Raw genomic sequence first — 81,893 nt, forward strand, 5'->3', positions numbered from 1 at the left:
ATTCATTTACATTCCACCCTGGTTAAATTAATACGCTACGGTTATAAATGCACTTGTATTAAGAGAATTAGAAGCCTTTTCTGTCGAAAAGCTGTATAACATAAATGCTTTGAAGAATGATTTATGCAATATTCCAAAACCCAAGTCTGGTTAACCCCATTTTTCTAGGATTTTAACCGTTCTGTCGCTCTATGGGGAAAATCTCAATATCGGAGGTCGACAGAAAATATCCTATTAAAAGAAATTGGACGTCTTATCATCCTCCTTCCCCCAAAACTCTTTCTGAAGCCAACGTTCCTCTCTGCTTTTGAATAGTAACACCGAGTCTTTATCCTGTCGAATATTCGGTTTTAATTCTAATTCCAGTTTTTTCAACAATGCCGGGGTAATGTCCCCTTCAAAAACAGATTTTTGTACATGAGTTAAATATTTTTTGCAGATTTTAAAAATTCTTCTGGAAGCTCTGGCTCCTCCTTCATCCATCTCAATATCATAAACCAAAATAATGTACATGATTACCACCAGATTGTAAACCCTTCATATTTTTTATCCCCCATTAAATGCTTTATAAGTTTATAGCACTCCAGCCGTATTAAATACCGGTAAGATACGTTTTTATTCAAACCCTTATGCCTGATGGTTCGTTTTAAATCCTCATCATAAGCTTCCAACAGCCGCTTGCGCCCTACCTCTTTTAGATAACAAAAGTTAGATTCTCGTTCAAAATTCTTTTCTGTTAACATTTTCTTGTTCAACATGGAAAATATCAGTCGATCGGCAATCAAGGGCTTAAATACTTCCGAAATATCTAGGCAAAGGGAAAAACGCCGATCTCCGGCACTATGAAGATAGCTTATTGCAGGATGCAGCTGGGTTTTATATATCTCAGTCAAACAGGTAATATAAACAAGAGAATTTACAAAAGAAATTAGTGCATTCACCATATTATCCGGAGGACGCTTGACCCTTTTTTCAAAATCAACTTCTTGATTTATGATCTCCTTCCATCCACTATAATAAGCACGGCGAACATTCCCCTCCAACCCCATCAACTCATTAACATCCTTTGTTTGGTCAATCAGACGCCTTAAAGACTTGATCTCCGCTATGCAAGGCTCCAGTTCACGATTGCGCTCATTGTAATAACGCAGGTTTCGTAAAATATTATGACTTGCCGCTTCAATAAAAGCTTTGGCAATTTCCAGCCGCTTAACGGGATCAGTGTAGTGTTGAACTTGTTCAATCAATAATTTGCCGGATACATTTTCTTCTTTTGGATAAAAGCTCCCTGTATAAAAACCATAGTAATTAAAGAAATGAATAGGTATAGATAACTGGCCGGCATAATTCAGACATTTAGTATTAAGCCCCACTTCCCCAAACAAATATATATCCCGCGTCATCTCTACTTTAATATCCTTGAATCTGCCATCAGGAGCAACCACTCTCAAAACGTTGTCTTTCCTCTGCAGTTCACCGTTTGAGAACAGATAAAAACTTTCCGCCATATTAACCTCCATTCCGCCGCTACCGCTGGCGACACAAATAATAAAGAAAAATATTGGGTTCCTGTCTGCAATCTTTTGGAAGATACCATCCGTATTACTGTCGTTAGCCCTAAATGGGTGAAGACTTTAAAATTACGTAACTAGTTCAATTGCTGAACTGGACCAAAAAGTTGATAAGTTGATTAAACCTTATGAAGGTGCAATAAACCTTCTCAATACCATTCCCGAAGTTAAAAGAGCTTCTACAATCACCATCATCTCCGAGATTGGCACAGATATGTCTAATTTGACAACTCCAAACGTTTATGCTGCTACTGACATTTCCGTGGCTAAAACTAAAGCTTGATTTTTTAGGTCTTTAAGGGCCTTAGTTTAGTGCGCCCTTTTATAACTTATCTGCGTTATTTTTTACACTAGTCTCTCCTCACACATAACAGTACTCGTAATAAGCACAGCTTTTACATATTTTAGAGTTTATAAGCGAAGGCATCTTTTCCTGAGACACAATATCTTCTATATTACCTAGGATCTTTTCAATCTTTTCTTTATCTCCATTTTGTAAAACAACTTCCTCTCGTTTTTTTATTTGAGGATAATCCAGAATTCCTTTATTAATATTAATGCCTCTCTGATTGAGGAAATATAAATAATACTTAACCTGCCAGATAGAAGCTTCCTCAATACTCTTGCTTTTTTTCACTTCATGCAGCACTTTCCAATCCTTGATAAAATCCACATTAACAGTTTCATCAATTAGTATATGCTTATGCTCCCTTCCATAAGATGCCTCATCCAGTAGCTTCCCCAGCAAAACCCTTTCACTCTCATTTTCCAATGTAATATGATTAGAAAAACACCACAGTTTTCTATGACAAACAAAATAATAGTAAAACATGGTTCCTGTAATACGCATAATTTACTCCTCTCCCAGTTAACACAAAAAGCCTTATTTTTTTAGAAAGAATTGGAAAAGAAATCCGTTTCATCTGCTTTCTTTTTCATTACAGGTCGGATAATTCCCTCCCGGCTATTATAATCACACTGAGCAATCTGAATCTGCTCATAATCATTGATACGAATGGTTTCAGTTTCTATCTGCAGGTATAAATATTTGGAAATATCTACTGTCTGTTTCGTTATCACTTCCCGTGCCCTTGCCCTTAATTTCCTTGCCTGTTCCCGATCTGTAATACGGTAATCTTTTTGCAGAACTTCTATCGCTTCTCTGATTTCTTCTTTGCGGGATTCATAAACCTTGCGTGGAATAATACTTACAGTATCAATATTACGAAACCTTTTTTCAACCTCTTTTTTATCAATTTCCCAAGGTGTATGGGAATTGATATAATCAATGGTTTCTTTCATGATTAGATAATATTCCGGCAAATTTTCTTTCGTATAGAGCTTTTGGATCATCTCTACTTTTTGGGCTTCCCCAATAATTCCGTCCACTTCTAATAAAGCCGTTTTAGAAAGACGGAAGATTTCTTTGTCGATAAAGGCCCCCACTCCGCTACACCTATTAATAAATACAAAACAGTTATACATGAGATCCAGCAAGTCTCGATTTCGATAGCATCTGCCCATCCGCTGGAATAACCCATTCAGATCAGATAGTTCGGTTAATAGCAAATCAAAGTCAATATCTAAAGAAGCTTCAACGATTTGGGTGGCAATCCAAATACCACTTTCATTACTTCCTTTCTTACCCATTTGTATAATATGCTTTTCCTTTTTAGCCCTGTCCTCTTTGGTAAAGTAGTTATGGAGCAAATATACCCCTGTTTTTTCTCCGTTCTCATCCAGAGAATCATTCATGACCTGTACCTGTTCATTTTCTTCATCCCATTGAAGCTGATGATAAAGCGTTACGGCACTTTGTATGGTGTTGCAAATTACCAGAATTCTCTTACCACCATATTGCCGGCTCAAAGCGGCAATATCTTCGCCGTTGATTTCTCTATCCAGTACTTTAAGGCTATGACGGATTTTCTGATCGGTAAAAACTTGGGGAGGCTCAAAAGGAATATCCTGCTCTTTCAACAAATCAAGAAAAAAAGCAGGCAGGGTAGCTGTCAAAATGGCAAAGCGCCCTCCCATGCGGGTCATATACCGAAGTCCTAACACTAGATAAGCCGTCAACTCAGGAGAATACATCTGTATTTCATCAATAATTACTTTTGAATAGGCCAGAGTAGCCAGTTTGTATTCAAACCCCCGATATAGGAAAACAAAGCTGAAAAGCTGATCCAAAGTGCAGATCGTCAGGGGCAGGGATAACTGTTTAGTCCTGGTATAATAGAGATCTGCAGAGGTCCCTTCACTATCCGTTTCCCTTTTTTCCTCCAATTTTTTCTGTTCCGATTCACTTTCTTCCAGATATTTTGTATATGTATCTGAATGCAGCATTCCCACTTTTTCTTCTTTTGCTTCCAGCACCACATCCTCTACAATTCGCTTATAAATTGCGTTGATGGCACTTTTTAAAGGCAACGTAAAAAAACCTTTGGAATTTCCTAACCACAATAGTCCGGCTTCTGTCTTGCCCATACCTGTTTGAGCAATCACGACCACATTCTTATCCCTGTTCCTTTGCATATAAATCTGCAGGTCATTCCATTTGCTCTGTGGATGTTTTTCCTTCCAACGGTCCATCAAATTACCCATCCCAGCTATTAAAAAATCGTTAGGATGTTCAACCTTAACATTGGCACTTGCCGCATAGTCCAAACGGTTCAAAAGACCTTCCAACATGATAAAACGGAAAAACAAATTTTCATTCTCTTTATCCAGCCGTTCTCCTACGACAAAATAGCGCTGGTTAATTGATTTCGCCACAAATCTAATGGGCAATTTATCATATTGAAAACGTTTAAAGGGTTTTTCTAGACTGGCAAACTCTTTTTCAATATCATCATTAGATAAAGGCATTTTCCGGTCATGATGATAAGCCACGGAATGAAACAAAAGCTTGATCTCGCTTCTTGTCAAGATTTTTTCCTTGTACAACCATTTATCATGAATGAATGCCAAGCTTAAAAGACCATGGGGAATGCCATCAATATAAGGCAGCCTGTTTCGAAGACAGCTCTGAAACTTGGGATACAATTTCCCCAGGTCGTGATAAATACAAGCCAATTTTAATAATATATACAAGGAACCCCAATCCACGAAAAGATTGGGATAAAGTTTTTTTAATAGCTCCAAGTTATCCAGCAGGCAATTGGTATGGGTCTGAATATCCTCTTCCGGGTAGGATTTGGCCAGGGCTTTTTTATCTATACCCATAATTTTTCCTCCTTAAACAAGATAGGCAACAAAGCGGTCTTCATCAATCAGAAAGGCCTCGTCCGACAAAGCAGTGGCGTTGCCGTAAATGACCTCGACCTTATGCCATTTCCGGAATAGTTTGGGATTTTTTTCTGTTCCGTAATTAACCAATTCATAGTTTTTAGGCAGTCTGTACCTTGTCCCTGGCCTTATTCCTGATACATAATGGGTTAACTTAACTTTCTCTTCCCCTTCCTCTTCCAGCAACGCATAAGGAATATAGGCGTAATAATCCTCCGGCATTGTGATTTGATCTTCCAGTTCCGTAAGAGTTAAGGTAACATGCTTTACTTCAGCTATGGTAACAAGATCCTCTCTGCGGCCCAATGACGGATACTCTCTTGGTTTTTCAAAAGCGGCATGAATTTCTTCAATTTTGCTTTGATCGTCAGGGACAATGTGCAACAAAAGTTCCACATCTACTAACAGCTCTGCTGTCGCCACCCCTCTGCCTATCCCATATTCTCCCACACGAAGTTGGTGTCTGTCCTCTTCATATTTCATGGCGTTTTTAAATTCATAGCGAGTATACAGGTCATTTACCTTGGAAAAATATTTTCCCTGCACACTGACCTGCATGGACTGGTATTCCTGATAGCCACATAAGTTATGCACCATTCCGATGACTGTTGAATACGGCGGCAATGGATATGTTTCTTTCAGTTGAAAGCTGTTGGGCCTTTTATAATTTACCAGGTCTTGATAGAGCCGTACTCTAACTGCCTTCATAATAGCGATCTACCTTTTCTTTTAAAATAGCAAAAAATTCAGGCATTGATAGGGCTTGCAGCTTCTCTTTCAGCTCTCTGGCATTATCGAAGCTCTTATCCACAACACCACAATGCGTATCCTCCTTGATGCTGTCATACAAGACACCCTTAATCTCTGAGACTTCAATGCAGTTATCCTTGACATTCACCACATTTTGGAATACAGGATTTTTAATATCATATACACCACCGATGGCAAAGAGAGGTTTCAAGTCTTCTCTGCGACCGCGAATATCACGGTAAAGAAAAGCCAGAGTATCCAGCAAACGCCTCACTCTCCGCGCCCGTTCCTGGTTATCCAAAGAGATATGATAAACCTCATCTTCACCAATTTGCTCCAGGTCAGCAGTTACAGTATAACGGTAATAGGATCGGTGAATTTCCGCCTGGGCAATATTCATATTTTCCTTAATTTTATCTGCTTGTCCTTTATTGGTCAAAAAATCCAGGTCTCCTTTAAAAGTTTCCATGGAGATGGCATTGGAAAGCCTGACTTTGGCGCTTCGTTTCTTCCCTCCGGAACCCTTCTCCGTTTTTAGATAACCAAAAAAGTCAATTTCTGGATATTTATCAATAGTAGCTTTCTCACTAAATTGTACAACTTTTTTTTCGCCGCTTCCTTCCGCTTTAACCGGCGCCAGTTCCTCGCCCAATTGTTCGGCAATGTTATAGCGCAAGGCTTGCCTGGAAATATAGGTATATTGGTCTCCTTGTCCTCTAGCTAGCTTTTTCAAAGAAGCAACATTGCCCACACTTTCCCCATAGTTGGCACTTTCAGCCTGGAAAACAATCGTTAAGGTTAATCCTTTATTTTTCATTGTAATTCCTCCCCCTCATCATCTAGCAAAGCCGTATTAGCTTGCTTATCTGTTTCATCAATTAAAGCTGACACAAAGGCATAGCCCATGCTACTGAAATCTTTTTCATCACTCAAAGCATTAGTAATAACGTCGGGTACCGGAGATTTAACATATAGGTAACAGTTCAGGATGACATCCATAAACATATCTTTATTGGATGTCTTCAGCGCATTAAGCAACCTGTAGCAAATCCCGGGAAGCTTATGCTCCGCGTCTTTTCGGGAATATCTCTTTTTCAGCTCTTGCCCTGCCATTCTGGCTGTGCGGACCAAAGCCTGATTTTTCGGTCTGTTTCCTTCTTGTTTTTCCACTCTCATCCCTCCTAAACCCTTATAGATTTTTTGATTCATTATTAGCAAATGATTAATATGAGCACTGTTAAAATAACAGTTTCGCGGATTAGCCAGTTTATGATACAGCATCCGGTGAATCAGGGTAAATAAATTTTGATTGTTAAAAATGCGATTGATTACCTCATCATAAATACGGACATTCATCCCATTTTCGACAGAAACTGCTTTAATCAACCCATCTAATTCTTTCCTGGATTCAAGAATTATTCTCAGCATTTTACGTGATAAGATGTTGAAACGATAGCTATCGTTTTCATAACGAACGACCTGGATATCCGCAAGCTCATATTTTGCCGTATCATGCTCAGTTTCGTGCAGAGCTCCCACCAAAGCGGGATAAACAGAACGAGGATTTCCTTCTTTTCTCTGCAGGATATCCATATGTATCTTATAGTTAATTTCCACTGCCTTCTTAAGGTCTATCGTGACATTTACATAGATACCTCGGTCATAAACATAGGTCAGCCCCGCGGGCAAACAGGAAAATACCAACCTGCACAACGGACAAATTGCAATATCATTCTGAAAGTTCCATACATGAGAAGATTTCCGCGCCACATCAAAACCAGTTGCATTTAAAAAGCTCAAATCACCTGTCAGATCTTTTATAGAGGCATCGCAAACAAAGCAATTATATTTGTAATTATTTTTGTCTTGTGATAAATATTCAATGGCTACCCCCACGAAATACCCTTTATAGTTTGTATAAACATCTTGTTCCTTGGTCTGGGCATTAAGAAAACATACTCCGTTCCAGGCATTTTTAATTATAGTATAGATAACATTTTTGGCTCTGATATAACGTTTTCCCTGTGGGCTTTTACAATAGGAAATTACCTGCTGCAAAACAGTAAAGTTCTTTTTGACATCAATAATAATTTTTTGCTTGTCCATCTCAAATAGTTCCTGATTTTTGGGTTCTTTCGCTACTGCTAACTGTTTTTCTAAAGAAAGCATATCCACATCTGAAGCGATCAGCTTATAGGCCGCTTTGTAGCTATTGCTTTTTATGTAACGTTTCACATCTTTTAGATAATGGTTAAAACTTTTCAGGGCCTGTAAATTAAAGTTTTCAAATTCATTCTTCTTATAAGCTTCCATCTTGTCCTCAAAAGCAACAATTTTATGCCATGACAGAGTTATCCCATAGTCATGAAAAAAATATGCAAAGTATTTTTCTTGGAAATCCTCTAAAAGCTCCGGGGAAAACTCAATAGAATCATTAACAAAATGAACATTATTTTTTCCCACAATATTGATAAATCCTACAACAGCTGCATTCCACTGCCAGTCTCCCATTGTCAGCCGCAGCACATCACCATTTTTCATCTTCATCCCTCCCTTCTACATCAGATCAAGGCAGCCAAAAGCCATTGCCCTTCGCGAGCCCATTCCTGCTTTATACAGATATTCCAGTAAATACTTTTCGCCTTTCACCACAAAGCTGCCGATTGTACACGGAATTGATATGCCATAATGCAGGACAACTGTTTTCTTGAGATAAATGGGCTTGATTTGCAAAGCATCGACATCGGCTCCCACATCTCGGGCAAAGGTGTTTTGCAGCTCCGACTTCAGGTTGCGTTTCCAAATTTCCTCGAATCCTTCATCTTCAAAAGTAAGATACCAGTCCCTGTCCGCATTTTCGTCGTGATCCCGGATCACAACGGGCGAAAGGATTTTAAAAGCTACTATATTGCCAGTAATGGGACGTTCCTGCACCTTTGTAATATCCGATACTTTTAACTGGTTGTCCCAGTCAGCTAAGGAAACCCATCTGTTACGCCTCCCCAGGAAAGCATTGAGTAAATGCACGCCCATCATGATATCCCTGGTAGTGAAATTACAAATAAATCGTTTGCTATCTAGAGTTATGCCATCTTTGGCAACGGTCACCTGAGGCAAAAAATAAAAACTGAAACAAAAGGATTTTGGAGCATGTCCCCCTCCGTACAATGCCGCAAAGAGGTCTTGGCTATAGTCTTCGAAAGCGCTTTTTAGATAAGATATAAACTTGCGTCTAAATTCAAGGGGAAGACCTTCCTTTTTAGTTTCAAACTCGACTTTGATACGCACTCTAGCACCTCCTCTCAGTTAAATCTTGATAATTTGAAAATTCCATGTTGGTTAAATTAATTGTAATAATCAGTGATAACTAAACTTTAACATTCCACATTGGTTTTTATCCGGTTTACTTATCCCTTATAATAGCAAAGCTACTTTTTAATATAATATTAACAAACCTCATACTCTTTTTATAGTTAAATCATTCGACTTATTATTTCTTTTTTCGTCATTAATCTTCATATTTTAAACCACAAGAAATATTGTGTAGCATCCAAAATATAATAGAGGCGCCAATAGAAAATAGGGCTTCTTAGTCTCTTTAGTATTTCATACGTTAGTTAACACTACCTACAAGGATTAACAGCCAGGTGGTAATATCCCTGGCTGTTCTGCTTTTATAGTCATATATTTACATTTTATACTTATATTCTCCAATTAAATGATTTTCCCTTTGTCGAAATTTGGGAAATATTGTTGCAACAAGTTATGAATTGAGCATAATTATTAGCTTGAATGAAACCGTTGGGTTTAATTTTATGCAAAAAAAAACTGCCATGGCAAAGCCACAGCAGTTTGGTTCATATCCTACGCTATTTTGTCAATTTGTCAAGCCTGACCCTTGAAATATTGCTCTTTTTCACAACTGCATCCTTATCAATTGTCTTTAGTTCTCGGTTTTCCATTAATATTTTCCCATCAACCATGGTCAAGCATACATCCGAGCTTCTTACTGAATACACTAACAGTGAATATGGATCAACCCCATCTACTGGATTCACATGGGGTTCATCAAGTGATATGAGCACCAGGTCAGCCTTTTTGCCCACCTCAATGGAACCAATGTCATTCTCTAATCCCATTGCTCTAGCACCACCAAGTGTGGCCAGTTTGAAAACCTCCCTGGCAGGCATTACTGTGGGTCCATGAAGAGGCTTTTGAATTAACGCTGCCATTTTCATTTCCTGGAATATATCCAGATTATTGTTGCAGGGAGCACCATCAGCACCTAGAGATACAGTTATACCCCGCTTTAACATCTCTGGGATGGGCGCTATTCCAGAAGCCAACTTAATATTGCATGTTGGACAGTGGGCAACCTTTACGTCCCTTTTCTGAAGGATTTCCATTTCTTGATCATTGAGCCAGATACAGTGAGTCAATATAAGGTTGGGGGCAGCCATGCCTATATGGTCCAGGTACAGGACATTGCGCATGCCGCGTTCCCTTTCAACAATCTCTATTTCACCCTTGTTTTCAGAAGCATGGGTATGAACCCTAACACCATATTTGGAGCTAAGCTTGACTACTTCCTTTAACAAATCTTCTGTACAGGATACAACAAATCTAGGTGTGAAGGCATATTGGATTCTGCCATTTTCTTTGCCATGCCATTTCTCCAGCAGGTCTACACTTTCCTGAATTGCATCGTTAGTTGACTGTATCAAGGTTCCGGGAACCTCTTCCCCATGATCCATCATAACCTTTCCTGTAGTGGCTCGAATACCGCTTTCTGCAATGGCATGTATGGCAGCATCTGTATGGTGTACTGTCTGCATATCAACCAGGGTTGTAGTACCCCCTAAAAGCAGCTCAGAAATCCCAAGAAGAGCAGACTGGTACAGGCTTTCCTCATCATGAGCACCTTCAAGGGGCCAGATTCTCTTTTTTAGCCAATCTAGAAGTTCAAGATCATCGGCCTGACCTCTAAATAAAGTCTGGGACAAATGAACATGAGTTTGTATCAATCCAGGTATGAGCAGCTTTCCTTCTGCTAGAATTACCCTGTCAGCAGTTGGCTCATTGCTGCCTATATATGCAATCCGGTTATTCTCAACTAGTACATTACCTTTTATAATGGCCTCTTGTGAATCCATGGTAACTATGGTAGGCCCTTTAAACAGTATTCTCATTATTAAGATTAAATCCCCTTTCGTACCTATCTATCTTCCCTATCATAAGAAAGCATTAACGCTCCTGGAGCACCAATTCTGTTCTTTTGCGTCTGCATTGTTGCAAATATGAGTACTGCTATAGTAAATAAATAAGGCAGCATGCTTAAGAAATATGCAGGCACAGCCACACCCATGGCCTGGAGTCTGAACCCAAGAGCAGATACAGCTCCAAATAGATACGCACCCGCCATGGCCTTTGTTGGGTTCCAAGTAGCAAAAATTACTAGAGCAATTGCAATCCAACCTCTTCCTGCAGTCATATTTTCCAACCAGGTTGGTGCAAATGCCAGGGCAAGGTAAACTCCTGCTATCCCCGAAAATACGCCACCGATAATTACATATACATACCTTACTAAAAATACGTTAATACCTAATGAATCAGCAGCACCTGGATTTTCACCTACTGAGCGCATTTTCAGGCCCGGATTGGTTTTATATATGAAGAACCAAAGTAAGGGAACCAATAAATAACTGAAATAAACTAATATATCCTGATTAAAAAATATTGGACCTAGAAATGGAATATCACTTAAATACGGCAGAGCAATTTTTGAAAAGGTCTTAGGTGCTGGAATACCGATGAGAGATTTCCCAAGAAAGCCGCTTAAGCCTGTTCCAAATATCGTCAAGGCAAGTCCGCTTACAACCTGGTTAGCCTTTAGGGTAATGCACAAAAAGGCATGAATTGAAGCCACTATTCCACCAACTATCATGCCTGCAAGCAGACCAAGCCATGCGCTTCCAGTCATTACGCAGACCATGAAACTAGAGACTGCCCCTGCTAACATCATTCCTTCTATTCCTAAATTTAATACGCCTGTTCTTTCTGCCAAAATTTCCCCTAAAGCAGCATATAATATGGGAGTTCCAGCTGTAATGGCAGCAGCCAAAACCGTTATGGTTAACATTGTATAATCCATTATGACTGCCCCCCTTTGTCATCAATTTCGGCATTTTTCCTTTTAAATTTAATCCTATAGCGGTAAAAAACTTCTCCACCCAAAACGAAAAACAGTATTAAACCCTGAAGCATGTGGGAAGTAGCCAAAGGTAGTCCAATTGATTGGATAGAGTAGCCACCTACCAACAAGCCGCCAAACAGAAATGACACTACTACAATTGCAAAGGGGTTTAACCTGGACAGCCATGCAATGATAATGGCTGTGTATCCATAACCAGGTGACATGGTGGGCTGTAATCTATGGGTGAGGCCAACGGCTTCAACCATCCCTGCAATGCCGGCTATGCCTCCACTTAATGCAAGGACCAGTATGATATTTCTTTTAATATTCATCCCAGCATACAGTGCTGCATTTGGGCTCTGGCCAATAACCCTGATTTCGTAGCCCCATTTAGTTTTCTTTAGTAGAAAATATATTATAATTGCAATAATAATTGCTATAAAGATGCCTGTGTGTACCCTTGTATCAAAAAGCCTTGTTAATCTTGCGGCTTGATCAAAGGGGGCAGTTAAGGGAAAATTAAATCCTGCAGGGTCCCTCCATGGGCCATATATAAAGAAGGCAAACCACAGTATAGCTACATAATTTAACAGAAGGGTTGTGATTGTCTCATTTACATTAAGCAATGCCCTGGGAATAGCCGGCAATAAACCCCAGAAGGCTCCTCCTAAAAAGCCAAAAAGAAACATTGTTGGCAACACCAGGAATCCTGGAAGCCAGGTCATAAACAAGGCAACATAACCGGCAGCCCATGCCCCCATATAGAGCTGTCCCTCTGCTCCAATGTTCCATAACTGCATTCTAAAAGCAATGGATACAGCTAAACCAGTGAGTATCAGGGGTATTGCCTTAACCACCGTCTCAGAAATGCCATACTTTGAGCCAAAGGCCCCTTTAAGCATAACTTGATAAACTTCTATAGGCTTATGGCCTGTAAAATATATAAAAACTGCACCTACCAAAAGAGCCAGGAGAATGGATACAATTGGTACGAGTATAGTTATCCATTTAGATGTTGTTAGTCTTTTTTCAAACTTTAGTGAAACTGTACCAGACTGTTTTAGTTGCGTCATTGCCATTATATCACTTCCTCCTGCTTCAGTTTGGTTCCAGCCATGAGCATGCCAACCTCTTCAACATTAGTTTCATGGGCAGGCATTACACCCATGATGGTTCCTTCGTGCATAACAGCAATTGTATCTGACATTTTAAAGATTTCATCCAAGTCCTCTGAAATAAATAAGATAGCAGTCCCCAGTCCTCTTTGTTCCAAAAGTATATCATGAACAGCTTCTATAGCACTTACATCCAACCCTCTAACTGGATAAACCGCAACTATAAGTCGTGGTTCGCATGAAATTTCTCTTGCAAATAGAAGCTTTTGTAAATTTCCACCTGACATTAATTTAACAGGCTTTTCTATGCCAGCAGTTTTAACGTTAAAATCTCTTACCAGCTTGGCAGCTCGCTCTTTGGCATATTTATTGTCAATAAATAGAGATCTGCACACGGGCTTTTCTCTGTAATTTTTTAAGATTGTGTTTTCAACACAGCATAGGCTTGGAACTAAGCCCATTCCCACTCTATCTTCTGGAATATAAGCAACCCTGGCCTCAATAATATCCCTGGGACTAGCATTTGTATAATCCTTGTTTTCAATTTTTATCAAACCCTTTGTAACCTTACGGAGGCCTGTTATGACTTCAGCTAATTCTCTTTGACCGTTGCCTGCAACCCCTGCAATACCTAGTATTTCTCCCCCTTTTATTTGGAGGTGTACATCCTTTAATGCAGGGTAGCCCTTATCACTTAAACAAGAAACATTTTGTAAATCCAATACTACCGGTCCCTCTTGAACAGGTTTTTTATCAACCTGAAGCATTACTTCTCTACCTACCATGAGTTTGGTTAGTTCTTTTTTATTTGTATCAACCTTGTTGACAGTGGCTACTGATTTTCCGCCTCTTAGAACTGTTATTTTATCAGCAATATCCATAACCTCATTGAGCTTGTGGGTTATAAGAATTACCGCTTTACCTTCTAATGCCATTTGTTTAAGAGTTCTAAAGAGTTCTCGCACCTCTTGAGGTGTTAACACAGCTGTTGGTTCATCTAATATTAATATGTCAGCACCCCTGTAAAGCATTTTGATAATTTCCACTCTCTGCTGCTCTCCAACAGAAAGCTGCCAAATCCTGGCCTTTGGTTCGACTTTGAGGGCAAATCTTTTAGATAAATCTTCTATTTCCTTTTCCAGCTTATCCTTATCAATGAATAAGCCTACGCCTTTTTTACCTAAGATTATGTTCTCTGCTACAGTAAACGGCTGGACCAGGCGGAAATGCTGATGTACCATGCCTATTCCATGGTCAATGGCTTCCCTAGGTGAGTTTATTCTAACTGGCTGCCCCTTTATTAAAATCTCACCTTCATCCTGGGCATAGAGTCCTGTCAAGATACTCATTAAGGTACTCTTGCCGGCTCCGTTTTCTCCTAAAAGGGCGTGAATCTCCCCAGCTTTTGCTTCAAAATTCACCTTGTCATTTGCAACTACTCCTGGAAATCTTTTTGTTATGGACTTCATTTCAACAAGTGGATACTGAGGCATATTTTACCTCCTTAAAAAGAATTTTGCAGAGTTTTATGTTTTGATAAAAACGGTTGCTGGTTTTTACCAGCAACCGTAATTTGTTTATAAACTACCAATGACACCTTCTACGAACCAGTCAAAGCCAAGCTTTTCTCCGTCAGTCATTGAAGTTCCTTCTGGAACTTTTACCTGACCAGACTGATCCTTAATTGGTCCAGCAAAAATGTCTAACTCTCCAGCAAGAACCTTGGCTTTTGCAGCTTCCACAGCTTCAATCATTTCTGGTGTCATGACATTTTCATTATATGGAGCAAGATCCACAATGCCGTCCGACATTGGTCCCCAATACTGGTGACTTGACCATGTTCCATCCATTACAGCTTTAACAGTGTTTGCATAATATGGTCCCCAGTTCCACATTGGACCTGTCATAATGGCATTTGGAGCAAAATGGGTCATGTCAGAGTTGTAGCTAACTCCCCAAACACCTTTTTCTTCAGCTGCCTGCATTGGGCCAGGTGTATCCTGGTGCTGTGCTATTACATCTGCGCCCATGTCTAATAAACCTAGAGCTGCCTGCTTCTCAGTACCTGGATCATACCAGGTATTTGTCCATACAACGCTTACAGTAGCATCTGGGTTTACTGATTTAACACCTAAAGTAAAGGCGTTGATTCCCCTGACTACCTCAGGAATTGGGAAAGCTGCAACATAACCAATCTTGTTTGTTTCTGTTTTCATACCAGCAGCTATACCAGATAGGTATCTAGCCTGATAAATCTTGCCAAAGTATGTTCCCATATTATCCGCTGTTTTATAACCTGAGCAGTGCATAAATACCACATCTGGATATCTTTCTGCAACGCTCAACATATAATCCATAAAACCAAAGCTGGTAGCAAAAATAACCTTTGCTCCCTTTTCTGCAAGCTCTGTGATAACTCTTTCAGCATCTGGTCCTTCTTGAACGGCTTCATAGTAAGCCGTCTTTACACCCGGGACATTAGCTTCTAAGTATTGTCTTCCCAGGTCATGAGCATAGGTCCAGCCACCGTCACCTATTGGACTGACATATACAAAACCTACTAAAAACTCTTCCGGTTCCTCGCTTGGTGCTGGAGCTGGTGCTGGTTCATCAACCTTTTTACCACCACAACCTGCAACTATCAATGCCAGTGCTAAAATCAACGCCAACAGCACACTCATTTTTCTAAACTTATTCATAAACCGTACAACCTCCTCTTTTTACAAACCTTTAAATCCTTATTTCTCTTTTTACACCATGTAAAGACCTAGCACAATAATGAAAGTTTACGTTAGCAATCACCTCCATTTAAAACTATTCTCTACATTCTCGTATATATTTTAAATGTTAGATATGGATTAGTCTATCATAAATTTACCTTAACAAATCCCTGGAATATTAAACTAGATTTAAATAATTATACATATATACATACAAAAACCCCACCACGAAGGAAAGAATCCTCCGTAGTCGGGTTATTTACGGCACCCGGTAGATACTCCCAAACCATATCATTGGGATTATACGCAAAGCTAAATGACCAATATTTTTTTATATAAAGGATAATTCTCCGAAAATTTAAAAAATCCTGCTTGGTATCTTGTAAATTTTTTGTAATTTTTCTGCAAGTTATATATGGAGGAATTACATAGTTTTCTTTAATGCACAGCAGGTATTTACCCTATCACATTGAATAATATGTGATAGCAGCTATTATCAACAATTATTAGGCATTTGAAAGCTGATGAAAAGGTTCGTAAAAGATAATGGGTATATTATATTAAAATACTATACTGGAGGAATGCAATGTGCAATTAAAAATTACCAATGGAACCATAGTAACGCCCTTTGAATCCTTTAAAGCAGACATTGGAATTGAAAATAGTAAAATAGCAGCTATTGGCGATTTAAGCACCCTGTCTGCAGAAAAAACCTTGGATGCCAGGGGTATGTATGTTTTTCCAGGCATTATTGATGTACATACCCATTTTGAGACTATGGGTGGAGGAGGCGTAAAGACTGCTGATAACTTTTTTACAGGAACCAGGGCTGCCGCCCTGGGAGGAGTTACAACTATCATTGACTTTACCAAACAGGAAAAGGGTGAATTTGTAAAAGAAGCTGTCCATAGAAGATATCTGCAAGCCATGGATCAGGTATGCATCGACTTTGGCCTGCACAGTCTTTTTACTGATTTGAGCCAGGACTCCTTTAATGCAATACCTGATGTGGTAATGGATGGGTACTCTACTCTTAAACTTTTTACCACCTATAAAAAAACAGGTTTTTTAGTTGAAGATGGAGAACTTTTGGAAACAATTAGGAAAGCCCATGCCAGCAAGGGCATGGTTATACTCCATGCTGAGAATGATTACCTGTGTGAATATTTCACTGAAAAGAATATAGCAGAGGGCAAGCTAGCTCCTGAATATCACCCTTTAAGCAGACCTAATATTGCCGAGGCAGAAGCAGTTTCCAAAGCCGCTTTATTTGCCGGGTATACTAATAGCTTGTTGTATATAGTGCACCTTTCTACGTCAGAGGGAGCAGAGATTATCAGGCAGGCCAGAAGCAGGGGGGTGCCCATAATGGCTGAAACCTGTCCGCAATATCTGGTTCTAAATGATGATAAATATCTAGAAACCAACGGCCATTATCATATTGCCACGCCACCCCTTAGGAAAAAAACAGATCAGGATAAGCTCTGGGAAGGCATTCAGGAAGGTTCCATATCAGTAGTCAGCACAGACCACTGCTCATTTACAACAGCACAAAAGGATAAAGGCAAGGAATCCTTCAAGGATGTGCCCCCTGGTATTCCTGGTACAGAGACCTTATTGCCGTTAATGCATCACTTTGGAGTAAATCACAATAGGATTTCCCTTAACAAGCTCGTAGAGGTGCTGTGTCATAACCCGGCTAAAATCTTTGGCATGTATCCAAACAAGGGCACCTTAACTGTTGGTACTGACGCAGATATTGTCATTTTTGACCCGAACAAAAAGGTTCGTCTAGGCACAGATACCCTTCATATGGGCAGTGACTATTCACCTTATGAAGGAATTGAGGTTCAGGGTTACCCAAGTACAACTATATTAAGGGGCAATATAATAGTAGAAAATGGTCAGTTTTTAGGGGAAAAAGGCTTTGGGCAGTTTATCAGAAGAAAACAGCCCCAATATGTCTAGGCAGTGATACGCTAAAATGCCATTAAGGTAAAATAATGGTAACGCTCCAAACAGTATATAGCAGTATATAATCAGTATACTAAATATTTAATTCAAACCTTTCAGATACTTTTTGTAACAAAATGACGCTAAAAATATATGATGTATTAATGTATCTAAGCTTTTATACTAAGAGGTTTCCAATTGCAAAAGGCAAGTGCAAGCTGTTTACACGGAATAGATGTTTCCCATTGGCAGGGGGAAATAGATTGGCATTCTGTAAAAAAAGCTAATATAAGCTTTGCCTATATTAAATCTACTGAAGGAAGAACATATACCGATCCCAGATTTATAAGTAATGCAAGGGGAGCATTAGCAGCAAACATCCCAACAGGTGCATACCACTTTGCCAGGCCAGACAATAATCCAACCAAACAGGGGGCTATTGAAGAAGCGAAGCATTTTATCAAAACCATGGCAGAAGGCTTTGGGAAAAATAGAGTTGGTGACATACTTCCGGTTTTGGACTTAGAGGTACCGCCGGCCAAAAAAGACTCCAAAGCAGCTACCCATGAAATTTTAGAGTGGGCTGCCTCATTTGACCGCTATTTTACAGAGAATACTGGCAGAGCTTTAATGCTTTATACTGGAAGCTATTTTATCAAAGAACATAACAATTTTAATCATCCTGCCCATGGCTTTATCCTTGCTCATATGCCCCTTTGGATTGCAATGTATCCCCATGCAAGGGGTAACCCGGAATATCCTGACAATGCAGGTGGTTGGGCCAGATGGACAGCATGGCAGTACACCAATTCAGGAAAGGTGAAAGGCATCAAGGGAAATGTTGATTTAAACTGGGCTGTGCCAGATCTGATTAGGAGCTGCTAGTACTTATCCTATGTGCATCTTAACCTGCTTCATCTTCCCAGAATAGAGCTCTGGCTCCATCAAATCTAATAATAATTCTATTCATCTTAAGTATTTGTTGGGCAGGCATAACGAACATCTGGAAGGTGATAGGAAAAATAATAGAAATTTCTTGACATTTCCAGTAGTGGAAATTAAAATGTTGATAAAGTTAATAAACTGCTATGTGCAAATTGGTGCCTCCAGATGGAGGTCAAAAGGGAATTGGGTGCAAGTCCCAAACGGTCCCGCCACTGTAACCGGAGAGCTGCTTTACAAATATCCACTGTTCTTCACGCCCTTTGGGATAAGGAGAATGGGAAGGAGTAAAGCCGCAATGATACGGAAGTCAGGAAACCTGCCTGTTTGCAAGAGGAAAGTCTCTCGGGAATAGAGACAGACAACTGCAGCATTGAGGATGATGGTAAAGTCTTCAGCCAGATTTTTATTTTGGCTGGGGACTTTTATTTTTTCTATCTAAGGTTGGGGACTTTTTAATATTAAAAACCAAGGAGGTAAAAGCAATGTCTTTACTGAGAAATGCTCAAAATGGTATTGTCACCAGAGAAATGGAGCAGGTGGCAGCACAAGAAAAAGTCAGTCCTGAATTTATCAGACAGGGAGTAGCTGAAGGTAAAATTGTCATACTTAAAAATGCTAATCACACTAATGCAGTACCCCTGGCAGTAGGTGCCGGACTTAAAACCAAGGTTAGTGCAAGTGTAGGTCTATATGGGAAAGATGCAAGTATTGAAAATGAATTGGAAAAAATCAGGGCAGCTGTTGATGCCGGCACAGATGCCATAATGGACTTGAGTGTAACAGGTGAGATTGATGCAATGCGTAAGGAAGTTTTATCTGCAGTTTCTAAACCGGTAGGTACACTTCCCTTATATCAGGCCCTTGCTAATGCTGGTATTAAATATGGATCATCTCTTAAAATGACAGCAGATGATCTTTTTGAAGTAATTGAAGCTCAAGCGGCTGAAGGAGTGGCCTTTTTAGCACTTCATTGTGGCACCACCATGGCTATTATAGAGCGTGCAAAAAGAGAAGGTAGAATTGATCCCCTTGTAAGCTACGGAGGATCTCATCTCATAGGGTGGATGGTACATAACCAGAGGGAAAATCCCTTATATGAATACTTTGACAGGGTTCTGGAAATTGCCAAGAACTACGATGTAGCTCTAAGCTTTGCTGACAGCATGAGACCTGGCTGCCTGGCTGATTCCTTAGACGGTGCACAGGTTCAAGAATTGGTAGTACTGGGGGAACTGGTACAAAGAACAAGAGATGCTGGTGTTCAGGTTATGGTTAAGGGCCCAGGACATGTTCCACTTAACCAGATAAAAACGACCATTGAACTTCAGAAGGGACTATGTAAAAATGCTCCATATTTTGTATTTGGTCCCCTTGTAACGGATACAGGTGTGGGTCATGATCACATAAGTGCAGCCATTGGCGGTGCAGTAAGCTCATGGGCCGGTGCAGACTTCATCTGTTATGTAACACCTGCCGAGCATCTTGGTATTCCCAATGCTAATCAGGTTCGAGAAGGAGTAGTAGCTGCCCGTATTGCTGCCCACTGTGGGGACCTGGCCAAGGGAATGCCTGCTGCTGTAAACTGGGATCTTGAGATGTCCATTGCCAGAAAAGCCCTTGACTGGGATAAACAGATTTCCCTGGCCATTGATCCTACTACCGCAAAACTAATCTGGAAAGAAAGAAGTGATGATTTCTCCTCCAAATGCAGCATGTGCGGACAATACTGTGCCATGGAGATAATCTCCAAGTATTTAAATACTGATACTAAACATGCATGCTAAATGTAGCTCTTAATATTAGAAGAAATTATTATTTATGATAAATTCCACGGTTTAAATAAATGGCTAAGAGGTCGTTGTACTCTCAGATATGAAATGCATGTTTAAATAGTTAGTTAAAAGAAGGGGTGATTAATAATGACTCAAATGTTAAAAGCACGAGCTGGAAAAATCACTGAAGAAATGGAAAAAGTAGCTATTCAGGAAAATGTAGATGTTAAATTCATTCGTCAAGGTGTTGCCGAGGGAACAATTGTTATCCCTAAAAACAAGAACCGCAGCCGTTCCAGGATTTGTGGAATTGGCAAGGGATTAGATATTAAAGTAAATGCTCTTATAGGCACTTCAAGTGATAGGTCTCAGGCTGAAATGGAAGCTAGAAAGCTAAAAGCCGCCGAGGAAGCAGGATGCAACTCCTTCATGGATTTGAGTACAGGCGGAGATATTGATGCCATGAGAAGACAGACCCTGTCCCTGGCAAGGGTGGCTGTAGGAAGTGTACCTCTCTATCAGGCTGGAGTTGAAGCCATTCATAAATATGGAAGCGTGGTGGAAATGAGACCTGATGACATACTTGACACAATTGAAAAACAAGCAGCTGACGGCCTTGATTTTATGGCTATTCACAGTGCCTTGAGCTTAGATGTGCTGAAAACCCTTCAAAAAACCGGCAGGGTTACTGAAGTGGTCAGCCGTGGAGGTTCCTTCCTAACAGGTTGGATGTTTCACAACCAAAAGGAAAATCCGCTACTAGAACATTTTGACCGCCTGCTGGCAATTATGAAGGAGTATGATGTAGTTTTTAGTGTTGGAGACGCAGTTCGACCAGGTTGTACTGCTGATTCTCTTGACCAGGTGCAGCTTAAGGGATTGATGCTGGCCGGCGATCTAGTAAAAAGAGCATTGGAAGCTGGAGTACAAGTTATGGTGGAAGGTCCAGGCCATGTTCCCTTAAACCATATTGAGTCCACCATTCTTCTTCAAAAAAGACTCTGCTATAATGTTCCCTATTATGTTCTGGGATTTTTGGCTGCAGACATAGCACCTGGTTATGACCATATTACCGGTGCAATTGGAGGAGCTTATGCAGCAATGTGCGGTGCTGATTTCTTGTGTTATTTGACTCCTGCCGAACATCTGGGTCTGCCAAATGAGGAGGATGTTAGAACAGGTGTAAAAGCTATCAAGATAGCAGCTCAAGCAGCGGATATTGCAAGGGGAAGAAAAGGTGCATGGGATAGAAATCTGCAAATGGCAAAAGCCAGGGTTGCCCTTGATATGGATAAACAAATTGAACTTGCTCTAAACTCCAGCAGCCTACTGGAAGCAAGAGCCAAAAACAAAGGTAATGCTCCCTGTGTTTGCGCTGTATGTGGTCCTGATTGTGCAGCTGCCGCTGCTGCCAGATATTTTGGCATTGGCTAGCAGGGGAATAAGCAGGTTTGTCCCTTTTCCAGCCAAATCAAATGGGGGGAGATTGTATGTTTAGTAGAATTCTTCATGATAAGCCTAAAGAAGAATGTGGTGTATTTGGCATCTATGCCCCCGGTATAGATGTAGATGCCGCTCAGCTAACATATTATGGCCTCTATGCCCTACAGCACCGGGGACAGGATAGTGCCGGAATAGCCGTGTCCAATAGTCAAAGCATTAATGTCCATAAAGGTCTGGGCCTGGTTGCCCAAGTTTTTAATGAAAATAATCTAAAGCAGCTAAAGGGAAGCATGGCCGTTGGTCATGTTCGTTACTCGACTACCGGTGCCAGCTCACTTGAAAATGCTCAACCTGTTATTTCCAGGTTTTCTGATAAAACCCTTTGCCTTGCACATAATGGAAACCTAACTAATACTAATGAGCTGCGTCAGCATTTGGCTAAGAATAAGGTCTTCTTTCAAACAACTAGTGATAGTGAAATTATACTGCAATTGATTAGCCAAAACAGTACACTTTCACTAACAGAAGCTGTCAAGATGACAATGCACCAGATTAAGGGTGCTTATTCCCTGGTAATTATGACAGAAAACCAGTTAATTGGTGCAAGAGATCCTAAGGGTATGCGGCCCTTATGTTTTGGGACCTTGGGAGAAGGTTATGTACTGGCTTCTGAATCCTGTGCATTAGACGCTGTTGGGGCACAATTTAGCAGGGATGTAAAACCTGGAGAGATAATTACCATAGATCAAGCTGGGATAAAGTCCACGCAATTTCCTCTTTCAAGTCAACGGAGCCTGTGTATTTTTGAGTATATCTATCTGGCTCGTGTGGACAGTGTTATAGATGGGGAATCTGTAAACCAGGTGCGTCGAAATCTGGGTAAAGCCCTGGCTCAAGAATATTTTATCCATGCTGATATGGTGATACCTGTACCTGATTCAGGAATTACTTCAGCCCTGGGATATACAGAAGAGTCAGGCCTTCCCTACAAGGAAGGTTTAACAAAAAACAGGTATGCCGGACGCACCTTCATTCAACCAGGTCAAGAACTGCGCGAACTTGGGGTAAAGCTTAAATTTAACCCTATAAAGGATATTTTAAAGGGTCAAGGAATAGTAATGGTGGATGATTCTCTAGTACGTGGTACCACATGCCGTCAAATTGTCAAAATGCTGCGGCAGGCTGGAGTTATGGAAGTACATTTATTGGTTGCTTCTCCCCCCATTCTCTGTCCATGTTATTACGGCATAGACATTGCCTCCCCCGATCAGTTGGTGGCAGCCCGTTTCAATCAAGAAGAGATAAGACGTTTTATTGGAGCAGATAGTCTCCACTATCTAAGTTTAAACGGCCTTTTTTCTGCTTTGAAAGCCCCCAGGGAGGAATTCTGTTCAGCTTGCTTTAACGGCACCTATCCTACAGAAATGGCACGCTCCATATGAGCCAAGGGGCAGGGATATGGAGACGGGAGGCAATCGTGGAGATGGATGAAAGGAGCAGGTTTATTTGTTCAGATATGATCCCCAAGGCTCCGGTCCCCAGTACTTAGAAAATCTGGCCACCGGATACTGGTTTTCAGAGGTGCTATTTGCAGCCATTGAATTGGATATTTTTTCACTACTTGAACCCAACGGGAAAACTCTAGCCGAAGCTGCAGATAGATTAGGTAGTGACACTAAAGCATTGGAACGCTACCTGCATGCTTTATGCTCTCTAGGGCTCCTAGATAGGTACGAAAATACCTATTTTAACACCAGGATTTCTTCAGACTACCTTGTCAAGGGCAAGGAATATTACCAGGGAGATTCTATTCTTTGGCGCAAATATTTAACAGCTTACTGGCAGGATCTCAGAAAGTGTATTGAAACAGGCGGAAAGATTGATTTCTCCGGAAATGACCAGTCTGATTCTGAAGACCTGAAATCAAGAATTGGAAAATATATTACTGCCATGGATAATGTTGCCCGGGTAAAGGTGAAAGAAATTACACCCATGTTTAAGGGTCTTTTTGTAAGTGGTCATATTTTGGATATTGGCGCAGGCTCAGGGGCCATATCTGCAGGCTTTTTAAAAGAATTTCCTGATATGAAAGCTACCCTTGTGGATATCCCCCAGGTTTTGAGCTACACAAGGGAACTTGTGACAATTCGGGGGTTTAATGAAAATATTTCCTATTGTGCAACCAATATTTTAGAAGAGTGGCCTTTTAAAAAAGGTCAGCATGATCTGGTTATCCTCTCAAACATTGTCCATGCTTATTCAGAAAATGAAATAACACATATTTTGAAATCTGCTGCAGAATGTCTTATGCCAGGCGGCTTCCTGCTGGTGCACGATTTCTTTTTGGAGCATTTCTCTGAAAGGGCTGCCCTTTTTGACATAAACATGTTGATTAATACATATAACGGTAAGGTTTTTGCTGGAAAATGGATTATACAACAGCTGAGAGAATATGGTCTTTATGCTGCTAATATCATTCCTCTAAAGACTGATACTGCTGTAATCATTGGATCAGGCAGCAAGGATAGCTTGGAAGGCCTATCTCTAGATAAAAAAGCTGCTTTGCTCAGGGAAATAAAGGATCTGGGATTTAAGGAAGCCTGTTCAATTTCCATGAAATCTATCCATGTTCCTGACTGGACACCTGTAAAATGTCGGTTTGGATGCAGCAGCTTTGGAAAGCTCAGCTGTCCGCCAAACACTCCATCTCCTGAAGAAACTAGAAATGTGCTTAAGAACTATAGCCTGGCACTGCTTCTAGAGGGTGAACCTCCCACTAATACCTTTCAAAGGCTTGTTTTAGAAGCTGAAAAGCAAGCTTTCAAGACAGGGTTTTATAAAGCTTTTGCCTACTGGGCAGGCCCATGCACCCTTTGTGATGTATGCAGTACCCATGGGCAATGCCGCAGACCCAAGGATAGCAGACCATCTATGGAAGGTGCGGGTATAGATGTCTTTGCAACAGTCAAGGGTGCAGGCATAGCATTACGAACCCTGGACAGTAAAAATGATTTTTGCAGGTATTTTGCCTTGCTGCTACTGGAGTGATTGATTATGCGTGTACTGTTAATACAAGCTCTGTCAATGGATGAAGCCTCAGCTGAAAGAGTTTACCCCATAGGGATTGTATCACTTGCAGCTCATGTAGAACACAAAGGTTACCAGGTAGAGCTTTTAGATATGAATGTTGAGACGGACCCCTTTGGCTCATTAAAAGAGAAGCTTCTCAGCTTAAAGCCTGAAGTGGTGGCAGTATCACTTCGCAACATTGATCCTCTAGCAAACAAGACCAGCTCACTCATTCCAAGGTTTATTGTTACTGTTCGTATGGCTGCAAGGCTTTTGCCAAAGGCGTGGATTATTGCTGGAGGAACTGGCTTTTCCCTTTTCCCAGAAAGGTTGATGCTGGAAATACCTGAAATCCACTATGGTATTATAGGGGAAGCAGAAATTTCCTTCCCCGCACTGCTTGCCTCATTGGAAAAGCCCTCATCCATAAAGGGATTATGTGTACGCAAGGGTAACAGGGTAATTGCTGCACCTCCATCTATGGAATTTGACATGAAAAATGACTATCTGCACCCCTCCAGAAAGCTGTTGGACCCAGCTCCCTACTTAAAAGCCAACAGTTATGTTCCAGCCATTGGAATTGAGACAAAAAGGGGCTGCCCCTATAACTGTTCTTATTGTGTCTACCCCAATCTCCAGGGGAAAAAGCTGCGCTGTCGTACACCTGAAGGTATTGTAGATGAAATTGAATTCTTAATTAAAGAATTTGCTATCCATAGATTCCACTTTAACGACCCTATAGTAAATGCTCCCCTTGGACATTTGGAACAGATTTGTGAAGAGCTGCTGCATAGAAACCTTCAAATCAAGTGGGGAGGCTTCTTCCGAGAAGATAATATAAATAAAGAAAATGTTAGCCTTTTTGAAAGGGCAGGCTGTGAGTGCTTTGCCTTTTCCCCTGACGGCCTTTGTCAGGAAGCATTAGATACTCTTAGAAAAAATCTTACTGAGGAAGATATTTTAAAGGCAGCCGAGCATGTTTCCAAAAGTGATGTGGTAAGTATTTATCATTTCATGGTGAATGTTCCAGGGGAAACAGATGGGACTGTTAAAAAAGGCATTAGGCTTTTGGAACGTATCTATGACATTCATGCTTTAAAGAAGAATTTAGGGACAATCATTCTGAATAATATTCGTATTCTGCCTGGTACCCCCATGGAGACCATTGCCCTGGAGCAGGGAGTTATAGACAATGATACGGACCTGCTTTATCCGACTTACTATAACCCTAAGCCCTTTGATAAATTAAGATACAAGCTGGAGACACTTCATCTTTGCAGAAATATCTTCACGTGGCAGGAGGTACGGTAAATGAAGATAATTTTATTGGAACATCCCAGGAGCATAAGTACTGAAAGATGTAATGACATAGCAAATACTCCCCTTTCCTCATGCCTGCTTACCGGTTATGCTGCAGGGGTTTTAAAAAGCCAGGGGCATGAAGTGGAAATAGTCGAAGGGTATCTTGACAAGCTTTCTTATAAAGAGATAGGGAAAATCATTGAAGCTTATAAACCTGATATGCTTGGTGTCCACATGGTTTACCATTGGAAGAACGACAGAAGGCTTTATAATTTTCTTGAGGCTGTAAAGCACCAAGGTATTTCTCCCTATGTTACTGCTTATGGCTTTTACCCAACCTTCGGCTATGAAGAAATTTTGAAAAGCTGTAAGGCAATTGACTCCATTATCCTGGGAGAACCGGAGCTAACCTTTGCTGACTTGGCAGCTGCCCTTACTCGCAAAAAATCCCATGAAAAAATCCTGGGATTGGCTTATCTATCATCACAGGGCAGTATCACCTGCTCAAAGGCAAAAGCCATTGAAAACCTTGACGACCTCCCCTTTCCAGTTCGCACAAGGGCTTCACTTAACATTGGTGAGGTAAACATTATGGGAAGTCGTGGATGCTACGGTGCCTGTACCTTCTGCTATATTAATTCATATTATGGCAGGGGACCCAAATGGCGCGGCCGAAGCCCTGAAAACATTATAGCTGAAATAGATGAGATTTTATTGAAGCACACCATGGATTATTTCTATTTTACCGATCCAAACTTTTTTGGCCCCGGTAAAGCAGGTCAAGAAAGGGCCTTGCATTTAGCTTCTCTAATTAAACAAAGAAAAATTAAATTTGGAATAGAAGCCAGGGTAAATGATATTCACGATGAAACAATTGGGGCCCTGGCAGATGCAGGCTTGTGTCACATTTTAGTTGGCCTTGAAAGCGGCAGGGATGAATCTCTAAAACGCTTGAATAAAATGACAACAACAGCTCAAAATGAAGGGGCGGTCAAAATCCTACGTAAGCATGGTATAGAACCAAGTATAGGATTTATTATGTTTGAACCGGATTCTTCGTTGGAGGATATCAGGATTAATTTTGAATTTCTTAAAAGAAATGATCTTCTTAAAAATCTTGATGTTACTGTCAATGTTCTGTATCATCACATGATTATTTTGCAGGGAACTAAAGCTTATAAAATACTTAAGAGTGAAGGGCGATTGGACATATCACCCCATTCAACATACGAGGCCAGCACCTCATATGTTAACCGGCAGGTTTCTGCTCTAGCAGCTATTATGAGAGAAATCACTAATCATATCTTTTATCGTTTAGAAGAAATCTGGCGGAAAAAAGTTCCTGAGCCGGCAGCTGCTCCCCTAGAATATGAGAAAATCAATAGACTTCTGGTAGGTTTATTTGAGAAAGTTTTATCTTCACTAGAACACGGGGAAGATTTTAATGATGTAAAACTGAAAGACCTTATTTATAAAACAAAAAGTGAAATTGATGAAATTTTTTCTTGATAATATATAAAAGCTAAAAAAAGGTTAAAGGATCAAATGATCTAACGTCTAGACTGGCTGTCCTGGTTTTACAACGATAAATTCTTCATCCCATTCTTTCTTAAATGCCTTGTACACCGTCCTTATTGTGCCAGGAACAGTTTCTGGCTCCAGGCCAAACTCTTTGGCCATTTTCAAAAAAGTATCCCTTATATCAGCAAGCTCATAGGCACCAGTGTCTATGAGCCTTAAACCCTTGTAGTTAACCAACATTGTTTTAAAAATCATCAGGCTTTTTTCATAGCCGTACTTGTCTATACAATTTAGATATTCTGTCCACATGGAAGCTCCACTATGTAAATAGCCTTTTGTTAAGTAATAGGAAGTCCCCTTTTGATCTAAAGCTGCTTTATGCTCATTGCCCCCTAAAAGCAGAGAAATACAGTCATCAACCCTGGGCAAAATTATGCTGGCCTTTTCAGATTTTAATCCAAGGACAGAGTTCCCACAGTTTCCAAACAGCAGCAAAATATTGTCAACATTGTCTATGTTATTAATAAGCTTCTGAAGCTCGTCCTTTAGTTTACTAGGATGATTGTGGAGACCTGCATCAACCCAGATTATTGGATAGTTGATCTGCAGCTCATTGACAACGAGATTAATCTCATCCCTTAATGCATTACATGCTATAACGATGTTTTTAGCCATTTTAACCTCCTTTTGCCCATAGATTGCAGGACTTTAAGTTTTATTCTTTCCACGGCCTGCAGCCCTGGTGCCAAGCTCGGGAAGAAACAATGATACAACACCCAGCAATGCTAGAAATAAGCTAGCCAGTGCAAATAACAATGTATAATTGCCTCCGGCTATTGGCGCAATTATAAATGAAGGTATGAAAAAAGCACCAATAAGTTGCAGGGTAGCCATGAGACCCCCAGCACTCCCGGCATAAACTGGCCCTATCTCTGGAAGCAGCATGGGGAAGGCCATTAGCAATGGTACGCTTATGCCCATTAAAGTTCCTGCAGCAAAGAGCAGTAACCAGACACTTGTTCCCGGGGCAATCCAGGAAATATACATAACAGCTGCACCTAAAAATGCTGCAGGTGCAAGGAAAGGTTTTATTCTGCCTACACGTGCAGACATGACAGGACCAATCATATTTCCTAAAATAACACCAAGGGTAACTATAGACGTCATGACACCAGCCTGGGATGGATTGATACCACGAACCTGACTTAGGGCATTGGGCAGAAAACCTACAAATGCCATATTTGCACCCATAAAACACATCAATGCCAGCCCTGCCAGCCAAATATTTCTGCTGCTGGCAGCTGCACCAATATACTTTAAGACAGGCAAGGGTGGGAGCTCAGGCGCTCCTACAGGTTTATCCTTGATAAATACCAACCACAAAATCCAGATGGCAAACATGGCAATGCCAGCTGTAATATAAGCACTTTTCGCAGTGGGGAATAAGGCAGACGTTGCCAAAGCTACAGTCATGCCAACCCCTGCGGCAGTAAAATATATTCCCAGGGCAGTACTGATCTGCTCACGTGGAAACCAGGCACCCAGGAGCTTGGAAACATTGGCATTTAAAAGAGCAGGGGTTAATCCAGATAAAAACATCAGACTAAAATATCCTAAAAAACTGTTGGGAATATATCTAAAATATACACCAATTATTGAAAAAACAAAACTAACTGCAACTACTTTTTTAACTCCAAATCTGTCTGCCAGGGCTCCTGCACCAATACTAAACAACACTGCAGGCAGCATGGGTGCAGCCAGGACCATGGCATAATTTCCTGATGTAAGGTTTAATTCTGGAATAATTTTAAATGCCAGGGCAGCTACTTGAAATTGAGCTGTCACAGCTATGAATATTGTAGACCACATTATTGCCACTACCACCCATCTGTATGGGGAAATTGGTACATTTTGATTACTATGCATTATATCACCCTTCGCCTATGTTTTTGGGCTATAATAAATGGCATCAGCTAGATGCCATTTATTATAGGTATATTCATGGTTTTCGGTTTTCGCTTGCCTGGATTATTTGTATTCCCCATATTTTCTGCCCGCATTTATCATGGCATGGAGGTTTTCTGCTTCAGCATCATCTAGAACTGTACCATTGCTCAAGATAAAACCGCCATCTTGAGCTACTTTTTCCGCCAGGAACTTCACATACTCATCTACCTGCTGCGGTGTGCCAGCCTTTAGAACAGCTCCAGAGACATTTCCTGCTATACAGCTCTTGCCTCCAAGGGCCTTCTTTGCATTGACCATGTCGGTGTTATCAAAAAGCCAGACGGTTTTTCCTTCTGGAATATCAGAATCGGTTATGGCTTCAAGCCGTTGATTATAGCCCCCCTCAGCAAAAAGCAGTGGAACTAGACCTTCCTCTATTAACCCTAGAATAACAGCCTTTAGGGTTGGCCAGTAAAACCTGGCAAAATCATCCTTTGACAGGAAACCATCGGCTCCTTTATGCAGGGGCATGAAAATAATTGGTACCCCTGTGATATTGGCTGATCTTACTGCCATGTCAATATTTATTGATACAAGTCTTTCCATGGCCTCTAGTAGTTTCTTGGGACGGCGGAATATGTCAAGCATTATTGGCCGAGTGCCCCTCATGGTATCTCCCAGGGTATCAAAGGGAGCTTTAGCAACTCCACCAAAAAACCCCGGCAAACCGTGGACAGCTTTATTTTCTCCATCTATAGCACCCATGGCACCAGCCCACTCCATGGCTGCCTGTCCAGCTTCTATTAATTTTTTAAAGGATTCCTGGACAGGGGGAATACCTATGGGTATCATGGCAGGACCTACAAAGGGAAGTTCAATAATATCGGTCCATGGTGCTATCATCTGCCATGGTTCCAGTGCGCCAAAGGTTCGTGGAAGATAATAACGCATCCAGTATCCAGATGGGTCATTAATTAATAAGTCATATTCGTTATCCAGCATGTATTCATCTTCCAGGCACTGGTAAGAAAGTTCGTCTGGTATTCCCTTGCCCGGCCACTGGTATAGTTTATAATCTAGTATCTCAAATACCCTGGCTGGCCCCACCAGAGCGCAGCTCACAAGGGTATCTGCCTTGAAATCATTGTTAAACTTCTTAAATGTCATTCCCAGTTTTTCATAATCATACATGAGATCTTTAGCAGTAACGCCAGCGTAAGCAGCAGGATAAAACCCTATAGTTAAATGAATTGGTATTCTAGCTGGTTTTTTCAATTCAACGGCATCCTTGATCATCTGAACCCGTTCCTTGTATGCCTTTTCTGCTTCAGGGCTGGCAAATTGCATATCTGGATTGGCATATCTTTTAAACCTTTCCTCGTATCTCTCCTGCGGCGAAAGCTTATCCCAGTTTTCAGCTAATTTCATCTTTAATTACCCCCCATCCACTTTTTCGCCAGGGAAACAGCTTCTACTGCGTCCTGTCCCCAACCATCAGCACCAGTATACTCTTTAATCTGGTCATTAATGGGAGCACCACCTATCATGATTTTGACTTGATCCCTTAATCCTGCATCTTCAATGGCTTTTACTGTATCCTTCATTTTATCAAAGGCTAGAGTAAGCAAGGCACTCATGCCTACTATTTGCGGCCTGTACTCTTTTATAGCTTCCACAAATTTTGATGACGGCACATCTACTCCAAGGTCGTACACCTTAAATCCGTTGGTATCCAACATGAAGGCAACTATATTTTTACCAATGTCATGGATATCACCCTTTACTGTACCCAATACTACTTTGCCAATATACTTGTTTTCATCCTCTTCTAAACTTTCAGTCATCTTGGCTTTTGCCAGACTTGAAATCCTATTTAGCATTTCCCCGGTCAATATTAATTCTGGCATAAAGTATTCGCCTTTTTCATATTTCTCTCCAATTATTTCAACTGCTGCACGACATTTCTTCAAGATTTCCAGGGGTTCAATGCCCTGATCCAACAACTCTTCAACAAGGCTAATGGCTTCCTCTTCACGCATCCCGGCTATGGCATCTACTAATTTTTCTAACATAATAACCCTCCGATCTTTAAATAAAAAAATCAAGGTAAATATAAAATTTCTTCACTATATTGCGTTTAAAATCTGAAGTTCTGCAGTCGCTATTCATGCTACAGAAACTATATAATCGCGCTTCGTTATAATTTGTTAATATTTACCATATAACCTGGTTGTCTCTGCCCAAGCCTCCATATTCTCTCTTTTTGCATTGTCCAGAACAATGGAGCAGTCCATAATAAAACCGCCATCTCCTGCACAATTGTCAATTAGACGCTTAGTTTCTTCAACAACCCTTTCTTTTTTACCGTGCACCAGTAAGGCTGTTGGCAGGTTCCCGCAAATGCATGCCACTTGACCTACAGTTTTTTTAGCTTGGACAATATCTACTTCTTCAAACATATATATTACTTTACCTTTTGGCACATCACTAATAACTTCCAATCGGGTATTGTATTTGCCTTCGCAAAATACATATGGCGTTATACCTATTTCTATAAGTGCCATCATTAGTTTCTTAAGTCCCGACCAGTAAAATTTTTCATAGTTTGCCGGACTCATAAACTCATCCATACCGGCATGCAGTGGTATAAAGACGTAGTCTACTCCCAGTGCTTTTGCTGAAGTAGTTGCCCTTTCTATGCAAACCTCTGTCATGTAGTCTAATGCTGCTAACAGTTTTTCTGGTCTTTGATATATATCTGTTACTGTATTAACAAATCCTCTAATATTATCTGAGAACATATCGAAAGGACATGTTTGAGCTGTAGCGGCTCCTAATGGAAACCCTTTTGATACAATGAGTTGAGTAATGGACCCCATATATCCTAGCCACTTAGCGGAAGCTTCTCCGCCTCTTTTTAATGCGTCTAATGCTGCTTTTACGTCTGGTTGTGCAAAGGTTGCCATTTCTGCATATAGCGAATATTCAACAGGATTTCTAAAGCATATCTTTGATAATGGTTCCAAGTCTTTGAATTTTCTTGGATAGACTTTGGTAATAAAGAAATGTGTAGGATCCAGTAAAAACTCATCATATTCATCGTCTTCTAAAAAACATTTGTCAAGAAGCTGAAATGAATCGTTAAGTGGCAGGTTATGGGTTGCGCCTGGCCATTTTACATACTGGCAGTCCATGGCTTCCATTGGTTCAATGGGATACATTACTGGAGCCCAAGCTAAGTCAGGTTCAAAATCATCTAAAAACCCCTCAACCCCAGGAATTATATTTCTAATGTCTATCATTGCGTCATACATTGATATGCCATACCCACGAGCATAGTAATTTCCAATCTTCGGAGCAAAAGGAACTCTGTCAGGTTTCTTTAGTGCAACCACATCTTTAATTCTCTGTGAACGCTCCTTAAATAATTCTTGAGTATCTTTCATCCAACGACCCCCTAAAAATAATTATTCAGCAATCACTGAATAAATTTAAAATTCTTATTTTTAATTATATAGTTATATATAGAAGTTGTCAATTGGCAAAGTGTTTTGGTTCTAAAAAATAACATTACCGATATAGAATTATTTTTCTACTTTATTTTTATTCATTAAATTCAAGCAAATACGTATACCTTTAACAGCATCATTACACCAAAATTTTGTTCCGACCACACGAGCAACCTGTTCATTAATCTGACTCCCGCCAATGACAACTGGGATATCTAGGGATAAAGATTTTGTTTCATTTTTTACAAGCTCTATTATCTGTTTCATTTTTGAATAAGAATGTGTCAACAATCCTGACAAGCCAACAATATCAGGTTGCAACTCTTTAACCCTTTCAACAAACTTCCCTGGTGGTACATCTACTCCCAGGTCTTGTACCTTAAAACCATGACATGTAAGGAGAATGCTTAAGATATTTTTACCCAGGTCATGGATATCCCCTTCAACAGTGCCAAGAAGTACAGAACCTTTTATTTCTGCTACTGATTGGTCTTTAAGAACAGGCTGTAAAATTTCCGTAACCTGACGAAATATTTCTCCGGCCATAATTAAACCCGCTATGTAATATTTACCCTGCTCATAACGTTCTCCAACCAACTTCATTCCTCGCTGGCAATCATCAATAATGTGCAAAGGGTCATCTCCAGATGCTATTCTTTTAAGGACCACCTCCCGTACAGCATCCTCTTGCAAATCACCAATACTGTTTATTAATTGCTCTCTTACTGATATATATTTCATGTCCCACTACCTCCAAATATATTAAAATGTTTCTCGAATTCCAACAGTTGTAGTAAATCTCAATTTATCTCCCCTGCAAATAAACCATCCCCAGCTCACAGGATTTTCAGCAAAATCGTAAAATATATGCTCGATCCTAAATGCAGGAACGCCCTCTTGAATTTTAAGCACCTTGGTTTCTTCCCTGGTAATAACGGTTGCTTCAATACTTAAATCTCCCTTTTTGAATTCTGAAGAACCCGTTCCATTAAATAACCCTCTTAATGATGTTACTTCCAGTTCAGATTCTACAATGGGCCTTGTTGGATCATATATTAGATATTCTTTATGATAGAAAAATGGCTCTTCATCTTGAAGAAGCAAACGCCTGATATAGATTATAGATTCACCAGACTTTACACCAAGTTTCTTTTCAGTTCGTTTATTAGAAGGCACAATACGCACTTCAAGAATTTTTACAGTTGTCTTTTTGTCCATAAAAAACTCCTGCAATTCTTTTAAATGAAAGGCAGCAGAGCCAAGCTTGATGGACGTTACAAACGTCCCCTTGCCCTGGGAGGCTGTTGCAATTTTTTGATCTATAAGAATGTTAATGGCTCTCCTGACTGTCATGGGACTGATATGGTATCTGCTGCACAGCTGGGATTCAGAAGGCAGTTGATCACCAGGGCGGAACATTCCCATGGCAATCTGCTGCTTGATTAAATTTACCAGCTGCATATAGGCAGGTTCATACGAGTTACGGTCAATTTCCATTAAAACTTCAGTAGTGGGCAGCCGTCTCTTTTTCTCCATTTTCATATACTTGCTCCTCACTATTTATATAGTATTTACTTGATAGAAAGGTTAGTTTTAAATCTATAATACCAAATTTTGACTGTCTAGTGAATGTTTAATATCTGGTTAGCAAAAGAACCCCGCATATATATACTTACATGCAGGGTTCTTTTTATTCTATCATAAGGTAAAATTTAAAACATGTACTTGAACTTGTTAAACATCTCCCATATAAGGGTTAGAATTGATGGATCCAGGTCTGAAGCAGCTCTTCCCTTTTCATCAAATGTTACAATAGACACCCTGCCATCTAACCTGACCCTAAAGGTTGTTTCTTTTCCTTCCTCTACCAGATAAAAGCCGTCATTTTCACTGTCATTGAAATCCCCTTCATTCCAATAAAGGGTAAACTTTTCCTTATAGGGAGCTCCCTCATACTCATAGGGGCAGAAAATTGCACAGTTGCCGCATTCATTGCACATGCCGTCAATATGAACAACTTGATTGAGTGATTTCAGCCTTCCATCATCTAGTTTAACTGCAACATTGGCTCTATTTGGGCAAACCTCGGCACATACATTACAGATGTAGCTGCACTCCAAGCACCTGTCTGCTTCACCTTGTCTTTCCTCAGGTCTGCCTTTAAGAATGCCCCTGCGTTCAATTATTTCTGGATACCTTTTTTCATGTTCAAAGACTATATCAGCAACCATATCCTTGCCTTCTTCAAGCTGTTCACGGATGATAATCTGGCGGGCAACCTTTTTGCCCTGGGCCATTGCCTCTACAACTGTTGATGGTCCTGTCAGTGCATCTCCACCAATAAATACCTTGTCAATATTTGTCTCATTGGTAGCCGGGTTAACCTTGATATTGCCCTTTTCATCTATTTCCAAGCCCTGCTTTTTAAGAATATCCAGGTCTACCCTTTCCCCAGTGGCCGATAGGACAGTATCAATTTCCAGTTCAGTTGTCCTGCCAGCAGCAACAGGCTTTCTTCTGCCAGATGCATCTGGTTCACCAAGTTCCATTACCTCACATTTAAGCCTTCCATCCTTCAAGGCTATGGGTGCCAGCAGTTCCTTGAAGATTACTCCATCCTCAAGGGCAGCAAGGAGCTCTTCCCTGTCTGCAGGCATGTGTTCTCTTGTTCTGCGGTACACAATATATACCTTTTCAACACCCTTTACCCTGGTGGCTGCCCTGGCTGCGTCCATGGCAGTATTGCCCCCACCTATAACGGCAATGTTTTTGCCAATGTTTAACCCTTGCTTTTTCTTGTTAAAATCCTCTAGAAAGCCAATGGCACTCATTACTTTTTCATTATCACCCTGGATATCTGCCAGGTTTGATCTGGCTGCACCAATGGCTAGATAGATGTACTCATAGCCCTGGGCTTTTAAGTCCTCAATTGAGAAATTTTCATCAACGCCTAGTCTAAACTTTACTCCCATTTTCTTTATCAATTCAATGTCGTGGTTGATATCCTCCCTGGCAATCCTGAACTCAGGGATCACATGTTCTACAGTGCCCCCTGGTTTATCCCTCTTATCAAAAACAGTAACATCCATTCCTGCCTTTGCCAGGAAATAAGCAGCTGCCAGGCCTGAGGGTCCAGCTCCAATAATGGCTGCTCTTGCATGCACCTTGTATTTGCTGTCAACTGCCCTGCCAGCCAACCTTTCCATGTAAGCCCTGCAGCCCTTCTCCGCTGCCTCCTTTTTCAGATCACGGATATGCACAGCCCTGTCATAGTCCAGACGGGTACACTTGGTCATGCAGTTATGATTGCATATGGTACCTGTAATAAAGGGCAAGGGGTTTTTGGAAATAATTAACTCAAAAGCCTCGTCATGCCTGCCCTCACCAACAAGTCTGGTATACTCTGGAACATCCTGCTCAATGGGACATCCCACTGTACAGGGAGCCACAAAACAGTCAGTAAGGGGCAGCTTCCTGTCTATTTTACGGCTTTCACCGATCTTTCTTTCCTTGGCGTAATTGGCATCCTCCAGTGCATCCCCAGCCAGTTTTTTAAGCTTTGTAACATCTATGGCCTTAAAACTCCTGGTCAGATGCCCTTCCAGCTCATCAGCCATCTGCTTTAACCTGTAATAGCCCCCGGGCTTTAAAATGGTGGTGGCTACTGTAATAGGCTGGATGCCTGTATCAAAGATACGCACAATATTAAAGTAATCTGCACCACCTGAATAGGAAATTTTAAGGTCACCTTGAAATTCACTTGCAAGCCTGTAGGCAAGGTTTATGGTCAGGGCAAAAAGGGATTTTCCTGACATGTACATTTCTTCTCCAGGGAGTTCACCTCTAGTTATCTTAACCGGCAGGGTATTGGAGAGCTTTACACCAAATTCCCTGTTATTTTCTGCAGCATATTCCTTGAGTCTTTTCAACATGGCAACTCCATCATCATACTGGAGATCATGGGTAAAGGATTCTTCCTTAAGCTCAATATAGTGATAACCCATTTTATGAAGGGTATTCTTCACATACTCATACCCCAGCAGGGTTGGATTCATTTTTACAAAGGTGTGCAGCTGCTTTTCTGATATTAGATATCTGCATATCTTCTCAATCTCTGCAGGCGGACACCCATGAAGGGTTGAAAGGGTAATGGAACTGCAGATATTTGGTGAAATACTGTCAATATATTTCTCATCTGCATTTTTGAAGTATTTTAGTTCCTCTTTAAGGATTTGCTTGCATTCCTTGAAGATTTCTGTATTGGAAGCATCCTTTAGTCCTTCAATAAATCCATTAACCTTTTCAGATTTAATGCCTTCCAGGTCATAGCCCACACTCATGTTGAACATGAAGGTGCGCTTGTCTATATCAAATATTTCCCTTTGGATAATGTAAAGCAAAAACCATGCCTTCACATATTCATTAAAAGCTCCTTCAATTGTCAGCTCTGTGGACCATTCAGTATTGTAGCATTCATCCCCTGCATGGATACATGGTTTAGGAAACTCCAAGGCATCCAAAATCTGAACGGTTTTAAGCTCTATAAATCTGCCGCCGCAAAGATAGGATGCTGCAATATTTTGGGCAAGCTGTGTATTTGGACCTGCTGCAGGGCCAATGGGTGTGTCAAGGTTATCACCAAACAGGTCTATTTTCTTGCTGCTTTCCTTTTGGAAAAACTTTTCCTTGGGTATTCCAAAGATGGAGCCTTCCCTTGCATATTCTTCAAATATCCATCTAATAAGCTTCCTGAAGGGTATTTCTCTCATTTTGTCGCCCATGCTCACTACCTCCTCTTGATCTAACTTCTTGTTCCTGAATTCTGACTGCTGTATTCTATTCCTGCTTTTTAGAATCTTTCCCACATTTTAACTGCCAGCTCTCTTGATTTGGCATTAATCTCTGCCTCATCAATACCCACCAGTTCCTTCTTCCTCATTAGAACTTTACCTGCCACTATGGTGGTGTCAACCATCCGTCCTGTCATTCCAAAGACCATATGACCGTAGTAATTATCTACTGTTAAGGGAGTAGGGGGATCGTAGTCAATTACTATTACATCAGCTGCATTGCCTTCCCTTAGTTCGCCCATGGGCAGCGAGAAGTAATTGGCCATTATCCTTGGATTATTTATAAACTGCATGGCGGGGACTTCCATCCACCCTACCCTGGGGTCATTCCTGTTGAATTTATGAAGTATATGGGCTGCCTTCATACCCTCTATCATGTCGGAGGTCATTCCATCAGTACCCATACCCACCATAACTCCCATTTCCACCATTTTAATAACATCGGCACAGCCTACTGCGTTATTCATATTTGATTGGGGGTTATGGGCAACATTTGTTTTTGTTTCGGCAAGGAGTTCCATTTCCCTTTCATTAATATGGACACAGTGGGATGCCATGGTCTTTGGGCCTAGAAGTCCATGCTTGTTTAGCCTTTCAATTACCCTGAGTCCATATTCTTTAAGGTTATGCTCCACGTCTGCCCTGCTCTCGGCGGCATGAATATGAACTCCCACACCCAGCTCCCCTGCTGCCTGGGCACATTTCTCCATGGTCTTTTCACCTATTGTAAAGCAGGCATGCATGCCAAAGGTAGCTCCCAACATCTGGGAATTTTCCTGCTGGCATTTTTTTATAAAATCTACATTTTCTTTAATGCCTGCCAGGGCCCTTTCCTCACCGTCCCTGTCGCTTACCTCATAACAGGTATTTACACGAACTCCAACCTCTGCAGCTGCCCTGGCAATCTGCTCAAGACTGCCTTCAATATTAAAGGGACTTGCATGATGATCTAAAATTGCAGTTGTCCCGTTTTTTACTGATTCAATAAAGGGGATTAAAGCACTGTAGTACACATCGTCTAGCGCCAGGGTTTTATCCAGTCTCCACCAGAGCCTTTCAAGTATCTGCACAAAATTTTCAGGGGGTTCATCCTTTAAAGCTATACCCCTGGCAAAGGTGCTGTAGGTATGCATGTGTACGTTTAAAAATCCCGGCATGATCAGCTTTCCCCTGCAGTCCATATATTCTGCATCAGGATACTGCCTCTGCAGATCAGCCGTTATGCCTACAGCAGCGATTTTTCCGTCCTTTAATAACACTGCTCCCCCTTCCATAACCTTGCAGTCAGTTCCTAGAGTTATCACAGTACCGTTTCCAACAAGCAGCATACTATCACCTCTTTTTATTTATTATTGGCTATCCCTGCCAACTATCCAGCAGCCTGCAAGCCCGCAGCAAACTGCAAATGCTGCATTAAATTGATACCTATAGCTTATTTTTGCAGTTCTTCAAGGAGCCTTTTTCTGGTTACAGGAATTTTATTAAAACGTATGCCAACAGCATTATAAATTGCATTTAAAATAGCAGGGGCTGTGGGATTAACCGGCACCTCGCCCATGCCCTTGGCTCCATAAGGACCTTCAGGGTCTTCTTCTTCCACTATTATGGTTTTGATCTCGGGTATACTGTCAATCATGGGGACACCAATTTTTTTAAGATTGTCTGTTACCACCTTACTCTCATCTACTATATATTCTTCAGAAAGGGCATAACCTATACCCATGGCTACCGAGCCCTCTATTTGTCCCTCCACATTTTGGGGATGAATTGCCGTGCCCACATCCTGGGCAGCAATTATCTCCAGCACCTTCACATCCCCAGTTTCAGTATCCACTTCAACAATTGCCCCTTGAGTGCCAAAGCAATATGCGTAATGGATATTATACTCCTCCAAACTCACTCCAGGCTCATGATCGGAACATTCCCTGTGGGGATAGGTTTTGGGAGGCAGGTAATGATAGTCAGCCTTTAGTTCAATGTTATTTTCCTGGGCCATTTGGAAAACCTGGCTGAAATCATAGGCCCTGCTGTCTTTTATATTCATAACCCTTCCCTGCTGGTCTATTTGCAGGCTGTCTTTCCCCGTCCCCAACTGTCCTGCCATGAAATCCAGGATCTTGTCTTTTAATATTTCCGCGGCAGCCTTTACAGCGTTGCCTGTAACATAGGTTTGTCTGGAGGCTGTGGTCATCTCCCCATCAGGACACAGGGCTGTATCACTTGATAAAACATCTATCAATTCATATTCTATACCCAGGGCAGCAGCAGCAATTTGCGCCATGGCAGTATCAGAGCCCTGTCCCATATCTATAGCACCTATTTTTACTGTAACCCTGCCCTTGTGATTCAATTCTGTTACGGCCCCGGCTCCATCGGGCTTGCCTGTACCAAGTCCTACATTTTTGTAGGAGCTGGCTATTCCAATACCAATTTTTTTTGAAGGAGCCAGCGGCTGCTTTTTATACCGGGCTGCTGCTGCTTCTAACTCCTTTGCAGTCCTGTCAAGGGTTTCAAGATAGCCTACACCCTTTCCCAGCACCTGTCCTGTAATGGTAGCCTTTCCCTCTGTCAAACCATTTAGCCTGCGCAGCTGTACTGGATCAATACCCAGCTTTTCTGCCAGTTTATCCATCTGCAATTCTGAGGCAAAGGCAACCTGGGTGCTGCCAAAGCCCCTGAAGGCTCCTGCCGGGTTGTTATTGGTATAAACCCCATAGGAATCAGCCTTTACATTGGCAATTTCATAGGGACCTGAAGCAACTACTGCAGATCGAAATACCACAGGCTTGCCAAGGGATATATAAGCACCAGTATCACAAACAGCCCTGGATTCAAAGGCAATTATTCTGCCATCCCTGGTTGCTCCATGCTTCATATAGATATGCTCTGCATGGCGTTTGGTAGATATTCTAATTGATTCCTCTCTGGTCAGAACCATTTTTACAGGCCGGCCGGTCTTTAAAGCTGCCAGTGCACTTTGAATCTGCACAGTTGGTTCTTCTTTGCCTCCAAAGGCCCCACCACAGGGAGTATAAATTATCCTTACTTTTTCTTCGTCAAGGGCCAGGCTTCTGGCTATCATTTTTCTAAAGGGAAAGGAGCCCTGGCTGCCGGTCCAGATTGTCACTGAACCATCAGCTTCCGGCCTGACCAGGCAGCTTTCAGGCTCTAAATATGCATGCTCTACTGCCGGAGTATAGTATTCACCCTCAACAATAACATCCGCCTCTGCAAAGGCTTTTTCAATGTCTCCCTTTCTAACCTTGACATGGTGCATGATATTGCCTTCTTCATGGATAAGCAAAGCATTCTCCTTCAGGCTTTCCATGGCGGAAAACACTGCCGGCAGGACTTTATATTCCACCTTGATTTTCTTTACTGCCTCTTCAGCCAGCTCTGGAGTTTCTGCAAATACTGCTGCAATTGCGTCGCCTAGATAGCGGACTCGCTTATCTGCAAGAACTGGCTGCTGGGGTACAATGAGCCCGAAGTTGTTTTCACCTGGTATGTCCCTGGCTGTTAAAACAACTGCCACGCCTTCCGACTTCTGTGCTTCGCTGGTGTCAATTGATACTATATGAGCATGGGCATGTTCACTAAACAGAAACTTTCCATAAAGTATATTTTCCATGACATAATCATCAGCGTAAATTGGCGCACCCTTTACCTTGTCCCGGGCATCAATTTTCCTGGGGGAAGCCCCCACTATGGCTTTTGCTGCTGCCTGGTCTGCTGCGGCTTCCATCTTCAAGGTGGCTTCTTTATTTTTCCTTAACATCTTGGCTGCCAGCTTCACAGCATGGATTATCTTCACATACCCGGTACATCTGCACAGGTTATGTTTAAATGCCTCTTTAATCTGTTCATCACTGGGATTTAAGTTCTTATCAAGCAGGGCTTTTGCCGACATGATCATTCCAGGGGTACAGAAGCCGCACTGAACTGCCCCGGCATCAATAAAGGCCTGCTGAATTGGATGCAGCTCGCCAGCCTGGGAAATGCCCTCAATGGTTTCTATAACCGCTCCCTCCAACTTGTTGACCCTTAGTAAACATGCCCTTTTTGCCTCTCCATTAACAATTACCATACAGGCACCACAATGCCCCTTGGCACAACCATTTTTAGTACCCATAAGACCTAGATAGTTTCTTAGAAACTCCAAAAGGGTTATGGATGAAGGATGACCTGCTGTTCTGCTCTCTCCATTTACCATCAAGGAAATACTTTTACTCATAATCAGCCCCCATTTTTTAGTAAACTACTTTAACTTTCTTTTGACAAGTTGCTCAAATATGTTAAGTAAAAACCTTTTTTGTTTCTCTCTTGGCAACAATGTTGCGCTATAAGACTGTAAAAACTAAACCCTGTATCCCAGTTCCTGGGAAATGTCCCTGGAGGTTTTAAGCAAGTCTTCTGCTATACAGGGCAGCTTTTCTTCATCCAGGCGGATTTTTGGAATAGGGATATTAAGTGCCCCAATTATGTCCGCCTCGTAATTATATACAGGACACCCAAGAACTAAAACTCCAGAATCTACTTCTTCATCGCTTATGGTGTAGCCCTGGGTCTTAAATTCCTGGATCTGGCTTTTTATTTCATCATATGTCTTGTCTCCAATTAACTCCCTTTGCTCCCTTTCATTCAAGAATACAAAAATTGGTTTTGTAAAGCCCCCAAAATTAATAGGAATTTTTGAGCCAATTTGAGAGTGGATCCTTACTACATGAGGTGATTCTATTTTATTAACATATACTGCAAAGCGACCATGCCTGGACATTAAAATTACAGTCTCGTTAATTCTTCTGCTAAGTTCAATGGAATATTTTCTTGCAACCTGCACCAGGTCATAGCTGCTCAAACAGCTCTGTCCTATTCTTACAGTTTCAAATCCCAGCCTGTATTTTTTTGTTTTCATGTCCTGAATTACATAACCGTGCTTCTGTAAGGTATTTAAGGTTCTATATGCTGTAGCCTCATTTACCTCAAAAATCCTGCTTAACTCTCTAACACCTACTTCATTGTTATCTGCAAGGTAACTAAGTATTTGTAAAGCCCGAGCTACTGAGTCAATCAAAATGACATTCTCCTTTTTTAAGTATGATCTTAAGCGCCCGATTGTTTCCCTGTTTAGCAAAGCATTATTAAAAAGGTGTTTCTTTGATAGAAACATTGTTTCTTTTTTAATAATAGTTTTATATTCTATATATTTTTTAAATATTCCTGCATTTTAGAAGAAAAATTTTAAAACAAGACAAAGGAAGTTTAACCTTTGTCTTGTTTTATCTTGTTTTTATTTTAGCTTTTTATTTTAATAAAAGTTCTCCCACGTCAAATACCAGTCCCTTTATGGCTGCTCTTTTGTAAGGCATGGAAGCCCTGGCCCCTATTTTTTCCTCAACAACCTTTGAGAGGAGCTCGGCCATTTCCTCAATTAGAGCATTATCCAGTTTCTTGCCTTCAAGGGCCTTTTCGGCAGCATAGGGCCTGTAGGCAGTAGTTCCCACAGCACCTAATCCAATACGCATCTCTTTGACTATATGACCTTCAAGCTTAACAATTACTGCCAGGTTTATCCTTGCAATTGCCAGGGCCTTGCGCCTGCCAAGCTTTGCAAAGCCGCTTTTATAGCCCTCACCATATTTTGGAATAGTTATTTCCGAGATATATTCCCTGGGCTTTAGTATGGTCTTTTCTACTCCAACTAGAAAGTCTTCGATTTTTTCCATCCTTGAACCTTCAGGGCCTTCAATTTTTAGATTTGCCCCAAGGGCAACCAGGGCAGGAATGCTGTCAGCTGCAGGAGAAGCATTGGCAACATTACCTCCAATAGTACCGGTATTTCTAATCTGAACTGATCCAACTCCCGAGGCAGCCTGGGCAAGGCAAAAGGCGTATTTTTGAATTACTGGACTTTCTTCAATTGTCGTAAAGCTGGTCACTGCACCAATTTTTATTTCATTTTCTTCTTCTTTTATATATTGGAGTTCATTGATGCGTGACAGGTCTATTACCAGCTCAGGTGAAACTTTCTTTTCTCTGATGTGAATTACCAGGTCTGTTCCTCCAGCTAAGTATTTAGTATTAGCAGGGGCATTTTTTATATATTCCATCAGGTCAGACACTTTTTCCGGTGAATATACATCAAAACTTGCCATTTTCCCCATCCTCCTTATTTGCTTGTTATTTTTAAAGCATCCTGTACCCTTTCCAAAGTAGCAGGCAGGGTTTCAATCCTTACACCTATTGCATCATAAATTGCATTAGTAATAGCCGGTGATATGGGTATACATACCCCTTCTGCAACTCCCTTGGCACCAAAGGGGCCTGTTGCTTCATTTACTTCCACAGGTATGGTTTCAATTTCAGGTACATCTAATGCTGTAGGTATGAGATATTTGTTAAAGTTTAGTATATCAGTTTTTCCTTCATGCAGTTCTATATCCTCCAGCAGGGCATAGCCCATACCCATTACTGTTCCACCTTCTGATTGGCCTTCCAATCCTTGTATATTAATTACCCTGCCAGCATCTAGGGCACATACTGCTTTGATAACCTCTACCTGGCCTGTGCAGGTATCGACCTCAACCAGGGCCAGATGGGTTGTAGCACTATAAACCAGATGAGGCAGTCCAAAGGCTCCAGGTATCCCCTTATCGGCAAGGGGCACATCAAAATGGCCGTGTACAGAGATTTCTTTTTTATGCTCCAGGGCTAGTTTAACCATTTCTTCTACAGATAGGTTCTGACTTTCGTTATCTGAATCCTTAATAATATGGGCTGCAAATTTGGATAACTCGTCTTTTAGTTTTTCAGCGGCAATTAAAATGGCACCCCCCCCAGCATAAATTGACCTTGAGGCTGTAGATGTTCTTGAATCTGGGGTTGCATGGCTGTGGCCTGTAACAACTTCAATCCTTTCAATTGGAAAACCAAGGGCTTCCGCTGCCATCTGGCTGTATGCCACTGTATTCCCCTGGCCTAGCTCAGGACACCCTACAGCAACTCTAATATTCCCATTTTCAAGGATACTCATATCGCAGGCACCATAGTCTGGAAGTCCCCTTCCATAACCAACGCCCTTGACTCCAGTAGCCAGACCTATTCCCCGCTTTTTCCATGGTTTGGTTGGATTGGCCTTGTATTTTCCCCTTTCCCTCCAGAGCTCGCTGTTTTTCGCAGCCTCCAGGGTTTGGATGGTACCCATGGCAGTTGTCAGGGTATGTCCTAGAGCTCCCTCATCACCCTGACGGAGTCCGTTTTTCAGACGGATTTCCATGGGGTCCAACCCAAGCTCATGGGCTATAATATCAATCTGGGTTTCCATTGCAAAGTTAGACTGGTTTGCACCAAAACCCCGCATTGGGGCACTGATCATATTATTTGTATAGACGCACAAGCCTTCTATTTTTATGTTAGGCATCCTGTAAGCACTGCAGCAGTTTTCTAAAGCCACATTTAATACTGGCCCCCCAAGGGTTGCATAGGCACCAGTATCTGAATATATCTTTACTTCATTGGCCAGAAGGGTGCCATCCCTTGCAGCTGCTGTTTTCATATAGATTTTCATTGGGTGTTTCTTTTGGCCGATTAAGACTGATTCCTCTCGACTATATACAACCTTTACCGGTCTTTTGGATTTTAAGGCTAATATAGCCAGCTGACCTTGAATGGTCAAGTCATCCTTACCACCAAAGGCTCCCCCCATGGGATTGCTTGTAACCTTGATTTTTTCCTCGGGCATATTAAGAATCCGTGCCAACTGTATCTGATCCCTGTGAGAATACTGACTGCCGCAAAGCATATTTAGATTCCCCTGGTCATCAAAAAAGGCTACTCCACTTTCTGTTTCCAAATATGCATGCATTTGCCTTGGGGTGTGGTAAACCCTCTCCACAATAATGTGAGCATTATTGAAGGCTTTTTCCACGTCCCCCTTTTCAACTGCTGTACGCAGGTGGATATTGCCTTTCTCATGAACCCTTGGAGCATGGTCTTTTGCTGCCTCTTCAGGATCAAATACCCCAGGCAGCAGCTCATACTCTACTTCAATTAATTCCAGGGCTTTATCAGCGATTTCTTTAGTCTCTGCAGCCACACCTGCTACAAAGTCCCCTACAAGTCTAACCTTATCCCTGCAAAAAACAGGCTGGTCCTGTACTACACCACCATAGGCGTTTAGCCCGGGCACGTCCTCATGGGTGACTACTGCATGAACTCCATCTACCTGTTTTGCTTTAGAGGTATCTATACGTTTAATTAAAGCATGGGCATGGGGACTTCTAAGAAATCTCCCCCAGAGCATTCCAGGAATCTTAAGGTCTGACATATATCTGGTCTCGCCAGTTACCTTGCCATATGCGTCCTGCCTGATAACAGGCTTGCCTATATATTGATATTCCATATTTTACACCTCCCTTGGATTATCAGCTGCTGTTTGGATAGCCTTGACTATCTTCACATATCCTGTACACCTGCAGAGGTTGCCTGAAATAGCCTTCCTGATTTCTTCTTCAGTTGGGCTCGGATTTTCTAATAGAAGGGCCTTTGCAGACATGAGCATACCAGGAGTGCAGTATCCGCACTGAACGGCACCTTCTTTCACAAAAGCATCCTGCAGGGGATCTAGCTCTCCATTTTTAGCTAATCCCTCCACAGTAATTATTTCCTTATCCTGGCACTGCCCAACAAGTACAAGGCATGAATTTACTGCTTTTCCGTCAATAATAACTGTACAGGCTCCACACTCACCGGCACCACAGCCCTCCTTGGTACCAGTCAAATCAAGGTCCTCTCTTAAAAAGTCAATTAATCGTATGCTGGGATCAACTTCTTTTTCAACTAATTGGTTGTTTACTTTTAGTTTTATTTTCAATTTAAATCCTCCTTTTAATGTACGGGGACACACCTCTTATTTTAAGTCAGCCTCTGCCTGTGAGGAATGTCCCCAATTTATGTACGGGGACACACCTCTTATTTTAAGTCAGCCTCTGCCTATGAGGAATGTCCCCAATTTATATTTTTAAGTCCTTCTAATATTTTTTCTTTTGAAGCAGGCAAATTTTCAACCCGCACCCCTGTTGCATCATAAATTGCACTAATTATTGCTGGTGCTGTTGAGTTAATGGGTACCTCACCCATGCCCTTTGCTCCAAAGGGTCCATCTGATTCCTCTTCAACTAGTATTGTTTCCATTTCCGGCACATGAATGCTCTTGGGAAGCTTTAGTTTTGCAAGGTTATCAGTCACCATCTTTCCATCTACAAGTTTAAACTCCTCACTTAACCCATAACCAATCCCCATAACTATGGCACCCTCAAGCTGACAATGACAATTTTGAGGATGAATTGCCCTCCCTAAATCCTGGGCAGCAATGATCTTAAGAACTTTTACTTCCCCTGTTTTCTCATCAACCTCAACTATAGCTGCCTGGGTATTAAAGCAGTAAGCAAAATGTATATTATATTTCTCCAGGGGCACCTTTGCCTGATGGTCAGCCCTCTCTCTTAAGGAATAGGTAGTTGGTGCAGTATAAATATATTCTGCCTTGAGATTAACCTTATTCTCGGCTGCCATGGCATATAACCCCTTATAGGTTATAAAGTTGTTTTCAACATTTGCATTGAATTTTCCTTTTTTCTTTAGTATTACTCCATCATTTGAAAATTCATAGTCCCTTTCCCTGAGACCAACGGTATCAATCAGCAAATCACTAATGATTTTTCTAAGCTCTCTGGCAGCACCAGCTACAGCATGACCAGATATATATGTCTGCCTTGATGCAGTAGTAACCCCACCATCTATAGTTTGGGCTGTATCATTGGATATTACCGTAAATTCCTCGTAAGGGATACCTGTAACCTCTGAAGCCATCTGGGTTAAAACTGTATCTGAACCCTGGCCCATATCTGTGGCTCCCACCTTTAAGTACACAGTACCTTTGCTATCTATCTCAATACTGGCCCCTGCCCTGTCTCGTTTTCCTGCCCCAAGTCCCACATTCTTGTATGAGCTGGCAATACCAATGCCTATTCTCTTGCCTGGACCAGGCTTGGGTAAGCTTTCCTTGCACCTTGCAAGGGCTTTTTCTACTTCTTCAAGGGTTTTTAGATAGGCGCAATCCTTCTTTAATACCTGGCCTGTAATAGTTGCTCTTCCCTCTTTTAATCCATTTATCTTGCGTATTTCAAAGGGATCCATGTCCAGGCATCTGGCAATTTTGTCCATCTGCTGTTCTGCCCCAAAGGCTACCTGGGTACTGCCAAAACCCCTAAAAGCCCCTCCAGGAGGATTATTAGTATAAACTCCATAAGAGTCAATTTTTACATTGGGGATATCATAGGGGCCTGCTCCCACCACTGCTGACCGAAAAACAACTGGTTGACTAAGGGATTCGTAAGCTCCTGCATCTGCAATTATTTTAGCCTCAACAGCTATTACCCTTCCATCCCTGGTTGCTCCATGACGGTAGTACATTTTCTCCCAGTGCCTCTTGGTGGACATTATCAGAGATTCCTGTCTGGTTAAAGTCATTTTAACAGGTCTGCCTGTATACACCGCCCCCAGGGCACAGTGTATCTGTACAGTTGGCTCCTCCTTTCCTCCAAAAGCACCTCCTGCAGGTGTATAGATTACTCGCACCTTTTCTTCGGCAATATCAAGGGCGGAGGATATCATTTCCCTGAATGCGTATGATCCCTGGCTTGCAGTCATAACAACAACTGTTCCATCCTCTTCAACCCATGCCACTGCCGATTCGGGTTCAAGGTAGGCATGCTCAACCATTGGGGTTGTATAAGTTCCTTCTATTATTATGTCAGCCCTAGCAAAGGCCCTGTCAACATCTCCCCTTCTAACCTTAACGTGCTTCATCACATTTCCATCCTTATGGATGAGGGGAGCATCTGATTTCATGCCTTCTTCAGGTGAAAAAACACCCTGGAGCGGCTCGTAGTCTACCTTAATGTATTTCAAGGCCGTCTCTGCCTGTTCCTCTGTTTCCGCCAGTATCAAGGCAACCGGGTCTCCCATATACCTTACAACATCTTGAGCAAAAACAGGCTGATGAGGATTAAGCAAACCAAAACCGTTTCTGCCTGGAATATCCATGGCAGTCAAAACCTTAACAACTCCCGGCTGCTTGAATGCCCCAGCAGCATCAATGCTGTTTACCTTAGCAAAGGGATATGCACTCAGCAGCAGCTTGCCATGGAGCATATCTTTAAAATATATGTCATCAGCAAAGATTGGCCTGCCTGTCACCTTTGCAAAAGCATCCTTCTTAACCGGTGACTCACCAATGCCTGTTTTTGTTATCTCCGTTTTCAGGCTTTCCTTTAAACTTCCATAGATGACTGCTGCAGCCTTTTTAACAGCCCGGATTATAGCTGCGTAACCTGTACAGCGGCAGATATTAAATTTCAGTGCCTCTTTAATTTCCTCATCTGAAGGGTTTAGGTTTGCATCAAGCAAGGCCTTTGCTGCCATTACCATCCCTGGAGTACAAAAACCACATTGAACTGCACCTTCTTTCACAAAGGCATCCTGGATAGGATGCAGCTTTCCATCTTTACTCAAGCCCTCAATTGTTTCTATATTGGCTCCATCCAGCTTTGACAGCTTTATAAGACAGGCTCTTTTGGCTTTTCCGTCAACTATTACAGTACATGTACCGCAATGGCCCTGATTGCAGCCATTCTTGGCACCCAATAAGCCCTGGTAATCCCTTAGGTACTTTAAAAGGGTAATGTCTCCTGGCTTATGTATATCATATCTCTTGCCATTTATGCCGAAAGAAATAGTATTTTCCATATTGCCTCACCCCATATTCATTTCTAAGCCCTATTGTAATATACCTTTTACTTTTGTGCACTAATTTATCCACCAATTTATCCCATAATATACGCCTTGCAGGGTCAGTTAACACCCTATCTTGTCCCCAGGATTATTAAGATTACTCCCAGTATTATCATTATAATCTTATGTGTTTGCAGGGTTTCAGCTGCACCAGTTAGCCCTATAAAGGCTACAGTGGTAAAAAATATCGGCCCGATTGTTCCAACTATTGCATTAATACGCAAGCCGGCTTCCGCTGTCCCATAGGAATAAATAAGATATGCTGCAGAAAAATTTATTAACCCATAGAGTGCCCTGATTGCGGCCATGGCCATTACACCTGAAATAGTAAACATACTTTGTTCCTCCGAGTCCTTTTTACCAGTGGGAATTATAATTATCTGTTTATTTTGCCCACAAGTAAATTTAAAAATTATAGGCATTCAGGTTTTGAGCATTAAAAATCCCCATGTTAGACCTTTCCCAATGGAAATGGAATAGTTAGAAAACCCTTAAAAACACCTTCAAAATGGGCAGAATATTATTCCAGCCGTCCCTAGGCTTATCTTCCCCGGCATTTCAACAGCACTGCCTTGATGGCCACGTAATCTATCTGAAATTTTCTTTTACATATTCTTGAATCAGACTTATAAATTGCTGTCCATATTTTTCTAGCTTGGCCTGCCCCACACCTTTAATTCTGCTAAAAGTTTTCAGGTCCATTGGGCAGTATTCGCTCATCTCCCGCAGGGTACTATCATTGAAGATAATATAAGGCGGCACCTGCTCCCGCTGAGCAATCTTTTTACGCAGGCTGCGGAGCTGTTCAAATAAAGTAAAATCTGCTTCCGCTTTTTCCATTTTACGATGAACCCTTTGTAATACTTTTTCCTGATTTTTTATCACAGCTCCAGCCTTTTCCCGCAGCTTAATAACAGGATATTCGCCCTCTGTCAGCTGCAAATAGCCATCTGCAATAAGTACATTGATTACATCTTTTATTTGTTGGAGAGTGTACCCCTGCATGATTCCATAGGTGGTTATCCCATCCAATCCAAGCTGCTTTATTTTCTTACTGTTGGAGCCCTTCAATACCTGGGAAACCATAGAAATCCCATAACGCTGTCCCATTCGATAAATACAGGAAAATACCTTCTGAGCATCTACTGTAATATCAAGAAGCTCTCTTTCATCGGCACAGATACTGCAGTTGGAGCAATTGTCCTGCAAATACTCTTCACCAAAATAACCAAGAAGATATTTTCTTAAACAGTTTGTTGTATGGCAGTAATCAATCATTGTCTGCAGCCTCTTATATTCCAACTGCTTTCTTTCGTCGGATAAATCATTGTTTTGGATCATATAGCGCTGCAGTAATATATCCCTGGGAGAAAAAAGCAAAATACATTCACTGGGTTCATTATCCCTTCCTGCCCGTCCGGCTTCTTGATAATATGCTTCGATATTCTTTGGCATATTGTAATGGATAACATATCGAACATTAGATTTATCAATACCCATTCCAAAGGCATTGGTAGCAACCATCACATTTACATCATCAAAGATAAATGCTTCCTGTGCTTTAGTGCGGCGAATATCAGTCATGCCGGCATGATATCTGGCTGCAGCATACCCCTTGTAATATAGGGTTTCATAAAGCTTGTCCACTTCTTTTCGCGTGGCAGCATAAATAATACCTACATCATCCCTATGTTCTTCCAAATATTGCAGCAAAAACTGTTCCTTATCTATTCCCTTCTGGACAGAAAAGCATAAGTTTTCCCGATCAAAGCCTGTGATAAATACATTAGGATTTTTTAAATGCAGCAGCCTAACAACATCATTTTTTACTTCATGGGTGGCTGTTGCAGTAAAAGCCGCAACCGTTGGCGTCCTATCTAGTCCTTTGATAAACGATGCTATTAGGCCATAGCTTGGACGAAAATCATGTCCCCATTGGGAAACACAATGGGCTTCATCCACAGCTATAAAATTTATGGATAGCCCTTGTATTAAACCTTTGAATTCTTCTGAATCTAATCTTTCCGGTGCCACATAAATCAGCTTGTAGCATCCCTTTTTACAAGCCTCTATTCGTTTCCTTGCCTCATAATATTCCAGGGAGCTGTTTATAAAGGTTGCGGGAATTCCCAGCTGCTCAAGTGTTTCTATCTGATCCTTCATTAGAGATATTAATGGAGAAATAACCAGGGTTACCCCTGAAAAAATAAGAGCTGGGATTTGGAAGCAGATGGACTTGCCTCCTCCTGTGGGTATAATTCCAAAGGTATCCTGTTTACTAAGAATAGATTGGATTATCTGCTCCTGTCCCTTTCGAAAATAACCATATCCATAATAGTGTTTTAATAGCTGCCTGGCCTGCTCTAACATTATAGATCTTCCTTCTCTTTTTATTTAATCTTAAAACTTATATATATTTTAACATATATCGTATATTAGCGCTGTTCATGCTATGCCCTATGCACAAGTGAAAACCTTCTGCATAAAATCTACCTTATTAGAATCTTATTAGAATTAATTTCTAAATTAACTCCAAAATTGCAAGTTAAAAAATGGAAGAAGTAATTGTATTTACGTGTTTGAAAAAGTATAATAATAATAAATCTTAGGTGGGGGAGCAGTAGGGGTATGAGTTTTGAAGAAAAGGTAATGAATTATCTGGCTGAGATACATCAAAAAATTAATGATGTAGATACAAGACTTTCCAGTCTAGAAAAATCAGTAATTCGTATAGAAATTGACCATGGTCAAAAATTAGCAGCATTATTTGATGGCTACGAACAGTTAGAGCAAGGCCAAGAGCAGTTAAAACAAGGCCAAAAACAGTTAGAGCAAGGCCAAGAGCAGTTAAAACAAGGCCAAAGACAGTTAGAGCAAGGCCAAAGACAGTTAGAACAAGGCCAAGAGCAGTTAAAACAAGGCCAAAGACAGTTAGAGCAAGGCCAAAGACAGTTAGAGCAAGGCCAAGAGCAGTTAAAACAAGGCCAAGAGCAGTTAAAACAAGGCCAAAAACGTCTTGAAAAAAGAATAGATGGACTTGAACAAAGCCACGATCGCTTGAGTCAGAAAGTTGACAAATTATCTGTAACTGTTGAACAAAACACACAAGCAATCAAAGAATTGCAGGGCAACGTTAAATCTTTAGAAGAGCGGGTTACAAATCAGGAAATTAAACTGCAGCTAATCAAGTAAATAAAGCACATTCAAGCTTAACTAAGATGTTCCGAAAAAGGTTCATCTAATTTTTTATACCAATATTATTACTAGGCGATCACTTGTAACTTCTACTTACAGGTAGTAACTTAAAAACCCCTGGACGTTAATTACCTACCCAGGGGTTTAATCTTTTAGCTTCTATTAACTTGAAGTAGTATCCAGCTTGCCCTGTGTGCATTCCTCTTCTGATTTAGTCTGTGCATCATCCTTTGCTGTGAAGTGGAAGAATATGAGCAAGGCAGCCATGATGATGTATCCAATTGTATAATCTGGCGCTGCATTAAAAGCCAGACGTGGTGCATGTGAGATGCCAATGAATGCTAGAAATGCTCCCACTAGAGAGAACATGGAGGCCTTAAAGAAGTCCCTCTCAATAATGAATACAGCTATGGCACCCCATATCAAGGCTGTAAACATGGCACCCTGCCCCAGGGAAACCACTCCTGGGGATATATTGGCAACAGCGTCAGGGGCAGCATTATTAAATCGAGTCATTATATAGTTTGCCAGATAAGGTATCATGGCAAGACTCACTGCAGGAGCATGGGACTTGGGTGAAGAAATAAATGCCTGTGATACCATTGACAAACCGACAAAAACTAGAATTGGAGCAATAACTGCAACTGGAATTATTTTAGCAATGGCACCAATTAGGCCCAGGCTGGCAGCCAGGAAAAATACAATGCCGTTAAGCACTGAGTATCCCCTGCCGGCATTCATCCATTTGGAACCCACAGAAGCTATATAAACTGTAGTTGGGAAAACTCCACCAAAGAAAGCTCCAATAATAGTTCCAGTTCCATCAGCAATCTGGGCTTCCCTGACACTATATGAATCACCTGCACATTTCATGGCTTCAACGTTGTTCATGGTTTCAATAAAGTTATAGGCAGATATGGGTATTAAAACAGCGAATAAACCCAACATGGGACCTATAAGGTAAGCAAAACCTTGAAAGCCTGCCAGGGTTGGCAGTATGGGGTAAAAACCTACCTGAGCCATCCCATCTGCAATGGCACCAGGATCAGCCTCACCAAGAACAAAGGCTAATACTGTACCCACGACAATGGCAAAAAGGGAGGTTGGAATCTTAAAAGGCATTGTTACTTTTGCAAATAATCCAAGAAGAATAATAATAAGAACTAACATACCAATAGCCGGCATTGCAAATGTTTTAAAAAATAATTCACCACCAATGAAGGTAAAGGCAACACCAGCCAGGGCCCCAAGCATGGCCGCTCTTGGCAAATTATCTCTTACCCAGGGACCTATAATACTTCCCAGCACCTCAATAATACCTGAAATCAGAGCAGCCGCAACACCTATCTTCCAGGCCATTTCAGGATCACCTGTTAGACTTAACGCAGGGGCTAACACACCAAACAGAAAGATAAACATTACTGGAGTACTAATTCCATAAGCAAGGGCGGTAACATTTGTACGGTTTTCCTTTTCAGCAAGCTTTTTTGCCATGTGAGCATAATATAAGTTCCCAACAAGAACAGCCACTGCGGCACCTGCAATTATTTTTCCGAAAACAATTTCTGCAGGAAATCCCATTCCCAATAAAATAACAGAAATTAGCACAAAGTTAGCCAGGTTATTTTGAAATAGTGCAAAAAAAGCATCAATGTCTTCCTTTTTAAATAGCGGATAATTTACTTTACTCAGTTTGAACACCTCCAGGATTTTTTTGGTTTCCTATTCCCTTGTATTAAGCCACCCTAATCATATATCACCTCCAACATTACTTATTTGCTCTTTAATCCAGCTACAATTAGTTAAAAAAAGTGCCCCACAGTAGCATTTCAAATAAGCTAATATAAGACACCGTTGCCCAAAATATTTTGCAAAACATAATTTATTATACACCTAATATAGTTTTGCAATTTATAGTTCGTTATTTTCTTAATAAATTTTCCATCAAACTGTTAAAAATATCTTCTTGTCGGGGCTATTTCTACTCACTGCATATGCATTAATGTTATATCCAAGCTTTATCAGCAAAAACTTGAGTAAAGTTTGCCTGATTGATTGATTGTCAGACAATTCTTAAAAACCCCTATGCCTCTATTTATATTATTCTCTGTTTGCTTTTAAAATCCTTCTAAGCAACTATAAAAATTTTCAATATTTAAAATAATGGTTTTATCCCCGTGGCACGATAAGCAGATTGATACCATCTATAATCTGGTATATTCTTTTCTTTGAAAGGGTACCGATTTTATCAATTAATTCACTTTTATCAACTGTAGTAATCTGACTAACATTTACTACACTCTGCTTTGGTAAATTACCTTCATCCTTCTCAAGGAGTACATTGCCTGGTATACCTGCTTTTTGAATATTGGACGTTAGAGCACAAACCACAGCAGTGTTCATTCTGCTTTTATTGAAAACATTATTCTGAATTACTACATATGGATGTCTATATGCAATCTTGGAACCTGTTTGATTTCCCATGTCAATCCAGTAAATGTCACCCTGATAGACTGACATTCTACCAATCCTCTCTTTCCACAGCTTTGTTTCTATGCTTGCGCATAATTTCAAGTATTTCTTTATCCTCAGGATCATCCGCCTGATAATGTTCATTAATCTCTTTAATTAGCAGCTCATTTTGCCTCTCCATAAGAAACCGTTCAAGTGCTATTGAATAAAGCCTGCTCCGTGAAATTTTCATTGTTACAGCTGCCTTTTCTGCTTCATCATAAAGCTTTTTTTCAATTGAGACAGCTGTTTTAACAGTATCAGCCATATTTAAAACCTCCATAACACATGGTTATACTAATAGCTATACCATAAGTATAACCATTGGTATAACCATGGTCAAGGTAATAAAAGCAGGCAGTATAAAAAGTACATATTAAAGGCAAAAATTGTATTTTCACCAATCCTTGTGTATAATTGAGGTGAGGGGACTGATTTTTATGGATCAATTACAGGAAGCTGAATTGAGAAAAACATATCTAGAGCGTGCAAAAAGAAAAAAGGAAGCCGAAGAGAAACGTAAAAGGGATGCCTTGATGAAGGCTAAAGAGGTAGCAGCATTCCTTAAACAAAGTTATGGCGTACGTGATGTTACCCTTTTTGGCTCTTTAGCATGGGGAAAACACTTTTCAGTCCATTCTGATATTGATTTGCTGGTTGAAGGTTTTCCAGAGGAGAAAAACTTCTGGAGAGCCCTGGCAGAATCAGAGCATAGGGCAGCTCCCTTTCCTATTAGTTTAGTTTTAGCAGAAGACGCTGCCAGGGGCCTGGTGGAAAAAGCAAAAAGGGAGGGAACGGTGCTGTGACAGGCAAAGAGTTTAGCGTTCTAATTGCCAGAATAAAGGAAGAGCTGGATAATATAGATGCCTTATATCAAGAGTTAAAAAGAAATGGCATCATCAAGGAAAAGCAAAGCGAACTACCTAGCGTGTACCTAAAAGATGATACCTTTGTTTTAAGGGCAACTGCTTCTATCTTACATGATTTTTATGTATCAGTAGAAAATATTTTTAAAATAATCTGCAAAGAGCTTGATGAAAGCATGCCAGAGGGTTCCGATTGGCATGTACAGTTACTTAAGCAAGCTTCCATGGAAATACCTGGTGTTCGACCCAAGGTTATTTCAAAAAAGGTAATGTTGGATTTAGATGAATATAGAGGCTTCAGGCATGTTTTTAGAAATGTTTATGGCTTTAACTTGAATTCAAAAAGATTAAAAGACTTGTTATCTAATCTACCCCAGGTTATAAAGACACTAGAAGAGGAGCTTGAAGCCTTTGTAAAGCTCCTGCAGAGGGTTATGAATAAACAATAGGACAGCAATAATTAAAAATTGAAGAAATGAAAGGGCAAAACTTATGAAAATAAGTGACGCAAAGCCGCGGGTCTAAGACTGTATTTTAACAGTTATGACAGCCGAGCTGCCGAGGTTTTTTAAAAGGGATTGATCTGTAATGCCCGGCAGAGGTGTTGCAGATTTTTATTTATATTAAGAAATGTCAGGATTCAACAAAACTCCCCCCCGAACTTAGTACAATTTTAGTATAATATTGTTAATAAACCAGCTTTTATATATGAATTAATCGAAATAAGGCAAATTTTCAAAGGGCAGGGAAAAACCATTAAAGAATATTTAAGGGAGTGGTCACATGTCATTCTTAAAGGTTATCATGGCAGACGATGAGCCTGGCATATTAGAACTGCTTGCTACAATTCTCAAGGGGTTTGAAGGTGCCAAGCTTGTGGGAAAAGCGGAAAATGCTAATGACACCATAAAACTAGCCAGATCTAGACACCCGGACCTGGCTTTTCTGGATATAGGCCTTCCCGACATGAATGGAATAGAGCTGGCCGAAAGGCTTAGAGAAATAAATCCTAATATAATTATAGTTTTTATTACTGCCCATAAAGACTATTCCCTGGATGCCTTTAAAGTCTATGCCTTGGATTACATATTAAAGCCCATTGATGAGGAGCGGGTTAAATCAACCTTTAAACGTATACTGAAGGGAGCAACTATTTCAGGAAATGGAACACCTTCATTTCCCTTAACAACACCCAGGCTTTCCATAAATCTGGGTAATGAATTGGTATTTGTAAGGCTTAATGATATTCAGTACATTGAGAAGGATGGGCGCTATACCGTGATTCACTGTGTAAATGGGAAATTTAAAACCAGACAGACCCTGCAGGAACTGAAAAAAAAGCTGGGTGCCGGTTTTTTCCGTTCCCATAAATCCTTCATTATTAATACTGAACATCTTGAGCGCATAGTCAATTATGCCAACTCTTCTTGTTATGAAATAAAATTTAAAAACTCTGAAAACAGGGCCCTGCTCAGCCGAGATCGTATACATGATTTAATGTTATATGCTGGTCATATTATCTAGGGGAATGGGGAAAATAACATGGATTTTATGCCAATAATACCCTTTCTGGGTGTATCACTTCCTGAAAGTCTAGTTTTATACTACATGATGTCTACCCTGGCAGGCAAAAGAGTATCATTTTGCACCCTTGCTGCGCTTGCCTTGGTGACCTCTCTTATCTCTTATTTTATCCGCTTATTACCAATAGCCTTTGGGGTTCACTCTTTCTTACAGTTGGCAATGATGACTATTTTTTTAATCCTTTTTCTCAAGTTGCCCTGGAGGAGAGCATTAACTGTGGTAATCTTTGCAGGTATAATACTGGGATTAGCAGAAGGCATCTTTGTTCCCTTTTTAGCCTGGTTTTTTTCCTTAAACCTAAACCAAATCATCTCAGATCCATTACTGCGTATAGCTTTTACCCTGCCTCATCTGGCTTTCCTGGCAGGCTTAACTTATACAGCTAATAAAAGACAGTGGCGCCTTTCATTAATTAAAAAAAGCCCCCTTTTTACCCTTTGCCTTGTCCAGGCCTTTATGCTGGCGCTATTAATGATTAGCTTTCACATTTATGCCTCAGGGGTTTATCCCAGCTTTACCATTAATACTCTAATAAATATCAGCATTATTGTCATATTAATTTCAGCATTGGCTACCATTTTCGTGGCTTTATATTTATTAAAGGTTGTAGAAAGAGAAGCCAGGCTACAAGCAGAGCTGCGCCATGCCAAGGAGAAGAATAAGTTAAATGTGAAAATTCAGGTTGAGCGTCATGACTTCTATAACCATCTTACAGCTATTTACGGGTATATAAAAATCAAAAAACACGACCAGCTCCAAGCCTACATTGAAAACCTCTACCAGTCTGTTCGTCATATTAAAAGTCTTTTAGATATTGAACCACCAGAGTTATCCGCCCTACTAAGTGTTAAGAAAGAGGAAGCTCTTAAAAAGGGCATTGATTTTCGTTGGCAGGTAAATGTTAATAATAAAACCCTGGCCCTTTCGCCAGAGGACCTTACCCATTTGCTGGGAAACCTGCTGGATAATGCCCTGGATGCTGCCAAAGACAGCCATAATCCAAAGATTGATTTAATTTTAAACTGCAGCAAACTAGGCCTGGAACTAAAGGTTGCAAATACAGGCAGTCCCATTCCCCCGGATATTAGAAATAATATATTTGCAGCCGGCTATACTACAAAAGATAAAAGCCAGCACAGCGGCCTGGGGCTGTACATAATTAATGAAATTATACAGCGCCTTGGCGGCCGGCTGGAATTAAGGGAGCCGGAAGACTATCCAGGTGTCCAGTTTGCAATATATATACCCTGGAATAAAGAATAACCTTTTTATAATCAGCTCCATATGGGGCTGATTTTTTGGAGCAGTGGGTTAGATTTTCCTATTTTCTATATGGTGAAGCTTATCCCGGAATCCATGAAGGGTTGGATGTCCATGATGCAGTTCAGTCTAATAGAGAAATAAGAAATGCTACCGTTGGTGAAGTAATAGGCCCAATTGGAGGTAAGCATGGCATTGTAAAAGTTTATGATGACTGGTTAAATGAAACTATTGTATATATGCACATGAAAAATATTAAGGTTACTGTAGGTCAGTAGGAACATCAACCATTTTGGGTAATCAAAGTAATACAGGAACTGATGGTATCCATTTACATGTACAGGCTTTGGATGGTAGATGGCCTGAAGATAAACTTATTCCAAGTGGAGAAGATACCAATTTAGAATCACGTATACCCTATTGGTATATAAATTATTGGATTTAATTACCTCAATCTATTATGAACCATTTTTATTGTTAAGCATACTATAATTAGATTTATAAGAGAGATACTATCTCTCTTATAAATCTAATATTTTATGATTAAAGAAAGGAATTAATTATGCATATTAAAAGAATGCTTGGACTAATAAGTGTAGTTATCTTATTTTTTTCTATGTTAGGATGTAACATAAATACAATCTCTAAAGATAATTACAATAATAATAAAAACTATCTAAAAGATTCTGATTTTTTTTTATATGAATTAGCTTGGATAAATTCTGATATCTTAATAGCTAAAATGGTATCAAGAGAAGATAAATCACTTGGAGAATTAAAAGGCAGAGTCATTCTATGGAATCACCTAACGAATGAGCAAAAGGTTATTTACGAGGGAGTTGAAATGCCAGGTGTTTTACCACATGGTACTATACTTGATAATAATGGACTTTTATATACTTTTGATGGACTTGCATACTTAGTATTTGATACCAGTACCTTTGAATTAAAAAATATTGTAGAAGTACCAGGTATAGCTGGTCAATTTCATCCGTCTATTAATGGAGAATTTGTAATGAGGGGACCTGATGGTTTGACGATATATACGCCAGATAATCCTGAAGAATTATTAATATTAAAGGATGACCAAGATATGATTACAGAAAGCGGAATACCATATACAATTTTTTATGAAGGCCCTGAATTATCATCAGATGGAAAATGGATTGCATTCTATCAAATGGCAGCGGATTTTCTAATTCCCCCCAGAATTGGCCTGATATCAAGAGATGGAAGTGTAGAAAAACTTTTTGATTTTGATACAGCTACAAATTTCACTTGGGCTAGTGACCCGGAAACCATAATCGCAATCAATGAGGGAGGTATATTTAAAGGCCCTTTGGAAATTAAAGTATTTAATATTTTATCGGGAAAAACAATATCAGCTTTATTTGATCAGCCTATTGAAAATCAAAAATTAAGCTATATGATGATCGCAGACACCTATGACACTAAAATATTATTACAAGCTGGTATTTTTAAAGAAGATAAACAATTGCTGCCACTACTTTTATTTGACTGGAATACCGGGGAAAAGAAGTTTTTAACATCCATAGACTATTTATCCGTTTCCGCAACTTTTTCTCCAGATGGAAAGACTATAGCTGCAGTAAGCCTTGATGAAATAGAACAAATTAGTTTCATTCCTGTTAATTAAAATTTTATACAATGGAATGGTAAAGGATACAATACAAAAACACAAGGAAATAATATCAAAGTATTGTTGATTGCACCATAATTATTTGTTGTGCCGACAATTAGGGAGTAGACTTTTCTTACTTAATAACAGATGAGGACGATACTGTTCAATTTATATGTTCAATTTACTATAGTGTCTTTTGTTGACCCTGGTATTTCTTTTTGGTATTATGATGGAAATGATTTAAAAGCTAATCATTATGGTTCCCAAGGGTTTGCTTCTATGAGAACCATACTTAAGCGAGAGGTGAATCTATGAAACGAGATAACTTATTATCCGGAATATCACATTTACTTATTATAGGTGGTGCATATGGATTTATTATCACCCTAATTATTTACCTACTCGAAAAAGACAAGTCAGACTTTTTAAATAATAATCTTAAGCAAGCTATTGGGATGCAAGCTCTTGTATTATCATTAAAAATTTTAGTAAATATTGGGAGAGTTTTTGGTCTAGTACACCCTTTTCAAAATATTATATTTGAAACAATTAAGTTGGATATAATTAGTTTAATGCTAAACATAATAGTAATACCCTTTGCTATATATGCTTCTATTAATGTTTTTAAAGGTAGATTTTTTAAATACCCTGTAATTGGCGAATACATACATAACTACAAATCTCAAAACTGAATGTTAGTGGTTTTCGCTATCCAGGTGTCCAGTTTGCAGTATATATACCCTGGAATAATTGAGCTTTAAACTGAATAAATTACAAAAAATTTGCTTTTTAAAAAATCAGCCCTAAAAGGAGCTGATTTTTTTATGCACTGATTTTAACGGTTCAAGCAGCAATTCATACAGGTTGCACCGCGTTTCTGACATGTTGCGTACATCATATAGGCAAATTATGACATAAAATGCTAAAATTCTTTACAGGGGGTGACAAAATATGCGCGGGATCTCCATTCACAGCCTGGGGTATATGGTTGGAGCCCATATAGCCAAAAAGGTTGATCAACCTGATAGGGCTAATTTCCTTGGCTACGGTGCGGAAATTTTAATTGGCGGTATTGTAAAGCTGGCCGTTCTCTTCCTTGTCAGTGCTGTTTTAGGTATTGTTATAGAAGCTGCTCTTTTACTTGCTGTCATAGCTGTTGTGCGTACTTTATCAGGTGGTGCCCATTGCTCAGCCTATTACCGGTGCCTGATTACAAGTGTCCTTGTATTTACCACCCTGGGCTATACCATTAAGACCATGCATCCATTAATGAGTTTACTACCCTCAGCAGCTTTGGCCGGAATCATTACCTTATATACTTATTTATACTGGGGATATGCCCCCCAGGCACCCCTGAACAAACCATTTAAAAGCAAAGCTGCAGAAACAGACTTTCGCTGCTATACATTAATAGCAGTATTTAGTCTATCCCTAATCGCATTATTACTGGGAACTGAAAGCTTGACAAGCTGGATAATTGCAGGTGGTTTATTGTGGCAGGCCTTTACCTTGACCCCTGCAGGACATGGGTTTATTAAATTTATGGACGTCTTGCTCAGCCCTGGAAGGGAGGAGGTGAAGAACAATGTTGAAGCTGTTAACAAGAGCCATGTATAGCGGAGCAGCTGCAGTATTTGCCCTGGTTGCCATGACTAATATTGGTACAACAAGTTGGTTCATGATGTATCAGCCAGTTCCTCCCAAGAAATACTAGATACGACACGACAAAATGCCCACTAAGTGGGCATTTTGCTATTATGCACAAAAATCAATATGCAGCCCAATTTATATTATAGGACGCCGCACTAAAATGTACTATGCTTAGATAAAATGTCAATTTGTCAAGCCTGACCCCCAAGGAGTTTTTTTACTCTTTCCACTACTTCTGGTATGGCTGCTGCAACTGGCTCACAGCAGCCCTCCTTGAAGTTGGTGTTATCCTCTATCTCTATGGCCAGGATGGTTATTTTCTCTGGGACAGGCATGTTCATCATCCTGCCAAATTCCAACAGGGTAGCCAGGTTCAGGTCATGTATTGAGGCCAGGCGTATTGTATTCTTTAAGGTTTCGGGAGAAAACTCATAGATGTCCCCAACCCTGCCCCCTCTGGTTTTAATGGAATCAATCAAGATTGCTTCCTCATAGCCCAGGAACAAATCCAGCAGGTTAAAGCCTGCCAGGGATGCTTCTATTACATCTACTGAAGCATCACCTAAAAGGCTCTTTTCCAGTTCTCTGGCAGCAAATATGCCCACGCCATCATCACTTAAGATTGGGTTTCCCAGGCCTATGACAACCTTTTTCCCCATTATTTCCATTTTTTGTGCCTCTTGTGCTTGCTCTGCTTGACCTACTGGCATATTTTCTCCTGCAAATTGCCCCGGCTGTCATAGATGTTTATTTCCAGGGGAGCCTTGCCCGGCAGTGAGTGGGTGGCACAGGAAAAGCAGGGGTCATATGCCCTGAAAGCCATTTCCACCATGTTTAGCAAGCCCTGGTTAACTTCCCCATTCTTGATAAGTCCCTTGGCAGCCTTGCCAATACTCATGTTGATTGCACCATAATTATTTGTTGTGCCGACAATTAAATTGATCTTCCTGGTCATGCCATTTTCATCAGCCACATAATGGTGGAATAGGGTACCCCTGGGTGCTTCTACAACACCAACACCTTCTCCTGGGGTTTCAGTAGGAAGAACTCTAAAGTTTGGACTAATGACCTCCTCATCTTCTGCCAGCTCAACAAGCCGTTCCGCTGCATATAAAAGCTCTACCAGACGAGCCCAATGGAAGGCAAGGGTAGCCTGGATGGGCTTTCCGCCAAAGGTATCAACCAGCTTGCCGTAGGCCTCATTGGCCAGGGGAGTGGCCATACCGTCAGATACGTTAATTCTGCCAAGGGGCGCAACACGATAGATGCCGCTATCCTTGCCGTCTGTAAAGCCCTTCCAGCCCACTGACTTCAAATAGGGAATTTTAAGATATGTCCATGGTTCCACATGCTCTTCTATATAATTTAGATATTCAGATGCATCAAACCTGGCCACTTCTTTTCCTTCTGGATCTACCACCCGTATCTTACCCTCATAGAAGTTCATCTGATTATTCTCATCGACAAGTCCCATGGAGTAGGTATTTAGCTGATAGGCATCACTCATAATGAGGTCCACGTACCCTTTATTCTTCAGCACCACATCCTCAAATATCTTTAGAGAAGCCCTGGCAAATTCCAGACAGGATTTTGCCATTGTCAATATTTCATCCCTTTGTTCGGCATTTATCCCCTTGCTCATTCCACCAGGTAGACCTGTTATGGGATGGGTAGCCTTGCTGCCTATCATGGCCTGAATTTTTTGTGCATAGGCACGATGCTTGATAACCTCGCCTCCTATCTCCAATCCTACTTTGGCAACAACGCCAAGGATATTTCTCTCAGCCGGGTCTGCATCTGGGCCCACAACAAAATCAGGGGCAGCCAGTGCATAGAAGTGAGCAATATGGGAATGGACATACTGGGCTGAATACATGATTTCTCTTAACAGTTTTGCCGTCCTTGGAGGGTCTACCTTGTAAACCCTGTCTAACGCTTTCACACCTGCCAGGTGGTGAGCTTGCGGTCAGACCCCGCAGATTCTAGGTACTATTCTCACAACCTCTTCAATAGGTCTTCCCTCACAAAACTTTTCAAAGCCTCTTAATTCTGGAATCTGCACATAGGAATTTTCCACATTGCCCTCTTCATTTAGAAAGATGGCTATTTTGCCATGTCCTTCTAAACGTGTAATGGGATCTATTGTAATCTTTTTCATGATACACCCTCCCTTCTTTTCCCCTGCAGCATGGAGCCTGCAAGGGTAAATCTATAGAATGTGCCAGCCGGATCTAATATTTTATCAACTATCCTTTTTATTTCCCCGGGGTCGTTGCTGTCTATAAGAGACCCTATGGTGCCTATGAGCTTGGCACCCTGATCAAGGCTGCCTTCAGTTGGGCCAAAACAGCCCCTGCAGGGCATATCCATGGCAGTACACCTGCCGCCACAGCCACCCCTGGTAACAGGGCCAAGGCAGATTAATTCCTGCTCTAAGAGACATTTTTCTGAATCCATCATAATTTCTATGGGCCTTTTAATGTCAGTAATCTTTTTCTCCTGTTTTACCTTGGAGCACTCATCACATAATGTTTTGCTGCCTGCAAAGATGGTACCCTTTGCAGGAACAGCCCCGCCTATTAGTGCACTCACAGCTGCCCAGATAGTATCTGGAAGGGGTGCACAGCCTGGAATATAATACTCCACATCTACTACCTGATCTAAAGTATATACATGGTCATAAAATTCAGGTATGTCCAGTTCCCCTTCTGGTGCGTTAAAGTGTGTTCTGGGATAGATTTTTTCCGGGTTATTGGTTGACTCTGTTTCCAGGTATACTCTTCTTAGAATCTCTTCTCTGGTGAAGAGATTGGCCAGTGCAGGGATGCCTCCAAAGCATGCACATGAGCCAAAGGAGATAAGTATCTTGGATTTCCTGCGCAAAAGCTCTGCCATCTCATGGTTTTCGTCATTTCTTATGGCACCGCTAAAAAGACATACATCGATTTCCTTGTCTTTCATGGCCTTAACATCCTCAACCTTGGGATCTAGAGCCAATGGCCAAAAAACAATGTCTGCCGCTTCAGCCAGGGCCAGTATCCTTTCATTTATGTCCAATATGGCAACTCCACATCCTCCACAATCAGCTGCCCAGTAGGCAGCAACCTTCAGCTTAGGCAAGTTTCTCCCCTCCCTTGGACACCTTCATTGGGCCTAGTTGTTTTATCTCCTGGGTCATATCTGCAACGATTTTTGCAAAATTCTCACCTTCTGAAGCAGATACCCATACAAGCTTGAAGCGTTCCCTTTCAATGCCTAGTTGTTCAAGCATCTTAGATAAAAGTGGTTCTCTTCTTAAGGTTTTTACATTACCATCCAGGTAATGACAATCTCCAATGTGTCAGCCACTGACAAGGACACCATCTGCTCCATCTTTAAAAGCCTTCATGACAAACAATGGATCAACCCTGCTGCTGCACATTACCCTGATAATCTTAATATTTTCAGGATACTTAAAACGGGAGATGCCGGCTAGATCTGCTCCTGCATAGGAGCACCAGTTGCAGAGAAAGCCTACAATATTGGGCTCAAAACCCTTGTTTTCACTCATAATCCACAAACCCCCTCTATCTGAGCGAATATTTGCTCCTTGGTAAAATGGGAAATGGCAATTGCACCTGATGGACATGTAGTGGCACAGGTACCGCAGCCCTTACAGACAGCTTCATTAATATAGGCCACCTTTTTGTCCTCATCAAAGGTAATTGCATTATACCTGCACATGTTGAGACAGCTCTTACAGCCTGAACAAATATCCTGATTTAACATGGCTATAATTGGTGATATTTTTACCTTTCCTGTTGCTATAGCCGCCATTGCCTCGGCAGCTGCAGCAGAACCCTGCGCCACTGTATCGGGAATATCCTTGGGACTTTGACAGGTCCCAGCAATATAGACACCTTCAGTTGTGGTTTTAACAGGGTCCAGCTTGATATGGGACTCCAGGAAGAACCCTGATTCTCCCCGGGAGATGTTAAAGATTTGACTTACCCTGTCACTATCCTTTCTAGGAATCAGGGCGCTATTTAGAATGACCATGTCTACTGGAATTTCCCTGTATACCCCTAGTAAAGTATCCTCAACCCTGACAGTCAATTGGCCTTCAATATTTGTAACTTCCGCTCCCTTTCCACGAATAAATGTAACGCCTTCATCTTGGACCCTGTTATAAAATTCCTCATACTGCTTTCCAAAGGTTCGCATATCCATATATAAATCATAGACCTCTGCTTCAGGAAGCTTTTCCTTGGCCAGGTGAGAGAATTTCACAGAGCTCATGCAGCATACCCTGGAACAATGCTTGTGATACTTTTCGTCTCTGCTGCCTATGCAGTGGAGTACGGCAACCCTCTTGGGCTTGGTCCCATCCTTGAGAACAATTTTCCCCTGGGTTGGACCAGATGCATTGGTCATCCTTTCAAACTGCATACTTGTGATAACGTTATCATAGATCCCAAAACCCCACTGGGGAGCAATGCTGGGATCAAACATGTCATGACCTGTGGCAAGGATAATAGCTCCTGCTTCAATTTCCACTATTTCTTCCTTTTGTTCAAAATCTATGGCTTCCCTCTGACAGGCTGTCACACAGGGCTGCTTGCATTTGCCTTTAGTCAGCATGAGGCACTTGTCTGCATCTACAATGGCCTTTAAGGGAACTGCCTGGGGAAAGGGTATATATATGGCACTTCTCTTACCTAATCCTGCATCAAACTCACTTGGTATTTTGTTTTTGTATACACAAACCTCGACACAATCATTACAGCCAGTACAGACATCCTCTTTTACATATCTTGGTTTTTTCTTGATTTTAATCTTATAATTACCCACAAAGCCGTCTACTTCTACCACCTCAGAATGGGTCATTAAAGTTATGTTGGGGTCTTGATCTGCATTTACCATTTTAGGAGTTAAAATACAGGCTGCACAATCCATGGTGGGAAAGGTCTTATCAAACTGGGCCATGTGTCCCCCAATGGACGGCTCCTTCTCTACCAGTACCACCGGATAACCAGCTCCCCCTATTTGCAGTGCCGCCTGAATGCCTGCTATTCCTCCGCCCACCACCAGGGTAGTTCTATTAACAGGCATTTCCCTCTGTTCAATAGGCTCATGGAATACCACCCGTTTAACAGCAGCCCTTGTTAAAGCTGCAGCCTTCTTAGTTGCTGCATCATAATTAGTGGAAACCCATGAACAGTGCTCTCGAATATTGGCCATTTCCAGTAAAAATCCGTTTAAGCCACCCTGCTGCACTGCCTTTCTAAATGTAGGCTCATGCATTCTGGGAGAACAAGCTGCCACAACCACCCTGGTAAGCTTGTGCTCAGCTATATCCTGTTTAATAAGATTCTGGCCAGGGTCCGAGCACATGTATTTGTAATCCCGCGCAACCACCACATTTTCCATGCCATTGGCCTCTTCAGTAACCTTTTCCACATTTACCGTTCCGGCAATATTACTTCCACAATGACAAATGTAAACACCAACTCTCTCCTGCACATCAACCACCTCCTATACAACGCTTTTTAATACTTTATTTGATGATACAATACTCTTGTTTAAGCCAAGCTTCTCTTTACTGATGCCAAAAGCTACTCCCATTAGCTGGGTAAAATAAATTACAGGGATGTCATAGGTTTTGCCATACTTTTTGCTCACCTTGTCTTGATAGGCATCAAGATTTAATTGACATACCGGACATGTAACAGCCACAGCCCTTGCACCTGCCTCTTTGGCTTCATCCAGCAGTTCCTTGATCATCTTCAAGGCAAGGTCCTCATTGGAAATAACCAGGGAGTTGCCGCAGCACCTTGTTTTGCGATAGTAGGGTAAGACCTTTGCCCCCAGACCTGCTAACAACTCATCAAGAGATGTTGGCTGTTCCGGATCATCAAATCCACCAGGTCTGACAATCTGGCAGCCGTAGTAGGGCACTACCTCTAAATCCTTGAGCGGATTGACAACTTCTTTTTGGATTCTATCCAAACCTATATCCTCCATGAAAATCTGCAGCAGGTGTTTGACCTTTGGTTTTGTTATTATACTCTTGTCATTACCACCTGTAAGCAATTGGGTTAGCTCATTTGCCAGATCTGGATATTTTGCAAATTTAACATGAACCTGACTCAGCCTCATATAGCATGCATTACAGGATACTACGAGTTCCTCCTGTTTGCACTTCATTAGATTTAGACCTGCCAGGGCCAGGGCCATTTTTTGATCCTCTGCTGCAGCAGCTGTAGCCCCGCAGCAATTCCAGTCCTTAATTTCTAACAATTCCATTCCTAACTTTTTGCAGGATTCATCAATGGACATTTGATAGTCTAATGCTGCACCATGAAGCGAACAGCCTGGATAATATGAATATATCATTTCCTTCCCTCCCTTAACCGGGAAAGTATTCTCCGGAATTCCTCTTTATTTGCTATTGACGGAGCAGTTAAATGCATCCTCCCCCTTACCAGCAGCTTTACTCCCAGGGGTGCCATGCCAAGCATTTTCATTGGATTTGTCTTAAGTGCAAAGATGGTCATGAGCTTTCCTTCATTTAACCGTCCATTATCTGTAACCAGCTTGTTAAAAGTCTTGTAAAGTACAGGTCCAGGCAGTTTTTTGTCAACATACCCCTGTTCAATAGCCATATTTTTTAATAGATAAATGATTTCTGTGACAGGAATACCTCGCGGACAACGAACACTGCATGAATAGCACGATGCACATAGCCAGATTGCCTTACTGCTTAAAACCTCCCTCTTCATTCCAACCATACCCATAAGTATCATTTTCCTTGGTGTAAACTCCATCTGGAAGCTGGACGGACAGCTTCCTGAACAGGTTCCACACTGGATACATTGGACTATCTTTTCTCCTCCTGGCACACTTTTGATGGCACTAATAAAGCTTTCATCTAGCTGTTCCTGTTTAAGTACAGGTATAGCAACCATGGTCTCCCCCCTTACTCTTGATCAAATCATATTTACCATTTTTCCAATAATGTTTATAGATTTTCGAATTTTCAGTTATTTAATTTTTAAATAGCAACTATGCCATTCCTTAATCAACAAATTCTAGGCAGCTCCTCTCCTTCCAACAGCATTAGAGGTCTTTTAACTCCCAAATCCGTTTCCAGCAATACCGTACCTTTTAAATCCCTTGAGGCAACCCTGCCAATAACCTGTGCATTTTTGCCCAGTGGATGGGATTGCAGCACTCTCATTATTTCTTCCTCCTTACTGGGATTGGCAATAATAGCAAGCTTGCCCTCATTGGCAAGGTAGAGGGGATCAAGGCCTAACATATCACACCCGGCTCTTACTGAGGGGTGCAGGGGAATTGCCTTTTCACAAATTTCCATTTTCGTTCCAGACTGATGTGCCAGCTCTAGTAAAATGCTTGCCAGTCCCCCTCGAGTGGGATCTCGCATACATGAAATCCCTCCAACATCAAGCAGCTCTTTTACCAGTCCATTTAATGGTGTACAATCACTTTTCAGGTTCACTCCAAAGGATAAGCCCTCTCTGCAGCTTAGTATGGCCATGCCATGGTCACCTATGGTTCCATTAACGATTACCAGATCATCAACATTAATATTTTTTGGAGATACAGAAGCACCCTCCGGGACTATCCCAATTCCTGAGGTGTTAATGTAAATCCTATCCGCACTCCCCCTTTCAACTATTTTTGTATCACCTGTCACAACATACACATCTGCCTCTACAGCTGTCTCATATAAAGATATTAGTATTTCCTGCAAATCCTTTATTAAAAACCCTTCTTCTATAATCAAACCCACACTCATGTATTTGGGGATGGCACCTGCAGCTGCCAGGTCGTTTATTGTGCCGCAAGCAGCCAATTTGCCTATGTTCCCCCCGGGAAAAAATATTGGAGATATGACAAAACTATCTGTGGTCATGGCAATTGTGCCCTTTTTAAGGGGCAGCAGGGCAGAATCATACAACTCATGACCATTGTTATTATTAAAAATCGGATATATGATTTCTTCAATGAGCTCCCTGGAAAGTCTGCCTCCACTTCCATGGGCTAGAGTAATTGTATCCATTAAGTTCCTCCTAATTTACTTCCTTTTTATTTTCTTGGTTTACTGCCCTTAAGCTTCATAACGATAGTAAGCAGCACATGCTCCCTCAGTTGAGACCATACATGGACCAAAAGGATTAAGGGGTGTACATAAGCCTTTAAACAAATCACATTCATTGGGTGTTTTTAACCCCTTTAATATATCACCACATGAGCAAATTGCTTCTTTTTCATTTATATAATGATGATCCATTGCTAAACCAAATTTCACAGATGCATCGTAATCTCTATATTCTTCTCTTATATGCAGGCCGCTGTTGGGTATCACACCAAAGCCTCTCCACAGCACATCACCTGTCCTAAAAACTGTGTCCATGGTCTTTCTGGCTATGGGATTCCCATCTGGTTTTACTCCTCTAATATACTGAATATCTATTTTGGCCTTATTCTGTCTCATTTGCAGCAGCAGAAGGTACAGTCCATCTAATATGTCATGGATTTCAAAACCTGTAATAACACAAGGCTTCTTATACTGCTCTGCAACAAAGGTATAGGGAGAAGTTCCAATAATTGTACTTACATGGCCTGGGCAGATGAAACCATCAAGCTTTACCGAACCATCACAAAGGAGAGCCTCCAGCGCAGGAGGAACAAGCTTATGCATGGAATAAACAGAGTAGTTTCCAAGGCCCTGGCTTTTGGCTTGAATTATGGACAAGGCTGCTGTAGGAGCTGTAGTTTCAAAGCCAACTCCCAGGAATACCACCTCATGATCAGGGTTATTGCTGGCTAATCTTAATGCCTCTAGGGTTGAATAAACAACCACCACACCAGCACCCTGGCTTCTTGCTGCATTTAGAGTGCCTTTACTCCCCGGCACCCGCAGCAGGTCCCCAAAGGTTGCTATTATAACCCTTTTGTCTTTGGCTAGCTCCAGGTAATTATCAATCTCCCTATCATGGGTCACACATACAGGACATCCCGGCCCGGAAATGAGTCTAATGTTATCTGGAAGTACCCTTCGCAATCCGCTCCTGCCTATGGCCATGGTATGGGTCCCACAAATTTCCATTATGGAAACTGCAGGCAATCCCCGGGCTAGAGTTTCAATGTCTTTAAGTTTTTCAGAATAATTCCTCTCAGTATTGTGAAGCTTCATGGATTTCCTCCCACAGCTTAAGGGTCTCTTTTGCCTCAGCCTCGTCAATTTTATGAATGGCATATCCTGCATGGACTAACACCCAATCACCTGGAAGTGCCTCGGGCGTTAAGGCAATGGAAATATTTTGTGTCAAGCCATTGACCTCCACAACTGCCATTTCCCCATCAGTACTTATTATTTTAAAGGGTACTGCCAGACACATGCTCATGCACCTCATTTCCTATTATAACCTGCCCCAGGGATATGCCCCCATCATTGGCAGGAACCTGCTTGTGACAATAAACCAGCAGACCTCTTTCTTTTAAAGCATTCACCAAGAGCTGTGTTAAAAGTATATTTTGAAAAACTCCCCCTGATAGGACAACCTTTTGCAGTCCTGTTTTTTCTGCAATGGCAAGGATGCCATCTTTTATTGCAGCTGCAATACCAAGGTGAAATTTATATGCCATTTCCTCAGGTCCAACAGCCCTTTCTAAATCGAAAAGTATTTCTTCCCACATGCCTGCAGTGTCTAATTCAAACATGACCTGTTTTCCGGGATGCATTTGCAGTGTGTAATGCTCTTTAACCGGCCTGGACTTCCTGGCTAGGCTCTCTAGCTCCATGGGTGCCTGCCCTTCATAGGACTGGCTTTTACATACACCCATGAGTGCTGCCGCTGCATCAAACAGCCTGCCGCAGCTTGAAGTCATTACCGTATTGATTTTTCTTTCAAGCTGTCTTTCAATTACCCTTGCCTCATTATCCTCAATGCCCTTGAGCCATTTGGCGGCAAGTTTCCTCCCATGGCTGCCCAGGGTTGTGACAAGAAAGCTGTATGCCATACGTTCTGGTCTTTTTATGGTAATATCCCCACCAGGCAGGGGCACCTGGGACAGGTGTCCAGCCCTTTCAAAGGAACCATAATCCCCAACAAAAAACTCAAAACCCCAGATGGTCCTGTCAGTTCCAAATCCCGTCCCATCACAGACAATGCCAATGACCTTTTCTGTTAATCCATTTTCAACCATACAGCTAACCATGTGGGCGTGGTGATGCTGAACACCTATAATGGACCCTCCCCATTTTGCAGATGCCTCCCGGGCATAATGTGTGGTCTGGTAATCTGGGTGCAGGTCATGGACAATGACTTCTGGTGCAATGTTTAAAAGTGAGGTCATTTTCAGGACTGTATCCCTGAACAGCTGCAGGTTTAAATAATTATCCATGTCACCCAAATACTGGCTTAAGAATACTTCCCTGTCTCTACCCAGGGCAAAGGTGTTTTTTAAATTACCGCCGCAAGCCAGTACGGGTTTTCCTATATTTGTATCTATACCTATGGGCAAGGGCACAAATCCCCTGGCCCTCCTTATTGGCTGCCAGTGGCCATTTATTACATGCCCTACCGAGTCATCACAGGGATTTTCAATTTGTCTATCATGTACTACAAGGTAATCAGCAAGATCCTTTAATTTTTCCCTGGCATCCTCATTTGTAGTAATTAAAGGGTTGCTTGCTAGATTAGCACTTGTTGCCACCAGAATTTTAACTTCAGGAGAAAACAGCAATAGATGCAGGGGTGTATAGGGAAGCATAAAGCCCAATGTATCCAGGCCGGGATTAATATCCCTTGCTAAAACCCTTTTAGCTTCATCCCTTTGCTTTAATATTACTATTGGCTTTGCCGGGCTCACCAGATATTCCTCTTCTGTTGTAGATAGAAAACAGCACTTTCTAACATTGTCCAGATCTGCTGCCATTAGTGCAAAGGGTTTTCCATCTCTTAGCTTATTGTTTCTTAATCTACTTACAGCAGCAGTATTAGCAGCATCACATATCAAGTGAAAGCCACCTAATCCCTTGACTGCAAGGATATTTCCATCTTGTATCAACCTGCTCAGGTCAACCTCATGTGAATATCCAAGAAACCTTCCCTGAAAATCTTCGACATATACAAGGGGGCCGCATGCTCTACAGGCATTTGGCTGGGCATGAAATCTTCTATCCAGCGGGTCCTCATATTCCTGCAGGCATTTGGGACACATTTTGAATTCCTTCATTGTGGTCAAATGCCTGTCATAGGGAATACCCTTGATAATAGTATACCTGGGCCCACAGTTAGTACAGTTGGTCAATGGATATAAATATCTTCGATTTTCTGGGTCCAGGATTTCTCTTGCACAATGGGAACAGATTCCTAGATCTGGTGTTATTAAGGCTTTTTTATTGCCAGATGTATGACTTTCCTGAATAAAAAATCCAGAATAATTCTTAAACTCAACCTCTTTAACTGAAAAACTCTCAATAACTGCCTGGGGTGGAGGTGCCTGCATTAAATCTTCAACAGCAAGGTTAACTGCCCTGGTGCTGCCCTCCCAATGAATGGTAACTCCCTCAGAGCTGTTATATACCCAGCCCTTCAAACCATATTTAAGTGAAATCTTATATACCCAGGGCCTGAAGCCCACACCCTGAACCACTCCTGAGATCTTTATTTCGCCAGCTGTTTTTTGGTTTTCCATGCTATTTCATCCCCTAGCCAGCTATACCAATCATCCATGCCTTCTCCTGTCAATGCAGATACTTGAAATATTTTTATCCTGGGATTAAGGCTGTATACATCATTAAAGAAACTATTCATGTTAAAATTGGTATAGGGAATTAAGTCTACCTTGTTTAAGATACAGGCTTTGGCTTCTGAAAACATCATAGGATATTTTAGGGGCTTGTCATCACCTTCTGGAACACTGCTGACAACTACCTTGAAATCCTCTCCCAGGTCAAAAACTCCAGGACAGACAAGATTTCCTACATTCTCAATGATTATAATGTCCAGGCCCTTTATGTTAAATTCTTCCATGGCCTTGTAAACCATATCGGCACTCAAGTGGCATCCGCCTTCTGTATTTATCTGGACCACTGAAACTCCATGGCTGTTTATCCTCTCTGCATCCCTGCTGGTCATGAGGTCACCTTCAATGACCCCTATATTAAATACTGTCTTTAACTCATCAATGGTTCTTTCCAGGAGAGTGGTTTTACCCGCTCCAGGAGAGCTCATCATATTAATGCACAAGGTTTTTTCTTTGGCAAACAAGCTTCTATTAAGCTGTGCCTGGCCCTCATTGCGGGTCAATATGTTTTTTACAACCTTGATTTTCATGGCTACTCCACCTACTCGCCTTCAATATAGTCAACATACAGCTCTCTGCCGGAAAGTATCTCCCTGGCGCCGCCACCACAGTTTTTACAGGCAGGGCCAAGGTTAATCAGGTACTCATTTGCACACCTGCTGCATAGTGCAACTGCTTTAATTTTTTCTACTTCAAGTACTGCTTCCTCATGTGGGGAGTTTTCAACAGACAACTGCCAGCAGAATTCAAGAACCTCTGGCACAACACCTGTGAGCTCCCCAACAACAATTTTTACCTTTTTTAAGGTTTTTATATTGTGCTCCTTTATCTGGCAATTTATCACATCTAACATATTGTCTAATATTGCCATTTCATGCAAATTAGTCACTTCCCATTTTTATTTTATCAAATAATTTAAATATTTTGTTAAATAATTTTCTATATACTTATGGTAAAAACCTTTAATATATCCAAGTTTCTTTTATTATTTTTTCCAATAATGGTAATGCAAAACATAAATAAACCATAAAATTATCTTATTAACCTATAAACAAAAGCTACTATCAAAGAGGAAAGACAAAGGAACCGTCCCTTTGTCTTTCTTTGTCTTGTTACATGCTCTATATCTTATTTGTCTTATAGCTCAAGATGCAGATTGCCCTCTGCATCAAACTTTAGTTTTTCTTCTCCTAATACTTCTACATAATCTCTTTCCTTGACCTGCTCAAGTAGAGCCTCAGATACAAGGATTTCTTTTACCTCCAAGGTGTTTTTAATGAATGCAACCCTGGCATCTTCCATTGTCACCTTTCTGTTGCAGCAGGACAGGGCGGTTAAAATAGCCTCTCTATCTGAGTTCTGGATAATGGGTATAAAACCTCTTTCTAGGAAGCCTGAGCATATTACATTGGCATAGGTAGTTTCCAGATCAACCTTTTCATACAACCTCCGGGTAATAACATCTGCAAGGCCTATTCCCAGGGCATTATGGTGACTTTCCTCTGTCAAGTCAAGGCAGACAATCCTGTAAATAAACAAATCATCACTTTCCTCTTGACCCCTGACAAGTATTCTGCCGGTAATATTAGAATCCATGCCTACTCCGCTAATGTTTTTGCCCATTTCCTGAACAACAAGAACATCAGCATTTCTAAAGGGCAGGCTCGGCATGAGCTTTTTAGCTTCAATAATTAGTTCCTTTTCTCTTTCTTCTATTTTATCCTTGGGTAAAACTTCAATGATAGCTGTAGTATCCTCGGCATTTTCCAAAACAGCTATCCCAAGAAGAATAGGTGCTTTTTCCATGATTACCATGGCAGCCCTTGGTATTAGCTTGGCAAGTCCATAGATGCCAAACTCATGGATAGCCAATGCTCCAATATGGTTTCCAAAACCAATGGCCACTTGCTTTAATAGACCACTTTCAGTAATATCATGAAAATCAGTATGGGGCTTGATTCTGTTCAGCAGAATAAGCCCATCCATTGCTAGGGCAATCTTGTCGCAATATACAGGCATTCCTTCAGGTTCAAGGGTTCCTACCTGCTCAACCTCCATGCTGCTTAAAACAGGTGCACCCACTGTCTCCTCTGTTATACCATAACCCTTTAAGTATTCTTCCTGACCCTCTGCAGTAGCTCCTCCATGGCTTCCCATTGCAGGAATTATATGAGGAATGGCACCGTGCTTTTTAACTTCAGCTACAACTGCTTTGACCATTTTGGGAATTTGGTATATACCCCTGCTGCCCACTGCAATTCCAATTTTGGCTCCTGGAGAAAACAGCTCCTTATACTGGCTTATACCATCAGCAATAGCTTCCTCAACATTTTCAATTTTTTTAACATTAAAGTCCTGTTTAATGCGATACATCCTGGGTATTTCTTTAACTCTCATTTTGTACCCCTCCATTTCAACTATTATTTTATATCCTTCCCTTTTGTTTTTCAACTTACATATGTAAAGAACAACCATCCCGGTTATTTTATTTCCCCAATCATAATTACTGCCTATCCCATGAATGCCCCACTAGCCTGCTCATGGGTTTGACCCTAACATCAGGTTGGTAAGCTGCTGCTATTGCTTAGAGTTTATAATCCAGCAGGCACATGGCCTGCTGGATTATATAAAAAGGAGGTTGGGTTAGGTGTTTATAGCTTTATCTAATAGCTCCATGGGATGGAGTGTATTAGCCTTGATCTTTCTGCTTCTGAGTCCATGGCCAAGCTGCATCATGCATGCTGGACAGGAGGTAGCTAGAATATTAGCTCCAGTTTCCCGAAAATTATCCAGCTTCATCTGGAGAATGGCCTCAGAGTTATCATCCTGGAGGAAGCAGTAGGAACCTGCTCCTCCGCAGCACCAATTTGCCTGCTTCATTTCTATAAATTCAACGCCAGGAATAAATTTAAGAAGCTCTCTTGGCTCCTGGTTTATCTTTAAGCCCCTCACGCCATGGCATGGATCATGATAGCTGACTTTGTATGCTACATTTTTGAGTTTTTGGGAATCTATTTCTAGATGTTCAAGTACAAACTTATTTACATCAATTATTTTATTGCTGATTTCTTCAGCCTTTTGACTATAATCTTTATCATCCTTTAAGAGCTCGGCATATTCTTTCAAGGTGCTGCCGCATGTTGCACAATCAATGACAATATAGTCCAGATCTTTGCCTGCAAACTTGTCAATATTGTCCTTGGCAAGTCTTCTTCCCTCATCAAAGTCTCCTGCACTTTGATGGGGTCCGCCGCAGCACTCAACCTCTGGAACATACACCTGACAGTTATGATGCTGAAGCACCTTTACAGTAGCTGCTGCAACCTGGCTGAAAAAGGCATTAGTGGCACATCCAACATAATAGCCCACCTTGAACCTGGGGTTAGCAATATTTTTTATTAGCTCTGGCGCCTGCTGGAAAAAACTCTTTTTTGGAAGTGGAGGCAGTAGGTCTTCCATTCTTTTTACTTTTTTCGCTACTCCCAGGATGCCGCTGCCCCTGACCAGCCATCTGGCCCCACTATGCTGATAAAAGCGAGCCAGGCTTGACACAGCCTTAAATCTTTTTTGGTTGGAAAAAATTCCCCTGTAAGCTGCTTTATGAAAAAGCGAAAACCCATTAGCAGCATTTATCTTCTCTCTTGCCTCCATCATGATTTTGTCAGTTGCTACAGATGATGGGCAGTTTGTGACACAGGCTTTACATAACAGACAGCTTTTAATATGCTGTTCTATTTCTGGTTCACTTCCCCATTTATAGCTGCCCTCACAAACCAGGCGAGCCAGCCTTACTCTGCCCCGGGCAACATTTGCTTCGTTTTTTGTAATTATATAGGTTGGGCAAACCTCCTGACAGAAGCCGCATTTGTTGCATTTTAAGATCTTTTCTTCCATCTAGCTCACCTCCACAAACCTTGGGTTGTTTGGGTACATAATCCTATTAGGGTCAAGGTTTCTTTTAATCCTGTTATACAAGATATCCACAGGTGACCTTTCGTCACTAAAGCTGAAATTAAACTCCTGCAGACGTTCCCCTAGCATTTTTTTAACTTCTTGCACATTGGCCGTAGTTGTTAATTGCACCAGGCCACTTCCCCCGTCCAGTAAAATGTCCATGGAGGTGTTATCCAATATTGCATCAAGCTCCCTTGGCAGATAATCTAATAAGGTTCTGCGATCTGTTCCAAGTATTATCTCTGCCTGTGAAGCCTTGCTGCCCAGCAGGTCTTCCAGGTAATCATCCACACTGTTTGTTCCTGTAATTATTTGTTTAATGTCTAGCAGACTTTTCAAGGAGTCAAGCTGATGAGTCACAGCCTGCCTGGAGCCGGCAAGGACAAAAACTCCTCCATATTTTGGGCCTTCATCTAGTCCCAGCAGCTTTCCTGACATACCCATAAAGGACACCAAAGCATACCTTTTTGCCAACACTTCCTTCATTTGCTGGGTCAAATCATCAATTGAAGCTGCATAGGTTATAAAAAGGGCTTTTTCAACGGGCATGGGAATTAACTTAAAAGTAGCCTTGACTATAACGCCCAGGGTTCCCCAGCTTTTGGCAAATAACCTTGTAAAGTCGTAGCCGGTAACATTTTTTACAGTTTTTCCACCTGTTTTTATAAGCTCACCTGTAGGGGTGATAAATTCAAGGCCTAACAAATAATCATGGATAGTACCACGGGCATACTGCTCAATGCCTCCTGCATCCCTGGCCAGCAAACCGCCGATAGTTGAGTTTGGCTTTTCATGATGACTTACCGGCAGTAAAAAATTATATTCTCTTAAAGCTTCAGCCAGCTCTTTAATACTAATTCCAGCTTCAACGCTAACTGTCAAATCGGCTTTAGCCAGTTCCACTATCCTGTTCATTTTGCGCATAGACAAATAGACCTTTGTCTTATCGGCTCCAATTATTTGGCTTCCGCTGCCAATAGGCACCATGCTTATCTTCTCATCATTGCACAGCTTAATAAAGGAACTAACTTCTTCAGAGCTTTGAGGATAAACTATTAGATTTTCCTCTATTCTATCTGCCTGTAATGTGGGCAATTTCTCCCTTATTCTTCCTTCAATAGAATTCATACTTATTGCCACCCTCCCATTAATGCCTTTTAACCAGCTTTAATAACCTTTCCAGGATTTAAAATTGAATTAGGATCTAAAATTTTTTTCATTTTTGCTTTAAATTCCAGATCATCCTTGCTGAATGCAAGCTCCATGTAGGGTAATTTTTCTAATCCAATTCCATGTTCTCCCGTTAAGCAGCCTTCCATATCAAGGGCGGCCTTAAATATCTCTGCACTAGCCTCTTCTGCTCTGTGATGTTCTGCCTCATCCTTTGGATCATACATCAAGTGCGGATGCAGATTGCCATCTCCTGCATGGGCTATCTGGGCAATGATAATATTATATTTCTGACCCAATTCTGTCACCTTGCGAAACATTTCTGGCAGTTTGCTCCTTGGAACTGTAGCATCTTGAACCATATAAGCAGGTTTTATCCTTCCTAAAGCTCCATTGCCGGAACGTCTGGCCTTCCACAGATTCTCACGTTCTGCTTCATTTTCAGCCTTTTTGTAACTGCTGGCACCCATCTCCTTACATATCCCAGCAATAGTATCAATCTGTTCATCAACTTCCACTTCATACCCATCAACCTCAATAAGCAGCAGGGCTTCAGCGTCCTTTGGGAAACCTAGATTTAAAAAGTCATCTACTGCCCTGAGGGTAGCTCTATCCATGATTTCCAGGGTGGTAGGTATAATACCCTTTGAAATGATAGCAGATACTACTTCTCCTGCCTTATCCAGACTGTCAAATATGGCAACCATGGTCCTTACTGCCTCTGGCTTTTTGGTAAGCTTTACAAGAATTTTGGTAATAACCCCAAAGGTTCCCTCAGAACCATTAAAAATTCCTGCCAGATTTGGCCTGTTATCAGCCGGATTTGGGAAACCACCAAGCTGTACAATTTCACCAGTTGGCAGTACAACTTCCATACCAAGAACGTGCTCCTTTGTGACTCCGTACTTTACTCCCTTGATTCCCCCTGCGCATTCTGCCACATTGCCACCAATGGTAGCAACCTTTAGGCTGGCTGGGTCAGGAGCAAACATGTATCCCATTGACTCTACGGCTTTAGTTAGGTTTAAGTTAATCACACCTGTTTCCACTAGGGCCGTTTCATTTATAACATCAATATCGAGAATCTTATCCATTTTAGTGAGAACAAGGATTATGCCCCCATCTGGAGTAACAGTTCCCCCACTTAAACAGGTTCCTGCACCCCTTGGTACTACCTTGATGCCTGTTTCATTGGCAAGCCTCATTATCTCTGCCACTTCCTCTGTACTTTCAGGAAATACAACAGCCCCAGGCTGGAATATAAATGGTGAAGAATCATATGCATACATTTCCATGGAAATCTTGCTTGTCAGCACATCATTGTTTCCCACAATTTTTTTTAATCGATTTATAATGTCTGATGTCATTGCTGGCCCTCCCTTTGAAGCATGTTCTTCATATGGAAGAAGAATGTATCTTCCCACGCATGGTATTAATTAAGTATAACGGGCCAGAAGGTAAAACTGGCCCGTTTTTGATTTTCTTAATAGTTATAATTTAAAACTGCATCAATTAGATCTGCACCAATTTCATTTTCAAATTCGGCATAAACTGGCATCATGGCTTCTAACCATACATCTTTATCAACTTCTGTTACAGTCATGCCCTTAGCCTTGATTTCACCTAATAAATTTGTATCCATTTCAGCTACCAGGCTTCTTTCAAAGTCTCTTGCCTCAATAGCTGCTTCAAGAATAGCATTTTGCACTTCTGGAGTCATCTCGTCAAAAAGCGCCTTGTTTATTAGAAGTGGTGCTGCGGCATAAAAGTGGCCTGTCATAGATAAATATTTTTGTACTTCAAAGAAGTTAGAAGTATAAATAATTGGGATTGGGTTTTCCTGACCATCAACTGTACCCTGCTGCAGGGCGGTAAATAGTTCTCCAAAAGCCATGGGAGTTGGGTCAGCACCTATGGTTCTAAAGCTGGCCATATGGATTTTATTCTCCATTGTTCTTATTTTTAATCCAGCTGCATCAGATGGCAGCACAACTTCTCTTCTTGAGTTAGTTAAGTTACGAAAGCCATTTTCCCAATAACCTAGCCCCAGAATGCCATTTTTCTCTAAATCCTTAAGTATGTCTTGGCCAATGGACCCATCAAGAACTGCATAAGCATGATCTCTAGACTGGAAAATAAATGGCAGGTCAAATACTAAAAATGCATTTGAAAATCCAGCCAGGGGAGCTGTGGAAACCAGGGTCATGTCTAATGTTCCCATCTGTACACCTTCAATAGCTTCCCTTTCATTCCCCAATTGAGAGCTGTGAAACACTTCCACAGTAACTAATCCATCTGTTTTTTCCTTTACTAATTCAGCAAACTTTTCTAGACCAAACTGATAAGGGTGGTCAGGAGCTAATACGTGGCCAACCTTTAATGACATTTTTTTTGGTGCATCTGTTCCAGCATTGTTATTGCCATCTGAGCCTTTATTTCC

69 protein-coding genes and 3 riboswitches are annotated in these 81,893 nt (G+C 41.2%); of the genes, 18 read left to right on the forward strand and 51 right to left on the reverse strand.

All coding sequences use genetic code 11. The features are described 5' to 3' along the window. Positions 1–234: 234 nt before the first annotated feature. From cas2 to K364_RS0114330, 13 genes are all read right to left on the reverse strand, one after another. Positions 235–513, reverse strand: coding sequence for a CRISPR-associated endonuclease Cas2 (gene cas2 / locus K364_RS0114270; protein ID WP_028308579.1), 279 nt, complete (start codon positions 511–513; stop codon positions 235–237). Positions 514–515: 2 nt separating this feature from the next. Continuing rightward, on the reverse strand, positions 516–1,508 hold the full coding sequence (gene cas1b / locus K364_RS0114275) for a type I-B CRISPR-associated endonuclease Cas1b (protein WP_028308580.1): 993 nt from the start codon (positions 1,506–1,508) through the stop codon (positions 516–518). A gap of 424 nt (positions 1,509–1,932) precedes the next feature. Further along, positions 1,933–2,421: a CRISPR-associated protein Cas4 gene (cas4, locus tag K364_RS0114280; RefSeq protein WP_028308581.1), complete on the reverse strand. Its 489-nt coding sequence runs from the start codon at positions 2,419–2,421 to the stop codon at positions 1,933–1,935. Between the two features lie 41 nt (positions 2,422–2,462). Next, positions 2,463–4,796: a CRISPR-associated helicase/endonuclease Cas3 gene (locus K364_RS0114285; protein ID WP_035269542.1), complete on the reverse strand. Its 2,334-nt coding sequence runs from the start codon at positions 4,794–4,796 to the stop codon at positions 2,463–2,465. Positions 4,797–4,808: 12 nt separating this feature from the next. Further along, entirely contained in the window at positions 4,809–5,567 is a 759-nt protein-coding gene (gene cas5b / locus K364_RS0114290; RefSeq protein ID WP_028308583.1) for a type I-B CRISPR-associated protein Cas5b, read from the reverse strand. Beyond that, positions 5,554–6,426, reverse strand: a complete 873-nt coding sequence (cas7i, locus tag K364_RS0114295; protein WP_028308584.1) for a type I-B CRISPR-associated protein Cas7/Cst2/DevR — start codon at positions 6,424–6,426, stop codon at positions 5,554–5,556. The genes cas5b and cas7i overlap by 14 nt, the downstream gene beginning before the upstream one ends. Then, positions 6,423–8,150, reverse strand: coding sequence for a type I-B CRISPR-associated protein Cas8b1/Cst1 (gene cas8a1, locus K364_RS0114300; protein ID WP_051534092.1), 1,728 nt, complete (start codon positions 8,148–8,150; stop codon positions 6,423–6,425). The genes cas7i and cas8a1 overlap by 4 nt, the downstream gene beginning before the upstream one ends. 15 nt (positions 8,151–8,165) lie before the next feature. Continuing rightward, positions 8,166–8,897, reverse strand: a complete 732-nt coding sequence (cas6, locus tag K364_RS0114305; RefSeq protein WP_028308586.1) for a CRISPR-associated endoribonuclease Cas6 — start codon at positions 8,895–8,897, stop codon at positions 8,166–8,168. Between the two features lie 581 nt (positions 8,898–9,478). After that, positions 9,479–10,798: a 5'-deoxyadenosine deaminase gene (locus K364_RS0114310; protein ID WP_028308587.1), complete on the reverse strand. Its 1,320-nt coding sequence runs from the start codon at positions 10,796–10,798 to the stop codon at positions 9,479–9,481. Between the two features lie 26 nt (positions 10,799–10,824). Further along, positions 10,825–11,760 (reverse strand): ABC transporter permease, encoded by a 936-nt coding sequence (locus K364_RS0114315; RefSeq protein WP_028308588.1) that lies wholly within the window; start codon positions 11,758–11,760, stop codon positions 10,825–10,827. Next, entirely contained in the window at positions 11,760–12,881 is a 1,122-nt protein-coding gene (locus K364_RS0114320; RefSeq protein ID WP_051534093.1) for an ABC transporter permease, read from the reverse strand. The genes K364_RS0114315 and K364_RS0114320 overlap by 1 nt, the downstream gene beginning before the upstream one ends. After that, complete coding sequence (locus K364_RS0114325; protein WP_028308590.1) at positions 12,881–14,410, reverse strand: ABC transporter ATP-binding protein; 1,530 nt, start codon at positions 14,408–14,410, stop codon at positions 12,881–12,883. The genes K364_RS0114320 and K364_RS0114325 overlap by 1 nt, the downstream gene beginning before the upstream one ends. 84 nt (positions 14,411–14,494) lie before the next feature. Beyond that, the gene (locus tag K364_RS0114330; protein WP_035269549.1) at positions 14,495–15,616 is read right to left on the reverse strand and encodes a BMP family ABC transporter substrate-binding protein; all 1,122 of its coding nucleotides are present in this window, start codon (positions 15,614–15,616) and stop codon (positions 14,495–14,497) included. A 248-nt stretch (positions 15,617–15,864) separates the two neighbouring features. Then, positions 15,865–15,965, reverse strand: a riboswitch (purine riboswitch). A gap of 260 nt (positions 15,966–16,225) precedes the next feature. On the opposite strand from K364_RS0114330, the gene hydA reads away from it, so the two are divergent. The 8 genes from hydA (at position 16,226) to K364_RS0114375 (ending at position 27,630) form a co-directional block, all read left to right on the forward strand. Continuing rightward, complete coding sequence (gene hydA, locus K364_RS0114335; RefSeq protein WP_028308592.1) at positions 16,226–17,605, forward strand: dihydropyrimidinase; 1,380 nt, start codon at positions 16,226–16,228, stop codon at positions 17,603–17,605. A gap of 183 nt (positions 17,606–17,788) precedes the next feature. Further along, positions 17,789–18,475, forward strand: a complete 687-nt coding sequence (locus K364_RS24240) for a glycoside hydrolase family 25 protein (protein WP_051534094.1) — start codon at positions 17,789–17,791, stop codon at positions 18,473–18,475. Positions 18,476–18,671: 196 nt separating this feature from the next. Then, a riboswitch (cobalamin riboswitch) is annotated at positions 18,672–18,873 on the forward strand. Positions 18,874–19,017: 144 nt separating this feature from the next. Next, positions 19,018–20,319 carry a phosphomethylpyrimidine synthase ThiC gene (thiC, locus tag K364_RS0114350; protein WP_028308594.1) on the forward strand — a complete coding sequence of 434 codons (1,302 nt, stop codon included), beginning with the start codon at positions 19,018–19,020 and terminating at the stop codon, positions 20,317–20,319. Between the two features lie 135 nt (positions 20,320–20,454). Further along, a complete protein-coding gene (gene bzaB / locus K364_RS0114355) occupies positions 20,455–21,741 on the forward strand; it encodes a B12 lower ligand biosynthesis ThiC-like protein BzaB (RefSeq protein ID WP_028308595.1) in 1,287 nt (428 codons plus the stop codon). A gap of 56 nt (positions 21,742–21,797) precedes the next feature. Further along, positions 21,798–23,192 carry an amidophosphoribosyltransferase gene (gene purF / locus K364_RS0114360; RefSeq protein ID WP_028308596.1) on the forward strand — a complete coding sequence of 465 codons (1,395 nt, stop codon included), beginning with the start codon at positions 21,798–21,800 and terminating at the stop codon, positions 23,190–23,192. A gap of 64 nt (positions 23,193–23,256) precedes the next feature. Next, positions 23,257–24,798: a DUF2284 domain-containing protein gene (locus K364_RS0114365; protein ID WP_028308597.1), complete on the forward strand. Its 1,542-nt coding sequence runs from the start codon at positions 23,257–23,259 to the stop codon at positions 24,796–24,798. A 6-nt stretch (positions 24,799–24,804) separates the two neighbouring features. Continuing rightward, positions 24,805–26,130: a B12 lower ligand biosynthesis radical SAM protein BzaD gene (gene bzaD / locus K364_RS0114370; protein WP_028308598.1), complete on the forward strand. Its 1,326-nt coding sequence runs from the start codon at positions 24,805–24,807 to the stop codon at positions 26,128–26,130. Then, the gene (locus K364_RS0114375) at positions 26,131–27,630 is read left to right on the forward strand and encodes a B12-binding domain-containing radical SAM protein (RefSeq protein ID WP_028308599.1); all 1,500 of its coding nucleotides are present in this window, start codon (positions 26,131–26,133) and stop codon (positions 27,628–27,630) included. It begins immediately after the preceding gene. Between the two features lie 48 nt (positions 27,631–27,678). Here K364_RS0114375 and K364_RS24245 read toward each other — a convergent pair whose 3' ends face one another. The 17 genes from K364_RS24245 to recQ form a co-directional block, all read right to left on the reverse strand. Continuing rightward, positions 27,679–28,317, reverse strand: a complete 639-nt coding sequence (locus tag K364_RS24245) for a DUF1638 domain-containing protein (RefSeq protein ID WP_035269786.1) — start codon at positions 28,315–28,317, stop codon at positions 27,679–27,681. A 33-nt stretch (positions 28,318–28,350) separates the two neighbouring features. After that, a complete protein-coding gene (locus K364_RS0114385; RefSeq protein ID WP_028308600.1) occupies positions 28,351–29,568 on the reverse strand; it encodes an MFS transporter in 1,218 nt (405 codons plus the stop codon). A gap of 102 nt (positions 29,569–29,670) precedes the next feature. After that, positions 29,671–31,017, reverse strand: coding sequence for a uroporphyrinogen decarboxylase family protein (locus K364_RS0114390; protein WP_028308601.1), 1,347 nt, complete (start codon positions 31,015–31,017; stop codon positions 29,671–29,673). 2 nt (positions 31,018–31,019) lie between these two features. Next, positions 31,020–31,661 carry a cobalamin B12-binding domain-containing protein gene (locus K364_RS0114395; protein WP_028308602.1) on the reverse strand — a complete coding sequence of 214 codons (642 nt, stop codon included), beginning with the start codon at positions 31,659–31,661 and terminating at the stop codon, positions 31,020–31,022. A gap of 135 nt (positions 31,662–31,796) precedes the next feature. Continuing rightward, complete coding sequence (locus K364_RS0114400) at positions 31,797–33,035, reverse strand: uroporphyrinogen decarboxylase family protein (protein WP_028308603.1); 1,239 nt, start codon at positions 33,033–33,035, stop codon at positions 31,797–31,799. A gap of 138 nt (positions 33,036–33,173) precedes the next feature. Next, positions 33,174–33,839 (reverse strand): cobalamin B12-binding domain-containing protein, encoded by a 666-nt coding sequence (locus K364_RS24250; RefSeq protein ID WP_051534095.1) that lies wholly within the window; start codon positions 33,837–33,839, stop codon positions 33,174–33,176. A gap of 21 nt (positions 33,840–33,860) precedes the next feature. Next, positions 33,861–34,640, reverse strand: a complete 780-nt coding sequence (locus K364_RS24255) for a GntR family transcriptional regulator (RefSeq protein WP_051534096.1) — start codon at positions 34,638–34,640, stop codon at positions 33,861–33,863. Positions 34,641–34,810: 170 nt separating this feature from the next. Beyond that, positions 34,811–37,879, reverse strand: a complete 3,069-nt coding sequence (ygfK, locus tag K364_RS0114415; RefSeq protein ID WP_028308604.1) for a putative selenate reductase subunit YgfK — start codon at positions 37,877–37,879, stop codon at positions 34,811–34,813. 68 nt (positions 37,880–37,947) lie between these two features. Continuing rightward, on the reverse strand, positions 37,948–39,276 hold the full coding sequence (gene ssnA / locus K364_RS0114420; protein ID WP_028308605.1) for a putative aminohydrolase SsnA: 1,329 nt from the start codon (positions 39,274–39,276) through the stop codon (positions 37,948–37,950). A gap of 104 nt (positions 39,277–39,380) precedes the next feature. Next, positions 39,381–42,182 (reverse strand): molybdopterin-dependent oxidoreductase, encoded by a 2,802-nt coding sequence (locus K364_RS0114425; protein ID WP_028308606.1) that lies wholly within the window; start codon positions 42,180–42,182, stop codon positions 39,381–39,383. A 123-nt stretch (positions 42,183–42,305) separates the two neighbouring features. Next, a complete protein-coding gene (locus K364_RS0114430; RefSeq protein ID WP_028308607.1) occupies positions 42,306–43,022 on the reverse strand; it encodes an IclR family transcriptional regulator in 717 nt (238 codons plus the stop codon). Between the two features lie 229 nt (positions 43,023–43,251). Next, the gene (locus tag K364_RS0114435; protein WP_028308608.1) at positions 43,252–44,103 is read right to left on the reverse strand and encodes an FAD binding domain-containing protein; all 852 of its coding nucleotides are present in this window, start codon (positions 44,101–44,103) and stop codon (positions 43,252–43,254) included. A gap of 14 nt (positions 44,104–44,117) precedes the next feature. Continuing rightward, positions 44,118–46,349 carry a xanthine dehydrogenase family protein molybdopterin-binding subunit gene (locus K364_RS0114440; protein WP_028308609.1) on the reverse strand — a complete coding sequence of 744 codons (2,232 nt, stop codon included), beginning with the start codon at positions 46,347–46,349 and terminating at the stop codon, positions 44,118–44,120. A 3-nt stretch (positions 46,350–46,352) separates the two neighbouring features. After that, positions 46,353–46,820 (reverse strand): (2Fe-2S)-binding protein, encoded by a 468-nt coding sequence (locus K364_RS0114445; RefSeq protein WP_028308610.1) that lies wholly within the window; start codon positions 46,818–46,820, stop codon positions 46,353–46,355. Between the two features lie 119 nt (positions 46,821–46,939). After that, positions 46,940–49,756 (reverse strand): molybdopterin-dependent oxidoreductase, encoded by a 2,817-nt coding sequence (locus tag K364_RS0114450; RefSeq protein ID WP_028308611.1) that lies wholly within the window; start codon positions 49,754–49,756, stop codon positions 46,940–46,942. A gap of 116 nt (positions 49,757–49,872) precedes the next feature. Beyond that, a complete protein-coding gene (locus tag K364_RS0114455; protein ID WP_028308612.1) occupies positions 49,873–50,136 on the reverse strand; it encodes a DUF2619 domain-containing protein in 264 nt (87 codons plus the stop codon). A 253-nt stretch (positions 50,137–50,389) separates the two neighbouring features. Beyond that, positions 50,390–52,171 carry a DNA helicase RecQ gene (gene recQ / locus K364_RS0114460; protein ID WP_028308613.1) on the reverse strand — a complete coding sequence of 594 codons (1,782 nt, stop codon included), beginning with the start codon at positions 52,169–52,171 and terminating at the stop codon, positions 50,390–50,392. Positions 52,172–52,429: 258 nt separating this feature from the next. On the opposite strand from recQ, the gene K364_RS24260 reads away from it, so the two are divergent. After that, positions 52,430–52,993, forward strand: coding sequence for a hypothetical protein (locus K364_RS24260; protein WP_051534097.1), 564 nt, complete (start codon positions 52,430–52,432; stop codon positions 52,991–52,993). 165 nt (positions 52,994–53,158) lie between these two features. Here the strand turns inward: K364_RS24260 and K364_RS0114470 are convergent, their stop codons facing one another. From K364_RS0114470 to K364_RS0114480, 3 genes are all read right to left on the reverse strand, one after another. Further along, positions 53,159–54,604 (reverse strand): NCS2 family permease, encoded by a 1,446-nt coding sequence (locus tag K364_RS0114470; protein WP_207640870.1) that lies wholly within the window; start codon positions 54,602–54,604, stop codon positions 53,159–53,161. 561 nt (positions 54,605–55,165) lie between these two features. Next, complete coding sequence (locus K364_RS0114475; protein ID WP_028308615.1) at positions 55,166–55,516, reverse strand: type II toxin-antitoxin system PemK/MazF family toxin; 351 nt, start codon at positions 55,514–55,516, stop codon at positions 55,166–55,168. 1 nt (position 55,517) lies between these two features. Beyond that, positions 55,518–55,775 (reverse strand): hypothetical protein, encoded by a 258-nt coding sequence (locus K364_RS0114480; RefSeq protein WP_035269561.1) that lies wholly within the window; start codon positions 55,773–55,775, stop codon positions 55,518–55,520. A gap of 172 nt (positions 55,776–55,947) precedes the next feature. On the opposite strand from K364_RS0114480, the gene K364_RS0114485 reads away from it, so the two are divergent. From K364_RS0114485 to K364_RS26315, 9 genes are all read left to right on the forward strand, one after another. Next, positions 55,948–56,313: a nucleotidyltransferase family protein gene (locus tag K364_RS0114485; RefSeq protein ID WP_028308617.1), complete on the forward strand. Its 366-nt coding sequence runs from the start codon at positions 55,948–55,950 to the stop codon at positions 56,311–56,313. After that, positions 56,310–56,822, forward strand: a complete 513-nt coding sequence (locus K364_RS0114490; RefSeq protein WP_028308618.1) for a ribonuclease toxin HepT-like protein — start codon at positions 56,310–56,312, stop codon at positions 56,820–56,822. The genes K364_RS0114485 and K364_RS0114490 overlap by 4 nt, the downstream gene beginning before the upstream one ends. 23 nt (positions 56,823–56,845) lie before the next feature. Further along, positions 56,846–56,936: riboswitch (cyclic di-GMP riboswitch) on the forward strand. A 220-nt stretch (positions 56,937–57,156) separates the two neighbouring features. After that, on the forward strand, positions 57,157–57,897 hold the full coding sequence (locus K364_RS0114495) for a LytR/AlgR family response regulator transcription factor (protein ID WP_028308619.1): 741 nt from the start codon (positions 57,157–57,159) through the stop codon (positions 57,895–57,897). Between the two features lie 18 nt (positions 57,898–57,915). Further along, positions 57,916–59,220: a sensor histidine kinase gene (locus K364_RS0114500; protein ID WP_028308620.1), complete on the forward strand. Its 1,305-nt coding sequence runs from the start codon at positions 57,916–57,918 to the stop codon at positions 59,218–59,220. A 35-nt stretch (positions 59,221–59,255) separates the two neighbouring features. Further along, positions 59,256–59,495, forward strand: coding sequence for a hypothetical protein (locus tag K364_RS0114505; RefSeq protein ID WP_028308621.1), 240 nt, complete (start codon positions 59,256–59,258; stop codon positions 59,493–59,495). A gap of 284 nt (positions 59,496–59,779) precedes the next feature. Next, the gene (locus tag K364_RS0114510) at positions 59,780–60,874 is read left to right on the forward strand and encodes a TolB-like translocation protein (RefSeq protein ID WP_028308622.1); all 1,095 of its coding nucleotides are present in this window, start codon (positions 59,780–59,782) and stop codon (positions 60,872–60,874) included. Between the two features lie 296 nt (positions 60,875–61,170). Further along, positions 61,171–61,551, forward strand: a complete 381-nt coding sequence (locus K364_RS0114520) for a magnetosome magnetite crystal formation protein family (RefSeq protein WP_028308623.1) — start codon at positions 61,171–61,173, stop codon at positions 61,549–61,551. A 259-nt stretch (positions 61,552–61,810) separates the two neighbouring features. Then, a complete protein-coding gene (locus K364_RS24265) occupies positions 61,811–62,476 on the forward strand; it encodes an accessory gene regulator ArgB-like protein (RefSeq protein ID WP_051534098.1) in 666 nt (221 codons plus the stop codon). Further along, positions 62,445–62,573, forward strand: a complete 129-nt coding sequence (locus K364_RS26315; RefSeq protein ID WP_084295901.1) for a cyclic lactone autoinducer peptide — start codon at positions 62,445–62,447, stop codon at positions 62,571–62,573. The genes K364_RS24265 and K364_RS26315 overlap by 32 nt, the downstream gene beginning before the upstream one ends. Before the next feature lie 127 nt (positions 62,574–62,700). Here K364_RS26315 and K364_RS24270 read toward each other — a convergent pair whose 3' ends face one another. The 18 genes from K364_RS24270 to K364_RS0114620 form a co-directional block, all read right to left on the reverse strand. Beyond that, positions 62,701–63,219, reverse strand: coding sequence for a hydrogenase maturation protease (locus K364_RS24270; RefSeq protein ID WP_051534099.1), 519 nt, complete (start codon positions 63,217–63,219; stop codon positions 62,701–62,703). After that, positions 63,210–64,667: a nickel-dependent hydrogenase large subunit gene (locus K364_RS24275; RefSeq protein ID WP_084295903.1), complete on the reverse strand. Its 1,458-nt coding sequence runs from the start codon at positions 64,665–64,667 to the stop codon at positions 63,210–63,212. The genes K364_RS24270 and K364_RS24275 overlap by 10 nt, the downstream gene beginning before the upstream one ends. Further along, positions 64,664–65,629, reverse strand: coding sequence for an NADH-quinone oxidoreductase subunit B family protein (locus K364_RS0114545; protein ID WP_028308624.1), 966 nt, complete (start codon positions 65,627–65,629; stop codon positions 64,664–64,666). Before K364_RS0114545 ends, K364_RS24275 begins: the two co-directional genes overlap by 4 nt. Continuing rightward, positions 65,622–66,059, reverse strand: a complete 438-nt coding sequence (locus tag K364_RS24280; RefSeq protein ID WP_156946487.1) for a hydrogenase iron-sulfur subunit — start codon at positions 66,057–66,059, stop codon at positions 65,622–65,624. The genes K364_RS0114545 and K364_RS24280 overlap by 8 nt, the downstream gene beginning before the upstream one ends. Continuing rightward, complete coding sequence (locus K364_RS0114555; RefSeq protein WP_028308625.1) at positions 66,056–68,011, reverse strand: CoB--CoM heterodisulfide reductase iron-sulfur subunit A family protein; 1,956 nt, start codon at positions 68,009–68,011, stop codon at positions 66,056–66,058. Before K364_RS0114555 ends, K364_RS24280 begins: the two co-directional genes overlap by 4 nt. 12 nt (positions 68,012–68,023) lie before the next feature. Next, positions 68,024–68,884 carry a CoB--CoM heterodisulfide reductase iron-sulfur subunit B family protein gene (locus tag K364_RS0114560; protein ID WP_028308626.1) on the reverse strand — a complete coding sequence of 287 codons (861 nt, stop codon included), beginning with the start codon at positions 68,882–68,884 and terminating at the stop codon, positions 68,024–68,026. Next, on the reverse strand, positions 68,881–69,456 hold the full coding sequence (locus K364_RS24285) for a 4Fe-4S dicluster domain-containing protein (protein ID WP_035269564.1): 576 nt from the start codon (positions 69,454–69,456) through the stop codon (positions 68,881–68,883). Before K364_RS24285 ends, K364_RS0114560 begins: the two co-directional genes overlap by 4 nt. A gap of 113 nt (positions 69,457–69,569) precedes the next feature. Next, on the reverse strand, positions 69,570–70,574 hold the full coding sequence (gene hypE / locus K364_RS0114570) for a hydrogenase expression/formation protein HypE (protein ID WP_028308627.1): 1,005 nt from the start codon (positions 70,572–70,574) through the stop codon (positions 69,570–69,572). A 48-nt stretch (positions 70,575–70,622) separates the two neighbouring features. After that, positions 70,623–71,711 carry a hydrogenase formation protein HypD gene (gene hypD, locus K364_RS0114575; protein WP_028308628.1) on the reverse strand — a complete coding sequence of 363 codons (1,089 nt, stop codon included), beginning with the start codon at positions 71,709–71,711 and terminating at the stop codon, positions 70,623–70,625. Continuing rightward, on the reverse strand, positions 71,692–71,922 hold the full coding sequence (locus K364_RS0114580) for a HypC/HybG/HupF family hydrogenase formation chaperone (RefSeq protein WP_242841717.1): 231 nt from the start codon (positions 71,920–71,922) through the stop codon (positions 71,692–71,694). The genes hypD and K364_RS0114580 overlap by 20 nt, the downstream gene beginning before the upstream one ends. Further along, entirely contained in the window at positions 71,894–74,218 is a 2,325-nt protein-coding gene (gene hypF / locus K364_RS0114585; protein ID WP_028308630.1) for a carbamoyltransferase HypF, read from the reverse strand. Before hypF ends, K364_RS0114580 begins: the two co-directional genes overlap by 29 nt. Then, entirely contained in the window at positions 74,188–74,859 is a 672-nt protein-coding gene (gene hypB / locus K364_RS0114590; RefSeq protein ID WP_028308631.1) for a hydrogenase nickel incorporation protein HypB, read from the reverse strand. The genes hypF and hypB overlap by 31 nt, the downstream gene beginning before the upstream one ends. A gap of 11 nt (positions 74,860–74,870) precedes the next feature. After that, positions 74,871–75,200 carry a hydrogenase maturation nickel metallochaperone HypA/HybF gene (locus tag K364_RS0114595; RefSeq protein WP_035269808.1) on the reverse strand — a complete coding sequence of 110 codons (330 nt, stop codon included), beginning with the start codon at positions 75,198–75,200 and terminating at the stop codon, positions 74,871–74,873. 266 nt (positions 75,201–75,466) lie between these two features. Next, on the reverse strand, positions 75,467–76,726 hold the full coding sequence (locus tag K364_RS0114600) for a nickel pincer cofactor-dependent isomerase, group 22 (protein WP_028308633.1): 1,260 nt from the start codon (positions 76,724–76,726) through the stop codon (positions 75,467–75,469). A 246-nt stretch (positions 76,727–76,972) separates the two neighbouring features. Continuing rightward, the gene (locus K364_RS0114605; RefSeq protein WP_028308634.1) at positions 76,973–78,223 is read right to left on the reverse strand and encodes a (Fe-S)-binding protein; all 1,251 of its coding nucleotides are present in this window, start codon (positions 78,221–78,223) and stop codon (positions 76,973–76,975) included. Beyond that, positions 78,224–79,411 (reverse strand): FAD-binding oxidoreductase, encoded by a 1,188-nt coding sequence (locus K364_RS25755; protein ID WP_028308635.1) that lies wholly within the window; start codon positions 79,409–79,411, stop codon positions 78,224–78,226. A 29-nt stretch (positions 79,412–79,440) separates the two neighbouring features. Next, on the reverse strand, positions 79,441–80,820 hold the full coding sequence (locus K364_RS0114615; protein WP_028308636.1) for an FAD-binding oxidoreductase: 1,380 nt from the start codon (positions 80,818–80,820) through the stop codon (positions 79,441–79,443). Positions 80,821–80,936: 116 nt separating this feature from the next. Then, on the reverse strand, positions 80,937–81,893 hold a 957-nt coding region (locus K364_RS0114620; RefSeq protein ID WP_028308637.1), incomplete at its 5' end, for a TRAP transporter substrate-binding protein.

The sequence above is a fragment of the Desulfitibacter alkalitolerans DSM 16504 genome, from assembly GCF_000620305.1.
GTDB lineage: Bacteria > Bacillota > DSM-16504 > Desulfitibacterales > Desulfitibacteraceae > Desulfitibacter > Desulfitibacter alkalitolerans.

What these genes read in the sequence shown, in the direction of transcription:
- cas2 (WP_028308579.1), bottom strand. Translation starts at nt 513, where the DNA reads ATGTACATTATTTTGGTTTATGATATTGAGATGGATGAAGGAGGAGCC.
- cas1b (WP_028308580.1), bottom strand. Translation starts at nt 1,508, where the DNA reads ATGGCGGAAAGTTTTTATCTGTTCTCAAACGGTGAACTGCAGAGGAAA.
- cas4 (WP_028308581.1), bottom strand. Translation starts at nt 2,421, where the DNA reads ATGCGTATTACAGGAACCATGTTTTACTATTATTTTGTTTGTCATAGA.
- K364_RS0114285 (WP_035269542.1), bottom strand. Translation starts at nt 4,796, where the DNA reads ATGGGTATAGATAAAAAAGCCCTGGCCAAATCCTACCCGGAAGAGGAT.
- cas5b (WP_028308583.1), bottom strand. Translation starts at nt 5,567, where the DNA reads ATGAAGGCAGTTAGAGTACGGCTCTATCAAGACCTGGTAAATTATAAA.
- cas7i (WP_028308584.1), bottom strand. Translation starts at nt 6,426, where the DNA reads ATGAAAAATAAAGGATTAACCTTAACGATTGTTTTCCAGGCTGAAAGT.
- cas8a1 (WP_051534092.1), bottom strand. Translation starts at nt 8,150, where the DNA reads ATGAAAAATGGTGATGTGCTGCGGCTGACAATGGGAGACTGGCAGTGG.
- K364_RS0114310 (WP_028308587.1), bottom strand. Translation starts at nt 10,798, where the DNA reads ATGAGAATACTGTTTAAAGGGCCTACCATAGTTACCATGGATTCACAA.
- K364_RS0114315 (WP_028308588.1), bottom strand. Translation starts at nt 11,760, where the DNA reads ATGGATTATACAATGTTAACCATAACGGTTTTGGCTGCTGCCATTACA.
- K364_RS0114320 (WP_051534093.1), bottom strand. Translation starts at nt 12,881, where the DNA reads ATGGCAATGACGCAACTAAAACAGTCTGGTACAGTTTCACTAAAGTTT.
- K364_RS0114325 (WP_028308590.1), bottom strand. Translation starts at nt 14,410, where the DNA reads ATGCCTCAGTATCCACTTGTTGAAATGAAGTCCATAACAAAAAGATTT.
- K364_RS0114330 (WP_035269549.1), bottom strand. Translation starts at nt 15,616, where the DNA reads ATGAATAAGTTTAGAAAAATGAGTGTGCTGTTGGCGTTGATTTTAGCA.
- thiC (WP_028308594.1), top strand. Translation starts at nt 19,018, where the DNA reads ATGTCTTTACTGAGAAATGCTCAAAATGGTATTGTCACCAGAGAAATG.
- bzaB (WP_028308595.1), top strand. Translation starts at nt 20,455, where the DNA reads ATGACTCAAATGTTAAAAGCACGAGCTGGAAAAATCACTGAAGAAATG.
- purF (WP_028308596.1), top strand. Translation starts at nt 21,798, where the DNA reads ATGTTTAGTAGAATTCTTCATGATAAGCCTAAAGAAGAATGTGGTGTA.
- bzaD (WP_028308598.1), top strand. Translation starts at nt 24,805, where the DNA reads ATGCGTGTACTGTTAATACAAGCTCTGTCAATGGATGAAGCCTCAGCT.
- K364_RS0114375 (WP_028308599.1), top strand. Translation starts at nt 26,131, where the DNA reads ATGAAGATAATTTTATTGGAACATCCCAGGAGCATAAGTACTGAAAGA.
- K364_RS24245 (WP_035269786.1), bottom strand. Translation starts at nt 28,317, where the DNA reads ATGGCTAAAAACATCGTTATAGCATGTAATGCATTAAGGGATGAGATT.
- K364_RS0114385 (WP_028308600.1), bottom strand. Translation starts at nt 29,568, where the DNA reads ATGCATAGTAATCAAAATGTACCAATTTCCCCATACAGATGGGTGGTA.
- K364_RS0114390 (WP_028308601.1), bottom strand. Translation starts at nt 31,017, where the DNA reads ATGAAATTAGCTGAAAACTGGGATAAGCTTTCGCCGCAGGAGAGATAC.
- K364_RS0114395 (WP_028308602.1), bottom strand. Translation starts at nt 31,661, where the DNA reads ATGTTAGAAAAATTAGTAGATGCCATAGCCGGGATGCGTGAAGAGGAA.
- K364_RS0114400 (WP_028308603.1), bottom strand. Translation starts at nt 33,035, where the DNA reads ATGAAAGATACTCAAGAATTATTTAAGGAGCGTTCACAGAGAATTAAA.
- K364_RS24250 (WP_051534095.1), bottom strand. Translation starts at nt 33,839, where the DNA reads ATGAAATATATATCAGTAAGAGAGCAATTAATAAACAGTATTGGTGAT.
- K364_RS24255 (WP_051534096.1), bottom strand. Translation starts at nt 34,640, where the DNA reads ATGAAAATGGAGAAAAAGAGACGGCTGCCCACTACTGAAGTTTTAATG.
- ygfK (WP_028308604.1), bottom strand. Translation starts at nt 37,879, where the DNA reads ATGGGCGACAAAATGAGAGAAATACCCTTCAGGAAGCTTATTAGATGG.
- ssnA (WP_028308605.1), bottom strand. Translation starts at nt 39,276, where the DNA reads ATGCTGCTTGTTGGAAACGGTACTGTGATAACTCTAGGAACTGACTGC.
- K364_RS0114425 (WP_028308606.1), bottom strand. Translation starts at nt 42,182, where the DNA reads ATGAGTAAAAGTATTTCCTTGATGGTAAATGGAGAGAGCAGAACAGCA.
- K364_RS0114435 (WP_028308608.1), bottom strand. Translation starts at nt 44,103, where the DNA reads ATGGCAAGTTTTGATGTATATTCACCGGAAAAAGTGTCTGACCTGATG.
- K364_RS0114440 (WP_028308609.1), bottom strand. Translation starts at nt 46,349, where the DNA reads ATGGAATATCAATATATAGGCAAGCCTGTTATCAGGCAGGACGCATAT.
- K364_RS0114450 (WP_028308611.1), bottom strand. Translation starts at nt 49,756, where the DNA reads ATGGAAAATACTATTTCTTTCGGCATAAATGGCAAGAGATATGATATA.
- K364_RS0114455 (WP_028308612.1), bottom strand. Translation starts at nt 50,136, where the DNA reads ATGTTTACTATTTCAGGTGTAATGGCCATGGCCGCAATCAGGGCACTC.
- recQ (WP_028308613.1), bottom strand. Translation starts at nt 52,171, where the DNA reads ATGTTAGAGCAGGCCAGGCAGCTATTAAAACACTATTATGGATATGGT.
- K364_RS24260 (WP_051534097.1), top strand. Translation starts at nt 52,430, where the DNA reads ATGAGTTTTGAAGAAAAGGTAATGAATTATCTGGCTGAGATACATCAA.
- K364_RS0114475 (WP_028308615.1), bottom strand. Translation starts at nt 55,516, where the DNA reads ATGTCAGTCTATCAGGGTGACATTTACTGGATTGACATGGGAAATCAA.
- K364_RS0114480 (WP_035269561.1), bottom strand. Translation starts at nt 55,775, where the DNA reads ATGGCTGATACTGTTAAAACAGCTGTCTCAATTGAAAAAAAGCTTTAT.
- K364_RS0114485 (WP_028308617.1), top strand. Translation starts at nt 55,948, where the DNA reads ATGGATCAATTACAGGAAGCTGAATTGAGAAAAACATATCTAGAGCGT.
- K364_RS0114495 (WP_028308619.1), top strand. Translation starts at nt 57,157, where the DNA reads ATGTCATTCTTAAAGGTTATCATGGCAGACGATGAGCCTGGCATATTA.
- K364_RS0114500 (WP_028308620.1), top strand. Translation starts at nt 57,916, where the DNA reads ATGGATTTTATGCCAATAATACCCTTTCTGGGTGTATCACTTCCTGAA.
- K364_RS0114510 (WP_028308622.1), top strand. Translation starts at nt 59,780, where the DNA reads ATGCATATTAAAAGAATGCTTGGACTAATAAGTGTAGTTATCTTATTT.
- K364_RS0114520 (WP_028308623.1), top strand. Translation starts at nt 61,171, where the DNA reads ATGAAACGAGATAACTTATTATCCGGAATATCACATTTACTTATTATA.
- K364_RS24265 (WP_051534098.1), top strand. Translation starts at nt 61,811, where the DNA reads ATGCGCGGGATCTCCATTCACAGCCTGGGGTATATGGTTGGAGCCCAT.
- K364_RS26315 (WP_084295901.1), top strand. Translation starts at nt 62,445, where the DNA reads ATGTTGAAGCTGTTAACAAGAGCCATGTATAGCGGAGCAGCTGCAGTA.
- K364_RS24270 (WP_051534099.1), bottom strand. Translation starts at nt 63,219, where the DNA reads ATGCCAGTAGGTCAAGCAGAGCAAGCACAAGAGGCACAAAAAATGGAA.
- K364_RS0114560 (WP_028308626.1), bottom strand. Translation starts at nt 68,884, where the DNA reads ATGATATATTCATATTATCCAGGCTGTTCGCTTCATGGTGCAGCATTA.
- K364_RS24285 (WP_035269564.1), bottom strand. Translation starts at nt 69,456, where the DNA reads ATGGTTGCTATACCTGTACTTAAACAGGAACAGCTAGATGAAAGCTTT.
- hypE (WP_028308627.1), bottom strand. Translation starts at nt 70,574, where the DNA reads ATGGATACAATTACTCTAGCCCATGGAAGTGGAGGCAGACTTTCCAGG.
- hypD (WP_028308628.1), bottom strand. Translation starts at nt 71,711, where the DNA reads ATGAAGCTTCACAATACTGAGAGGAATTATTCTGAAAAACTTAAAGAC.
- K364_RS0114580 (WP_242841717.1), bottom strand. Translation starts at nt 71,922, where the DNA reads ATGAGCATGTGTCTGGCAGTACCCTTTAAAATAATAAGTACTGATGGG.
- hypF (WP_028308630.1), bottom strand. Translation starts at nt 74,218, where the DNA reads ATGGAAAACCAAAAAACAGCTGGCGAAATAAAGATCTCAGGAGTGGTT.
- hypB (WP_028308631.1), bottom strand. Translation starts at nt 74,859, where the DNA reads ATGAAAATCAAGGTTGTAAAAAACATATTGACCCGCAATGAGGGCCAG.
- K364_RS0114595 (WP_035269808.1), bottom strand. Translation starts at nt 75,200, where the DNA reads ATGGCAATATTAGACAATATGTTAGATGTGATAAATTGCCAGATAAAG.
- K364_RS0114600 (WP_028308633.1), bottom strand. Translation starts at nt 76,726, where the DNA reads ATGAGAGTTAAAGAAATACCCAGGATGTATCGCATTAAACAGGACTTT.
- K364_RS0114605 (WP_028308634.1), bottom strand. Translation starts at nt 78,223, where the DNA reads ATGGAAGAAAAGATCTTAAAATGCAACAAATGCGGCTTCTGTCAGGAG.
- K364_RS25755 (WP_028308635.1), bottom strand. Translation starts at nt 79,411, where the DNA reads ATGAATTCTATTGAAGGAAGAATAAGGGAGAAATTGCCCACATTACAG.
- K364_RS0114615 (WP_028308636.1), bottom strand. Translation starts at nt 80,820, where the DNA reads ATGACATCAGACATTATAAATCGATTAAAAAAAATTGTGGGAAACAAT.